The sequence below is a fragment of the Comamonas sp. GW821-FHT11H03 genome, assembly GCF_058807955.1.
The window spans coordinates 379,390-492,337 of the sequence record NZ_JBXARF010000001.1 but is presented as its reverse complement, the minus strand read 5'-3'; the positions used below and the strand labels follow the sequence as shown (position 1 = coordinate 492,337).

The 112,948-nt window shown below is 62.8% G+C and carries 99 protein-coding genes and 1 other RNA gene (1 of these 100 cut by a window edge); 57 read left to right on the top strand and 43 right to left on the bottom strand.

Going from position 1 to position 112,948, the window contains the following annotated elements:
* Positions 1-697: the 5' portion of a cysteine synthase A gene (gene cysK / locus AC1RTQ_RS02350; RefSeq protein WP_492874040.1), read on the bottom strand. 224 nt of this gene lie to the left of the window's left edge; the window shows 697 of its 921 coding nt (coding positions 1-697); it begins with the start codon at positions 695-697; its stop codon lies off the left edge, out of view.
* 156 nt (positions 698-853) lie between these two features.
* Between cysK and AC1RTQ_RS02345 the strand changes: the two genes are divergently transcribed.
* On the top strand, positions 854-1,795 hold the full coding sequence (locus AC1RTQ_RS02345; RefSeq protein WP_492874038.1) for a LysR family transcriptional regulator: 942 nt from the start codon (positions 854-856) through the stop codon (positions 1,793-1,795).
* 176 nt (positions 1,796-1,971) lie between these two features.
* On the opposite strand, the gene AC1RTQ_RS02340 is transcribed toward AC1RTQ_RS02345, so the two are convergent.
* The 3 genes from AC1RTQ_RS02340 to AC1RTQ_RS02330 form a co-directional block, all read right to left on the bottom strand.
* Positions 1,972-3,336 carry an amidase gene (locus AC1RTQ_RS02340; protein WP_492874037.1) on the bottom strand — a complete coding sequence of 455 codons (1,365 nt, stop codon included), beginning with the start codon at positions 3,334-3,336 and terminating at the stop codon, positions 1,972-1,974.
* 15 nt (positions 3,337-3,351) lie between these two features.
* Positions 3,352-4,029 (bottom strand): DUF2848 domain-containing protein, encoded by a 678-nt coding sequence (locus AC1RTQ_RS02335; RefSeq protein ID WP_492874035.1) that lies wholly within the window; start codon positions 4,027-4,029, stop codon positions 3,352-3,354.
* A 76-nt stretch (positions 4,030-4,105) separates the two neighbouring features.
* Positions 4,106-5,425 (bottom strand): MFS transporter, encoded by a 1,320-nt coding sequence (locus tag AC1RTQ_RS02330; RefSeq protein WP_302089049.1) that lies wholly within the window; start codon positions 5,423-5,425, stop codon positions 4,106-4,108.
* A 414-nt stretch (positions 5,426-5,839) separates the two neighbouring features.
* On the opposite strand from AC1RTQ_RS02330, the gene AC1RTQ_RS02325 reads away from it, so the two are divergent.
* Positions 5,840-6,004, top strand: coding sequence for a hypothetical protein (locus tag AC1RTQ_RS02325; RefSeq protein WP_230847704.1), 165 nt, complete (start codon positions 5,840-5,842; stop codon positions 6,002-6,004).
* Here the strand turns inward: AC1RTQ_RS02325 and AC1RTQ_RS02320 are convergent.
* Positions 5,988-6,902: a DMT family transporter gene (locus AC1RTQ_RS02320; RefSeq protein WP_492874033.1), complete on the bottom strand. Its 915-nt coding sequence runs from the start codon at positions 6,900-6,902 to the stop codon at positions 5,988-5,990. The genes AC1RTQ_RS02325 and AC1RTQ_RS02320 overlap by 17 nt on opposite strands.
* Positions 6,903-6,993: 91 nt before the next feature.
* On the opposite strand from AC1RTQ_RS02320, the gene AC1RTQ_RS02315 reads away from it, so the two are divergent.
* Together AC1RTQ_RS02315 and rnpB are read left to right on the top strand one after the other, a co-directional pair.
* The gene (locus AC1RTQ_RS02315; RefSeq protein WP_492874031.1) at positions 6,994-7,818 is read left to right on the top strand and encodes an AraC family transcriptional regulator; all 825 of its coding nucleotides are present in this window, start codon (positions 6,994-6,996) and stop codon (positions 7,816-7,818) included.
* Between the two features lie 21 nt (positions 7,819-7,839).
* Positions 7,840-8,200: RNase P RNA component class A (rnpB, locus tag AC1RTQ_RS02310), an RNA gene on the top strand.
* A 42-nt stretch (positions 8,201-8,242) separates the two neighbouring features.
* On the opposite strand, the gene AC1RTQ_RS02305 is transcribed toward rnpB, so the two are convergent.
* Complete coding sequence (locus tag AC1RTQ_RS02305) at positions 8,243-9,025, bottom strand: helix-turn-helix transcriptional regulator (RefSeq protein WP_492874513.1); 783 nt, start codon at positions 9,023-9,025, stop codon at positions 8,243-8,245.
* A 136-nt stretch (positions 9,026-9,161) separates the two neighbouring features.
* Here AC1RTQ_RS02305 and AC1RTQ_RS02300 point away from each other — a divergent pair, with 136 nt between their 5' ends.
* Together AC1RTQ_RS02300 and AC1RTQ_RS02295 are read left to right on the top strand one after the other, a co-directional pair.
* Positions 9,162-9,647, top strand: a complete 486-nt coding sequence (locus AC1RTQ_RS02300) for a DUF3237 domain-containing protein (protein WP_492874029.1) — start codon at positions 9,162-9,164, stop codon at positions 9,645-9,647.
* Positions 9,648-9,674: 27 nt separating this feature from the next.
* The gene (locus AC1RTQ_RS02295) at positions 9,675-10,703 is read left to right on the top strand and encodes a Bug family tripartite tricarboxylate transporter substrate binding protein (RefSeq protein WP_492874027.1); all 1,029 of its coding nucleotides are present in this window, start codon (positions 9,675-9,677) and stop codon (positions 10,701-10,703) included.
* A gap of 57 nt (positions 10,704-10,760) precedes the next feature.
* On the opposite strand, the gene AC1RTQ_RS02290 is transcribed toward AC1RTQ_RS02295, so the two are convergent.
* Positions 10,761-11,528, bottom strand: a complete 768-nt coding sequence (locus tag AC1RTQ_RS02290; RefSeq protein WP_302089054.1) for a pseudouridine synthase — start codon at positions 11,526-11,528, stop codon at positions 10,761-10,763.
* 66 nt (positions 11,529-11,594) lie between these two features.
* Positions 11,595-13,289 carry an MBL fold metallo-hydrolase gene (locus AC1RTQ_RS02285; protein ID WP_492874026.1) on the bottom strand — a complete coding sequence of 565 codons (1,695 nt, stop codon included), beginning with the start codon at positions 13,287-13,289 and terminating at the stop codon, positions 11,595-11,597.
* A 159-nt stretch (positions 13,290-13,448) separates the two neighbouring features.
* On the opposite strand from AC1RTQ_RS02285, the gene AC1RTQ_RS02280 reads away from it, so the two are divergent.
* The 36 genes from AC1RTQ_RS02280 (at position 13,449) to AC1RTQ_RS02105 (ending at position 53,691) form a co-directional block, all read left to right on the top strand.
* Positions 13,449-14,231, top strand: coding sequence for a crotonase/enoyl-CoA hydratase family protein (locus tag AC1RTQ_RS02280; RefSeq protein WP_492874025.1), 783 nt, complete (start codon positions 13,449-13,451; stop codon positions 14,229-14,231).
* Positions 14,232-14,269: 38 nt separating this feature from the next.
* Positions 14,270-16,174 carry a feruloyl-CoA synthase gene (locus AC1RTQ_RS02275; RefSeq protein WP_492874024.1) on the top strand — a complete coding sequence of 635 codons (1,905 nt, stop codon included), beginning with the start codon at positions 14,270-14,272 and terminating at the stop codon, positions 16,172-16,174.
* Between the two features lie 67 nt (positions 16,175-16,241).
* A complete protein-coding gene (locus AC1RTQ_RS02270) occupies positions 16,242-17,009 on the top strand; it encodes an SDR family NAD(P)-dependent oxidoreductase (protein WP_302089058.1) in 768 nt (255 codons plus the stop codon).
* Between the two features lie 180 nt (positions 17,010-17,189).
* Complete coding sequence (locus AC1RTQ_RS02265) at positions 17,190-18,197, top strand: Bug family tripartite tricarboxylate transporter substrate binding protein (protein WP_302089059.1); 1,008 nt, start codon at positions 17,190-17,192, stop codon at positions 18,195-18,197.
* A gap of 90 nt (positions 18,198-18,287) precedes the next feature.
* Positions 18,288-19,295, top strand: a complete 1,008-nt coding sequence (locus AC1RTQ_RS02260) for a Bug family tripartite tricarboxylate transporter substrate binding protein (RefSeq protein ID WP_326999338.1) — start codon at positions 18,288-18,290, stop codon at positions 19,293-19,295.
* Between the two features lie 168 nt (positions 19,296-19,463).
* The gene (locus AC1RTQ_RS02255; RefSeq protein ID WP_492874022.1) at positions 19,464-21,227 is read left to right on the top strand and encodes an acyl-CoA dehydrogenase family protein; all 1,764 of its coding nucleotides are present in this window, start codon (positions 19,464-19,466) and stop codon (positions 21,225-21,227) included.
* Between the two features lie 96 nt (positions 21,228-21,323).
* Positions 21,324-21,884 (top strand): MarR family winged helix-turn-helix transcriptional regulator, encoded by a 561-nt coding sequence (locus AC1RTQ_RS02250; RefSeq protein WP_492874021.1) that lies wholly within the window; start codon positions 21,324-21,326, stop codon positions 21,882-21,884.
* A 50-nt stretch (positions 21,885-21,934) separates the two neighbouring features.
* A complete protein-coding gene (gene dapF, locus AC1RTQ_RS02245; protein WP_492874019.1) occupies positions 21,935-22,813 on the top strand; it encodes a diaminopimelate epimerase in 879 nt (292 codons plus the stop codon).
* A complete protein-coding gene (locus AC1RTQ_RS02240) occupies positions 22,810-23,523 on the top strand; it encodes a DUF484 family protein (protein WP_302089064.1) in 714 nt (237 codons plus the stop codon). Before dapF ends, AC1RTQ_RS02240 begins: the two co-directional genes overlap by 4 nt.
* A gap of 24 nt (positions 23,524-23,547) precedes the next feature.
* Positions 23,548-24,594 (top strand): tyrosine recombinase XerC, encoded by a 1,047-nt coding sequence (locus AC1RTQ_RS02235; RefSeq protein ID WP_492874017.1) that lies wholly within the window; start codon positions 23,548-23,550, stop codon positions 24,592-24,594.
* A gap of 210 nt (positions 24,595-24,804) precedes the next feature.
* Entirely contained in the window at positions 24,805-25,926 is a 1,122-nt protein-coding gene (locus AC1RTQ_RS02230; protein WP_302089066.1) for a CobW family GTP-binding protein, read from the top strand.
* Positions 25,927-26,180: 254 nt separating this feature from the next.
* Positions 26,181-26,924 (top strand): RNA polymerase-binding protein DksA, encoded by a 744-nt coding sequence (gene dksA, locus AC1RTQ_RS02225; protein ID WP_302089067.1) that lies wholly within the window; start codon positions 26,181-26,183, stop codon positions 26,922-26,924.
* 46 nt (positions 26,925-26,970) lie between these two features.
* Positions 26,971-28,698, top strand: coding sequence for an STAS domain-containing protein (locus AC1RTQ_RS02220; RefSeq protein WP_492874014.1), 1,728 nt, complete (start codon positions 26,971-26,973; stop codon positions 28,696-28,698).
* A gap of 146 nt (positions 28,699-28,844) precedes the next feature.
* Positions 28,845-29,390 (top strand): ATP-dependent protease subunit HslV, encoded by a 546-nt coding sequence (hslV, locus tag AC1RTQ_RS02215; protein WP_492874012.1) that lies wholly within the window; start codon positions 28,845-28,847, stop codon positions 29,388-29,390.
* A gap of 77 nt (positions 29,391-29,467) precedes the next feature.
* Positions 29,468-30,787 (top strand): ATP-dependent protease ATPase subunit HslU, encoded by a 1,320-nt coding sequence (gene hslU / locus AC1RTQ_RS02210; RefSeq protein WP_492874011.1) that lies wholly within the window; start codon positions 29,468-29,470, stop codon positions 30,785-30,787.
* Between the two features lie 354 nt (positions 30,788-31,141).
* Positions 31,142-31,570, top strand: coding sequence for a division/cell wall cluster transcriptional repressor MraZ (gene mraZ, locus AC1RTQ_RS02205; protein WP_034404177.1), 429 nt, complete (start codon positions 31,142-31,144; stop codon positions 31,568-31,570).
* A 9-nt stretch (positions 31,571-31,579) separates the two neighbouring features.
* Positions 31,580-32,509: a 16S rRNA (cytosine(1402)-N(4))-methyltransferase RsmH gene (rsmH, locus tag AC1RTQ_RS02200; protein ID WP_302089071.1), complete on the top strand. Its 930-nt coding sequence runs from the start codon at positions 31,580-31,582 to the stop codon at positions 32,507-32,509.
* Positions 32,510-32,552: 43 nt separating this feature from the next.
* Positions 32,553-32,834 (top strand): cell division protein FtsL, encoded by a 282-nt coding sequence (gene ftsL, locus AC1RTQ_RS02195; RefSeq protein WP_003081142.1) that lies wholly within the window; start codon positions 32,553-32,555, stop codon positions 32,832-32,834.
* Entirely contained in the window at positions 32,831-34,579 is a 1,749-nt protein-coding gene (locus AC1RTQ_RS02190; protein ID WP_492874008.1) for a peptidoglycan D,D-transpeptidase FtsI family protein, read from the top strand. Before ftsL ends, AC1RTQ_RS02190 begins: the two co-directional genes overlap by 4 nt.
* Complete coding sequence (locus tag AC1RTQ_RS02185; protein ID WP_492874007.1) at positions 34,576-36,081, top strand: UDP-N-acetylmuramoyl-L-alanyl-D-glutamate--2,6-diaminopimelate ligase; 1,506 nt, start codon at positions 34,576-34,578, stop codon at positions 36,079-36,081. Before AC1RTQ_RS02190 ends, AC1RTQ_RS02185 begins: the two co-directional genes overlap by 4 nt.
* Complete coding sequence (locus AC1RTQ_RS02180) at positions 36,078-37,505, top strand: UDP-N-acetylmuramoyl-tripeptide--D-alanyl-D-alanine ligase (RefSeq protein ID WP_492874005.1); 1,428 nt, start codon at positions 36,078-36,080, stop codon at positions 37,503-37,505. The genes AC1RTQ_RS02185 and AC1RTQ_RS02180 overlap by 4 nt, the downstream gene beginning before the upstream one ends.
* Positions 37,496-38,674: a phospho-N-acetylmuramoyl-pentapeptide-transferase gene (gene mraY, locus AC1RTQ_RS02175; RefSeq protein ID WP_492874004.1), complete on the top strand. Its 1,179-nt coding sequence runs from the start codon at positions 37,496-37,498 to the stop codon at positions 38,672-38,674. The genes AC1RTQ_RS02180 and mraY overlap by 10 nt, the downstream gene beginning before the upstream one ends.
* Positions 38,675-38,679: 5 nt before the next feature.
* Positions 38,680-40,584 (top strand): UDP-N-acetylmuramoyl-L-alanine--D-glutamate ligase, encoded by a 1,905-nt coding sequence (murD, locus tag AC1RTQ_RS02170; protein WP_492874002.1) that lies wholly within the window; start codon positions 38,680-38,682, stop codon positions 40,582-40,584.
* The gene (ftsW, locus tag AC1RTQ_RS02165; RefSeq protein ID WP_302089077.1) at positions 40,581-41,852 is read left to right on the top strand and encodes a putative lipid II flippase FtsW; all 1,272 of its coding nucleotides are present in this window, start codon (positions 40,581-40,583) and stop codon (positions 41,850-41,852) included. Before murD ends, ftsW begins: the two co-directional genes overlap by 4 nt.
* Complete coding sequence (gene murG, locus AC1RTQ_RS02160) at positions 41,849-42,934, top strand: undecaprenyldiphospho-muramoylpentapeptide beta-N-acetylglucosaminyltransferase (protein ID WP_492874000.1); 1,086 nt, start codon at positions 41,849-41,851, stop codon at positions 42,932-42,934. Before ftsW ends, murG begins: the two co-directional genes overlap by 4 nt.
* Positions 42,931-44,364, top strand: coding sequence for a UDP-N-acetylmuramate--L-alanine ligase (murC, locus tag AC1RTQ_RS02155; RefSeq protein ID WP_003081129.1), 1,434 nt, complete (start codon positions 42,931-42,933; stop codon positions 44,362-44,364). The genes murG and murC overlap by 4 nt, the downstream gene beginning before the upstream one ends.
* The gene (locus AC1RTQ_RS02150) at positions 44,361-45,332 is read left to right on the top strand and encodes a D-alanine--D-alanine ligase (RefSeq protein WP_492873998.1); all 972 of its coding nucleotides are present in this window, start codon (positions 44,361-44,363) and stop codon (positions 45,330-45,332) included. Before murC ends, AC1RTQ_RS02150 begins: the two co-directional genes overlap by 4 nt.
* Positions 45,329-46,138: a cell division protein FtsQ/DivIB gene (locus AC1RTQ_RS02145; RefSeq protein ID WP_492873996.1), complete on the top strand. Its 810-nt coding sequence runs from the start codon at positions 45,329-45,331 to the stop codon at positions 46,136-46,138. The genes AC1RTQ_RS02150 and AC1RTQ_RS02145 overlap by 4 nt, the downstream gene beginning before the upstream one ends.
* A gap of 72 nt (positions 46,139-46,210) precedes the next feature.
* Complete coding sequence (ftsA, locus tag AC1RTQ_RS02140) at positions 46,211-47,440, top strand: cell division protein FtsA (RefSeq protein WP_003051293.1); 1,230 nt, start codon at positions 46,211-46,213, stop codon at positions 47,438-47,440.
* Positions 47,441-47,586: 146 nt separating this feature from the next.
* On the top strand, positions 47,587-48,780 hold the full coding sequence (gene ftsZ / locus AC1RTQ_RS02135) for a cell division protein FtsZ (RefSeq protein WP_003051295.1): 1,194 nt from the start codon (positions 47,587-47,589) through the stop codon (positions 48,778-48,780).
* 261 nt (positions 48,781-49,041) lie between these two features.
* On the top strand, positions 49,042-49,965 hold the full coding sequence (gene lpxC, locus AC1RTQ_RS02130) for a UDP-3-O-acyl-N-acetylglucosamine deacetylase (protein WP_492873993.1): 924 nt from the start codon (positions 49,042-49,044) through the stop codon (positions 49,963-49,965).
* Between the two features lie 11 nt (positions 49,966-49,976).
* Complete coding sequence (locus tag AC1RTQ_RS02125; protein ID WP_492873992.1) at positions 49,977-50,153, top strand: hypothetical protein; 177 nt, start codon at positions 49,977-49,979, stop codon at positions 50,151-50,153.
* 202 nt (positions 50,154-50,355) lie between these two features.
* Positions 50,356-50,796, top strand: coding sequence for an RcnB family protein (locus AC1RTQ_RS02120; protein WP_492873990.1), 441 nt, complete (start codon positions 50,356-50,358; stop codon positions 50,794-50,796).
* Positions 50,797-51,541: 745 nt separating this feature from the next.
* A complete protein-coding gene (locus tag AC1RTQ_RS02115) occupies positions 51,542-52,261 on the top strand; it encodes a radical SAM protein (protein ID WP_492873989.1) in 720 nt (239 codons plus the stop codon).
* Between the two features lie 14 nt (positions 52,262-52,275).
* Positions 52,276-52,833, top strand: coding sequence for a hypothetical protein (locus AC1RTQ_RS02110; protein ID WP_492873987.1), 558 nt, complete (start codon positions 52,276-52,278; stop codon positions 52,831-52,833).
* Between the two features lie 6 nt (positions 52,834-52,839).
* Positions 52,840-53,691: an alpha/beta fold hydrolase gene (locus AC1RTQ_RS02105; RefSeq protein WP_492873985.1), complete on the top strand. Its 852-nt coding sequence runs from the start codon at positions 52,840-52,842 to the stop codon at positions 53,689-53,691.
* On the opposite strand, the gene ruvC is transcribed toward AC1RTQ_RS02105, so the two are convergent.
* From ruvC to AC1RTQ_RS02075, 6 genes are all read right to left on the bottom strand, one after another.
* Positions 53,685-54,233 (bottom strand): crossover junction endodeoxyribonuclease RuvC, encoded by a 549-nt coding sequence (gene ruvC, locus AC1RTQ_RS02100; RefSeq protein ID WP_003081116.1) that lies wholly within the window; start codon positions 54,231-54,233, stop codon positions 53,685-53,687. The genes AC1RTQ_RS02105 and ruvC overlap by 7 nt on opposite strands.
* A gap of 125 nt (positions 54,234-54,358) precedes the next feature.
* Complete coding sequence (gene mtgA / locus AC1RTQ_RS02095; RefSeq protein WP_492873982.1) at positions 54,359-55,087, bottom strand: monofunctional biosynthetic peptidoglycan transglycosylase; 729 nt, start codon at positions 55,085-55,087, stop codon at positions 54,359-54,361.
* Between the two features lie 13 nt (positions 55,088-55,100).
* Positions 55,101-55,967: a shikimate dehydrogenase gene (gene aroE, locus AC1RTQ_RS02090; RefSeq protein ID WP_492873980.1), complete on the bottom strand. Its 867-nt coding sequence runs from the start codon at positions 55,965-55,967 to the stop codon at positions 55,101-55,103.
* 172 nt (positions 55,968-56,139) lie between these two features.
* Positions 56,140-57,000 (bottom strand): energy transducer TonB, encoded by an 861-nt coding sequence (locus tag AC1RTQ_RS02085; protein ID WP_302089087.1) that lies wholly within the window; start codon positions 56,998-57,000, stop codon positions 56,140-56,142.
* A gap of 29 nt (positions 57,001-57,029) precedes the next feature.
* A complete protein-coding gene (locus AC1RTQ_RS02080; RefSeq protein ID WP_492873978.1) occupies positions 57,030-59,099 on the bottom strand; it encodes a ribonuclease catalytic domain-containing protein in 2,070 nt (689 codons plus the stop codon).
* A gap of 169 nt (positions 59,100-59,268) precedes the next feature.
* Complete coding sequence (locus AC1RTQ_RS02075; RefSeq protein ID WP_492873976.1) at positions 59,269-59,853, bottom strand: YqiA/YcfP family alpha/beta fold hydrolase; 585 nt, start codon at positions 59,851-59,853, stop codon at positions 59,269-59,271.
* Positions 59,854-60,030: 177 nt separating this feature from the next.
* Between AC1RTQ_RS02075 and rodA the strand changes: the two genes are divergently transcribed.
* The 3 genes from rodA (at position 60,031) to AC1RTQ_RS02060 (ending at position 64,801) form a co-directional block, all read left to right on the top strand.
* On the top strand, positions 60,031-61,212 hold the full coding sequence (rodA, locus tag AC1RTQ_RS02070) for a rod shape-determining protein RodA (RefSeq protein ID WP_492873974.1): 1,182 nt from the start codon (positions 60,031-60,033) through the stop codon (positions 61,210-61,212).
* Between the two features lie 384 nt (positions 61,213-61,596).
* Positions 61,597-63,057 (top strand): metalloprotease TldD, encoded by a 1,461-nt coding sequence (tldD, locus tag AC1RTQ_RS02065; protein WP_302089091.1) that lies wholly within the window; start codon positions 61,597-61,599, stop codon positions 63,055-63,057.
* A gap of 583 nt (positions 63,058-63,640) precedes the next feature.
* Positions 63,641-64,801: a 3-deoxy-7-phosphoheptulonate synthase gene (locus AC1RTQ_RS02060; protein WP_302089092.1), complete on the top strand. Its 1,161-nt coding sequence runs from the start codon at positions 63,641-63,643 to the stop codon at positions 64,799-64,801.
* 97 nt (positions 64,802-64,898) lie between these two features.
* Here AC1RTQ_RS02060 and AC1RTQ_RS02055 read toward each other — a convergent pair whose 3' ends face one another.
* A complete protein-coding gene (locus AC1RTQ_RS02055) occupies positions 64,899-65,270 on the bottom strand; it encodes a YqcC family protein (protein WP_302089093.1) in 372 nt (123 codons plus the stop codon).
* A gap of 394 nt (positions 65,271-65,664) precedes the next feature.
* Between AC1RTQ_RS02055 and AC1RTQ_RS02050 the strand changes: the two genes are divergently transcribed.
* Positions 65,665-65,982: a hypothetical protein gene (locus AC1RTQ_RS02050; protein WP_302089094.1), complete on the top strand. Its 318-nt coding sequence runs from the start codon at positions 65,665-65,667 to the stop codon at positions 65,980-65,982.
* Between the two features lie 142 nt (positions 65,983-66,124).
* Here AC1RTQ_RS02050 and mpl read toward each other — a convergent pair whose 3' ends face one another.
* On the bottom strand, positions 66,125-67,543 hold the full coding sequence (gene mpl / locus AC1RTQ_RS02045) for a UDP-N-acetylmuramate:L-alanyl-gamma-D-glutamyl-meso-diaminopimelate ligase (protein ID WP_302089095.1): 1,419 nt from the start codon (positions 67,541-67,543) through the stop codon (positions 66,125-66,127).
* A 272-nt stretch (positions 67,544-67,815) separates the two neighbouring features.
* Between mpl and AC1RTQ_RS02040 the strand changes: the two genes are divergently transcribed.
* From AC1RTQ_RS02040 to AC1RTQ_RS02010, 7 genes are all read left to right on the top strand, one after another.
* On the top strand, positions 67,816-68,418 hold the full coding sequence (locus AC1RTQ_RS02040) for a hypothetical protein (RefSeq protein ID WP_304349215.1): 603 nt from the start codon (positions 67,816-67,818) through the stop codon (positions 68,416-68,418).
* Positions 68,411-68,962, top strand: coding sequence for a TlpA family protein disulfide reductase (locus AC1RTQ_RS02035; RefSeq protein WP_302089097.1), 552 nt, complete (start codon positions 68,411-68,413; stop codon positions 68,960-68,962). The genes AC1RTQ_RS02040 and AC1RTQ_RS02035 overlap by 8 nt, the downstream gene beginning before the upstream one ends.
* A gap of 147 nt (positions 68,963-69,109) precedes the next feature.
* The gene (accB, locus tag AC1RTQ_RS02030; protein WP_302089098.1) at positions 69,110-69,571 is read left to right on the top strand and encodes an acetyl-CoA carboxylase biotin carboxyl carrier protein; all 462 of its coding nucleotides are present in this window, start codon (positions 69,110-69,112) and stop codon (positions 69,569-69,571) included.
* A gap of 124 nt (positions 69,572-69,695) precedes the next feature.
* Positions 69,696-71,054 (top strand): acetyl-CoA carboxylase biotin carboxylase subunit, encoded by a 1,359-nt coding sequence (gene accC / locus AC1RTQ_RS02025; RefSeq protein ID WP_304349216.1) that lies wholly within the window; start codon positions 69,696-69,698, stop codon positions 71,052-71,054.
* Between the two features lie 144 nt (positions 71,055-71,198).
* Positions 71,199-72,089: a 50S ribosomal protein L11 methyltransferase gene (gene prmA, locus AC1RTQ_RS02020; protein WP_302089100.1), complete on the top strand. Its 891-nt coding sequence runs from the start codon at positions 71,199-71,201 to the stop codon at positions 72,087-72,089.
* Between the two features lie 61 nt (positions 72,090-72,150).
* The gene (locus AC1RTQ_RS02015) at positions 72,151-73,455 is read left to right on the top strand and encodes a zinc-ribbon and DUF3426 domain-containing protein (protein WP_492873971.1); all 1,305 of its coding nucleotides are present in this window, start codon (positions 72,151-72,153) and stop codon (positions 73,453-73,455) included.
* A 111-nt stretch (positions 73,456-73,566) separates the two neighbouring features.
* Positions 73,567-74,466: a carbohydrate kinase family protein gene (locus AC1RTQ_RS02010; RefSeq protein WP_492873970.1), complete on the top strand. Its 900-nt coding sequence runs from the start codon at positions 73,567-73,569 to the stop codon at positions 74,464-74,466.
* A gap of 115 nt (positions 74,467-74,581) precedes the next feature.
* On the opposite strand, the gene AC1RTQ_RS02005 is transcribed toward AC1RTQ_RS02010, so the two are convergent.
* The 9 genes from AC1RTQ_RS02005 to AC1RTQ_RS01965 form a co-directional block, all read right to left on the bottom strand.
* Positions 74,582-75,490, bottom strand: a complete 909-nt coding sequence (locus AC1RTQ_RS02005) for a hypothetical protein (protein ID WP_492873968.1) — start codon at positions 75,488-75,490, stop codon at positions 74,582-74,584.
* Positions 75,491-75,669: 179 nt separating this feature from the next.
* A complete protein-coding gene (locus tag AC1RTQ_RS02000) occupies positions 75,670-76,761 on the bottom strand; it encodes a ribonucleotide-diphosphate reductase subunit beta (protein WP_492873966.1) in 1,092 nt (363 codons plus the stop codon).
* Between the two features lie 220 nt (positions 76,762-76,981).
* Entirely contained in the window at positions 76,982-79,891 is a 2,910-nt protein-coding gene (locus tag AC1RTQ_RS01995) for a ribonucleoside-diphosphate reductase subunit alpha (RefSeq protein WP_492873965.1), read from the bottom strand.
* A gap of 505 nt (positions 79,892-80,396) precedes the next feature.
* On the bottom strand, positions 80,397-81,035 hold the full coding sequence (gene ampD, locus AC1RTQ_RS01990; protein ID WP_492873963.1) for a 1,6-anhydro-N-acetylmuramyl-L-alanine amidase AmpD: 639 nt from the start codon (positions 81,033-81,035) through the stop codon (positions 80,397-80,399).
* Entirely contained in the window at positions 81,028-82,494 is a 1,467-nt protein-coding gene (locus AC1RTQ_RS01985; protein WP_492874512.1) for a sigma-54-dependent transcriptional regulator, read from the bottom strand. Before AC1RTQ_RS01985 ends, ampD begins: the two co-directional genes overlap by 8 nt.
* 47 nt (positions 82,495-82,541) lie before the next feature.
* Entirely contained in the window at positions 82,542-84,347 is a 1,806-nt protein-coding gene (locus tag AC1RTQ_RS01980; protein WP_492874511.1) for a sensor histidine kinase, read from the bottom strand.
* Between the two features lie 4 nt (positions 84,348-84,351).
* On the bottom strand, positions 84,352-84,597 hold the full coding sequence (locus tag AC1RTQ_RS01975) for a PP0621 family protein (protein ID WP_492873961.1): 246 nt from the start codon (positions 84,595-84,597) through the stop codon (positions 84,352-84,354).
* Positions 84,594-85,400 (bottom strand): cytochrome C assembly family protein, encoded by an 807-nt coding sequence (locus AC1RTQ_RS01970; RefSeq protein WP_003075234.1) that lies wholly within the window; start codon positions 85,398-85,400, stop codon positions 84,594-84,596. Before AC1RTQ_RS01970 ends, AC1RTQ_RS01975 begins: the two co-directional genes overlap by 4 nt.
* 26 nt (positions 85,401-85,426) lie before the next feature.
* The gene (locus tag AC1RTQ_RS01965; protein ID WP_492873959.1) at positions 85,427-85,657 is read right to left on the bottom strand and encodes a hypothetical protein; all 231 of its coding nucleotides are present in this window, start codon (positions 85,655-85,657) and stop codon (positions 85,427-85,429) included.
* A gap of 236 nt (positions 85,658-85,893) precedes the next feature.
* Between AC1RTQ_RS01965 and ffh the strand changes: the two genes are divergently transcribed.
* Positions 85,894-87,285, top strand: a complete 1,392-nt coding sequence (gene ffh / locus AC1RTQ_RS01960; protein WP_302089107.1) for a signal recognition particle protein — start codon at positions 85,894-85,896, stop codon at positions 87,283-87,285.
* A gap of 333 nt (positions 87,286-87,618) precedes the next feature.
* Positions 87,619-88,197 (top strand): C40 family peptidase, encoded by a 579-nt coding sequence (locus AC1RTQ_RS01955; RefSeq protein ID WP_302089108.1) that lies wholly within the window; start codon positions 87,619-87,621, stop codon positions 88,195-88,197.
* A 66-nt stretch (positions 88,198-88,263) separates the two neighbouring features.
* Here AC1RTQ_RS01955 and AC1RTQ_RS01950 read toward each other — a convergent pair whose 3' ends face one another.
* The 13 genes from AC1RTQ_RS01950 to modA all read right to left on the bottom strand — a co-directional run bounded on the left by AC1RTQ_RS01950 (position 88,264) and on the right by modA (position 104,406).
* On the bottom strand, positions 88,264-88,971 hold the full coding sequence (locus AC1RTQ_RS01950; protein ID WP_302089109.1) for a DUF1266 domain-containing protein: 708 nt from the start codon (positions 88,969-88,971) through the stop codon (positions 88,264-88,266).
* The gene (locus AC1RTQ_RS01945; RefSeq protein WP_492873957.1) at positions 88,968-90,170 is read right to left on the bottom strand and encodes a hypothetical protein; all 1,203 of its coding nucleotides are present in this window, start codon (positions 90,168-90,170) and stop codon (positions 88,968-88,970) included. The genes AC1RTQ_RS01950 and AC1RTQ_RS01945 overlap by 4 nt, the downstream gene beginning before the upstream one ends.
* Complete coding sequence (locus tag AC1RTQ_RS01940) at positions 90,152-92,464, bottom strand: hypothetical protein (RefSeq protein WP_492873956.1); 2,313 nt, start codon at positions 92,462-92,464, stop codon at positions 90,152-90,154. The genes AC1RTQ_RS01945 and AC1RTQ_RS01940 overlap by 19 nt, the downstream gene beginning before the upstream one ends.
* A gap of 188 nt (positions 92,465-92,652) precedes the next feature.
* Positions 92,653-93,981: a tRNA (N6-isopentenyl adenosine(37)-C2)-methylthiotransferase MiaB gene (miaB, locus tag AC1RTQ_RS01935; RefSeq protein WP_302089112.1), complete on the bottom strand. Its 1,329-nt coding sequence runs from the start codon at positions 93,979-93,981 to the stop codon at positions 92,653-92,655.
* Between the two features lie 170 nt (positions 93,982-94,151).
* Positions 94,152-94,556, bottom strand: coding sequence for a hypothetical protein (locus AC1RTQ_RS01930; RefSeq protein WP_492873954.1), 405 nt, complete (start codon positions 94,554-94,556; stop codon positions 94,152-94,154).
* Positions 94,557-94,652: 96 nt separating this feature from the next.
* Positions 94,653-95,516, bottom strand: a complete 864-nt coding sequence (gene fdhD / locus AC1RTQ_RS01925) for a formate dehydrogenase accessory sulfurtransferase FdhD (protein ID WP_492873952.1) — start codon at positions 95,514-95,516, stop codon at positions 94,653-94,655.
* A gap of 172 nt (positions 95,517-95,688) precedes the next feature.
* Positions 95,689-96,639: a formate dehydrogenase accessory protein FdhE gene (gene fdhE, locus AC1RTQ_RS01920; protein ID WP_492873950.1), complete on the bottom strand. Its 951-nt coding sequence runs from the start codon at positions 96,637-96,639 to the stop codon at positions 95,689-95,691.
* A complete protein-coding gene (locus AC1RTQ_RS01915) occupies positions 96,636-97,298 on the bottom strand; it encodes a formate dehydrogenase subunit gamma (RefSeq protein ID WP_492873948.1) in 663 nt (220 codons plus the stop codon). The genes fdhE and AC1RTQ_RS01915 overlap by 4 nt, the downstream gene beginning before the upstream one ends.
* The gene (gene fdxH, locus AC1RTQ_RS01910) at positions 97,295-98,200 is read right to left on the bottom strand and encodes a formate dehydrogenase subunit beta (protein WP_409815402.1); all 906 of its coding nucleotides are present in this window, start codon (positions 98,198-98,200) and stop codon (positions 97,295-97,297) included. Before fdxH ends, AC1RTQ_RS01915 begins: the two co-directional genes overlap by 4 nt.
* Positions 98,201-98,211: 11 nt before the next feature.
* Positions 98,212-101,265 carry a formate dehydrogenase-N subunit alpha gene (gene fdnG / locus AC1RTQ_RS01905; protein ID WP_492873946.1) on the bottom strand — a complete coding sequence of 1,018 codons (3,054 nt, stop codon included), beginning with the start codon at positions 101,263-101,265 and terminating at the stop codon, positions 98,212-98,214.
* A 392-nt stretch (positions 101,266-101,657) separates the two neighbouring features.
* The gene (modC, locus tag AC1RTQ_RS01900) at positions 101,658-102,743 is read right to left on the bottom strand and encodes a molybdenum ABC transporter ATP-binding protein (RefSeq protein WP_492873944.1); all 1,086 of its coding nucleotides are present in this window, start codon (positions 102,741-102,743) and stop codon (positions 101,658-101,660) included.
* Positions 102,740-103,420, bottom strand: a complete 681-nt coding sequence (gene modB / locus AC1RTQ_RS01895; protein ID WP_302089119.1) for a molybdate ABC transporter permease subunit — start codon at positions 103,418-103,420, stop codon at positions 102,740-102,742. The genes modC and modB overlap by 4 nt, the downstream gene beginning before the upstream one ends.
* 191 nt (positions 103,421-103,611) lie before the next feature.
* Entirely contained in the window at positions 103,612-104,406 is a 795-nt protein-coding gene (modA, locus tag AC1RTQ_RS01890) for a molybdate ABC transporter substrate-binding protein (RefSeq protein WP_302089120.1), read from the bottom strand.
* A gap of 97 nt (positions 104,407-104,503) precedes the next feature.
* On the opposite strand from modA, the gene AC1RTQ_RS01885 reads away from it, so the two are divergent.
* A complete protein-coding gene (locus AC1RTQ_RS01885) occupies positions 104,504-105,376 on the top strand; it encodes a TOBE domain-containing protein (protein WP_492873943.1) in 873 nt (290 codons plus the stop codon).
* A gap of 165 nt (positions 105,377-105,541) precedes the next feature.
* Here AC1RTQ_RS01885 and AC1RTQ_RS01880 read toward each other — a convergent pair whose 3' ends face one another.
* The 4 genes from AC1RTQ_RS01880 to mdlC form a co-directional block, all read right to left on the bottom strand.
* Positions 105,542-106,558, bottom strand: a complete 1,017-nt coding sequence (locus AC1RTQ_RS01880) for a Bug family tripartite tricarboxylate transporter substrate binding protein (protein WP_492873941.1) — start codon at positions 106,556-106,558, stop codon at positions 105,542-105,544.
* Between the two features lie 30 nt (positions 106,559-106,588).
* Positions 106,589-107,560 (bottom strand): Bug family tripartite tricarboxylate transporter substrate binding protein, encoded by a 972-nt coding sequence (locus AC1RTQ_RS01875; RefSeq protein ID WP_409815392.1) that lies wholly within the window; start codon positions 107,558-107,560, stop codon positions 106,589-106,591.
* An 83-nt stretch (positions 107,561-107,643) separates the two neighbouring features.
* Complete coding sequence (locus AC1RTQ_RS01870; protein WP_492873938.1) at positions 107,644-108,585, bottom strand: ketopantoate reductase family protein; 942 nt, start codon at positions 108,583-108,585, stop codon at positions 107,644-107,646.
* Positions 108,586-108,612: 27 nt separating this feature from the next.
* Positions 108,613-110,229, bottom strand: coding sequence for a benzoylformate decarboxylase (gene mdlC / locus AC1RTQ_RS01865; RefSeq protein WP_492873937.1), 1,617 nt, complete (start codon positions 110,227-110,229; stop codon positions 108,613-108,615).
* A gap of 111 nt (positions 110,230-110,340) precedes the next feature.
* Between mdlC and AC1RTQ_RS01860 the strand changes: the two genes are divergently transcribed.
* Positions 110,341-111,246, top strand: coding sequence for a LysR family transcriptional regulator (locus tag AC1RTQ_RS01860; protein ID WP_492873935.1), 906 nt, complete (start codon positions 110,341-110,343; stop codon positions 111,244-111,246).
* A 156-nt stretch (positions 111,247-111,402) separates the two neighbouring features.
* Here AC1RTQ_RS01860 and AC1RTQ_RS01855 read toward each other — a convergent pair whose 3' ends face one another.
* Positions 111,403-112,572 carry an MFS transporter gene (locus tag AC1RTQ_RS01855; RefSeq protein WP_492874510.1) on the bottom strand — a complete coding sequence of 390 codons (1,170 nt, stop codon included), beginning with the start codon at positions 112,570-112,572 and terminating at the stop codon, positions 111,403-111,405.
* Positions 112,573-112,948: the final 376 nt, after the last annotated feature.

Sequence of the window (112,948 nt, the reverse complement as noted above, 5' to 3'; positions counted from 1 at the left end):
TGACGTCAAGATTCTTGGGCACAAAGCCGGCACCAATACCCTGGATCGGGTGGGGCGCGGGCTGACCGCCGGAGATCACGGGCGATGCTGCGGGCTCCACCGCATAGACCTTGAGATTGGGGAACTCGGCCTTGAGCACCCTGGCCACGCCGGACAGGTGACCGCCCGTGCCCACGCCGGTGATGAAGGCGTCGATGCCGTCGGGGAAGTCGCGCAGGATTTCCTGGGCTGTGGTGGCCTCATGCACGGCCACGTTGGCGGGGTTCTCGAACTGCTGGGGAATCCAGGCGCCGGGCGTCTGGGCGGCCAGTTCCTGGGCGCGGGCGATGGCGCCCTTCATGCCTTTTTCCTTGGGCGTCAGATCGAACGATGCGCCATAGGCCAGCATCAGGCGGCGGCGCTCGATGCTCATGCTCTCGGGCATGACCAGGATCAGCTTGTAGCCCTTGACGGCCGCGACCAGGGCCAGGCCCACGCCGGTGTTGCCGCTGGTGGGCTCGATGATGGTGCCGCCGGGCTTGAGCGCGCCGGACTTTTCGGCGTCTTCCACCATGGACAGCGCAATACGATCCTTGATGGAGCCGCCGGGGTTGCTGCGCTCGGACTTGATCCAGACGTTGGTATTGCTTCCGAACAGACGGTTGATGTGAATGACGGGCGTGTCGCCAATCGTTTGCAGAATGTTGTCAGCTCTCATCGGACCTCCGCGAATAAGGAGTGGTGGGACAGTGGATCACAGCGCAGGCTGTCTGCGCAGACACAGAGCATTGTGCACGCAAGCATTGTGCGAATGGGCTATATCGATATGACCCGAAAAGTGGTCAAGGCCGCAGGCGGTGATTAACATCGACCCATGAATCTACGGTTTCTGGAAACCTTTGTGCTGCTGGCCGAGCTGCGCAACTTCCGCATGACGGCCGAGCGGCTGTTCACCACGCAGGCCGCTGTCTCCAGCCGCATCGCCACGCTGGAGCAGGAGTTCGGCGTGCGCCTGTTCGACCGCGGCGTACGCGAGGTCACGCTCACGGCCGACGGAGCCAAGGCCCTGGTGCATGCCGAGCGCATGCTCAGGCTGATGCGCGAGATGCGCGAGGACATGCTGGACAAGCAGGCCTATGCGGGCGTGATCCGCATCGGCGCCATCGAATCCATCGTGCACAGCTGGTTCCCCGACTTTCTCGCGCTGCTGCAGCAGCGCTATCCGCGGCTGCAGGTGGAGATCGCCTGCGACACCACGATCCATATGTCGGAGCAACTGCTCAAGGGGCAGCTCGATGTCTCGCTGCAGGCCAAGCCCGTGTCCAGCGGTGCCATCGCGAATCTGTCGCTGGGCGAGTTCGCCATGGCCTGGGTGGGCAGCCCCAAGCTGGGCATCGGCGACGAGACCCTGAGCCTGGCCGAGCTGGCGGCTTTTCCGATCATGAGCTTTGCGCGCGGCTCGGAGCCGTATGCGGTGATCGAGCAATTGTTCAGCGCCGAAGGCAGCGCCTCGCCGCACATGAACTGCATTGCCTCGGTGGCGACCATGATCCGCGTGGTCTGCGACGGCCTGGGCGTGGCGGCCGTGCCGCCGGCCATCATCCAGCGCGAGCTGGCCGAGCAGCGCCTGCGCCTGCTGCGCGTGGATCGCGAGTTCCCCTCGCTGCCGCTGGTGGCCTGCTGGCGCAACGATCACCATAACCCGCTGGCCGAAACCGTGGTGCGCGCCGCCGAAGAGGTGGCCACGGCCTTTGCGCTGAACCACGGCCAGGCGGTGGCGCGGCTGCCTGGCACCCGTCTGGCAGGGGATGTATAAGCGCAGGAGCAGGCGCAAATGGTGCCCGCGCCAATGCCTGCCGTGCATTGGGGTGTGTTTCAATACCAAATAAAAAAGGAGCTGCTAGCGCCTGATACATATCGATTTCAGAGTGTTTTCTATCTGAAATCGATTGCAGTCAAGCGGTAGTAGCTCCTATTTTTTTGGCTCTGCAATCAGGCCCGGGCGAGCAGGGCCTCCACGGCCAGCGCCACCGACAGCAGGCGTTGGTCCTGGCCGGCCGTGCCGGCCAGGCTCAGGCCCACGGGCGCTTCGCCCGCGCGGTGGCAGGGCAGGGACAGCGCGCAGCCATCGAGGAAGTTGATCAGCGTGGGATTGCGCAGCATCAGTCCGTTGGCCGCGAAATAGGCCTCGTCGCTGGCCTCAAGCTCGGCAATCTTGGGCGCGATCACAGGCACCGTGGGCATGAGCATCAGGTCGTGATCGGCCATCTGCGCCTGGACGCGGGCAATCCACTGCTGCCGCAGCGCCAGCAGCTCGATATAGTCGGCCGCGCTGATGTCTTTGCCGCGCAGAATGCGTGTGCCCACGCGCGGATCGTATTCGGCCAGGCGGCCGGCGCCGTCGATATGGCAGCGATGCCAGGCCCAGGCCTCGGCGGCGGTGAAGCCGCCCTTGGCATTGATCTGCGCAAGCTCGGAAAAGGGCTGCACCATGGCCTCGGTGATCTGCACGCCGGCCGCGTACAGCAGCGACAGCGCACGCTGCCAGGCCGCAGCCACGGTGCTGTCCATGCCGTCCAGCACCACGTTCGTGGGCACCAGCAGGCGCAGGCCCTGCAGCGAGGCCGCGCGCAGCTCGCCATGCGACTGGCCCGACAGCACCGCGTCCAGCGCGGCGCAGCAGCGCACGCTGGGCGCCAGCGGGCCGATGGAGTCGAGGTTGGCCGACAGCGGCAGCACGCCCTGCATGGAAACGCGCCGCGCTGTGGGCTTGAAGCCGGTCAGGCCGCACAGCGCCGAGGGAATGCGTACCGAGCCTCCGGTGTCCGAGCCGATGGCGGCCAGCGCCATGCCGTCGGTCACCGAGATGGCCGCGCCCGAGGACGAGCCGCCGGGAATGCGGCCGCCGTCGATATCGCGCTGCCAGGGATTGCGCGGCGTGCCGTAGTGCGGATTCAGCCCCAGGCCCGAGTAGGCAAACTCGGTCATATTGGTGGTGCCCACGATGACCGCGCCCGCGCGGCGCAGGCGCTGCACGACTTCGGCAGTCTGCGTGGCGGGGGCGGCGCTGGCCAGCAGCCTGGAGCCGCCCAGCGTGGGGTGGCCGGCGATGTCGAACAGATCCTTGACCGAGATGGGCAGGCCTTCCAGGGGCGAGCGTGCCAGGCCGGCCGCGCGCAGCGCATCGCTGGCGCGGGCTTCGGCCAGGGCCTGCTCGCGCAGCACGCGGGTGAACACGCGCGGGCCTTCGCCTTGCGCGGCGCGGTCCAGCGCCTGCTCGGCCAGTTGCACGGCGCTGGTCTGGCCTCGGGCCAGGCGCTCGCAGACCTGGTCAAGGCGGGGGGAGACTGAAGTCATGGGTAGCTCCGGTGTTCAGGCGACGATGTCCAGCAGCTCGCTGCGGTAGCGGTGGCGGATGCTGCGCTGGCTGCGCGGGTCGTGCAGCTCCATGGCGAACTGCGTGGCCGGGCGGATGCCGCCAATGGCGGCCATGGTGCCGCAGGTCATGCCGCTGCCTTCGGGCAGCAGACTCTGGCCGCCGGTGTAGCCCGCGATCAGGTCCCGGGGCGTGCGCAGGCTGGCCAGGGTGCCTTCCTGGTACAGCACCTCACGGCCGTCCTCCACGATCCACGAGCGCAGGATCAGCTCGTCCCAGTGGCCGGCCACGTCGGCAAAACGCCAGGCCTGGGTGGCCACGGGCTTGATGCAGGCCTGCTTGGAGAAGGCCACGCTATAGGCTTCGAGCTTGCGGTCGGTGTGGTCCGAGGCCAGGCTCACGAACATCTCGCCCTCATGGCTGAAGACGAAGACCTCGGCCTCGCCCGAGGAGTCCGGGCCCAGCACCTGCAGCAGGCTGCTCTGGCTCAGCTGGTTGCTGGCGATGCGGTAGTACAGCGGCACGGCGCTGGGGCGCGGAATGCCGAGCGCGGCCAGCTCCTCGATGTGGTGCTCGATGGCCGCATGGTCGCGTCCGGCCCAGCCGGCGACGATCAGGGTGTCGAAGAGGGGGGCCAGGGTCTGGCCTTCGGGGGTGGTGAATTGCAGTTGCATGGCGGAAATCTCAAAAAAAGGGGAGTACGAGGCCGCAGGCCCCGCAAAGCGGCGCTGCGCAGGCAGCGTCAGGCGGTCACTGCTTCTTGACGAAGAGCACGACCAGGAAGGCGGCGAGGAACTCCAGCGCGGCCACGAAGTACAGCCCCGAGGACAGCGAGCCGGTGCTGGTCTTGAGCGCGCCGATCATGTAGGGCGCGACAAAGCCGGCCAGGTTGCCGATGGAGTTGATGAGGGCGATGCCGCCTGCGGCCGCCGTGCCGGCCAGAAAGGCCGAGGGAATGGACCAGAACACGGGGAAGGCGGCGAGGATGCCGACGGAGGCCAGCGTCAGCGCGCACAGGGCCAGCACGGCGTCGTGCAGGAACATGCCCGTCAGGATCAGGCCTGTGGTGGCGATCAGCGCGGGGATGGCGCTGTGCATGCGGCGCTCGCCGGTCTTGTCCGAATGCATGCCGTTCCAGACCATGGCCAGCGTGCCGGCCAGGAAGGGAATGGCCGAGATCAGGCCGATCTGCAGATTGTTCTGGATGCCGATCTCCTTGATGATGGACGGCGACCAGAAGGCGATCGTGGCGTTGCCGCTGACGATGCAGAAGTACACGGCGGCGCACAGCCAGACGCGGTAGTTGCGGCAGGCGTCGGCGAAGGAATGCTGCTTGTGGCCCTGCTGGCTCTCCTGGGCCACGGCGGCGGTGACGGCGCGCTGCTCGGCGGCGCTCAGCCACTTGGCGTTCTCGGGTTTCTCGGGCAGCCAGGCCAGCACGAAGAAGCCGGCGATCACCGAGGGAATGCCTTCGAGAATGAACAGCCATTGCCAGTTGGCCAGATGGCCAACGTCCTGCATGCCGTTCATGATGGCACCCGCGATCGGGCCGCCCACAGCACCGGCGATGGCGAACGAGGTCATGAACAGGCCGTTGATGCGGGCGCGGTGGCGAGCCGGGAACCAGTAGGTCAGATACAGCACCACGCCGGGGAAGAAGCCCGCCTCGACCACGCCCAGGATGAAGCGCAGCACATAGAACATGGTGGGCGTGGTCACATAGGCCATGGCCATGGAGGCCGCGCCCCAGAGGATGGTGATGCGCGCCAGCGTCTTGCGCGCGCCGATCTTCTCCAGCAGCAGGTTGCTGGGCACTTCGAACAGGAAGTAGCCGATGAAGAAGATGCCGGCACCCAGGCCGTAGATGGCCTCGCTGAACTGCAGGTCCTGCAGCATCTGCAGCTTGGCGAAGCCGACGTTGACGCGGTCTATCCAGGCCAGGACAAAGAGAAAGACCAGAAAGGGGATCAGGCGCCAGGTGATCTTGCGGTAGGTGGCGTCCATGTCGGGGTGCGCGTGCGCACCGGCATGGCCGGCAAGAGGGTGGGTGGCGGAAGCCGGGCTGCTCATGGGGAGTCTCCTGTATGCGAAAGTGCAGCGGGCACATGGGGCGCTTTTGCTGGCGCTCCTGTGTGTCTTGGAACATGGGGATGCGGCGCGGGCCGGTGTTCCTGTGGCGGCAGTATCGAAAGGCAGCGAGGGGCTGTCCAACAAGAAATTCTGAGCGGCCCTGAATGCAAATTCTTATGAGCAGAGGTGGTGCGGGCTGTGCACCGGCATGAGGCAGGCGTGCACCGATAAAACGCGGGAAAACCCTAGGGGTCAGGCACGCCCGATCGCGCTGCCGGGCCGCTCAAAGCCCCGGTCTGCGCCTGGTGTCAGGGATTGACGATTGATTCACATCAAGCCTAGGGGTGATGGCGTTTCCCCTGGGGCCTGCAATCGGGAACAATGGAGCGAAGTCTGTTTGAGGGAGGACTGCTCTTGCTCACGTTCAACACAATTTTGATGCTGCTGGGGGCCTGCTGCGTAGGCCTGTTGGTCGGTTTTTCCTGGCGCGAGCAGCGCTGGGGGCCCTGGGTCATGCTGGTGTTCGTGGTGAGTCTGCTGTCGCTGATGAGTTACGCGATTCTCAATCTGCTGCTTTAGCACTGCAGGCCATGGCAGGCCGCGAGCGCAGCGGGGCCTTCCACAGCTCGGCCAGCAGCAGACCGGCAATCGTCATGATGCCGCCCACGGCGTGGTAGGCCGCCAGGGGCTCGTTCAGGGCGAGAGCCGCGATCAGGGCGGTGAATACCGGGATCAGATTGAAGAACATGCTCGATCGCCCGGGCCCCAGCGTCTGCACGGCCTTCATCCACAGCAGCGGCGCGGCGATGGAGGCCATGATGCCGGCGTAGCCCACCAGCGGCAGGTTGCTGGCGTCAAGCCCGGTCTTGGGCGAGAAGAGATAGAGCGGCAATTGCACGATCACGGCAACCAGCACCTGCAGATACAGCAGCTGCACCGTGGCCAGGCGCGGCATGGGCCAGCGCTTGAGCAGGATGTTGTAGATCGCATAGGACAGCATGGCCAGGAACATCATGGCGTCGCCCAGGTTCAGGCCCTCGGAGGCCAGATGGCTGAGCCGGCCCGAGGAAACCACCAGCGCGACTCCCGCAATTGCCAGCAACGAACCCCAGATGCCGCCATGCGTGAGCGGCTGGCCCAGCATGAACACGGCCAGGGCCAGCACCAGCATGGGCGTGAGAGAGCCGATGATGCCCATGTGCGTGGCCGTGGTGAAGTGGGCAGCGTAATAGGCCAGGCTTTGGTAGATGACCATGCCCAGCACGCCCAGCACGAGGATCCGCGGCAGCAGGGGCTTGATGTCGGCGCGCTGGCGCCAGATCGAGGGCAGGACAAAGGGCGTGAACAGCACGGCAGCCACCAGCCAGCGAAAGAACCCGATCTCGGCCGCGCTGATGCTGTCTGCGGCCAGCTTGCTGACCACGGTGTTGACCGACCAGATCAGCACCGCGCCCAGTGGTAGTAGGTATGCACCCATATGAAACTCCTTGAGGTGCTTATGATGCGCTTGACGTATTTGAAGCGCATTGCTGATTTCAGACATTTCATCACTCAAGCCGGACGAACCCATGCCCGCCTCCGCCCCGACTCCCGGTCCGGCCGCCAAGCGCCATGCCGTGCAGATACTGGACACCGACAAAGTGCCCGGCAGCTATTACTTCCGCTATGACGAGTTCGGCGAACACAGCGAGGCTCCGCCGCACAGCCATCGCTGGGGGCATCTGAACTATGCGGCACACGGCAGTCTGAGCATGGACGTGCCCACGGGTCATATCCTGTGCCCGCCGCAGCACGGGGTCTGGATACCGCCGGGCGTGGTGCACAGCTGTTATCTGCAGCATGCGGTGCAATACCGCTCCGTCTATCTGGCCCCTGATCTGTGTGCGGATCTGCCGCAGGCGGCGGGCTGCATGCGCCTGGGGCCCATTGTCAAAGCCGTGCTGGCGGATTTCGGCGCCAGGGGCGTGCAGGTCCCGGTGACTGACGCAGACCTGCGGCTTGCCCGGGTGGTGCATGACCAGCTGCGTGCCACGCCGCTGGAGCTGAGCTTTCTGCCCGTGGCCCGGCATCCCGCGCTGATGCAGGTGCTGGACGCCATGCAGTCGCGCCCCGACGACCACCGCAGTCTGGCCGAATGGGCCGAGACCGTGCACATGACGGAGCGCACGCTGGCCCGCCACTGCCAGCGCGAGCTGGGCATGAGTCTGGGCGAATGGCGCCAGCGCATGCGCTATCTGCAGGCGATCGATGCGCTGGAGGTCGGCCACACCGTGCAGCGCATCGCCTACGACCTGGGTTACAGCACGCCTTCGGCCTTTATTGCCATGTTCCAGCGCGAGTCCGGCCTGCCGCCCGAGCAGTTCAGGCGCGAGTTCTGTGCAAGTTCTTTCTGAACGCGGGATAATGCGCGCCGTGAAGTGCGCCAGACCGCCGCTGGTACTAGCCGAAAGGCCAACGCTTGCGTTGGGTCGAAAGACCGTACTGGAGGAACGTCCGGACTGCATAGGGCGGCGTAGCAGCTAACAGCTGTCCACCGTGAGGTGAGGATCAGAGCAACAGAGACGAGTCTGGCAGGAGTGCCGCAAGGCAGACCAACCAGGGTGAAACGGGCAATCTCTACGCGCAGCAATACCAAGTAGGCACACGTTGACGGGGCCCCCGGAGTGTGCGGGTAGGTAGCACCGAGCCATCAGGCGACTGATGGCCAAGATTAATGGCGGTCACATGGCGGGCAACCGTTGTGCACAGAATCCGGCTTATCGGCGCACTTCACACTTTCTTTCTCGCTCGGGCAAAGCCCCGACGATTCCCCGGCATTCACTCCACCATCAGCGCGAACAGCTGATGGCGGTGGTGGATATCGAGCCGCGCAAAGGCGCGGTTGCGATAGGTCTTCACGGTGGCTGCGCTCAACCCGAGATCGGCCGCAATGCCGTCCTGGGTCATGCCGCGCAGCAGGCGCAGGCAGACCTCGAGCTCGCGCGCCGTCAGACCCGGTGCCAGCTTGCGCAGGCGAGTCGGCCATCTCTCATCGCCGGCAGCCATGTCGGCCGTCAGCGCCAGGTGCTTGTGCGTCAGAGCCATCAGCGCGCTGGACAGGTCCGCGAAGTCGCTCAGGTGCCGGTCGGCAAAGGGTTTCTGGTGCGCATGGCGATAGAGGTTGACGGCAAACACCGAGCCGTCTGCGCCGGGCTCGGCAATCGAGATGCGCTCTGCCACGCCATGGGCGTCATACACGCACTGGCGATGCAAGGGCGTGACCTCGTTGGCCTGCACATGGACCAGATTGCGGGCGCCTGGCGTTCGCATATGTCCGGGCCATTCCTGGCCCCAGCTTCTGTCCTCGTGCTGAGGTCCCGAGAGGTAGGCGCTCCAGCACTGGCGCGTGGTGTCCGCAACGCCCTGGGAGGCCGAGAGAAACAGCCGCGGCCGGCAACTGCCGATGCGATACACCGACAGCGAGGCCGTGGGCGCAATGGCGCTCAGCTGCGCGAGCGCGGCCTGGGCAAAACAGCTCTGTCCCAGATGCTCCACCAGACCGGCCAGCAAGGCGCTGGCCTGGGCCATGCTGCTGGCTTGGGCCCTATCGCCGGCCTGCATGGCTTCAGTCGTCGAAGGTAGCTTCCAGGTTCTCATCGGTGTGCCTTGGCGTGGGCTGTCATCTTCTTGGGGGACAGCGAATTCTTCAACAGTGCTTACGCTCATGTCCCTGTGCTGAGACATCGCAAGGAGAGCCATGCTGTCGCCAAACCATGATTTCCAGATTGCCGCTCCAAGGCTGCGCCACTTTGCCGAATTTCGCGTGCAGGTGGGGCAGGCGCAGGAGGTGGGCGCGACGACACGCGGCTTGCGGCGTGTGATCCCCATCGTCGGCGGGCAGGTGCAGGGACAGGACTGGTCGGCGCGTGTGCTGCCGGGCGGGGCCGACTTCCAGCTGCTGGTCAGCGAGGAAGTGGCCGAGCTTGACGCGCGCTATGTCATCGAAACCGACGGTGGCGATCTGATCTATGTGAGCAACCAGGCGTTGCGCACCGGGCCGGCCGAGCTGATGGAGCGCCTGCGCCGCGGCGAGACGGTCGATCCCTCGGCGATCTACTTTCGCTGCGCGCCACGCTTTGAGACGGCCTCCAAGCGCTTTGCCTGGCTGGGGCAGCGCCTGTTCGTGGGCGCGGGAGCGCGCTTTCCGGAGCAGGTCGTCATGCAGTTTTTCGAAGTGCTGTGAAACAGCATCGCAACAAGGAGACAAAACATGAAAGTACTGCAAGCCCGGAACCTGCCCGCACCCGCTTTGGCACGGGCCTGGCGACGCCGGCTGATGGCCCTGGCGCTGCTGGCCGGCAGCGGCGCAGCCGTAGGCATCGCTCAGGCCCAGACGGCTTATCCGAGCAAGACGGTGCGCATGATTGTGGGCTTTCCAGCGGGCACGGGACCCGATGTAGTGGCCCGGCTGCTGGCACAAAAGCTATCCGAAGCATGGGGCGGCGTGGGCGTGGTGGTGGACAACAAGCCCGGTGCTGCCGGCCTGATCGCAGCCAGCGAGGCGGCGCGCGCACCGGCCGACGGCTACACCATCATGCTGGCTGAGACAGGACAGCTCAGCATCGCTCCCAATACCTATCAACGGCTTGCCTACCAACCGAGCAAGGATTTCGCCCCCGTCAGCCAGGTGGTGAGTTCCGACTTCGTGCTGCTGGTCAATCCCGAAAAGGTCAAGGCGCGTAACGTCAGGGACTTCGTGGCCTGGACCCGGCAGCAAAACGGCTTGTTCATGGCCACTTTCGGAGCGGGCACGCCGGGGCATTTCGGGGCCTATATGTTTGGCGATGCCGTGCAGTCCAAACCCGAGGTGGTGCACTACAAGAGCACTTCGGATGCCTTGGGCGGCATTTTCAGCGGCGATGTGCAGGGCGTGTTCGCTTCCTCCGGCATGGCGATCCCGCAGGTGCGTGCCGGCAAGCTGGTGGCCCTGGGAAGCACGGGCAGCGCGCGTGTGGAGCAACTGCCCGAGCTGCCGACCATGAAGGAGCAGGGCTTTGGCAACCTGGAGTTCAGCTCCTGGTTCGGCATCGTGGCGCCAGCCAGGACACCTGCGCAAGTGGTGAGCAAGCTCAATGCCGATCTGCTCAAGGTCCTGCAATCGAGCGACGGCAAGGCGCGGCTGCAGGAGGCCGGCTTCAGGGTCACGGGCACCAGTGCGCAGCAGTTTGCCGACATCATTGCTGCCGATACCGTCAAATGGGGCAAGGCGGTGGCAGCGACGGGTTTCAAGGCGGATTGAGCGGACCAGCGCGCGCAGCGGCTGAGTCCGGCGCGAGGCGCGCGAAGGTCGATCCGCTCAGAACCTTTCCCAGGGCATCAGATAGCGCCACTGCCCCTCGGGCACCTTGGCCAGCGAGACGCGGCCAAGGCGCAGCCGGCGCATGCTGAGCACCGTCAGGCCGATGGCGGCGCACATCTTCTCGATCTCTTCGGGCGCAATGCCCTTGAGAGCGAAGCGCAGATGGTTGTCGCTTTGCCAGCTCACATGGCAGGGAGGCATGCGGCGATGGCCGTTGCCGCCGGGAATGGGCAGACCCTCGTACAGGATCTCCAGGCCATCTTCAATGATCTGGCCTTCCACGCCGACGATGATTTCCTGCTCCAGCCAGATGCCTTCCTCGGTCAGCTTGCGTGCCACGCGCTTGTCCTGGGTGTAGACGATGAGGCCGCTGGCAGGCAGGGGAATCGTCAGAAACGACTCCAGATTCCTGAAGTGATGATCCAGCACCAGCTGGGGCATGGGTGTGTCCAGCTTGGCCTTGGTGTCTTCGCTCAGCAGCGAATGCGCGCTGCGCACACGGCCATAGGCCGGGCCCTGGGTCATGCCCGCAGGCTTGTTCATCAGGATGGTGACGGGCGGAATGGCTTCAGGCTTGGCATCCTTGCGCAGGATCACCACCTGGTCGGGACGCACACGGGTTTCGGGCACTTGCACCACTTTGCCGTCCACATGGACATTGCCCGCGACGATATGGAGCTCGGCTTCGCGGCGCGAGCATTGTTCTTGCTCCGCCAGGCGTTTGGCCAGGCGGATGCTTTCTTGTTCAGGCAGGGATTCAGACATGGCGAGAGCTTAATGCTCCGGCCATGTCCTAGTTGTCCACAGGTCTAGCGCGGCGGTCGCGGCGCGCTATCGGCCCAGGCAGAGCTTCTGAATGCGTTCCACATGCGCCAGCAGCGATTGCTGGGCCACGGGCCACAGGGCTTGCGGCGTGTCGGCATAGGCAATCGCAACCCAGTCCTGAATGCTGCCGTCCGGCTTGGTGCGCATGGCCTGATGCACCTTGGCCTCGCGCGCCAGGCGGTGGGCCTTGAGGCGGGTGATCTGGTGCGGAGCAAAGCCCAGCACGTAGCCGTGGGCGGGCAGGATGTAGCGAATGTCGTACTCCAGGCACATGGCGTGGAGCCGGTCCAGCGAATCGAGGTAATCGATCATGTTGCCGTCCGGCGGGCTGATGACGGTGGTGCTGCCGTTGAGGATGTGATCGCCGCTGAATAGCAGCGCGTCCTCCTCCAGCACAAAGCACAGGTGGTTGGCCGCGTGGCCGGGCGTGAAGACGGCTTGCAGCGTATGCGTGATTTCGCCCTCTGTGCCTTGCCCGGTAAGCGTGATGCGCTCTCCGTCCTGTAGCGTCACCTCGGGTCTGAAGCGACTGTTGGCACGAGCCGTGGGCGCTGAAGGCAGGCCCATGATGGGCGGCCTGGCGTGGCCGGATAGCAGGACCATGGCCTGCAGCGGCGCGGCACCCGGCGAGTGATCGGGGTGGGAATGGGTGCAGACGATGAAACGGATATCGCCGCCAGCTGCATCGTGCAGGCGCTGCAGATGCTCGGCATCGTCCGGGCCGGGGTCGATGGCGATATAGCCGGTATGCGCATCGCCGACCAGATAGCTGTTGGTGCCGGGGCCGGTCATCATGCCGGGGTTGGGGGCCGTCAGGCGCAGCAGGTTCTTGCGCAGCGGCACCGCTTTTTCAGGCTGCCAGTCCAGATGGTGAATGCCGTGGCCGTCGGGCAGCACCATTTCCAGCTCGCCATAGGCCATATCGGTTTCGGTATGGCGTGTGTCTTTGCCTTTCAGGTGGCCGCCACGGGGGCAGGCCCGCCACAGCGGCTTCTCGTTGAGCAGGGTCTGGATCACGGCCTGGGTATCGGGCAGGTGAGCGATGCGCTGCAATGTACGCTGGGTGGGAAAGAGGATGAACAGGTTTTTCTCTTCAAAGCGCGCAATCGCATCCTGCGGAGAGATCCAGGTGGGCTCGAACTGCTCGGTTTCGTCCGCCACCGCCGTCTGGCCTTCGGGCATGCGGGCCACAAAGAACGGCACGTCAAAGCGCTTGGGCAGGTCCAGTGGTGCGGTCCAGTGGGCCAGATACCAGAGCTGGTCCACGGCCAGCGTCCAGCCGCGCGCGCGGCATTGTTCATACAGCGATGCCTTGCGGTCCAGTTGCTGAACTTGGGCCGGTGAAACGGGTTGGCCGGCCTGGTCATAGGCCAGCAGGATGCCCAGCTCCTCAAAAGTCTCGCGAATGCCTGCCAGGGCCTGGGTGATGCGTTCATCTCCCGCCTCGGCGATCATGCTGGGGCGCACGCGCGCCAGCGCATGACTGGCTGGGGCGGCATCTTCATCTTCCTGGCCGCCACCGGGGAAAACATAGGCATTGGCAAAGATGCCTTGATCGGCACGCCTTGTCATCAGCACTTCAAAACCATTGCCGTCGGCGCAGTCGCGCAGCAACAAAAGCGTGGAAGCATCTCGCACGGGAACTGGCGCGCGCTGGGGCTGGAGCAACTGGCTGGGGCGGGGCTGGCTGGGTGATGTCATGAGGTCACATTATGCGAAGTCGCCGCGTTCGTGAATGTCACACCTGGACTAGTTGTGCACTCCTGCTGTGCGAATCGGGGAAAGCACTGAGAGCAAACGTCCGGGGATGTCTTGCATTTAGTTATTTGAAATAACAATAATGTGGCAAAAGGAATGGTTATGACTCATAAAGAAATTGCAGTTGAGTTCCGTGGCGAAGCCGAACAGGTCGCCGTCATTCGCCTGATGCGTGCCGCAAAGCGCAACGCCTTGTCCGATGGGCTGGTTCTGGGTCTGCGCGATGTATTCATGAATCTGCCCGCCAGCGTGCGCGCTGCAGTGGTGGATGGCGATGGACCGCATTTCTGCGCCGGCCTGGATCTGAGCGAGCTCAGCGAACGCGATGCGGCCCAGGGCGTTCTGCATTCGCGCATGTGGCATGAGGCGCTGCGCCAGGTGCAGTTCGGCGCGGTGCCCGTTGTCGCCGCCCTGCATGGTGCCGTGGTGGGCGGCGGCCTGGAGTTGGCCAGCGCCTGCCATATCCGTGTGGCCGACAGCAGCACCTTCTATGCCTTGCCCGAAGGTTCGCGCGGCATTTTCGTGGGTGGCGGCGGCTCGGTGCGCATCCCGCGTCTGATCGGAGCCGCGCGCATGGCCGACATGATGTTCACGGGCCGTGTGTACAAGGCCGAAGAGGGTGAGCGCATTGGCCTGTCGCAATATCTGGTGCCTGAAGGACATGCATTGGACAAGGCCGTGGAGCTGGCGCTGCGCATTGCCAAAAACGCCCCCATGACCAATTACGCGCTGATGCACGCGTTGCCCCGGATTGCCGATCAGCCCGCCGATCAGGGGCTGATGACAGAAGCTCTGATGGCCGCCGTGGCGCAGAGTGCGCCGGAAGCCAAGTTCCGTTTGCAGGAATTCCTGTCCGGGCGGGCAGCCAAGGTCAGCAAGGACTGAAAGCAACCTCAAAAAACAACGCTGTGGAGACAAAGACAATGCAGGAGACAGACACAGCCATGCAGGCCCTGGGCCAGGTGGCAGAGGGGGGCAGACCCCGCTACCGCGAGCTGGAGTTCGGCGTGCGTAGCATCCGCGTCGCTGAAGCGGGCAACGGCACGTTCTACGTGCGCTCCGACCAGGAGCTGGCAGGGCATGCGGCGCGCATGACCGACAAGCTGGTGCACTGGGCGCAGACCACGCCGCAGCAGACCTTCATCGCCCAGCGCGAGCGACTGGCCGACGGCAGCACGGCAGACTGGCAACGCATCAGCTATGCCCAGACGCTGGCAGCGGCGCGGGCCATTGCGCAGGCACTGGTGGACAGAAAGCTCTCGGCAGAGCGTCCCGTCATCATCCTCAGCGAGAACGACCTGGACCATGCCATGCTGGCCATGGGCTGCCTGTATGCGGGCGTTCCCTATTGCTCGGTCTCCACAGCCTATTCGCTGGTCAGCACCGATTACGCCAAGCTGCGCCATGTGGTCGAGACGCTCACGCCCGGTCTGATCTTCGCGGCCGATGCGGTGCGCTATGACAAGGCAGTACGCGCCGTGCTGCCCGAGGGCTGCGAGGTGGTGTACCGCAAGCCGGCCGTCGATGCCCAGAGCTGCACCTTGTTTGCCAACCTGCTGGCGACCGAGCCCACCGCTGCGGTGGATGCTGCCATGCAGGCCACCGGGCCCGACACCATCACCAAGTTCCTGTTCACCTCGGGCTCGACCAAGCTGCCCAAGGCCGTGATCAACAACCACAAAATGTGGTGCGCCAACCAGCAGCAAATTGCCCAGACCATGCCCGATATGGTCAAAGGCCCGCCCGTGCTGGTGGACTGGCTGCCCTGGAATCACACTTTTGGCGGCAACAAGAACATCGGCCTCGCGCTCTATCACGGCGGCACGGTCTATATCGATGAAGGCAAGCCTACGGCGACGGGCATTGCCGAGACGCTGCGCAATCTGCGCGAGATCTCTCCCACCGTCTATTTCAACGTTCCCACGGGCTTTGAATACATTGCCCGCGCCATGGAGAGCGATGCGCAGCTGCGCAGCACGCTGCTCAAGCGCGTCAAGATGTTCTTCTATGCGGGCGCCTCTTTGGCACAGCCCGTCTGGGATAGCCTGCACCGCACGCAGGAGTCCGAGTGCGGCGAGCGCATCGTGATGGGAACCGGCCTGGGCATGACCGAATCCTCGCCTTCAGCGCTGTTCATCAATCGTCCCGATGTGCGCTCCGGAGACCTGGGTGTACCGGTGCCGGGTCTGGAGCTCAAGCTGGCGCCTGTGGACGGCAAGCTGGAGGTTCGCTACCGAGGCCCGAACGTCACGCCCGGTTACTGGCGTGCGCCCGAGGCGACGGCCGAGGCGTTCGACGAGGAGGGGTTTTTCCGCACCGGCGACGCCGTGCAGTGGCGCGACCCGCAGGATAGAAACCAGGGCCTTCGCTTTGATGGCCGCATTGCCGAAGACTTCAAGCTGGCTACCGGCACTTTCGTCAATGTGGGGCCGCTGCGCGCCAAGATCATCCATGCAGGTGCGCCCTATATCCAGGACGTGGTGCTGACCGGCCTGGATCGCAAGGAGGTCGGTGCCATCGTTTTCGGAACCCCTGCCTGTGCAGGCTTAAGCGGCCTGGGAGCGGGAGCGACGCTGGAGCAGATCATGCACAGCGAACCCGTGCAGCAGCATTTGCAGACGGTTCTGAACCAGCTGGCACAGACGGCGACCGGCAGTGCCACCCGCATTGCGCGGGCGGTGGCGGCAATCAAGCCGCCTTCGCTGGATCTGGGTGAAGTCACGGACAAGGGCTCCATCAACCAGCGTGCCGTGCTACAGCATCGCGCCGATGTGGTGAGCGGCCTGTATGACGAGACGCTGGCCCTGATCCTGAAGCCCGAACTCTGAGCCGCAAAAGGCTTGGGCCTCATGCCTCATAACAGACAGCGCAAGCAGCTTTGAAAAGGATAGTGATATGCAAGTTCAGGATCAGATTGCCATCGTGACCGGAGGAGCCTCCGGCCTCGGCGAAGCCACGGCGCGTGCGCTGGCTGCCGCAGGGGCCAGGGTTGCCGTGCTGGATCGCCAGATCGACAAGGCCCGTGCAGTGGCCGCCGAGATTGGCGCACTGGCGCAGGAGTGCGATATCTGCGATGAGGCCAGCGTCACGGCGGCGCTCGATGCGGTTCGCGAGCAATGGGGATCGGATGCGCGCATTCTCATGAACGTCGCCGGTATCGGCACGGCCAAGCGCGTGATCGGCCGCGACGGCGAGCCTGCGCCGCTGCAAGACTTTGAGCGCGTGATCCGCGTCAACCTTGTTGGCAGCTACAACATGACGCGGCTGTTTGCCGCACGCTGCGCCAGGCTGGAAGCGCTGGAGGATGGCGCGCGCGGCGTGATTCTCTATACGGCCTCGGTGGCCGCTTTCGATGGTCAGGTGGGGCAGCAGGCCTACAGCGCATCCAAGGGCGGCCTGGTCGGCATGACGCTGCCCATGGCGCGTGATCTGGCCCAGCACGGCATTCGTGTCTGCACCGTGGCGCCGGGCCTGTTCGCCACACCGTTGATGAAGGAGCTGCCCGAGCCCGTGCAGCAATCGCTGGCGGCCTCCATTCCCTTTCCTTCGCGCCTGGGCAAGCCTTCGGAGTTTGCCGATCTGGCCGTGCATATCGTGCACAACGATCATCTCAATGGCGAGGTGATTCGCCTGGATGGAGCGCTGCGCATGGCGCCTAGGTAAGTGTTACCCCCCTGAGGCACTTTGCGCCTTCCCCCAAGGGGGACGACACCATCGCTGCGGGGCTGCCCTTGCTCGATGTCTCTGGCTTGGAGAGTGCCAGAGCCAGCTCAGTGCCAAAGATTGAGACAGGTATTGATTCCACAGGACCGAAGAGTCCTTATTTCAAGCAGGAGACAAGTCATGCAAGGTCGTCGCAATTTCGTCAAAGGTCTGGGCGCTGGTGCCGCGCTGGCCGCATTCGGCGGCATCGCCGGTCGCAGTGCTTATGCCCAGGGCAGTGGCCCGCTGGAGCAGGTGCGCATTCTTTACGGCTTCCCCGCAGGCAGCGCCGGGGACTCGGTGGCTCGCCGGGTGGCCGAAAAAATGGGCAGCAGCAGCTACACCAAAAATATGGGTGTGGTGGAAAACAAGCCCGGCGCTGGTGGCCGCATCGCGCTGGAGAGCCTGCGCAACTCCGTGGGGGATGGCTCGGTGATTGCGCTTTCCCAGGTTTCGGCCTTCTCCATCTACCCGCATATCTATAGCAAGCTGACCTATCAGGCCAAGGATTTCGAGCCGATCTCCATCGGTGCCATCATGCACCACGGACTGGCGGTCGGCCCCGCCGTGCCGACCGAGGTCAAGACGCTCAAGGACTTTCTGGCCTGGTGCAAGAACAACCCCGACAAGGCCAGCTTCGGCAGCCCCGGTGCCGGCAGCCAGCCGCATCTGCTGGGGGCACTGCTGAGTCTGCGTTCGGGCATCAAGCTCAGCCATGCGCCTTATCGCGGCATGGCGCCCGGTGTCTCGGATGTGGTGGGCGGACAGATCGCCGCCATCATGGGGCCTTGCGGCGACTATCTGAGCTATTACAAGGCCGGCAAGCTGCGCGTGCTGGCCACCAGCGGCCCCCAGCGCAATCCCTATCTGCCCAATGTTCCGACGTTTGCCGAGCAGGGCTTTGCCGACCTGACGGCCGAGGAGTGGTTCGGCTTCTACGCCAATGCCAGGACACCGGCCGAGGTGCGTGCACGCGCCCATGCGGCGATTACGGCGGCGCTCAAGAGCGAGGCACTCAAGGAAAGCCTGGGTGTGGTGGGCCTGATTGCCACCAGCTCCACGCCCGAAGAGATGGCCCGTTCGCAGCAGGCCGAGTTCGAACGCTGGGGGCCTCTGGTCAAGCAGATCGGTTTTACGGGCGACTCCTGATGACTCCTTGGTATCGAATAGCATTCAAGCTGGGATTTTTCAGACAGGCTCAAGCCTGCACATAGCGATCGAACAATAAAGGAGACAAACATGCAAGATCGTCGCAATTTCGTCAAAGGCCTGGGCGCTGGCGCAGCGCTGGCCGCCTTCGGCGGCATCGCCGGCCGCAGTGCTTATGCCCAGGGCAGCGGGCCGCTGGAGCAGGTGCGCATTCTGTACGGTTTTCCTGCAGGCAGCGCCGGTGACTCGGTGGCGCGCCGCGTGGCCGAAAAGATCGGTGGCACCAGCTACTCCAAGAACATGGGCGTGGTGGAAAACAAGCCTGGTGCCGGTGGCCGCATCGCGCTGGAGAACCTGCGCAACTCCGTGGGGGACGGCTCGGTCATCGTGCTGTCGCAGGTCTCGGCCTTCTCCATCTATCCCCATATCTATAGCAAGCTGACCTATCAGGCCAAGGATTTCGAGCCAATTTCGATTGGGGCCATCATGCACCACGGACTGGCGGTCGGCCCCGCCGTGCCGGCCGAGGTCAAGACGCTCAAGGATTTTCTGGCCTGGTGCAAGAACAACCCCGATAAGGCCAGCTTCGGCAGCCCGGGAGCAGGCACCCAGCCGCATCTGATCGGCTCCCTGCTCAGCCTGCGTTCGGGCATCAAGCTCAGCCATGTGCCTTATCGCGGCACGGCGCCTGCCGTGTCCGACCTGGCCGGTGGTCAGATTGCTGCCGTGATGGGCCCCAGCGGCGACTTCCTGAGCTACTACAAGGCCGGCAAGCTGCGCGTGCTGGCCACCAGCGGCCCGCAGCGCAACCCCTATCTGCCCAATGTGCCCACGTTTGCCGAGCAGGGCTTTGCCGATCTGACGGCCGAGGAGTGGTTTGGCTTCTATGCCAATGCCAAGACGCCCGCCGATGTGCGTGCACGCGCCCATGCGGCCATCGCGGCAGCGCTCAAGAGCGAGGCTCTCAAGGAAAGCGTGGGTGTGGTCGGCCTGATTGCCACCAGCTCCACGCCCGAGGAGATGGCCCGTTCGCAGCAGGCGGAGTTCGAGCGCTGGGGGCCGCTGGTCAAGCAGATCGGCTTTACGGCTGATACCTGATCACCCCTGAGCCGCTTTGCGGCTTGCCCCTCTCTCGCTGCGCGGGAGAGGGGACGATGCCCTCGCTGCGGGGCGGCCCTGGCTTGGCATCGCTGGCTTGGGCCGCGCTTCGGCATGAATGGGGCAGCCTTTAGAGATTTTCATTTGCTGCTTGGCAGCCGGTTTTGTATGTCCTATTTGCCCGCCAGCGCCGATAACGCTTTTCTTCTTTTCGATGTGCTCAAGGCCGATGAGCAGTTGCAGCGCCTGCCGGCGCATGCGGCAACGGACCGGGGGCTGATGCAGCAAGTGCTGGAGGAGTCCGGCAAATGGGTGGGCGAGGTGGTGGCGCCGCTGTCGCGCGAAGGCGATGAGGTCGGCGTGCAGTTTGCAGCGGGCAAGGTCACCACGCCGCCTGGATTTGCCCAGGCATATCAGGACTTCTGGCAGGCCGGCTGGCCTGCGCTGGCCTGTGCCGAGGAGGACGGCGGCCAGGGCCTGCCCTGGGTGCTGGAAGGCGTGCTCTATGAATGGCTGAGCGCCGCCAACCATGGCTGGACCATGGCTCCGGGCTTGCTGCACGGCGCTTATGAGTGCCTCAAGCACCATGGCAGCGAGGCCTTGAAGAGTGCCTATCTGCCCAAGGTGGCCAGCGGCGAATGGCTGGCAACCATGTGCCTGACGGAGGCCCATGCGGGCAGCGACCTGGGGCAGGTGCGCACGCAGGCCGTGCCGGTGGGCGAATCCGAGCTGGGCGAGCGCTTCGAGATCAGTGGCAGCAAGATTTTCATTTCGGGCGGCGAGCATGATCTGACCGACAACATCGTGCATCTGGTGCTGGCGCGTCTGCCCGGGGCCCCTGCAGGGCCCAAGGGGTTGTCGCTTTTTCTTGTGCCCAAGCTATTGCCAGATGGCGAGCGCAACAGTGTGGTCTGCGAGCGCATCGAGGAAAAAATGGGCCTGCATGGCAGCCCTACCTGCGTGATGCGTTTTGATGCGGCTGCCGGCTGGCTGATCGGTCAGCCCGCAGCGGGCCTGAACGCCATGTTCGTCATGATGAATGCCGCGCGCCTGCACGTGGCGCTGCAGGGCATAGGTTTGCTGGATGCGGCGTGGCAGAAGGCCCATGCCTATGCGCTGGAACGCCGTCAGATGCGCGCGCCAGGGGCGGTGCCTGCCTCGCGTGGCGCTGGCGATGCAGCAGATTTGATCATCGAGCATCCGGCCATTCGCCGCACGCTCGATCTCCAGCGTGCCTGGGTGGATGGCGGGCGTGTGCTTGCCTACCAGACCGGTATTTATCTCGATATGGCGCGACATGCCGAAAGCGCCCGTGAGCGTGATCAGGCCCAGCAGTGGTGCAGCCTGATCACGCCCGTGCTCAAGGCGGCCTGGACCCAGCAGGCGTTCGAGGGCTCCAGCGCCTGCCTGCAGGTATTCGGCGGCCATGGCTATATCCGCGAGTGGGGCATAGAGCAGATCGTGCGTGATTCGCGCGTGGCCATGATTTACGAAGGCACGAATGAAATTCAGGCCATCGACCTGCTGGTGCGCAAGGTGCTGCCGGACGGTGGTCAGGCCATGGGGCAATGGCTGCTGACTTTGCGCAACAGCCTCGATGCCGGGCGGGCGCTGGATGCCGAAGTGCTGCGCTGCCTGGCCCAACTGCGCTACTTCACCACGGTGCTGGCGCAGGCCTGCAAGGAAGATGACACCCTGGCCTGGCGCGTGGCCGACGACTATCTGCGCTGCGTGGCCGTGGTGCTGCTGGGCTGGGCTTGGGCGCGTATTGCTGCCACAGCAGGAGGGGATAGTGAGCGCTGGCGAGGCCCCTGCAAGCAGGTGCAGCAGCGCATATTGCCTGAAATGGACTGGCGTCTGACTCTGATGAAGGCGCAGTGGGCGCAGGCTTCCGTCGTGCACGGCAACCAGCTGTTCACCTCCGCGCATTGATCTAAATGGCTGCAAGATGCGAGCAATAGCGGCACAATTGCAGTCTTTTCATCGCGCTCCTGGATTGCTCTTTTGCCTTCGAAGTTGACATCGCCAATGCTCGCTCACAAGACTGCTGAACCAGATTCCAAACCTGCACGCTCTTTGCGCGGAACGCGCTCCAAAGAGGCCGGCTCGGACGTCCCGGGCTCGGGGCAGGAGCCCAGGGACAGTGCCGAAGTTTTTGCCGTCGATCAGGTCAATGCCAGCTTTCTGGAGTCGCTGCTGGGCTACAACGCCAGGCGCGCCTCGCTCGCTCTGGTGGGGGTTTTCATGCGCTGCATGGAGCGTTATGACCTCAAGATTGTCGAGTTTTCCGTGCTGTCGCTGGTGGGCAGCAATCCGGGCATCACCTCGCGTCAGCTCTGTCAGCAACTGGCCGTGCTGCCACCGAATATGGTGGGCATGATCGATGCGCTGGGCAAGCGCGGCTTTCTGGAGCGGCGTCCGCACCCGCGAGACGGCCGCGCCACGGGTCTGTACCTGACCGCCGCAGGGGGCGATCTGGTGGAGACGGCCGAGCCCGAACTCAAGAGCAGCGAGGCCCGCTCCATCGCGCATCTGAGTGCTGCCGAGCAGGTGCAGCTCATGGCGTTGTTGCAAAAGCTGTACCGCTGATCCCATGGCATGGCGCAGATCCTGCGCCCGGCGCGATAATGTGCGGCATCATGCAGATTCGCTTTACCAAGATGCAAGGCGCGGGCAACGACTTTGTCGTGCTCGACGAAACCCAGGCTCGTCTGGGCTTGAGCGCCGCCCAGTACCGCTACCTGGCCAATCGTCACTTTGGCGTGGGCGCCGACCAGATCCTGACGGTGCGCCCGGCACCCGCAGAGGGCGTGGACTTTGAATATGTCATCCACAACGCCGATGGTGGCGAGGTCGAGCAGTGCGGAAACGGCGCACGCTGTTTTGCGCGCTATGTGCATGACAAGGGGCTGACCGACAAGAGCGTGATCCGAGTACAGACCCTCTCGGGCGTCATCGCCCCCGAAATTCATGGCAATGGCCGCGTCACGGTCGATATGGGTGCGCCTCAGCTGGATCCGGCCAAGGTGCCGTTCACGACCGACGGTCTGGAGCCAGAAGCCTTGGGGTCAGCACAAAAATGGCCTCTGACGATTGATACACCTTTGCAGCCAGCTACAGTCTGGATAGCGCCCGTTTCCATGGGCAACCCGCATGCGGTGCAACTGGTGGACGATGTGAATGCCGCTTTGGTGGAGTTGCACGGCCCGTTGATCGAGAACCATGCCCGTTTTCCTCAGCGTGTGAACGCCGGCTTCATGCAGATCCTCAACCGTGGTGAAGTCCGCTTGCGCGTCTATGAGCGCGGTGCTGGCGAGACCCTGGCCTGCGGCACGGGGGCCTGCGCCGCCGTAGTGGCCGGCATTGGCTGGGGCCTGCTCGACCAGCGCGTCGATGTGCATACCCGTGGCGGTCTGCTGACCATTGAATGGGCTGGCGGTGCGCAGGATCGCGTGCGCATGACAGGCCCTGCCGAATTTGTTTTTGAAGGCCAGATCGACATACCTGATACCTTATGAACAGCTTGACCGATACCGCCATGACCGAAGAGTCGATTACCGACTACCTCCAGGAAAACCCCGATTTCTTCGAGCGCCACGCCGAGATGCTGACGGGCGTGCGTTTGATCAGCGGCCATGGCCCACGTGCCGTCAGCCTGCAGGAGCGTCAGGCCGAGATGCTGCGCGAAAAGATCAAGGGTCTGGAGCATCGCATCATGGACATGGTGCGCCATGGCAGCGAGAACGCCTCCATCGCCAACAAGATTCACCAGTGGACCCATGCCTTGGTCAAGGTGCAGGACCTGCGCGAGCTGCCCCATGCGCTCACCGCCAGCCTGCAGCACACGTTTGATGTGCCCCAGGTCGCGCTGCGTCTGTGGAATGTGGCGGGCGCGCACAGCGGCACCGTCTACACCATGGGCGTGAGCGATGATGCCAAGGCCTTCGCCTCGTCGCTGACCATGCCGTTCTGCGGCCCCAATATGGGCTTCGAGCCCGTGACATGGCTGCCAAACCCCAATGCGGTGCAGTCGGTGGCGCTGCTGACCCTGCATGACGGTGCCATGGACAGCACTTCCAACGCCTTTGGCATGCTGGTGCTGGGCTCGCCCGATCCGCTGCGCTTCGATGCCACCATGGGTCTTGAATTCCTTTCACGCATCTCCGAGCTGGCCAGTGCCTCGCTCTCGCGCATGCGCGCTCCTGCGCTGACGCTGGCGCACGGCTGAAGCTGCAAAAGGGTGTAGAGACTGATGCAAGAGCGCGAGCAGCCCTCTTTTGAGGAGCAGTACGCGCAGCTTCCGGAAGTTGTCCACAGCTATCTGGAGCATGTGCGTGTGCAAAAGCGCCTGGCCGAGCGCACGCATACGCTGTATGCGCTGGACCTGATCAAGCTGCAGAGCTTTGCGCAGGCGGCAGCCCAGGAGCTTTTGACGCTGCAACCCTCGCATATCCGCCGCTTTGCTGCGCAAATGCATGGCGCCGGCCGCAGTGCACGCGGCATCGCGCTGATTCTTTCGGGCTGGCGCAGCTTCTTTCGCTGGGCGGCCCAGCGCGAGCTGGTACCTTTCAACCCCGTGGAGGGCGTGCGCGGCCCCAAGGCTGCCAAGCCTCTTCCCAAGGCTCTGGCAGTGGACGACGCCGTGCAATTGGCCAGTTTTCAGAACCCCGAGGCCGATCCGTGGATAGAGGCGCGTGACGTCGCCATGACCGAGCTGCTCTACAGCTGTGGCCTGCGTGTGGCCGAGCTGGTGGGGTTGGATCTGCGCCCCGACCAGCATAGCCGGCATGAAGGCCGGGGCTGGATTGATCTGGAGGCGGGCGATGCCCATGTTCAAGGCAAGGGCAGCAAGCGCCGCATCGTGCCCGTGGGGCGCATGGCGACCCAGGCCTTGCAGCGCTGGCTGGCGCTGCGCAGCAGTGCGCTGACCGGCGCTGCACAGCTCAAGGCACAGGACGAAGCGGCCCTGTTCGTCGGCCGCCGGGGCGAGCGGCTCAGCGCCCAGTCGGTCTGGTCACGTCTCAAGCAGCGAGGCCAGCAGGCGGGGCTTGCGACTGGCGTGCACCCGCATGTACTGCGTCACTCCTTTGCCAGCCATATGCTGCAGTCCAGTGGCGATCTGCGTGCCGTGCAGGAGCTGCTCGGGCATTCCAGCATTGCCACTACACAGATATATACGCGGCTGGATTTTCAGCATCTGGCCCAGGCTTATGAAAAATCCCATCCGCGTGCGCAGCGCCGCAGTGTCGGCGAGATGCCCGCGCCCTTGGGCAAGCCGGACGACGAAGAGCAAGACTGAAGAGTCCTGATTTGATAGCGTGAAGTGATGGTTGAATATGTGATGGCGAAGGATTTTTGCTGAAATTTCTACCGTCCCTGCTGTCCATGCGCGCTTGAAAGCGCCGCTACACTCCCCAGCTGTCATCACCGGAGCGCGCATAGGGATGCGCTGCCCGTGTTTTTTGGACAGCCGCATGTGGCGGCTGGCCGCAGCAAGAGGTTTTAACGCATGGCTCTCATTCCAGTCACCATCCTCACGGGCTTTCTGGGCTCGGGCAAAACCACGCTGCTCAAGCGCGTGCTGCACGAATCCCACGGCATGAAGATTGCCGTGATCGAGAACGAGTTCGGCGAGGAGAACATCGACACCGACATTCTCAAGACCGAATCCAAAGAACAGATTCTGCAGATGAGCAACGGCTGCATCTGCTGCACCATCCGCGAAGACCTGCGTGAGGCTTTGCAGTTGCTGGCCGCCAAGCGCCGCAAGGGGCAGGTGGACTTCGATCGTATCGTCATCGAAACCACCGGCCTGGCAGACCCCGGTCCCGTGGCCCAGACCTTCTTCATGGATGACGAGATCGCCGAGACCTATCTGATCGACTCCATCATCACATTGGTGGACGCCAAGCATGCCAATCAGCAACTCGACGACCGCCAGGAAGCGCGTCGTCAGGTGGGCTTTGCCGACCAGATGTTCCTGTCCAAGACCGACCTGGTGACGGATGCGGAAAAGGAGGCGCTGATCCATCGCCTCAAGCACATGAACCCTCGTGCGCCCATCCGTGCCGTTCATTTTGGCGATGTGCCCCTGTCCGAAGTGCTCGATCTGCGTGGCTTCAACCTGAACGCCAAGCTGGACATCGACCCCGATTTCCTCAAGGAAGATGATCACGACCACGATCATCACGACCACAGCGCTTGCGACCATGACCATGGCCAATGCGAACACGATCATGACCATGGGCACCAGCATGACGAGCATTGTGGCCACGACCACCATGACCACGAGCATGGCGAGCACTGCAATCACCCACATCACCATCATCACGACGATGATGTGAAGAGCTTTGTCTACCGGGCCGATCGCGCGTTCGACCCGGCCAAGCTGGAAGACTTCCTGGGCGCCATCGTCAATATCTACGGCCCCAAGATGCTGCGCTACAAGGGCGTGCTCGACATGAAGGGCACCAGCCGCAAGGTCATCTTCCAGGGCGTGCACCAGCTCATGGGCAGCGATCTGGGCCCCGAGTGGGAAGCCGATGAAAAGCGAGTCAGCAAAATGGTCTTCATCGGTATCGATCTGCCGCAGGATATTCTTCGCCAGGGACTGGATCAATGCCTGGTGTAAACCCTGAGTTTGGGAGCTGTTTCGGCGAAAGCTAACGGTTTGCTGACAATGACTGACGGCCTGCCAAGCAGGCCGTTTTGTTTGTCTGTTATTTCTCGCAAACTGACTGAAACAGGCGCAGGCTTTGTTGCAAATTGTGGGGTATGTGCAACGGAGCCGGGCTGGGGCGACTGGCGTGGCTACAATGCCGGCCCTAAAGAGGGTGTTGGAGCAATCCGGCCCTGCAAGGGCTCTGTACTGTAAGGAGACAGGACGTGACTGCTGTGAAAAGTAATCTGCCCAAGGCTGCAGCCAACGCTGCGGCAGCGGCTGTGCACCCCCGCAGCGTCGAGACCTCTTTGGTGGACGCTGCGTTGGACAACCCGGTGCTGGTATCTGCAGCGGCGGGGGAATCTTCCAAATCGTCCAGATCCAAGCGTTCTGCATCGCCTCCAGCGCGGCAGCCTGAAACAGATGTTCCGCCCCTGGCAGCTTCGGCAGTCAAGGCTGCGGCAACCATGAGAGATACGAAAGCAATGACCAACACAAAGCAAGCTGTGCCCAAGAAAGATCCCAAGCTGGCCAACGCCTGGAAGACCAAGTCGGTAGAGGAGCTGACCGATGCTGAAGTGCTGGCCATGTCTGATGACGATTACATGAACGACGCCCAGCTGGCCTATTTCCGTCGCAAGCTGGTCGCGCTCAAGAACGATATGCATGTGAATGCGGGCGAGACTGCGGAAAACCTGCGTGAAGACACCGTCGTGGTGCCCGATCCTGCCGATCGTGCCACCATAGAGGAAGAGCACGCTCTCGAGCTGCGCACCCGCGACCGCGAGCGCAAGCTGCTCAAGAAGATCGATCAGTCCATTGCCCGCATTGATGCCGGTGACTACGGCTACTGCGACGAAACCGGTGAACCCATCGGTGTGGGACGGCTGTTGGCTCGCCCCACGGCTACACTGTCGCTGGAAGCCCAGCAGCGCCGTGAGCTCAAGCAGAAGATGTACGGCGATTGATCTGCGTCAGGCGTTGGCGGGGCTGCAGGCAGCAAAGTAGAGGATCATGGCAAAAGAAGAAAACAAGTCGGGAGGGTTGCTGTCCAAGGTGGTGCGTTTTGTGCGCCACCCGACGGTGAATTGGTCCGATTTGGAGAATCTCAACCAGGAAAGCGAAGAAAGCCAGTACAGCAAGCAGGCGCTCAAGGAGATGCTGGAGCGCAAGCGCCAGAACGACTTTGTGCGAAAGCGCGAGTTTGACCAGTTGCGCAAGCTGCGTCAGGCTCAGTTTTCCAAGACTGCAGTGACTGCCAGGGCTCCACTCGAGACGCCGACCCCACTAGCGCCTTCCTCTTTTTTGCACACTGCCCAAAGCTCCGTGCCGGGCGAGCGCGCAGAAACCATCAAGAAGATCGACGAGATCGAAGCGCAGATGGCCCAGCAATGGTGGCGCGGCAAGCAGGCCGCCGATGCCGCCACCATGCCGCTGCCGCTGCCCGAGGGCGGTGGCAGCATGCCTTCAGGTTTTAAAAACCAGCCACTTTCGATCAGCACGCTGCCTTTGCTTCAGGATGTGTTGCCAAGCGATCTGGAGCTGCCGCAATCGGGTCGGCAGGGCAATCCTGTTGCTTTGCCGGGCCTGCGTGGCGAGACAGACTTTTCGCCGGCGTTTGCCACAACCGAAGTCTCTGCTCCCACCGATATCAACATGGTTCCGCCGTCCTTTGCGCGCTTCGAGCATGATGCCGCGCTGGAGGATGCTGCGATTGTCTTTGCCAGCGGTGACAGCGTCGCAGCCGAGAGCAGTCTCAAGGCCTTGATTGCCGAGCGTGCTCAGGATACGCCGGCACAGTTGCAGGTCTGGCTGGCACTGCTGGACATGTACCGCGCAGCAGGCATGCAGGCTCAGTTTGAAGACGCTGCCATGGACTTTGTGGCGCGCTTCGGTCGTTCGGCCCCGCAATGGTTTGTGATGCCGCAGCAGGCGGGCAGGCTCAGCGAAACCGCGCCGGATGCCGCAGCAGTGCAGACCGGCTTTCGCTGGCAGGCTCCTGTGCATTTGGATGAGTCTGGTTTCAAGGCCCTGCTGGCGAGCAAGGCGCGCAGCGCCGGCAGCTCGGTCATGGACTGGAGTGCTCTGGAAAGCCTCGACCCCGGTGTGAAGAAGCCGCTGCTGGATGCGGCACAGCGATGGGCCGACGAAAAGGGATCACTGGTTTTTGCCGGTCATGAAAGATTGCAGGCCGTGCTCAGCAAGCACACCCCTTCCGGTGATCGCGCCGTCGATCAGGACTGGTGGTATTTGCGTCTGGCCATGCAGCGCCTGATGCGTCTGCAGGACGAATTTGAGTTGACGGCGCTGGACTATTGCGTGACCTACGAGCTGTCGCCACCCTCGTGGGATGATCCGGTCTGTGCGTATTCGAATGAAGGGCAGGCACAGAGCCTGCGTGCTCAAGATAGCCGGCTGCTGGGGCCGGATACGATTCAGCCCGGCATGCTCTGGAAGGAGCATCAGCCGCGCTTTGCGCTGCAAGGCGTGATTGACGGCGATGCATTGCCCTGGCTTGCCGAGGTCCAGGAAAAGGCCAAGCTTGGCGAAGCCATCGCCATTGACTGCTCGCGTCTGGCGCGCATGGACTTTGCTGCCGCAGGCTCGGTGCTGAACTGGGCTGCGCAGATGCAGGAGCGGGGTCACGTGTTGCAGTTCAGTCAGTTGCACCAGTTGCTGGCGGTGTTCTTCAATGTTGTTGGCATTCAGGAACATGCACAGGTGATTCCAAGACGGGACTAGCTCCCAGAGTGGCTATGCCGCCTCCGCCAAGGGGCTGTGTCTCTGATGGGCGTCGGGCCGTTTGAGGCGTTATCCACAGCAAGCGCTGCAAATTTAATTTTTCGGGGCCCCTTGAGGTCGATGTTGCCTGCCCCCATTTGCTCTGGATGGAACAGTTTCACGGCACCACCATTTTGAGCGTGCGCCGCCAGACTCCCGAGGGCGTACAAGTCGCCATCGGCGGTGATGGTCAGGTCACATTGGGCAATATCGTCATCAAGGGCACGGCGCGCAAGGTGCGCAAGATCTATCACGGCAAGGTGCTGGCGGGCTTTGCGGGGGCAACAGCGGATGCCTTCACGCTGTTCGAGCGCTTCGAGGCCAAGCTGGAAAAACACCAGGGCAACCTGACCCGCGCCGCGATCGAGCTGACCAAGGAGTGGCGTACCGACCGTGTGCTGCGCAAGCTCGAAGCCATGCTGGCCGTGGCCGATGCGACGACCTCGCTCATCATTACCGGCAATGGCGACGTTCTGGAGCCCGAGCAGGGCATCGTGGCCATCGGCTCCGGCGGCGCCTATGCGCATTCCGCAGCCAAGGCCTTGCTGAACAACACCGAGCTGTCGGCCGAAGATGTGGTGCGCAAGTCTCTGGCGATTGCCGGCGAGCTGTGCATCTACACCAATATGAATCACACGATCGAGACGCTGTAAGCACCTCGTCTATCCGAATTGATAGCTGCTGGCGCTTTATGGATGGGTGCCAGAGGCATATTTGACTGAGAATTCACATGTCTTTTGCCATGACTCCCCAGGAGATCGTCTCCGAGCTTGACAAGCACATCGTCGGCCAGCATGGTGCCAAGCGCGCGGTGTCGATTGCCTTGCGCAATCGCTGGCGCCGCCAGCAGGTGCCCGAGGGCCTGCGCCAGGAAATCACACCGAAGAACATTCTGATGATCGGGCCCACGGGCGTGGGCAAGACGGAGATCGCACGCCGCCTGGCAAAACTCGCCGATGCTCCCTTTATAAAGGTCGAGGCGACCAAGTTCACCGAAGTGGGCTATGTGGGCAAGGATGTGGACGCCATCATCCGCGATCTGGCCGAAGTTGCCGTCAAGCAGACGCGCGAGTCGGACATGAAGAAGATGCGCGCCCGCGCCGAAGATGCTGCCGAGGAGCGCATTCTCGATGTGCTGATCCCGCAGGCCCGCACCGGCGAAGTACCGGCGGACAACACGGCGCGTCAGGTTTTCCGCAAGAAGTTGCGCGAAGGTCAGCTTGACGACAAGGAGATCGAGATCGATATCGCCGAGCAGATGCCTCAGGTGCAGATCATGGGCCCCCAGGGCATGGAAGAGATGGCCGAGCAGCTGCGCGGCATGTTCAGCCATATGGGCCAGGAAAAGCGCAAGACGCGCAAGCTCAAGATCGCCGAGGCCCTGAAGCTGCTGACCGATGAGGAAGCGGCAAAGATGGTCAATGAGGAGGACGTCAAGACCCGCGCCATTGCCAATGCCGAGCAAAACGGCATTGTCTTCATCGACGAAATCGACAAGGTGGCCACGCGCCAGGAAACCAGTGGCTCCGATGTATCGCGTCAGGGTGTGCAGCGCGACCTGCTGCCCTTGGTCGAAGGCACCAGCGTCTCGACCAAGTACGGTGTGGTCAAGACAGACCACATTCTGTTCATCGCTTCGGGTGCTTTCCATCTGTCCAAGCCAAGCGATCTGATTCCTGAGCTGCAGGGGCGCTTTCCCATTCGCGTGGAACTGGAATCGCTGTCGGTACAGGACTTCGAGGCGATTCTGATGCAGACTCACGCCTCCCTGGTCAAGCAATATCAGGCGCTGCTGGCGACCGAAGGCGTGACTCTGGAGTTCAAGTCAGAGGGCATCACGCGTTTGGCAACGATTGCCTTTGATGTCAACGAGAGTACCGAAAACATCGGTGCACGGCGCCTGTCCACAGTGATGGAGCGTCTGCTTGATGAGGTCAGCTTCGATGCGGCCAAGCTTTCGGGGCAGACTGTGGTGATCGATGCAGCCTATGTGGATCAGCGCCTGCAGGTGCTGAGCAAGGATGAGGATCTGTCGCGCTTCATTCTTTGAAGAACCGAGCGCTTGAAGCGAGCTGCCCGCCTGTGCGGGCAGTTTGCATTTGTAGGAGAAGGTCGAGACTTCAATCAGTTCTTTCCATTGAATTGAATGGTTGCAATTGACGCCTACTAATGAGAGTCCACTTGCATTGACTTTGCTAAGTGCTTGTAAAGGAAAGATATTTTCAAAATAGGGCTCTTCTTTTTCTCTCTAAGTGCTTGATTTCATTGCAAATAATTGTCCCGTCGGGTTTGGATTCACCTTAAATTGCTGATACAGTGCAAAAAAGTGCAATTAAGTGGTGAAAGCTGCCCTCGTGCCCATTTTTGGGGAACGAGCGGCTCCAGATGACCGGAGTAACTTGCCGTGTTTCAAGGGGCGTCTTCGCTGAATCTCGATGGAAAGGGGCGGCTCTCAGTGCCGACCCGGCATCGTGACGCCCTTTTGTCCTTGGCAGAGGGGCAGGTCACTTTCACCAAGCATCCCGATGGCTGTCTGTTGCTGTTTCCGCGCCCCGAGTGGCTGCAGTTTCGCGAACGTGTCGCGCAACTGCCGATCACGGCTCAGTGGTGGAAGCGGATTTTTCTGGGCAACGCCATGGATGTGGAGATGGATGCAACCGGTCGGCTGCTGATTTCGCCCGAGTTGCGTGAGGCCACAGGTCTGACCAAAGAGGTCTTGATGCTGGGCATGGGGGCGCATTTCGAGGTCTGGGACAAGGCCACTTATGAAATGCGCGAAGCGGAAGCGCGCCAGCAACCGATGCCGGCGGCTTTCCAGGATTTTGTTTTGTAGGAAGTGCTTGTGAATCAGCCGTTGCAACATATCACCGTCTTGCTGGACGAGGCCGTGGATGCCTTGCTGGGTGGTACCGCCGAGCCGCCAGCCGGCCAGTGGGTCGATGCGACGTTCGGTCGAGGCGGTCATTCCCGGCTCATTTTGCAAAGGCTGGGGCCGGACGGGCGCTTGATCGCGTTCGACAAAGACCCGGACGCAATTGCTGAGGCGGCGCGCATCACCGATGCGCGTTTTTCGATTCGGCATGAAGGATTTCGCCATCTGGGCGAACTGCCCGAAGGCAGTGTGCAGGGCGTGTTGATGGACCTGGGGGTGAGCTCGCCCCAGATCGACAACCCGGACCGGGGCTTCAGTTTTCGCTTTGACGGCCCCCTCGACATGCGCATGGACACCACGCGTGGCCAGAGCGTGGCCGAGTGGCTCGAAGATGCGGAAGTGCAGCAGATTGCGGAGGTGATACGTGACTACGGCGAAGAACGGTTTGCTGGCCCCATTGCAAAGGCGATTGTTGCTCGGCGCGAAAGCCAGGGCCCATTACGCACCACTGCCGAGCTGGCCCAGCTCGTGGCTGGCGCGGTCAAGACCCGCGAGGCTGGGCAGAACCCGGCAACACGGACCTTCCAGGCTCTTCGGATTTTCATCAATGCCGAACTTCAGGAGCTTGAGCAAGCGCTAGAAGCCAGTCTGCGCGTGCTGGCCCCCGGCGGCCGTTTGGCCGTGATCAGCTTCCACTCGCTGGAAGATCGTATCGTCAAGCAGTTCATTGCCAAGCATTCCAAGGAGGTCTACGACCGCCGTGCACCGTTTGCGCCTCCCACGCCCATGCGTCTGAAGGCGCTAGAGCGCATCAAGCCCAGTGCTGCCGAGGTGGGTGCCAATCCCCGTTCGCGCTCCGCCGTGATGCGCGTCGCCGAGCGCACCGAGGTGCCTGCATGAGGCATCGCCATGCCGCTGCAAGCATGGTTGCGGGAGGGCTGCCATGCTGCGCATAAACCTGCTGCTGCTGCTGGCGGTCATGACCAGTGCCATCTTTCTGGTGCATACCCAGTATGAGTCGCGTCGCCTGTTCACCGAACTGGACCGCGCCGAGGCAGAGGCGCGTCGGCTGGCGACGGATCAACTGCGCCTGCAGGTGGAAAAGCGTGCCCAGGCCACGCCTCAGCGCATCGAGACAGTGGCGCGAGAAAAGCTGCAGATGAAGCAGGCTTCTCAGGCGATTACGCAGTACGTGCATGAAACGGCTGCAGGAACTGCGCAATGACACGCAGCGTGCTCTATACCACCAGCCCTTTGCTGGCTTCGAAAACACCGCTGTGGCGCAGCAAGTTCATCGTGGCTGCGCTGGCGCTGGGCTTTGTGGGCCTGGGCGCGCGTGCAGCCTATGTGCAGGTCTTCGGCAACGACTTCTTCAAGCGCCAGGGTCTGGTGCGCTTTGCGCGTACCCTGGAGCTGCCGGCCAATCGTGGCCGTTTGCTGGATCGCAATGGACTGATTCTTGCGTCCAGCGTGCCGGCGGCCAGTATCTGGGCCATTCCCGAGGACGTGGATCTGAAGGATCCTGAAGTCCAGCAAAAGCTCAAGGAGGTGGCGCGCCTCATGGACATGCCGCTGCGCTCCCTGATGGAGAAGCTGGATGTCGAGGACAAGACCTTTGTCTGGGTCAAGCGTCAGCTGGACTGGGATGTGGGCCAGAAGATCGTGGCGCTCAATATCAAGGGCATCTACAACCGCAAGGAATACAAGCGCCAGTATCCCGAAGGGGAGTCTGCGGCGCACATCGTGGGTTTCACCAATGTGGAAGACCATGGCCAGGAAGGCATGGAGTTGGCGTTCGACAAGGAGCTGGCCGGCAAGGCTGGCTCGCGCCGTGTGATCAAGGATCGTCTGGGCCGCGTGGTGGAGGGCGTGGGCGATGAAGTGCCGCCTCAGGATGGTCGGGACATTCAGCTGTCTATCGACAGCAAGGTTCAGTACTACGCCTACCAGAAGCTCAAGCAACAGGTGGAGTCGCAAAAGGCCAAGGCCGGCAGCGTGGTGGTGATGGATGCACACACCGGCGAGCTGCTGGCCCTGGCGAACTATCCCAGCTATGACCCCGGCCACCGCAAGAACCTGACGGGCGAGCAGCTGCGCAATCGCGCGCTGACCGACACCTTCGAGCCTGGCTCGACCATGAAGCCCATCACCATTGCCACGGCACTGGAGCTCAAGCGTGTCAAGCCGTCCACCATCATCGATACCTCACCCGGGCGCTACACGGTGACGGGCTCCACCATCACCGACACGCACAACTACGGCGCGCTGACGGTGGAGGGCGTGATCCAGAAGTCCAGCAACGTGGGCGCGACCAAGGTGGCGCAAAGGCTGTCGCCCCAGGAGATGTGGGAGTACTTCAGTGCGCTGGGCTTCGGACAGAAGCCGCAGATCCAGTTTCCGGGCGCGGTCTCGGGTCGTCTGCGTGCCTGGAAGACCTGGAAGCCCATCGAGCAGGCCACCATGTCCTATGGCTATGGCCTGTCGGCCTCGCTGTTCCAGATGGCGCGTTCCTACACCGTGTTTTCCAACGACGGCAATGTCATTCCCTCGACGATTCTGAAAACGAACGAGCCTCCCGTGGGTGTGCGTGTGATCTCCAAGGAAAACGCCGAGGCGGTGCTGCACATGCTGCGCCTGGCTGCCGGCCCAGGCGGTACCGGCCAGAAGGCCCAGGCCGAGGGCTACACCATTGGCGGCAAGTCGGGCACTGCCCGCAAGCAGGTGGGCAAGAGCTATGCCGCAGGCAAGTACCGAGCCTGGTTCACGGGCATTGCTCCCATCGACAAGCCGCGCATCATCGTGGCCGTGATGGTGGACGAGCCTACGGCAGGGTCCTACTACGGCGGCACGGTGGCCGGCCCGGTGTTTGCGGACGTGGTCCAGCAGACATTGCGTTTCATGGGCGTTCAGCCCGACAAGGAAGTCAAGCCTCAGATCGTGGCTGCACCCGCTGAGGAGCCTGTGCTATGAGCACCCCCATTCAAATTCTGAACAATGCAGCCGAGGCCGTTGCCTGGCTGCGCAGCCGCGTGCAGGGTGATCTGCAGACCGATAGTCGCAAGGTCAAGGCAGGCGATGCCTTTGTCGCCTGGCCTGGAGCCGCCACTGACGGCCGGGCCTATGTGGGCAAGGCTGTGGAGCAGGGCGCCGCTGCCGTGCTGGTGGAGGCCGAAGGCCTGCAGGCCTTCGATCTGAGCGGTGACCGTATTGCCGCTCTCAAGGGTCTGAAGGCCGCGACGGGGCTGATTGCCGATCAATGGTTTGCACATCCCAGTGGCGAGCTCGACGTACTGGCCGTGACCGGCACCAATGGCAAGACCACCACAGCCTGGTGGCTGGCCCATGCGCTCTCGAAAGTGACGCTGAACGCGCGCACCGGCTGTGCGCTGGTGGGCACCCTGGGCGTGGGCGTGCCGCCTGCGCTGGAGTCGACGGGCATGACCACCCCGGACCCGGTGCTGCTGCAGCGCGTGTTCCGCAGCTACGCCGACCAGGGCCTCGCGGCCTGCGCCATTGAGGCATCGTCCATCGGCATCGTCGAGCACCGCCTGGACGGCAGCAAGATTCGCGTGGCTCTGTTCACCAATTTCACGCAGGATCACCTGGACTACCACGGCAGCATGGATGCCTATTGGCAGGCCAAGGCCCAGCTGTTCGACTGGCCCGGCTTGCCGGCGGCGGTGGTCAATATCGATGACGCACACGGCGCCAGGCTCTGGGCCAGGCTGCAGGGCCGCGCGATGGATGTCTGGAGTGTTTCCATTCAAGGATCGGCGCGCCTGCAGGCCAAGGACATCGGACTGGGCGACGAAGGCCTGAGCTTTACCGTGCTGGAAGCCGGTCACAGCCTGCGCATGAACACGCGTCTGGTCGGCCAGTACAACGTATCCAATCTGCTGGGGGTGCTGGCGGCCTTGCGCTGTCTGGGCCTGACGCTGGAAGAGGCTGTGGCTGCCTGTGCCCATCTGGAGCCCGTGCCCGGTCGCATGCAGCAGATCGTCAAGCCCGGCCAGCCTCTGGTGGCAGTGGACTATGCCCATACCCCCGATGCGCTGGAAAAAGCCCTGCGCGCCTTGCAGCCTGCAGCGCGCCAGCGCCAGGGCAAGCTGTGGTGCGTGTTTGGCTGCGGCGGTGACAGGGACAACAGCAAGCGCCCGTTGATGGGACAGGCCGCACAGGCGAATGCCGACGGCGTTTTCGTCACCAGCGACAACCCGCGCAGTGAAGTGCCCGAAAGCATCATCGACCAGATTCTGGCCGGCATGCAGGCGGGCGAGACATTGCATGTTCAGGCCGACCGCGCGGCGGCCATTGCCCAAGCCATTGCCCGTGCCGATGCGCGCGACGTGGTGCTGATTGCCGGCAAGGGACATGAGGACTATCAGGAGACGAAGGGCGTGCGCCATCCGTTCTCCGACATGGCTGAGGCGCACAAGGCGCTCGCAGCCCGCGAAGGAAAGATTCGGTCATGATGACCCTGGCAAAAGCGCTGGAGCTGATCCAGACGCATATCCCCCAAGCCCGCCTGGTCGGCAACGGCCAGCTGGAGCTGGCACGCGTGCACACCGATACGCGCACGCTGCAGAACGGGGACTTGTTCGTGGCCCTGAAGGGCGAGCGTTTTGACGCCCATGAGTTTCTGCCTCAGGCGCAGGCCGCCGGTGCCGTAGCGGCCATTGCCAGCCACGGGCTGGAAGCGGCAGGCATGGCCGGCATCGAAGTGCCGGATACGCTGCTGGCGCTGGGTGCGCTGGCGCGGGCCTGGCGTGCGCAGTTCGATCTGCCCTTGATTGCCGTGACCGGCAGCAATGGCAAGACCACGGTCACGCAGATGGTTGCGTCCATCCTGCGCGCGCACGTGGGCGGGCAGGGCGAGGCGGCGCTGGCCACGCGCGGCAATTTCAACAACTCCATCGGCATGCCGCTGAACCTGCTGCGCATGACGGGCTCGCATCGCATTGCGGTGCTGGAGATGGGCATGAACCACCCCGGCGAGATTGCCGAGCTGGCTGCCATCGGCCAGCCCACGGTGGCGCTGGTCAACAACGCCCAGCGCGAACACCAGGAATTCATGGGCACGGTGGAAGCCGTGGCGCGTGAAAACGGCTCGGTGCTGGACTTTTTGCCCAAGGACGGCGTGGCCATCTTCCCCGCTGGAGATGAATACACGCCGCTGTGGACGGAGTTGGCCGCCGGTCGACCCTGCCTGATGTTTGGCGAGGCCGCTGATGGAGCTCAGGTTTTTGCCGGCGATGTGGTCTGGGCCAACGGAGCCTGGAGCTTTGCACTGAACACGCCGCAAGGCGTGGCTGCCGTGCAGCTGCATATTGCGGGCCGCCACAATGTGCGCAACGCACTGGCTGCGGCTGCCTGTGCCCATGCCGCCGGTGTCTCTCTGGCGGCCATTGCGAAGGGGCTGTCCGGCTTCGAGCCCGTGACCGGCCGCTCGCGCGCGCTGGCCGTGCAGATCAAGGGTCGAGGCGTGACGGTGGTCGACGACACCTATAACGCCAATCCCGATTCCGTGGCTGCTGCCATTGCCGTGCTGGCCGAGCTGCCCGCACCGCAGTTGCTGGTGCTGGGCGACATGGGGGAGGTGGGCGATCACGGCCCGCAGTTCCATGCCGAGGCCGGCGCGCTGGCGCAGCAGGCAGGTATTGCCCATTTCTTTGCTCTGGGTGACCAGAGCGCGTTTGCTGCCTCTGCCTTCGGCAGTGGTGCTCAGTATTTTGATAGCATGGCCGCCCTTCAGCAGGCGGTGTGCGCAGTTTTACCCAAAGTAGGTAGTGTTTTGGTCAAGGGTTCGCGGTTCATGAAGATGGAGCAAGTGGTGCAGAGCATTGAGGCCTGCGCAGACAAGAAGCAGGGCAACTGCGAGGAGGCCGCATGCTGCTGATGCTGGCTCAATGGCTGCAGGGTATCTCGCCGGAGTTCGGCTTCCTGCGCGTCTTCCAGTACCTGACGCTGCGCGCCGTGCTGGCCGCCGTCACCGCCTTGCTGATCGGTCTGTGGATCGGCCCCAAGGCCATCCGCATGCTGACCGCGCTCAAGATCGGCCAGCCCGTGCGTGGCTATGCCATGGAGACCCATCTGGTCAAGAGCGGCACGCCGACCATGGGTGGGGTGCTGATTTTGTTCTCGATTTCCGTGTCCACCTTGCTGTGGTTTGACCTGTCCAACCGCTTTGTCTGGATCGTGCTGCTGGTCACGCTGGGCTTCGGTGCGATTGGCTGGGTGGACGACTGGCGCAAGGTCGTCAACAAGGACCCCGAGGGCATGCGCTCGGGCGAGAAGTATTTCTGGCAGTCCGTCATCGGTCTGCTGGCCGCCCTGTATCTGGTGTTCTGCATCTCCGAGAACAGCAATGCCGAGGTCTTCGGGCTGTTCGTCTCCTGGGTGCAGTCGGGCTTTTCCATGGACCTGCCGCCCAAGGCCGGCCTGATGGTGCCCTTCTTCAAGGAAGTCAGCTACCCGCTGGGCGTGCTGGGCTTCATCGTCATGACCTATCTGGTCATCGTGGGTGCCAGCAATGCCGTGAACCTGACCGACGGTCTCGACGGCCTGGCCATCATGCCCGTCATCATGGTGGGCACGGCGCTGGGCATCTTCGCCTATGTGACCGGCAACGCCACCTATGCGCGCTATCTGCTGTTTCCCAGCATCCCCGGCACGGGCGAGCTGATGGTGTTCTGCGGCGCCATGGCGGGCGCAGGTCTGGCCTTTCTCTGGTTCAACGCGCACCCCGCCCAGGTCTTCATGGGCGATGTGGGCGCGCTGGCGCTGGGCGCCGCTCTGGGCACGATTGCCGTGATCGTGCGCCAGGAAATCGTGCTGGCCGTGATGGGCGGAATCTTTGTGGCGGAAGCCATCTCGGTGATGCTGCAGGTGACTTACTTCAAGTACACCAAGAAGCGCTATGGAGAGGGCCGCCGCCTGCTGAAGATGGCGCCGCTGCATCACCACTTTGAGAAGAGCGGCTGGAAGGAGACCCAGGTCGTGATCCGCTTCTGGATCATCACCATGCTGCTGTGCCTGCTGGGCCTGTCCACCCTGAAGCTGAGGTAATCGCCATGCAAGACGAAGATCTCAAGCTCGACGATCAGGTTCTGCAGCCGGATGCGGAATCGGGTGCTATGCATATGCAAGCGCCTTCCGCTCATCTACCAAGCATTTCAGATGAAAATGTATCTGAAATGATTCAGGAGCAAGCGCAAGCAGCTACTGAAATTGCAGCGCCTGTCATCATCGCCAAGACGTTGGATGTCGAGCCGGTGCCCGATATCTCCACCTTGACGGCGGCCAGGGACGCAGCCGCCTTTGTGGCACAGATCTTTGCCGACCCCAGCATCTCCGATGCGGCCGATGCCGAAGTGACCGAAGTCGAGTCGCAGCCCGAAGCCGAGCCGCAGGAGGTGGTGGAGCTGCCGCCTGTCCCCGTGCATTGGCCGCAAGGCGCGGCCCAGCATCTGCAGGGTCAGCGTGTGCTGATTCTGGGTTTGGGCATCTCTGGCATTGCGATGGCCCGCTGGTGCGTGCGTGCCGGTGCCGAGGTTACGGTGGCCGACACGCGTGAAGCCCCTCCCTATCTGTCCGCGCTGCAGACCGAGCTGCCCGGCGTGCGCTTTGTCGCAGGCGAGTTCACGGCGGCTCTGGTCGACGGCCAGAGCCTGAGCTCTGTCTATCGCTCGCCGGGCCTGAGCCCGGCCAGCGTGGCGCCGGTCTTCAATGCCGCGCGCAGCATCGGCCTGCCCACGGGGGGCGAGCTGGACCTGTTTGCCTTTGCGCTCAAGGGCCTGCGCGAAGCCCATGGCTATGCGCCCAAGGTGCTGGGCATCACCGGCACCAATGGCAAGACCACGGTCACCTCGCTGACCGGTCAGCTGCTGGAGCATGGCGGACTGAGCGTGGGCGTGGCCGGCAATATCGGTCCCACGCTGCTCGACACCCTGTCCGGTCGCATCGATGCCGAGACCCTGCCCCAGGCCTGGGTGCTGGAGCTGTCCAGCTTTCAGCTCGACGACTGCCACGGTTTCGAGCCCACGGCAGCCACGGTGCTCAATATCACCCAGGACCATCTGGACTGGCATGGCGGCATGCAGGCCTATGCCGATGCCAAGGCCCATGTCTTTGGCGAGCAGGCTCTGATGGTGCTCAACCGCGAAGACCCCGTCGTCATGGCCATGCTGCCCGCGCCCGTGGCGGTGCCGGGCAAGCGTGGCAAGACTTTCCAGCGGGCCCATGTCACCTTTGGCGGCGACATGCCGCGCCGCCCCGGAGACTTTGGTCTGGAGGTGGTCAACGGCATGACCTGGCTGGTGCGCGCCCATGAGGCTGACGAAACCAGCAAGGGCAAGCACGTCGACGATCTGCACATCGTGCGCCTGATGCCCGCCGATGCGCTGCGCATCCGCGGCCGCCACAACGCCATCAATGCGCTGTCGGCCCTGGCGCTGGCGACCGGTGCGGGATGCACGCTGGCACCGCTTCTATACGGCCTGCGCGAATACCGGGGCGAGCCGCACCGCGTGCAGCCCGTGGGCCGGGTGGGCGATGTCGAATACTTTGACGACAGCAAGGGCACGAATGTGGGCGCCACCGTGGCCGCCCTCATGGGCCTGGGGCCGGACCACCGCATCGTGGTGATCCTGGGCGGTCTGGGCAAGGGCCAGGACTTCACGCCGCTGGCCGCACCCGTCTCGCGCTATGTGCGCGCGGCTGTGCTGATCGGCCAGGATGCGCCGCAAATTCGCGAGGCACTGGGCGACACCGGCGTGAGCCTGGTCGATGCCGCCACCATGCAGGACGCCGTGCAGCAGGCCGCGCGCCTGGCCCATGCCAATGATGCGGTGCTGCTCTCGCCCGCTTGCGCGAGCATGGACATGTTCAAGGACTATGCGGACCGTGCCCACCAGTTTGTGGAAGCGGTGCGCGAGCTGGCGCTTGACGCCGGCCAGCAACTGGAGGACGGCGCATGACAGCCGCCTTCCTGACCAGCCTCTCCGGCCGCATGCGCTCGTGGTTCCGCAGCGCAGAGGAAAGGCCCATCGATGTGCTGCCTGTGCGCGTAGGCGGGCCGCTGTACGACCGTCCCACCCGTACTCCGGCAAGCGTGCTGGGGCTGGATCAGGCATTGATCTGGGTCGTCATCGCCTTGCTGTCCTGGAGTCTGGTCATGGTGTATTCGGCATCGATTGCGATGCCCGACAACCCGCGCTTCGGCAAGATCGAGCCCTATCACTTTTTGCTGCGCCACACCATGTCGATAGGCATGGCCTTTGTGGCCGCGCTGCTGGCCTTCCAGGTGCCCATGAATGTCTGGGAGAAGGTGGCGCGCAAGCTGTTTCTGATCTCCATCGTGTTGCTGATGGCGGTGCTGATCCCGCATGTGGGCACGGTGGTCAACGGCGCGCGTCGCTGGCTGTCGCTGGGCATCATGAACTTCCAGCCTTCCGAGCTGGCCAAGTTCTCCATCCTGATCTATGCGGCCGACTACATGGTGCGCAAGATGGAGGTCAAGGAGCGCTTCTTCCGCGCCGTGCTGCCCATGGGCCTGGCCGTGGTCGTGGTGGGCGTGCTGCTGCTGGCCGAGCCCGACATGGGGGCCTTCATGGTGATCGTCGTGATCTCCATGGGCATTTTGTTCCTGGGCGGCGTGAACGCGCGCATGTTCTTCATCATCGCATTGCTGGTGGTGGCGGCCTTCGGCATGATCATCGCCACCTCGGAGTGGCGCCGCGAACGTATTTTTGCCTACCTCGATCCCTGGGATGAGAAGCATGCGCTGGGCAAGGGCTACCAGCTCTCGCATGCGCTGATTGCCATCGGGCGGGGCGAGATCTTCGGCGTGGGCCTGGGCCGCAGCGTGGAAAAGCTGCACTGGCTGCCTGAGGCGCATACCGACTTTCTGCTGGCCGTGATCGGCGAAGAATTTGGTCTGGTCGGTCTGCTGCTGATTGCTGCCGTCTTCTTCTGGTTGACCCGCCGCATCATGCTGATCGGCCGTCAGGCCATCGCGCTGGACCGTGTCTTTGCCGGGCTGGTGGCCGAGGGCGTGGCGATCTGGATGGGCTTCCAGGCCTTTATCAACATGGGTGTGAATCTGGGCGCCTTGCCAACCAAAGGCCTGACTCTGCCGTTAATGAGCTTTGGCGGTTCGGCCATTTTGATGAATTTGATTGCGATAGCTGTGGTGCTCAGAGTCGATTACGAAAACAAGCTGCTGATGAAGGGGGGCCACGCATGAGCCTTCTCATCAAGCCAAACAAGCCACGCACGGCACTGGTGATGGCCGGTGGTACCGGCGGTCATATCTTCCCCGGTCTGGCCGTGGCGCAGGAGCTGCGCTCGCGCGGCTGGAATGTGCACTGGCTGGGCGCGCCCGGCTCCATGGAGTCGCGCATCGTGCCGCCCCAGGGCTTTGCGCTGGAGCTGATCGAATTTGGCGGCGTGCGCGGCAAGGGGCTCAAGACCCTGGTGCAACTGCCGTTCAGGCTGGCGAAGGCCTTCTCGCAGGCGCGTGCCGTGATCAAGCGCGTGCAGCCCGATGTGGTCATCGGCCTGGGCGGTTACCTCACCGTGCCAGGTGGCCTGATGGCCGCAGCTTCGGGCGTGCCCGTGGTGCTGCACGAGCAGAACTCCGTGGCCGGCATGGCCAACAAGGTCGTGGCCAAGGTGGCCAAGCGCGTGTTCACGGCTTTCCCCAAGGTGTTTGCCCAGGGTGAATGGGTGGGCAATCCGCTGCGTCAGGCGTTTCTGGAGCAGGCCGAGCCCGCCCAGCGCTTTGCCGGGCGCAGCGGCCCGCTCAGGCTGCTGGTGGTGGGCGGTAGCCTGGGAGCCAGGGCGCTCAATGAGATCGTGCCCCAGGCTCTGGCCCTGATACCCGCCGATCAGCGCCCCTTGGTGCTGCACCAAAGCGGCACGGCCCAGATCGATGCGCTGCGTGCCAACTATCAGGCCGCCGGCGTGCAGGCCGAGCTGACCCCCTTCATCGACGACACGGCCAAGGCCTTTGCCGATGCCGACCTCATCGTCTGCCGTGCCGGTGCCAGCACCGTGACCGAGATTGCCGCCGTTGGGGCGGCAGCGGTCTATGTGCCCTTCCCGGCGGCGGTGGACGACCACCAAAGCAGCAATGCCCGATTCCTGGTGGACGCCGGTGGCGGCTGGTTACAGCCTCAAAGTACTTTGAGCGCCCAAGGGTTGGCGGAAATGCTACAAAATATGCAGCGTGCGACGCTGTTGGAGCGCGCTGAACTCGCGAAGAAAATGCAAAAGACTGATGCCACCGCGAAGGTGGTCGCCGCTTGTGAGGAGTTGGCAGCATGAAACACGCCATTCATCACATTCACTTTGTCGGTATTGGCGGCGCCGGCATGAGCGGTATTGCAGAGGTTCTGCATAACCTGGGTTACGCCATTTCAGGCTCCGACCTGGCTGACAGCGCCACGCTGCGCCGCCTGGCGGGCCTGGGCATCAAGACCTTTGTCGGTCACGCGGCCGAGAACGTTGTTGGCAGCGATGCCGTGGTGACATCCACGGCCGTGCAGGGCGACAACCCCGAGGTCCTGGCTGCGCGCGAGAAAAAGATTCCTGTGGTTCCTCGTGCACTGATGCTGGCCGAGCTGATGCGTTTCAAGCAGGGCATCGCCATTGCCGGCGCGCATGGCAAGACCACCACCACCAGCCTGGTGACCAGTGTGCTGGCCGAGGCCGGTCTGGATCCCACCTTCGTGATCGGCGGCAAGCTCAACAGCGCCGGCGCGAATGCCAAGCTGGGTCAGGGCGACTACATCGTGGTCGAGGCTGACGAGTCCGATGCCTCCTTCCTGAACCTGCTGCCTGTGATGGCCGTCGTCACCAATATCGACGCCGATCACATGGAAACCTACGGCCATGACTTCGGCCGTCTCAAGCAGGCCTTTGTCGACTTCCTGCATCGCATGCCGTTTTACGGGCGTGCCATTCTCTGCGTCGACAGCCCTGCCGTGCGCGAGATCCTGCCCAAGCTGGCGCGTCCGGTCACGACCTACGGCTTTGCCGAAGATGCCCAGGTGCGCGCCGTGAACGTGCGTGCCGAAGCCGGTCGCATGCGCTTTACCGTGCGCCGCCAGAACGGCCAGAGCTACCCCGATCTGGAAGTCGTGCTGAGCCTGCCCGGCGAGCACAACGTGCTCAACGCACTGTCTGCCGTGGCGGTGGCCATGGAACTGGAGATTTCCGACGAGGCGCTGCTGCGCGCATTGGAAGGCTTCAAGGGTGTGGGACGGCGCTTCCAGCGTTATGGCGAGCTGCCGGCTGCCAATGGCGGCACTTTCACCGTCATCGACGACTACGGTCATCACCCCGTGGAAATGGCTGCCACGCTGGCTGCGGCGCGCGGTGCCTTCCCGGGGCAGCGCCTGGTGCTGGCCTTCCAGCCACACCGCTACAGCCGCACGCGCGACTGTTTCGAGGACTTTGTAAAGGTCATCGGCAGCGCCGACTCGGTGCTGCTGGCCGAGGTCTATGCAGCGGGCGAGGCCCCCATCGTGGCTGCCGACGGTCGATCCCTGGCTCGCGCCTTGCGTGTGGCCGGCAAGGTCGAGCCTGTATTTGTGGAAAACATTGCCGATATGCCGGCAGCTATTGCTGCCAATGCGCAAGCGGGCGATGTATTGCTGTGCATGGGTGCCGGGTCAATTGGCGCCGTGCCTGGGAAATTGGTTGAAATGCTTCAGAAACAAGAGCTGGCTGCGCCCGCAGGGAGCGCGCAATGAGCATGTTTGGTACAAATATCGACGTGAAGGCACTGGGCAAGGTCGCCGTGCTCATGGGGGGCCGCTCGTCCGAGCGCGAGGTCTCGCTGATGTCCGGCGCTGGCGTGCTGGCCGCATTGCTGTCCAAGGGTGTCGACGCCCACAAGTTCGACCCTGCCGAACAGGGGCTGGACCAGCTCAAGGTACAAGGCTTTGACCGCTGCTTCATAGCGCTGCATGGCCGCTACGGCGAGGACGGCACGGTGCAGGGCGCGCTGGAGTTGCTGGACATCCCCTATACGGGTTCGGGCGTGATGGCTTCCAGCATCGCCATGGACAAGATCATGACCAAGCGCATCTGGCGCTTTGAAGGCCTGCCCACGCCGGACTGGCGCATGGTCGATTCGGCCGAAGCCACCCGTGATGCATTGCAGGCCCTGGGCGCTCCCATGATCGTCAAGCCCGCACGCGACGGCTCCAGCATTGGCCTGACCAAGGTGATGAATGCCGACGAATGCGCCAAGGCCTACGAGCTGGCAGCCCAGTACGACGCAGAAGTGCTGTGCGAGCAGTTCATTGCCGGTGACGAGACCACCTGCCCCGTGCTGGGCACGGGAGCCAAGGCCGCTGCGCTGCCGGTGATCCGAATCGTGGCGCCCGAAGGCAACTACGACTACCAGAACAAGTACTTCACAGATACCACGCAGTACCACTGCCCTAGCGGCCTGCCGGCTGCCGAGGAAGCCGAGATCCAGCGCATTGTGGAGAAAGCCTTCCGCACCCTGGGCTGCCGTGGCTGGGCGCGTGCCGACATCATGATTCGCGCCGGCGACCGCAAGCCTTTCTTGCTGGAGATCAACACCTCTCCTGGCATGACGGGGCATTCTCTCGTCCCCATGGCTGCGCGCGCCTCCGGCGTGAGCTACGAAAACCTGTGCCTTGGCATTCTGGCCATGAGCACGCTGGATGGAGAAGCGGAGCAGCCATGAACCGCAACCAGCCCACAGCCGCCGTCCCGTTCGACGTCAAGCTCATGAACATCACTGCCACGGTGATGTTCATGGGGTGCTTGACGGCGTGCGTGATGGCCGTGGGTTGGTGGTTGATGCGAACTCCGGCCTTCAATATTGGCCGCATCGTGGTGGAAGGCGAGTTGGTGCATAACAACGCTGTGACGCTGCGTGCCAATGTGGCGCCAGTGCTCAAAGGCAACTTCTTCACGGTGGACCTGAAGGCGGCTCAGCACGCATTCGAGCAAGTGCCCTGGGTGCAGCAGGCGCAGGTGCGCCGCGAATATCCGAACGGCTTGCGCGTTGCGCTCAAGGAGCATGTGGCCGAGGCCTTCTGGGGGGCTGAGACCGGTGCCGGTCTGGTCAACAAGGCCGGCGAAGTGTTTGAAGCCAATCTGGGCGAACTGGACCGCGAAGGTCTGCCGCGTCTGCAAGGTCCCGAGGGCTCGGCCCCGCGTGTTCTGCAGATGTATCGAGAGCTGGAGCCGGCCTTGAAGCCGCTCGATGTGGCGCTGGACAGCCTGACTCTGGATGCGCGTGGCAGTTGGACGCTGGTGCTGGACAACGATGCGCTGCTGGAGCTGGGCGGCGGCACGACTGAAGACATATTGCGGCGCGTGCAGCGCTTTGTGCGCACGCTGCCTCAGGTCACCTCTCAATACAAGCGCTCGGCTGCGGCACTGGAGTCTGCAGACCTGCGTTACGAAGACGGCTATGCCTTGCGACTCAAGGGCGTGACCACTGGAACCTCCGCGCCGGCAGTTGCTGCCAGGGCCAGACGATAAGCGGGAGCAGGGGAGCAGACATGCAAGGCGCACACAAAGACAAGACAGAACCTACCGGGGGCGGAAGCTGATATGGCAAGAGAATACAAGGATGTGATTGTTGGGCTGGATATCGGCACGGCCAAGGTCATGGCGGTGGTGGCCGAGGTCATGTCCAATGGCGAGCTCAAGCTGGCAGGTCTGGGCGTAGCCCCCAGCAATGGCTTGAAGCGCGGCGTGGTCGTGAACATCGATGCGACCGTGCAAAGCATCCAGCAGGCGCTCAAAGAGGCCGAGCTGATGGCGGATTGCAAGATTCAGCGAGTGTGCACCGGCATTACGGGCAGTCATATCCGCGGCCTCAATTCCAGCGGCATGGTGGCCATCAAGGACAAGGAAGTCTCGTCCACCGATATGGCCCGCGTGATGGAAACCGCCAAGGCCATCAATATCTCGTCCGACCAGCGTCTGCTGCTGGTCGAGGCGCAGGAGTTCGTCATCGACGGCCACGAGGTGCGCGAGCCCATCGGCATGAGTGGTATTCGTCTTGAAGCCAAGATCCATATCGTGACCGGCGCCCAGAGCGCGGCCGAGAACATCATCAAATGCGTGCGCCGCTGCGGCCTGGAAGTCGAGCAGCTGCTGCTCAACCCGCTGGCATCGGCCCAGGCCGTGCTGACCGACGACGAGCGCGAGCTGGGCGTGGCCGTGGTGGATATCGGCGCGGGCGCGACCGATGTGGCCATCTTCACCGGTGGTGCGATTCGCCATACGGCCGTGATCCCGATCGCCGGTGACCTGATCACCAGCGACATCGCCATGGCCCTGCGCACTCCCACCAAGGATGCCGAGGACATCAAGGTCGAGAGCGGCTACGCCAAGCAGCTGCTGGCCGACCCCGATGCCCAGGTCGAAGTGCCTGGTCTGGGCGACCGCAGCCCGCGCATGATCAGCAAGCAGGCCCTGGCCGGCGTGATCGAGCCCCGCGTGGAGGAGATCTTCTCGCTGGTGCAGCAGGTCATCCGCGAGTCGGGCTACGAAGAAGTGCTGTCCTCGGGCATCGTGCTCACGGGCGGCAGCGCCGTCATGCCCGGGATGATCGAGCTGGGCGAGGACATCTTCCTCAAGCCCGTGCGCCGCGGTCTTCCCAAATATTCCGGTGCGCTGGCCGATATGGTCGCCCAGCCCCGTGCAGCTACCGTGATGGGACTGCTTGATGAAGCACGTCTGGCACGTTTGCGCGGCTACAAGGTGGCCCAGAAGAGCGGTTCCATGAAGACCGCTTTCGGCCGGTTCAAGGACTTCATCGTGGGGAACTTCTGATATGAGCATTTATCGCATGTTCATCACCGGACCACCACAGATGGATTTTTCGCGGTATCGACGACGAAGACCGCGAAGACTTCAAGAGTTCGAAATTTCTTTTCCACAGCAGCGACAAACCACCACTAGAGAACAGGAGCACCACCATGCCTATCGACATGATTGAAACCGAAGAATTCAACCAAGGCACGCAGATCAAGGTGATCGGCGTCGGCGGCGGCGGCGGCAACGCCGTCGACCACATGATTGAACGCAGCGTTCAGGGCGTCGAATTCATTACGGCCAATACCGATGCTCAAGCTCTTTTGCGCAGCCGCGCTCACCGCACCATCCATCTGGGTGGCAGCGGCCTGGGTGCCGGCAGCAAGCCCGACAAGGGCCGCGATGCTGCGGAAGCTGCTGTGGAAGATATTCGCGCTGCCATCGAAGGCGCGCACATGCTCTTCATTACGGCTGGCATGGGTGGTGGTACGGGTACCGGTGCATCGCCTGTGATCGCACGAGTGGCCAAGGAAATGGGCATTCTGACGGTGGGTGTGGTGACCAAGCCTTTCGAGTGGGAAGGCGGCCGCCGCATGCAGAACGCTGACGCCGGCCTGGCCGAGTTGGAAGCGAATGTGGACTCGCTGATCGTTGTGCTCAACGAAAAGCTGCTCGATGTGCTGGGTGACGATATCTCCCAGGACGAGGCTTTTGCCCATGCCAACGATGTTCTGAAGAACGCCGTGGGCGGCATTGCCGAAATCATCAACGAGTACGGCCATGTGAACGTCGACTTCGAAGACGTGCGCACCGTGATGGGCGAGCCCGGCAAGGCCATGATGGGTACGGCCAAGGCCGCCGGTCCCGATCGTGCCCGCATCGCCGCCGAGCAGGCCGTGGCCTGCCCGCTGCTGGAAGGCATCGATCTGTCCGGCGCCAAGGGCGTGCTGGTGCTGGTGACGGCCGCCAAGGGCAGCCTGAAGCTGTCCGAGTCGCGTCTGGCCATGTCCACCATCAACGCCTACGCGTCTCCCGATGCGCATGTGATCTATGGCGCAGCCTACGATGACTCGCTGGGCGACGAGATCCGCGTGACCGTGGTGGCCACCGGCCTGTCGCGTCCCAATGTGCGTCGCCAGAACATCCAGGTGGTGCAGGGCGGTCTGCGTACCGGTACCGACAACGTGGCCGTGGGCCTGCCTCCCCTGGGCGGCATGGAATACGGCACGGCCAACACCAATGTGCCCAGCGTCTGGCGCACCAACCGCACCCAGGCTTCGGAGCGCGTGAGCGCTCTGGCCTCTGGCGGCATGGACGATGTGGAGATCCCGGCCTTCCTGCGCAAGCAGGCTGACTAAGCTCCCCCTGAGGCGCTTTGCCTCGGCGGCCCCGCGCCTTCCCCCTCTCTCGCTTCGCGGGAGGGGGACGACGCCATCGCTGCGGGGGCGGCCCTTGCTCGGCATCTCTGAGTTGGTGCTCGCCAGTATTTGAGAGGTCAGCCGCAAAGGCTTCTGGCGCGTTAAGTGCTGAGGCCTTCATCAGTTCGCTGTATCGCAGCGATTAAGACAACCCTGGGTCGGCGTAAGCCGGCTCGGGGTTGTCCCATTTAAAATACCGGCATGCTTCAGCAACGTACCATCAAGACCATTTCCCGTGCCGTAGGCGTGGGCCTGCACAGCGGCCAGCGTGTCGAGTTGACGCTGCGCCCTGCCCAGCCTGATACCGGCATCGTGTTTCGTCGCGTGGACTTGCCCGAGCCTGTGGATATCCCCATTTCCGCCGAGGCAGTGACCGATACGCGCATGGCCTCGACCATCGGCAGCGGCGGTGCCAAGGTACATACGGTAGAGCACCTGATGTCGGCCATCGCCGGTCTGGGAATCGACAACCTCTATGTGGACATCACTGCCGAAGAAGTGCCGATTCTCGATGGTTCCTCGTCCTCGTTCGTGTTTCTGCTGCAAAGCGCCGGAATCGAGTTGCAGAAGGCGCCCAAGCGTTTCATCCGCATCAAGAGCCCGATCGAGGTGCGTGAAGGTGAAGGCCAGAACCTCAAGTGGGCGCGCTTCGATCCCTACCATGGCTTCAAGCTGCGCTTCGAGATCGACTTCGCTCACCCCGCAGTGGACTCCACGGGACAGTGCGTGGAGTTCGACATGGGTCTGGACAACTACACACGCGATATCGCCCGCGCGCGCACCTTCGGCTTCACCAAGGATGTGGAAATGCTGCGCAACAACGGCTTGGCACTGGGCGGCGGGCTGGACAACGCCATCGTCATGGACGACTACAAGGTCCTGAACAGCGACGGCCTGCGCTATGACGACGAGTTTGCCAAGCACAAGATCCTTGATGCGATTGGTGACCTGTATCTGATCGGCAAGCCCATTCTCGGTGCCTACAGCGCCTTTCGCTCGGGTCACGGCCTCAACAACAAGCTGCTGCGCGCCATGATCGCTCAGCCGGAGACCTGGGAGATGGTGACCTTTGAGAGCGAGCGCCAGGCTCCCCAGGGCTTTGCCATGCCCGCCCAGGCCTGGTGAGCGAGACCTCCATGCTGATCTTTCGCTGGCTGGCCGCCTTGCTGATTCTGGCTTCGGCACTGAGCTTTGCCTTCTACATGGGAACCGGCAAGGTGCACTACAAGCGCCTGGGCTTCTTGCTGTTCAAGTGGACGGTGATCGCCGGTCTGGCCTTTTTTGCCGTGATGTTTGTCGGGCGCATCATCTGAGAGCTGATGAATATTGATAGCGGCTTGCCAAATCCGGCTCGGCGCTTCGTGGGTTTCTGTTCTGTAAACGGCGCGCAAAAAGTGGTTAATCGGCAGTTGCTCATTTCTTGCGGTGCCGAAATTGGGTAAAGATGGATCTGCTGCGGCCGCCATGACTGGCCGCACACCTTGTTGACCGAAACGACTCGACAAAGGAGTACCCATGTCCCGTTTGACTACCCGCATTCTTTCTGTCTCCATTGCCGCCTGCCTGGGGCTGGGCAGTCTGGCCGTCCAGGCGCAGCCCGGCCCGCCGCCCGGTCGCGGCAATGGACATGGCGCGCAGGACATGCGCCATGACGGTCGCCATGATGATCGTGGCCGGCATGAGCAGCGCTATGACAGGCGTGACGACCGACGTGACGACCGACGTGCCGATCGTCACGACAATGGTCGCCGTGGCGGTGGTCCCGACCATAACTGGTACAAGGGCAGTCGCGTGCCGCCGCAATACCGCAGCCATCACTATGTGGTGAATGACTGGCGCGGCCATCATCTGTCGGCACCGCCACGCGGCTATCACTGGATTCAGAACGGCGGCGACTATCTGCTGGTTGCCATTGCCACAGGCGTGATCGCCTCCATGGTGCTGGGCAATTACTAAACCGTGACACCTCTCGAAAAGCCGTGGCATGCCGCGGCTTTTTTGCATTAGGGGATGCGTGTAAGCAAGTTCGGTTCAGTTCTTGGGCGCCAGACAGGAATCCGTGCGGGCCTGGCACACCTTGGCGATGATATGAGTCCGCAACAAGCGCTGCCAGCTTGCATTTCAATAGGGAGTAAGACTTGGCAGCAACCATATGGCGTAAGTGTTGGCGAGTCCTGGTGCATTTGTTTTATTGGCGTCGGGCACTTGCAGCAGGCGTTTAGCCATCCTGGACTTTGCAGGACAGTAGGTGCGGCTCGACATAGGAAGTTGGACAACTGCAGACACGATATCGCTTTGGCCCTACCAACGTGGAAATGCCGCGTAGTCACCATTTGCCACGTGGCGGCGGGCTGCATCTGGCTTCGGCGCTGAGCTTCACTAGGTAGTCAGCAAGGCGATCAGTAGGCGCATTTGGTTTCTTGCAGTTTAGGCGACCAGATATCGCCAGCCTGGTCTGATGTCTGCCGACAATGTCGGTGGTAGTCCTGAGCACTTTCTCAGTTGAGCTACTCGACATATTTTTTAACCTGCATGCAAGCCATAGTGTTTGAAGGGGTCGGTGAAGTGGAGGAAACCTGATCGTCCACTTCATTTTCAGAAAATTCTTATTTTTTTCTCTTTATGAATGTTTTAGTGTTTTGATACCCGCTAGGTGCTTACGGTGGGCATCAGATAGGCTGAAGATGATAAAGGAGAATTCATGGAGAAAAATTGCATCTCGCGCGAGCAAGCCCGTCAGTTCATCGAAGAAGAAATGAGGCGTCCTCAGAGTAATAAGGTTTTGCATGCCCACCCGAGTCCTATGTATTGGTCGGAGTCAGATGGAAATGAAAGTGCTCTTTGGAATGCTCGCTGTGAAATAAATCATGAGAGACCAATAAATACTAATTTTTATATCGGAATACCTTATTGTCTTCCGACGAAACCTAGTCATTGTGGGTTCTGTCTTTTTCCAACCCAAGACTATGGCGGAAATGGTGAAATGCTGAAGTACTTGGATTATTTGGAGAAAGAAGCCAGGCTGATGGAGCATCATCTTCGTTACGACAGAATTTCATCTGTTTATGTAGGAGGGGGAACTCCAAATTTGCTGCGCTGCGAGGACTATATTCGTTTGAAGAATATCATTAAACGGATTTTCGGTGAACCGTCTAAAAATATAGAGCAAACGCTTGAAGGTATACCTCAACTCTTCAATCGCGACAAGGTACAAGCCATAAAAGAGGCCGGATTCAATAGAGTCAGTATGGGTGTGCAGCAGATGAGCGACAAGCTAATTCGCTACAGTGGCCGAAAGCAGACCCATGAGCAGGTGATTAGTGCCTTGGAAGAGTTCAATGCAGCTTGTCTTTCTGTCAACGTCGATCTTATTTATGGTTGGCCTGAACAGACGATGCAAGATACGATTGGGAGAAAATAGAGGTTGAAAATGAGGTGTTCTCACATGAAAATGCGGGTGGCTATTATTATGAACAGCAGCTCCGAGAATTCATTAATAAAAACTCAGATGGTGTGACGGGGGGTGTCTCCAATATGGTTGGAATAGGCTATGCGGCCATCAGTGGCTGCATGACATGGCCATATAAGGGTGGGCCCAACTGGACTCAGATGAACAAACGCTCGCTGGAAGAATATTTCAGGTGCATTGATATGGGAGCTCTCCCTGTTGAAAAGAAGTTTGAGCATACGCTGGAGGATATTCGTCTGGTTTATATATTCCAGCAGTTGCAGGCGATGAAGCTGGATGTGCATACTTATGCGCAAGCATTCGGTTCTGACGTAATGGAAGACTACGAGCCAATCTGGGAGGAGTTGGATGCCCGGCAATGGATAGAGAAATCCGCTGATGCCATCCACATAGTAGGTGTGGGGCAGTTTTTGATCCCTATGATTCAGGCACTGTTCTCTCATGCTCGCTTGCAAGCAATGCGGGCGAGCCGTTCTTCGATGCACACTGAAGGCAAGAGCGTTATCCGGATCACGGAGGGTTGACCTTATATGCGAAGAGTCGATGTAACGACCGGGGATGGGCATTCCATCGTGCTGACACGCATCGGCCCCGCGCGGGGGGCGGTGGTGGTCGTGACGCACGGCACGTTTTCCAGCGCCTCCTCATGCCAGAGGCTGGGTCGATTCCTCGCTGCGCAGGGTTTTGGCGTCTGGCTTTTCGATTGGCGAGGACATGGGCTGAATCAGTCAGTCAGCTACGATTACGACCTGGAAACTGTGGCCGAGCAGGACGTTGACAGCGCTCTTCAAGAGATTCTCCGCCAGGAGCAAGGTCGGTCCATGGTATTCATCGGGCATAGTGGTGGGGGCATTGCAGCAGCCATCTGGGCAGCGCGCCAGCCCGAGCGTGCGCAGGCGCATCTGGCCGGTCTCGTGTTGCTGGCCGCCCAGACGACCCATGCAGCTGCAATCTTTTCAGCGCGGATCGCCATCCACGGGTACAGGGCCTGGATAGGCCGTAGGCAATGGCTGACCGCAAGCTCAATGGTGGGCCCCGAGAGGGAAAGCGCTCGCCTGATGCGGCAGTGGTGCCATTGGAACCTGCGCCGCAGCTTTGTCGGGAAGGACGGCATGGATTATCTGAGCAGCCTGGCCCAGGTTCGGATTCCCGTTCTGGCACTGGCAGGATCTGCGGACCGTGTGATCGCTCCCTGGCGGGGCTGCGAAGCCCTTGCCAGGGCCTTCGGAGGGCCTGATGTGGAGTTTCTGCTATGCAGCAAGGCCGCAGGCTTTGCGGAGGACTACAGCCACAGTCGGTTGCTGATGTCCGGCAATGCGCAATCCGATGTGTTTCCCTGGATCGCGCAGTGGATCAGACTCAGGTCCGCACTGGCTCAATAGACCCGTCCGCCCCGGTACATGGCATGTTGCTTGCGGCGCAGATCGGTGGACTTGGCCATCAGTCCCATGGCTGCAGCCGCATGGGCATGGGTGATGGCCAGTCCCAGCGCGTCGGCGGCATCGGTACCAGGCAGGCCTGGCAGTTGCAGCAGCCGTTTGACCATTTCCTGAATCTGGCTCTTGGCCGCACGGCCATGACCGACCACGGCTTTTTTCATCTGCAGGGCGGTGTATTCGGAAACCGCGAGATTGGCGTTGACCAGCGCCGTCAGCGCCGCGCCGCGTGCCTGGCCCAGCAGCAGCGTGGACTGCGGGTTGACGTTGACGAAAACGATTTCCACGGAGGCTACCTCAGGCTGGTAGCGGGCAGCGACCTCGGAGATGCCGTCAAACAGCACCTTGAGGCGACCCGGCAGGTCGCCGAGCTCCATCTTGTTGGTGCGTATGGTGCCGCTGGCCACATAGGACAGGCGCTGGCCTTCCATATCGATGACGCCAAAGCCCGTGGTCTGCAGGCCGGGGTCGATTCCTAGAATTCGCATGGCTGTCGATTATCCACGTACAAAACCTTCCTGCTCCATGCGGGTAGGCAGCAAGCAAGAGCCGCCTTGCGGCGATGCTGCCACTCCCCTTGGGGGAAGGCGCGGGGCAGCCCAGACGAAGCGCCTCAGGGGGGCGTCACCATCGGTATATAGCGCGCAATCGTGCGGCTGCGCTGCGCCAGATAGCGCGATTGCGGCATTTTCTCGAAGCGCTTGGGTGCCGGAAGCATGGCGGCAAGTCGTGCTGCCTCAGCCGCATTGAGCTGGGCGGCACTCTTGCGGAAGTAATGCCGGGCGGCGGCCTCGGCGCCGAACACGCCCTGGCCCCATTCCACATTGTTGAGGTAGATCTCCAGAATGCGCTGTTTGCTCAGCATCAGCTCCAGCAATTGCGCGAGCACCAGCTCCTGTCCCTTGCGCAGAAAATTGCGTTCGCCCGACAGCAGCAGGTTCTTGGCCAGCTGCTGGGTGATGGTGGAGCCGCCATAGACCTTGGCTGGCTTGCTGTTGCTTCCGGCTTTTTCTGCCTGCATGGCCCTGGCCTCGGCTTGTGCGTTGCGCTGCCATGCTCTCTGAACGGCATCCCATTCCACGCCGTGGTGCTCCATGAAGCCGGCGTCCTCGGAGGCAATCACCGCGCGCTTGAGGTTGCCGGAGATCTGGTCGTAGTCCACCCATTGCTGGCGCCAGTGCAGGCCCTCGCTGCTGTGCGCAAGCTGCCAGGCTTCGGAGCGCTGATAGCTGGTGGACTCCGGGTCCAGCCAGGCCATGACTGCGATGCGTGCCACAAAAAACAATTGCAGCAGCAAGACCGAGCAAAGTATCAGCAGCAGCAGTCGGCCCAGAGCTTTCATGATCTGCCCAGCCTCAGTGGGCCGCTTCGGTCAGCAGCAGTGCACGCAGCTCGGCCAGCACCTGTGCCGACGGCGGACGTACGCCGCGCCAGAGCGCAAAGGACTCGGCGGCCTGCTCCACCAGCATACCCAGGCCATCACGCGCCAGTGCGCCATGGCTGCTGGCCCAGTTCAGAAAATTCTGGGCGGCGGGGCCATACATCATGTCGTAGGCCAGACTGCGTGCGTGCAGCACGCTGGTGGGCGCGGGCACATCGGCCCCAGCCAGGCTGCTGGCCGTGGCGTTGATGATGATGTCGAAGTTTTGGGCTAAATCTGTCTCAAGCACTTGCCTTTCAAGTGCTACCAGCTCTACTTGATGTAGTGCGGCAATGGCCGCGTGCTGCTCAACCAGCGCCACCGCCTTGGCCTGTGTGCGGTTGGTGACGACGATGCGGTGGGGCTGTTGCTCGATCAGCGAACCCAGTGAGCCGGCTGCAGCGCCACCCGCACCCAGCAGCAGCACATCGCGCCCGGTGATGGCCACGCCGGCATTGCGGGTGATGTCGGCCACGATGCCCAGGCCATCGGTGTTATCTGCATGAATGCCGTTGGCGCTAAATACCAGAGTGTTGGCGGCACCCGCCAGGCGCACGCGCTCGCTGGCGCTGGTGGCCAGCTCGGCCGCCTGCAGCTTGAAAGGAACGGTCACATTGCAGCCCTTGCCGCCACGCGCGGCAAAGTCGCGCACAAAGTGGGCAAAGCCATCCAGTGGTACCAGGGCGCGGTCGTAGCTGAGGGGCTGGCCGGTCAGTTCGGCAAAGCGGGCATGAATCCAGGGGGAGCGGCTATGGGCAACGGGGTTGCCCATGACGCAGTAGGCATCAAGCGTATTTGTCATAAAAGGGCCGAAATAAATCGCTGAGCTGAGTTGGGTACGCGTTGGGACAGTGGCCTGCGAAACCGGCCAAGCCTAAGCCAAGGCCGCCGCGCAAGGGTCGTCTCGCCGCGCTGGCTGCGTTCCCCGCTCGCAAGCGAAGCGATGCGAGAGCGGGGGAAGGCGGCACAGGGGGTCACCTTATGTCGGTTTCCAGTGTCTGCTCGCGCGTGAACCTGAAGCGCGAGACGACGGCAATCTGATCGGCCTTGGTACGCATGGCCGGGCCGAAGTGGCCGTAGGGGCCGGCGGCCCGGGCGATGGCCTCGGCACGGGTATCGAGCATGCGGTTGCCCGAGCCCTGCACGATCTCGGTAGAGAGCACGCGGCCGTCATGATTCACAGTCAGCATCATGACCAACTCGCCATACAGCTTCTTGCCCTTGTTTTCGGGGAAATTTTCCGTTCCCTTGTCCTCGACCTTGCGACGCAGCGCATCGTAGTAGACCGCATACACGGCCTCCTTGGTGGCGGGGCTGATATAGCGCTTCTTGGGGCGGGCGTTTTCTTCGTTGATGCGCTTTTCAATCTCGGCCAGCAGCTTGATGAGCTGCAGGCGCTTTTCTTCCTGGGCTTCCAGGGCCTTGCTATCGGCGCTCAGGCGCGGGTCTATGGGGGGCAGCGCGGCCACCTGCTGGCGCAGCTGGGTCAGCAACTGGTTCTGCTGCTCCTGCATGGCATCGAGCTGGCGCTGTTTTTCCTCGAAGTCATCGCCCACCGTCGTCAGGGCCGAGTAGGGCATGGGGCTGGTGGCGCGGCCCTGGTCGGCATCGCCGCCGCCGGCCAGCGAGGTCTGGGCAATGGCCTGGGCCTTGTCCGGCGTCTCGTTGGCGCGGGCGTTGACCAGAATCACTTCCAGCGGCGTGTCCTGAAAAACGCGCTCGAAGCGTTCCGGGTCCACGAAACGGATGGTCAGCAACACGGCATGGACGGCGATGGACACGCTCAGCGCCAGCTGCAGCGTACTCAGTCGTCGAAGAGAGGTGGGCAGTTTCACGGCAGCGTCAGGGCGATGAGGAGTGGAGGTCAGGACTTGGGCTGGTCTGCAGCGGGATCGGCGTCGTTCATGTCCACTGCAATGGAGATGGGGCCGGCCACGGTGTCGTCATCGTCCTCGCCGCTGTCCTCACCTTCGCTCTCGGCCTGGGCTCCTGCATCCAGGTGCTCAATCAGCGTGCCCGAGATGTCCAGCGAGATCTCGTCGATCTCGCCCAGCTTGACGCGTACATGGGCGCCGCGAGGCAGGTTCTGCGCACCCAGCACGGGCAGCACCAGCGGCAGATTGTCGGCGCGTACCAGAAAGGAACCGTTGGGGCCTTCCTTGAACACGCTGGCCGTCAGTTCGCTGATGCCGTTCTGCTCCAGATACTTGAGCGTCCAGAAGCGCTCCATGCCGGCCTGATAGCCGTTGTAGGCGCTGTAGGCACCGTCAAAGCTGCTGATGATGCCGAACAGCTCGGCGTCCTTGGGCTTGAAGGGCGCGGCCAGAGCGGCCGTCTTACCGTGGCGGGCGCAGGCAATGATCTGCCATTGATTGACCAGATCCACATAGCGGCGCAGCGGGGAGGTGGCCCAGGAGTAGGCTTTCACGCCGATGCCGGCATGCGGCAAGGCCTTGGTGCTCATGCGCACCTTGACGCCGGGTGCCAGGCTGGCCTGGCTGCGGTAGATGCCGGGCACACCGTGCTCGGCCAGCATCAGTCCCCAGGTGCTGTTGGCCACGATGGCTGCCTCGGCCACGATCAGGTCCAGCGGCGCGCCGCGCTTGCGCACGGTGATCTGCACCTGCTCGCTGCCGTTGGGCTCGGCGCCGTCGTTGCCGACGAGACGGAAGTTGTAGTCCGGGCGGTTGAAGTTCTCGGGCTTGCCGCGCACCACTTCGCGATTGGCCTTGAGGAACTTGGACCAGCGCTGCAAAAAGGTGAGCTCCTTGCGCTTTCCCAGCAATGAATCAGGCGTATTTTCAACCTCGATTGAGGAGTCGGTCAGCCATTCCTCGGTGACGATGTGATCGAGCTTGTCGTAGCGGAAGTTGACTTCCACGGGCACGCGCTCGAGACGGGTTTCGCTGGAGATGGTCTCCAGCGTCTCCTCGTTGATCTGCACATACAGCGAAACGGCGGGGTTGGAGCGGCCCTCGTCCAGCGTGTAGATATGCACCACGTCGTCGGGCAGCATGGTGATCTTGTAGCCGGGCATGTAGACGGTGGACAGGCGGGCACGGCCCAGCTTGTCCAGCTCGCCGCCGGGCGTGATGGCCAGACCGGGAGCGGCAATGTGGATGCCCACGGTGACGGTGCCCGTGCCCAGGCCGGTGACGGACAGCGCATCGTCGATTTCGGTGGTGGCCGAGTCGTCGATGGAGAAGGCCTGTACATCGGCCACGGGCAGGTCGGACGGCGGCTGGGGTGCCTGCACGGCAGGAAAGCCCGTGCCCTTGGGGAAGTTGTCGAACAGGAAGCGCTTCCAGTGGAACTGGTAGGACGAGTCGATGGCACCAGCGCGATGCAGCAGCTCCAGCGGGGCCAGCTTGGTGGCGCGGCTGGCGTCGACCACGGCCTTGTATTCGGGGGCGTTCTTGTCGGGCTTGAACAGAATCTTGTAGAGCTGCTCGCGGATTGCCCGCGGGCACTCGCCGCGGCCCAATTCCTCGGCCCAGGCGTCGATCTGTGCCTGAATCTGTTTTTTCTTCTCGATGGCGGCAAGGGCTTGCTGCAGGATTTCTGCAGGGGCCTTCTTGAAGCGGCCTTTGCCCGCACGACGGAAATAGTGCGGTGCGTCGTACAGGCAGAACAGCGCACCGGCCTGCTGGGCCAGCGTCGCGGATTCGGAAAAATAGTCACGCGCCAGGTCGGCAAAGCCGAACTCTTCCTCGGGCGCAAATTCCCAGGCCAGATCCAGATCGATCTCGGCGGCCTGGGCCTGGCCCTGGGCGATCAACTCGGCAGGAGCCGGCTTCTCGAACTTGAGCAGGATATTGGCGGCCTTGACCTTGACCCGCTTGCCCGAGTCCAGCTCGACTTGGGCAGAGGATTCGGCTTCGGAGAGGATGCGTCCGGCCAGAAATTTGCCGGCTTCTTCAAACAGTGCGTGCATAACCGCGCATTTTCCCACGAGCCGAACATTCGGCGCTCAGAAGTGATTCAGTTCATGCTTGAGATCGGTCAATATCAGGCGCGCCCCCGAGCGATCAGGGCAGCGAACAGGGGGCACGTTGCAGCAATACAGCCGTTCCTCGGGGCGGCGCATGGAGTCGCCGAGGGGATCAGGCCAAGGCCAGAAACTCGTCGATCCGGTCCAGATACTCGGCAAAGTTGCTCAGGGCGTGGTCGCCGCCTTCTTGCACCAGTTGAAGGGCGTGAGGGTAGCGCTCGCTCATCTCGTTCCAGTCCAGCACCTCGTCGCCCTGGGCGATCAACACCATCTCGGGTGCTGCCGGCGTCATGGTGCGGGTGTCGAGTTGGCGTAATTCCTCAATGTATTCGGGGCGAAAGAAAAACTTTTCCTCGGGGTCATGCCAGCTGGACTGCTCGCCAATGTATTTTTCCAGGTCGCGGGCCGGGTTGACGGCGGGGTTGATCATCACGCTCTTGCAGCGTGCCAGCTGGGCCACCCAACTGGCGTAATAGCCGCCCAGAGACGAGCCCATGACGGCCATGTTCTGGCGTGGCCAGTTGGCGATGCCCTCGGCGATCACGGCCGCCGCTTCGCGCGGCGAGGGCGGCAGTTGAGGGCACCACCAGCGTACCTTGGAATGCCTGGCGCCCACGTAGTCCGCCATGATGCGTGCCTTGTTGGACTGAGGGGAGGAGCGAAAGCCATGCAGATACAGCAGGTGGGTGGTCGTCATAGCGGCAATCTCCTCTGGTGAAAAACACTTCTGTCTCGGTCATTGTGGACTGTCTGTCCCAAGACTATCAGGGGAGAAGGCCTAAAGCGGGGGAATGAGCGTGGGCTGACTTGAGTCGTCAGCAAAGCTCAACCCTGCAAGCTGCACGGCAGTCGGCTCCCCCGATAATTGCGGCCCATGTCCGCCATCGAATTCGATAAGCCCTCGCTGCTGCAACGCATTGTTCCGCTGTTTCGCGGCTTTGATTTCCTGCTGCTTCTCTTTATCGCCATGTTGGCGGGTGCGGGGCTGCTGGCCATGTACTCGGCGGGCTTCGACCACGGCACGCGCTTTGTGGACCACGGCCGCAATATGCTGATTGCGGCAGGTCTGCTGTTCGTGCTGGCCCAGATATCCCCCCAGCAACTGATGAAGGTGGCCGTGCCGCTCTACACCCTGGGCGTGGTGTTACTGGTGGCAGTGGCGCTGTTCGGCATCACCAAGAAGGGAGCCACGCGCTGGGTGAATGTGGGTGTGGTGATTCAGCCCTCCGAGCTTTTGAAGATCGCCACGCCGCTGATGCTGGCCTGGTGGTTCCAGCGCCGCGAGGGCAATCTGCGCGCATCGGACTTTGCCATCGCCTTTGTGCTGCTGATGGTGCCCGTGGGGCTGATCATGAAGCAGCCCGATCTGGGTACCTCGCTGCTGGTGATGGCTGCCGGCCTGTCTGTGATCTTTTTTGCCGGCCTGCCCTGGAAACTCATCGTGCCGCCCGTGCTGCTGGCCCTGGTCGGCGTTTTCCTCATTGTCTGGTTTGAACCCCTGCTCTGCGCCGATGGCGTGAGCTGGTATTTTTTGCATGACTATCAACGTACACGCGTCTGCACCTTGCTGGACCCCACGCGCGACCCGCTGGGCAAGGGCTTTCACATCATTCAGGGCATGATCGCCATCGGTTCGGGCGGTGTCTGGGGCAAGGGTTTTATGGCAGGCACGCAGACCCACCTGGAATTCATTCCGGAGCGCACCACCGACTTCATCTTTGCCGCCTATTCCGAGGAATTCGGCCTCATAGGCAATCTTTTCATCATCGTCGGCTTTCTGCTGCTGGTCTGGCGGGGGCTGGCCATTTCCATGAATGCCAACTCGTTGTTCGGCCGACTGATGGCAGCGGCCGTGGCCATGATCTTCTTCACCTATGCGTTCGTGAACATGGGCATGGTCAGCGGCATCCTGCCGGTGGTGGGTGTGCCTCTGCCTTTCATCAGCTATGGCGGCACGGCCATGGTCACGCTGGGTCTGGCGCTGGGCGTATTGATGTCGGTGTCGCGGGCGCAGCGGCAACTACCCGGCGGTGATGGGCATATTCCCCATGCGTGAAGACCCGTGATTGGGATTGAGTGCTCTAAAAAGGAGAGCTGCTATCCCATGCTTTGCAAGCTTTGGGTAATGTTTTTATGTGAAACTGCATGCCGGGGCGACGGGCTTAGATCGTTGAAAAATGTCAGTAGTTCCGTCCAAGGTCTTGCTTCGACTGTAAACAGCGTTTACAAACGGTTCTGGGGGGTCAGAAGACCGATCAAGCGGGAGCGGCAAAGACCCAGGTGGGGTTTTGTCATGCAAAGCGGGCAGGGCGGAACCCGGCAAGTGCGAAGCTAAGTGAATGGAGCGGAATGTTGTTCAGCCTGGTGGGGCAGCATTCCGCTCTTTTTTATGCGCAGCCCGAGACAAGTCAGGGCTTGCAGCTATCTCTACAATGCACTCATGATTTCCCGCGAACCCACCATCGAACGCTTGGCCACGGCCCGTCAGTTGCTGCTTGAGCCCTTCGGCCTGGACGAAACCCATCTTGCGCGTGCGCTTGCCGAAATTCGCTCGCACCAGGTGGATGACGCCGATCTCTACTTCCAGTACACCCGCGCGGAAGGCTGGAGTCTGGAAGAAGGCATCGTCAAGACCGGCTCCTTCTCCATCGATCAGGGAGTAGGCGTTCGGGCGGTCAGCGGCGAGAAGACGGCTTTTGCCTATTCCGACGATATTTCCGAAGCCTCGCTGCTGGATGCCGCACGTACCGTGCGCTCCATCTCCAGCGCCACCCAGACGCGCCGCGTCAAGGCGGGTGCGCAGAAGATTGCGCCAAGCCGCTCTCTGTACCCTGAACTGGACCCCATCAGCACGCTGGACAGCACGGCCAAGGTCGAGCTGCTGGGCAAGGTGGAAAAGCTGGCCCGCGCCAAGGACCCGCGCGTGGTACAGGTCATGGCCGGTCTTGCCAGTGAATACGATGTAGTGCTGGTGGCCCGTGCAGACGGCACGCTGGCGGCCGACGTGCGCCCGCTGGTGCGCCTGTCGGTGACAGTGATCGCCGAGCAGAAGGGCCGCCGCGAGGTGGGTTCCTCCGGTGGTGGTGGTCGCTTCGGTCTGGCCTATTTCAGTGACGAGCAGATCAGCCAGTATGTGGACGAGGCCGTGCATGCAGCCCTGGTCAACCTCGAATCGCGTCCCGCGCCTGCAGGCGTGATGACCGTGGTGCTGGGCTCGGGCTGGCCCGGCGTGTTGTTCCACGAGGCCGTGGGCCATGGTCTTGAAGGTGACTTCAACCGCAAGGGCTCCAGCGCCTTCAGCGGCCGCATCGGCCAGCGTGTGGCCGCCAAGGGCGTGACCGTGCTGGATGACGGCACGATTGCCGATCGTCGTGGCTCTCTGAACGTGGACGATGAAGGCCATGTCAGCCAGAGCAATGTGCTGATCGAGGACGGCATTCTCAAGGGCTATATCCAGGACTCGATGAATGCGCGCCTGATGGGCGTCAAGCCCACGGGCAATGGCCGTCGCGAAAGCTACGCCCACATCCCCATGCCGCGCATGACCAACACCTATATGCTGGGTGGCGACAAGGATCCGCAGGAGATCATTGGCTCCATCAAGAAGGGCCTGTACGCCACCAACTTCGGCGGCGGTCAGGTGGACATCACCAGCGGCAAGTTCGTGTTCTCTGCCAGCGAAGCCTACTGGGTGGAAAACGGCAAGATCCAGTACCCCGTCAAGGGCGCGACCATCATCGGCAGCGGCCCGGAGTCGCTCAAGCACATCAGCATGATAGGCAACGACATGCGCCTGGACTCGGGCGTGGGCACCTGCGGCAAGGAAGGCCAGAGCGTGCCTGTGGGCGTGGGTCAGCCTACGCTGCGCATTGACGGCCTGACGGTTGGCGGCACGGCCTGATTGGGATTTCAGGCGGGTCAGCCCGCCGCGAGCACCAAACCCCGCTTTGCATGACAGAGCGGGGTTTTTCATTTCAGCGTGCTGCAAACCGTTCGCTGCCGACCGTTAGCGGCAACAAGGCTTGTGGCAGAGCGCTTTGTATCGCCTGGCCGCAGGGTTTTTCATGGTGTTTCGTGGGTTGATGCTGAATATTGCTGATTCGCTGAAAAATTGCACTTGTGCTTGATAAATGGAAATTTATATCAATAAAATTCTGAAAAATAAGAAAAAACGCAAAAATGCTGCGTTTGATTTAATATTGAAAAATGCGTCATTTCAGAGGGGGAACCTGTTTTTGACAGAACAGCAGTGCGAGCTGCTGATGTTGCAATGCAAAAGAGCTGTGCTACATTGAAAGACATGCAAACGCAACGCGCCTATTTCTTTTACTTTTGGTTCTCGCCCCCGGCGGCTGAGAGGTAATAGCGCGCACCCTGCAAACACCTCCCAAAGAACCGCCGAAGCTGCAAAGCCCGGCGGTTTTTTTATTTCCACGTTCCAGCTCCCCGGTTTTCAAAGATTCAAGACCTCACGAAAGATTGCCATGACTGCTCTGAACACTTCCGCCACCGATTCCTGGTATCGCGCCGGCTCCCCCAAGACAGGCCAGACCGACGACGCACGTATCAAGGACATCACAGTGTTACCCCCTCCAGAGCACCTCATTCGCTTCTTCCCGATCTGCGGCACAGCCGTGGAAACGCTGATCAGCGACACTCGCCGCAGCATCCACAACATCATGCGTGCGCAGGATGACCGTCTGCTGGTCATCGTCGGTCCTTGCTCCATTCACGATCCGGCTGCTGCCCTGGACTACGCCCGCCGCCTGGCCGTGGTGCGTGAGCAGTACAAGGACACACTGGAAGTGGTGATGCGCGTCTACTTCGAGAAGCCCCGCACCACCGTGGGCTGGAAGGGGCTGATCAACGATCCCTACCTGGATCAGAGCTATCGCATCGACGAAGGCCTGCGCATTGCGCGCCAGCTTCTGATCGACATCAACCGCCTCGGGGTGCCTGCGGCCAGCGAGTTCCTGGACGTGATCTCGCCCCAGTACATTGGTGATCTGATCAGCTGGGGCGCCATCGGTGCCCGCACCACGGAAAGCCAGGTGCATCGTGAACTGGCTTCGGGCATTTCGGCGCCCATTGGCTTCAAGAACGGCACGGACGGCAATATCCGCATTGCCACCGACGCGATTCAGTCGGCGAGCCGCGGCCACCATTTCCTGTCGGTACACAAGAACGGCCAGGTCGCCATCGTGCACACGGGAGGCAATCAGGACTGTCACGTGATTCTGCGCGGTGGCAAGACGCCCAACTACGATGCCGCGCATGTGGCGGCCGCCTGCCGGGATCTGGAGGCAGCGGGCCTGACGCCTTCGCTGATGGTGGACTGCAGCCACGCCAACAGCAACAAGCAGCATGAGCGCCAGAAGGATGTGGCCCGTGATATCGCGGCTCAGATCGCCGGTGGCTCCAGCAGCGTGTTCGGCGTGATGATCGAAGGCCATCTGGTCGGCGGTGCGCAGAAGTTCACACCCGGCAAGGACGAGGTCTGCGATCTGACCTATGGCCAGAGCATTACCGATGCCTGCCTGGGCTGGGATGATTCCCTGGCAACGCTGCAAGAGCTGTCGCAGGCCGTGAGCCAGCGCCGCGCTTCTGCGCTTGCCAGCAAGCAGGAAGCCGAAGTGCTCGCCTGATCGATAATGCGGGCGTGAACGAAACAGGCCACAGGAAGTATTTCCTGTGGCCTGTTTGTTTTTTATATGGGAATCGGGCTGCTGCTTGCCTGCTCGATCAGTGTTTGGTGTCCGGCGTTGATGCCGGTGTCATCTCGCAGCCATTGAGTGTGGCATCGATGCGGTTGAGCAGGCGCAGCAGATGCTGCTTGTCAAAGTCGGTGCGCTGCTGCCACTCGTGGTCGGCCAGCGGATAGACATGGCTTTGGTGAGGGAGGCTGCCCTTGGCATCAATCACGGCGTGCAGGCGCGGGATGAACACCCATTGCAGCCACTCGTGCAGCTTGAGAGTGTCGTACATGAAAGGCGTTGTGGATTCCAGTGCCTTGGGGTCTGGGGCTGCGGCGGACCAGAGCTTCTGGACCTGCAGTTCGGCCTCCAGCTGTTGCAGATGCTCGCGTATTTCTTGGTGGATGTTTTCAGCGGTCATGGTGATGGTTCCTGAAGGCGTTGCAAGGCCTGCAAACTGGTATTCGTCAAAAATCTATCCAGTATGTAAGTCCTCTCATCACATTTTCAAGGCAGGAGCCCGGATGGAGATAACTGACGGGTTACGAGTCCGTAATGACTCTTGAAAAAGACGGTTTTGCCCTTATATTGATGCCAAGTATGTGAGTGATGCTATCAAATTTAATGTTTTTGCATTGCTTTGCACACCATGTTCCCGTAACCGCTGTGATGCATGAGGCGCGCTTTCAGGCCTTGCAGTGGTTGCCGCAGCTGTTTGCAAGCCGTCAGCTTGCAGCGTCTTCAGCACCGCGGTCACCATTAAGCTGTGGCCACGACAACGAATGGTGCAAGAGTCACCAGGTCAGAGGAGATTTATGCGTAGTGAAGTAATCGTGGTTTTGGATGGCGACCGTGAATATCGGGTCGATACCCAGTCGCTGTCCCCTATCAGTTCGGACGAAGGCCGGCGCTGGCTGGACCAGCAGTTTGTCTCGCTCGAATGCGAGCCTTTGCGGGCCACCGGCAAGGTGTTGCTGGCTGACAAGCTGGTGGTGGTGGCGCGTGAGGCACGCAACCGTCCCGAGCTGTTTGACAACCAGGACTGGCGCAACAGCTATGCCCTGGCAGCGCATGCTGTGCTGGGCAAGCCCTTGATCCGGGTGGATGTGCCGGCGATGTCGATTAGTTATTGATCCCCCTGAGCCGCTTTGCGGCTTCCCCCCGGGGGGACGACGCCTTGGCTGCGGGGCGGCCCTTGCTTGGCGTCTCTTGCCTAGTTTGTGCCCGAGTCAAGAAAAATGCCCGCGTTTGGCGGGCATTTGCTTTTTTCGGAGCTTATTTCAGCGCTTGCAGCAGCTTGGCGTGGATGCCGCCAAAGCCGCCGTTGCTCATGCAGACGATATGGTCACCGGGTCGGACGACGGCACTGATCTGCGCTATCAAGGTCTCTATATCACCCGCTACCTGAGCGCGCTGGCCAGCGCCTACGCCCATGGATTCCAGTGCTTCGGCGGCATCCCAGTCCAGACCCGCAGTGTGGCAGAAGACCAGATCGGCGCTTTCCAGCGACCAGGGCAACTGGCTTTTCATGGTGCCCAGCTTCATGGTGTTGCTGCGCGGCTCGAACACCGCCAGGATGCGGGCCTGCGCACCCAGCTTGCGGCGCAGGCCGTCCAGGGTGGTGCGGATAGCTGTGGGGTGGTGGGCGAAGTCGTCATAGACCTCGATGCCGTTCACGGTGCCGCGCAGCTCCATGCGACGCTTGACGTTCTGAAAGCGCGACAGGGCTTCGCAAGCCACTTCGGCGCTGACACCCAGGTGGTCAGCGGCGGCAATGGCCGCCAGCGCGTTGAGCTGGTTGTGCACGCCGGTCAGCGACCAGGTTAGCTGGCCCACCTTTTTGCCGCGGTGCAGCACGGCAAAGTCGCTGGGATCGCCATCGGCGCTGAAATCGCTGACAGCCGAGCCGAAGCTGCGCACTTCGCTCCAGCAGCCCTGGGTCAGCACGCGGGTCAGGCTCTCTTCCAGGCCGTTGCTCACCACACGGCCGCTCGACGGCACGGTGCGTATCAGGTGGTGGAACTGGCGCTCGATGGCAGCCAGATCGTCAAAGATGTCGGCATGATCGAATTCCAGGTTGTTGAGCACGGCCGTGCGGGGGCGGTAGTGCACAAACTTGCTGCGTTTGTCGAAGAAGGCAGTGTCGTACTCATCGGCCTCGATCACAAACACGGGTTCGTCACCGACGGGGCCAGGGCCCGCTACGGGGCGCTGTGCCGCACCGAGGCGGGCGGAGACGCCAAAGTCCAGCGGCACGCCGCCGACCAGGAAACCGGGTTGCAGACCCGCGCACTCCAGCACCCAGGTCAGCATGGATGTGGTGGTGGTCTTGCCGTGGGTGCCGGCCACGGCCAGCACATGGCGACCGCGCAGCACATGCTCTGCCAGCCATTGCGGGCCGCTGGTATAGGCGGCGCCGGTGTCCAGAATCGCTTCCATCAGCGGGAATTTGGGCGATCCGTCGGGCAGGCGTTTGCGGCTGACGACGTTGCCGACCACATACATATCGGGTTTGAGCGCAATCTGGTCGGCGCCATAGCCCTCGATCAGCTCGATGCCCAGCTGGCGCAACTGATCGCTCATCGGCGGGTAAACGCCGGAATCGCAGCCCGTCACCTTGTGACCGGCTTCTCGTGCCAAGGCGGCCAGGCCCCCCATGAAGGTGCCGCAAATGCCCAGAATATGTATGTGCATGGCCGAGGATTCTACGTTTGCCTGTGTGACCTTAATTCGAGTCACGGAGCGCCTGAGCAGGTACGGTAACCTTTCTTATCAAATTGATAGCTGGTTGCGCTTGAACTATATAGAGATAAATGTGTTTTTACTTTCTGTTCCCTATGAGGCCGTCACTCATAGCTATCAAAACATGGGGTGATGCGGCTAGGCCGAGGAGCGGTCATCCATCTGGGTCACAATGCTGGGATGATCTGCCGCGCCTGCTGCGGCGGGCGTGATGGAATTGCGCTATGAGTTTGGATAACGTGACTGCTGAAATTGCTCAGGTGGCGGCCCGCATCGTGGTGGAGGAAGGCCTTGAATGGGGTCCTGCCAAGCAGCGAGCCGTGCGTCAGCTTGGTCTGCCCGGTCGCACGGCGCTGCCCGACAACGACCAGCTTGAAGAAGCGGTGCGTGAATATATAGAGCTGTTCTGCGGCGACACCCAGCCCCAGGAGTTGCAGGCACTGCGCGAACTGGCCCTGCTCTGGATGGACAGGCTGCAGGAGTTTCGCCCGCATCTGGCCGGGGCGGTCTGGCGCGGCACGGCCACGCGGCTGTCGGATGTCTACCTGCAACTGTTCTGTGATGATCCCAAGTCAGCCGAAATAGCGCTCATCAACAACCATGTGCAATACGAGCCAAGCACGGTCACAGGCTTTCAGGGCAAGCCGGTGGAGGCACTTTCCATTCACGCACTGTGCAAGCCGATCAATGAAACCGTGGGCGTGCATCTTCTGGTCTACGACCATGATGACATGCGCGGTGCCATGAAGCCCGATGGCCGTGGCCAAAGTCCGCGAGGCGATGCCAAGGCCTTGCGCAAGCTGCTTCAGGAGAGCCTCGATGAGTGAAAACACCTCTGAGAACCAGTCGACCAATGGCTCGCGCCGTCTGTGGCTGACCGGCTCGGTTGCCGTCGCGGCGGCAGTGGCCGGTGGGGCAGTGGCCTGGTGGCGCAACCAGCCTCAGGCCATGGGCCCGGGCGCCGAGGCGCAGCTGTGGAGCCAGACCTTCGAAACGCCCGATGGCAAGCCTTTTGCCATGGCCGGCTTCCAGGGGCGCCCCTTGCTGGTCAACTTCTGGGCCACCTGGTGCCCGCCCTGTGTCAAGGAGCTGCCCATGCTCAGCGAATTTGCGGCGCAGCAAGGTGCGAAAGGTATTCAGGTTGTCGGCCTTGCGGTTGACAAATCCGACGCCGTGCTGCGTTTTTTGCAGCGGCAGCCCGTGCAATTCCCGGTAGCCGTCGCAATGCAAGGGGGGTTGGGGCTGAGCAGAAGCCTGGGGAACTTGCAGGGGGGCTTGCCATTCACGGTTCTTTTTGATGCCAAGGGACAAGTGCGGCAACGTAAAATAGGCGAGCTTTCCAGCGAAGATCTGACAGATTGGAGCAAATAGAGCGAATGAACATTGCTCTTGTCGTCAGAAAAGTGTAGGTAACTAAATTCCATGGCGACGTTAGTGAAAAATATCTGCCAATGCACGCAGAAGGCCGAATTTGAGGTAAATTCGCGCCCTGTTTAGAAATACGTCGCTGGAGCTCCCATGGATTTGCGAAAACTCAAGACCCTTATTGATCTGGTGTCCGAATCGAATGTGTCGGAACTGGAGATCACTGAAGCAGAGGGCAAGGTCCGTATCGTCAAGAGCGAAGGTGTGGTTCACCAATACGTTGCTGCCCCCGTGCAAGCGGCTCCTGTGATGGCTGCTCCCTTGGCTGCCGCTCCCGCTGCCGCCGCTCCCGTGGCGGCCGCAGCCCCTGCTGCTGTAGAAGGTCATGTGGTCAAGTCGCCCATGGTCGGTACCTTCTACCGTGCCTCCAGCCCTGGCGCCAAGGCCTTTGTGGATGTGGGCAGCCAGGTCAAGGAAGGCGAAACCATCTGCATCATCGAAGCCATGAAGATCCTCAACGAGATCGAGGCCGACAAGAGCGGCACCATTGTTCGTGTTCTGGGTGAAAACGGCCAGGCTGTGGAATACGGCCAGCCTCTGTTCGTGATCGAGTGATAGATCATGAGGCGTTGCATGCAGTTCGCATTGCAGCGCCGAGGTGCGCTAGCCACTGGCTGCGCGACTGAGTCATTGGCAGTGGTCTGTGCTGCGGCGCAGGCACCAAGCTGCGAGGAACTTCATGTTTAAGAAAATTTTGGTTGCCAACCGGGGCGAGATTGCCCTGCGCATCCAGCGCGCTTGCCGTGAGCTGGGTATCAAGGCGGTGATGGTGTACTCCGAAGCCGACCGTGATGCCAAGTACGTCAAGCTGGCCGATGAGGCCGTGTGTATTGGTCCGGCTCCTTCTCCGCTGTCCTACCTCAACATGCCGGCCATCATCTCGGCTGCCGAGGTGACCGATGCGGAAGCCATCCACCCCGGTTACGGCTTCCTGTCCGAGAACGCCGACTTTGCCGAGCGCGTGGAAAAGAGCGGCTTCACCTTCATCGGCCCGACGCCCGAAAACATCCGCACCATGGGTGACAAGGTTTCGGCCAAGCAAGCCATGATCAAGGCCGGCGTGCCTTGCGTGCCCGGCTCGGACGGCGAACTGCCCGACGATCCCGCACTCATCAAACGCATTGCAAAGACCATCGGCTACCCCGTGATCATCAAGGCCTCGGGCGGTGGCGGCGGTCGCGGCATGCGTGTGGTGCACACCGAAGCTGCGCTGATCAATGCCGTGCAGATGACCAAGGCCGAAGCTGGCGCTGCTTTTGGCAATCCTGCCGTCTACATGGAAAAGTACCTGCAGAACCCACGTCACGTGGAAATCCAGGTGCTGGCCGATACGCACAAGAGCGCCGTGTATCTGGGCGAGCGTGACTGCTCCATGCAGCGTCGCCACCAGAAGGTGATCGAGGAAGCTCCGGCTCCCGGCATTCCCCGCCGTCTGATCGAGAAGATCGGCGAGCGCTGCGCTGCGGCCTGCAAGAAGATCGGCTATCGCGGTGCGGGTACCTTCGAGTTCCTGTACGAGAACGGCGAGTTCTACTTCATCGAGATGAACACCCGCGTGCAGGTGGAGCACCCCATCACCGAGCTGATCACGGGCATCGACATCGTGCGCACCCAGATCATGATCGCTGCCGGCGAGAAGCTGCCTTTCACCCAGCGCCAGATCGAGTTCAAGGGGCACGCCATCGAGTGCCGTGTGAACGCCGAAGATCCGTACAAGTTCACCCCTTCGCCAGGCCGCATCTCCACGTGGCATGCTCCCGGCGGCCCTGGCGTACGTGTTGACACCCATGTGTACAACAATTACTTCGTGCCGCCCAACTACGACTCCATGATCGGCAAGATCATTACCTATGGCGATACCCGCGAGCAGGCCATGGCCCGCATGCGCACGGCCTTGCTGGAGACCGTGGTGGAAGGCATCAAAACCAATATTCCGCTGCACCAGGATCTGATGGTCGACTCCAAGTTCATGGAAGGCGGCACCAACATCCACTATCTGGAAGAGTGGCTGACGCATCGCACGCCCAGCAAGCGATGAGATCAGGAGCCTTGCTGCTCTGAGTTCCCATGCTGGCCTCTGGCAACGGAGGCCAGCATTTTCGTTTTTCAGGAAAGTGCAACTTGCGCTGTCTCTGTCGGCTCCGGCCTGACATGAGTGACGCGGTTGCTAGAAAGGATGGCCATGTTTGAGCTGAGCCTGCTGTGCCCCGAAGACCGGGTCGAAACCATTAGCGATGCGCTGGATGCCCTCGATGCATTGAGCGTGTCCGTCGAAGATGCCGATGCGCAGACCGAAGCCGAGCAGGCGCTGTTTGGCGAGCCTGGCATGCCCGCACCCAAGGAAGGCTGGAGCCGTAGCCGCGTGATCGCTCTCTACCCCAGCGAGGCTGCGGCCACCGAGGCGCGCGAGCTGCTGCAACTGCAGGACTTCTTCGAAGGCTGCAAGATTTTGGCCGTCAAGCCCGTGCCCGAGCAGGACTGGGTGCGTCTGACGCAGTCGCAGTTCGAGCCTGTGGACATCACGCCCGAGTTCTGGATCGTGCCCACCTGGCATGAATTGCCCGAGCAGGCCAAGGTCAGCATTCGCCTGGACCCCGGTCTGGCTTTCGGCACCGGCACCCATCCCACTACCCGCATGTGCCTGCGCTGGATTGCACGCCAGCCCAAGGAAAACCTGGGACGCACGCTGGACTATGGCTGCGGCTCGGGCATCTTGGCCATCGGTGCAGCCAAGTTCGGCGCGACCGATGTGGATGCGGTGGACATCGATCCCGCCGCCGTGGAGTCGACCAACTACAACAGCAGCGCCAACCATGTGGAGATCAAGGCCGGTCTGCCCGATGCGGCCGACGGCGAGTACCAGACCGTGCTGGCCAATATCCTGGCCACGCCGCTCAAGGTGCTGGCTCCGCTGCTGTGCGGCCGTGTGCAGGCTGGTGGCAATCTGGTGCTGGCCGGCATTCTGGAGCGTCAGGCCGATGAGCTGAAAGAGGCTTATGCGCCCCACCTCAAGCTCGAAGTGGCCGATAGCGAGGACGGCTGGATTCTCATGACCGCCCGGCGCGCGGCCTGATTGCGAGACAGACCCGCCGCCATCAGGTGTGCGGGTGGTTGCTGCCTACAATGACATCTTGATGAGCCAAGTCACCCGTTGCCCTTCCTGTGGAACCCGCTTCAAAGTGGTTGCCGACCAGCTGCGTATCTCGCAGGGCTGGGTGCGCTGCGGGATGTGCCAAAGCGTCTTTGATGCCTCGCAGGATTTGCAGTCCGTGCCCGACGAGCTGCTGCAGCCGGAAGCCGCTGATGTGCCGCAGAAGCCGCCCGTGCCGGAAATACAGCCGACACAGGCTGGCGAACGGGCACCGGCCTGGCCGCAGCAGCAGGATGCCGCAGATTCTGCGCCGGCCGCTCCCGCCTTCGATGCGCACAAGGCTGAGGCCTTGCTGGATTCGGGTTCGGATTCGGTGGACGCTGCGCCGACTGTTGCTCAGGCCGCAGAAGCCGCACCGGCAGCAGAGCCTGCCGATGTGGTTTCCGAACCCGAGCTGTCCGGGTCCATGCCCGGGATGGTGGATGCACAGCCGTCGTTTGTCGATCAGGCGCGTTCTCTGGCTGAAGAGGGTGCAGCGGCGGTCCGGCAAGATCCTCATCCGGATGCAAGGCAGTCCGAAGGCGGGCTGGAAGCTGGTGATATTCCCGCGCCCGCCGAGCCGGCGCTGGAGCCAGAGCTGCGGGCTTTGCCGCCTCCTGGCGAGGCCCTGATGCCCGAGGCGGCGCAGGACGTCGAGGATGAGGCCCGGGTCGAGGCCGTCTCGAAAGAGGCGCTGCTGCACACCGATATCGGCGCTATACAACCTGCCAGGGACCGGGCGCAAGCTGTCACGGATACGGATGAGGCTGCTGCTGCGGCCCTTGCTGGCGATGAGCCGGGCTTTGTGCGCCAGGCCCGTCGCCAGGCCTTCTGGCACTCGGCAGGCATGCGTGTGGCGCTGGTGCTGGGTTCGCTGGCGGCCGTAGCCGGTGTCGTCGGACAGCATGCCTGGCAGCAGCGCGATGTGCTGGCTGCGCAGTATCCGGCGCTGGCTCCCTTGCTGGCCAAGACCTGCGCTCTGGCAGGCTGCGAGCTGCAGGCCCGCCGCGCGATTGCCGATGTGGTGATCAGCGGCTCGGGCTTCAAGCAGCTTGCCGATGCCCATCAGTACCAGTGGAGCCTGACCCTGGAGAATCGCTCCGATGTGCCGGTGGCCATGCCCATGGCCGAGCTGACCTTGACCGATGCACAGGACAGGCCTTTGCTGCGCCGAGTGATCGACCTCAAGCCTCTGGGGGCCCCGCAGCAGCTGCAAGCCCGCCAGGAGTGGAGCGTCAACGTGCCTGTGCAAGTGCAGGATCTTGGCGCTGCCGTGGCGGGTTATCGGGCCCTGGTTTTCTATCCCTAATACGGCTTGCGCGAATTCGGATCAGGCAGGGCGTCTTGTTAATAGAAATGCCCGTTGTACATCCTTGTTGGCGCAAGTCACCCTTCATTCATTTCTGAAAGAGAACGCATCATGGCCGCTTTGATCTGTGGGTCGCTGGCATTCGACAACATCATGACCTTTGAAGGTCGTTTTGCCGACCAGATTCTTCCCGATCAGCTGCACATCCTCAATGTGTCGTTTCTGGTGCCCACGCTGCGCCGCGATTTTGGTGGCTGCGCCGGCAATATTGCCTACAGCCTGAAGCTGCTCGGTGGCGATGCTCATCCCATGGCCATGGTGGGCAGCGACGGTGCGGACTATGTGCAGCGCTTCAAGGATCTGGGTATTGAGACCCGTCATGTGGGTCAGCTGCAGAGCACGCATACGGCGCAGTGCATGATCATGACCGATCGTGACAACAACCAGATCACGGCTTTCCACCCAGGCGCCATGATGCAGGCGCACGAGAACCCCATCACGGCCGACATGGCTGCCGATATCAAGATCGGCATTGTTGCTCCCGATGGCCGTCAAGCCATGATGGAGCACGCCGCCCAGTTCAAGGCTGCAGGCATTCCTTTTGTGTTCGATCCCGGTCAGGGCCTGCCCATGTTCAATGGTGACGAGCTCAAGGCCTTTATCGAGCAGGCCGACTGGGTGGCAGTGAACGACTATGAAGGCAAGATGCTCAGCGAGCGCACAGGCCTGAGCTTTGAGGAGATTTCGCGCAAGGTGCGCGGCCTGGTCGTGACACTGGGCGCCGAAGGCTGCGAAGTCTGGCAGCAGGGTGAAAAGACACTGGTTGCTTCGGTGAAGCCCGCTGCCGTGGTCGATCCCACAGGTTGCGGCGATGCCTGGCGTGGTGCGTTCCTGTTTGGTCTGGAGCGTGGTTGGGATCTGCTGCGTTGCGCCGAACTGGGAAACCGCATGGGGGCGCTCAAGGTGGCGCATCGCGGCCCGCAGAACTATCAGCTGGACTTCCAGCCCTGATGGGGTGTCAGTGCCTTGAGGGCACTGATATCGGCACTAATATCAGGCATGTAAAAAAGCCCGACTCTCGCAAGAGAGTTCGGGCTTTTTTATGGCGTGCAGGTCAGCGAACCGATCAGGGCTTGTTACCTGTGGGGAAGGGCCAGGCGGCTTGAGGTGCCAGGCGGGTCTGTGCCACGGGTGCGGTGGTTTCGGTGACGGCGGCAGGTGCAGGTGCAGGTGCGGCAGCTTTCTTGGGGGCAGCCTTCTTGGGTGCAGCCTTTGCAGGAGCAGCGGTCTTTGCAGGAGCAGCAGCGGCCTTGGCAGGAGCAGCGGCCTTGGCAGCAGTTGCAGCCTTCTTGGGTGCAGCGGCCTTGGCAGCAGTTGCGGCCTTCTTGGGAGCGGCGGCCTTGGCAGCAGTTGCAGCCTTCTTGGGTGCAGCGGCCTTGGCAGCAGTTGCAGCCTTCTTGGGAGCGGCGGCCTTGGCAGCAGTTGCAGCCTTCTTGGGGGCGGCGGCCTTGGCAGTAGTTGCAGCCTTCTTGGGTGCAGCAGCCTTGGCAGCAGCAGTTGCAGCCTTCTTGGGTGCGGCGGCCTTGGCAGCAGTTGCAGCCTTCTTGGGTGCAGCAGCCTTGGCAGTCGTTGCAGCCTTCTTGGGAGCAGCAGCCTTGGCAGCAGTTGCAGCTTTCTTAGTTGCAGCCTTTGCAGGAGCAGCGGCCTTGGCAGCAGTTGCAGCCTTCTTGGGTGCAGCCTTTGCAGGAGCAGCGGCCTTGGCAGCGGTTGCAGCCTTCTTGGGTGCAGCCTTTGCAGGAGCAGCAGCCTTGGCAGCGGTTGCAGCCTTCTTGGGTGCAGCCTTTGCAGGAGCAGCAGCCTTGGCAGCAGTTGCAGCCTTCTTGGGTGCAGCCTTTGCAGGAGCAGCGGCCTTGGGGGCGGCAGTCTTGGTTGCAGCTGTTTTCTTCACAGCTTCAGCCTTGGGCGCGGCCGCCTTCTTGGCAGGGGTCTTTTTTTCGGTTGTGGCCTTGGCGGCCGTCTTCTTCGCAGTTGCCATCATTTTCTCCTTCGTTGATTTGCATAAGACGTCCGGCTCTTTGCAGTGCCGGACGATTCAAAGCGATGTGGAGTTACGCATCGCTAGGAACACAAATTTGCTTCACGCCAAAAATCTCAGTTTTTTGTAGCAATGAAGTGAAGCAAGTCATGACTCGCATTGTGCCTGCTTAGAAGCAATTAATCCCAAGAAAGTGCGCCTCCGGTCTGATACTCGATCACTCGTGTCTCAAAGAAGTTACGTTCTTTCTTCAAATCGATCATTTCGCTCATCCAGGGGAAGGGATTTTCTTCACCGGGGAACAGTTCCTCCAGACCGATCTGCGTGGCGCGACGGTTGGCGATGTAGCGCAGATAGCCCTTGAACATGGATGCATTCATGCCCAGCACACCGCGTGGCATGGTGTCCTCGGCATAGCGATATTCGAGCTCCACAGCCTTCTGGAACAGCTCCGTGATTTCCTGCTTGAATTCGGCCGTCCACAGATGCGGGTTCTCGAGCTTGAGCTGGTTGATCAGATCGATGCCGAAGTTGCAGTGCATGGACTCGTCGCGCAGGATGTACTGGTACTGCTCGGCAGCGCCTGTCATCTTGTTCTGGCGGCCCAGGGCCAGGATCTGCGTGAAGCCCACGTAGAAGAACAGGCCTTCCATCAGGCAGGCAAAAACGATCAGCGACTTCAGCAGAGTCTGGTCGGTTTCGGGCGTGCCGGTGTTGAAGTTGGGGTCCATGATCGCTTCGATGAAGGGGATCAGGAACTCGTCCTTGTCGCGGATGGATTGGACTTCGTTGTAGGCGTTGAAGATTTCCGATTCATCCAGGCCCAGCGATTCAACGATGTACTGGTAGGCGTGAGTGTGGATGGCTTCTTCGAAGGCCTGGCGCAGCAGGAACTGGCGGCACTCGGGCGCCGTGATGTGGCGGTAGGTGCCCAGCACGATGTTGTTGGCGGCCAGCGAGTCGGCCGTCACAAAGAAGCCCAGATTGCGTTTGACGATGCGACGCTCGTCTTCGGTCAGACCGTTGGGGTCCTTCCACAGCGCGATGTCGCGCGTCATGTTCACTTCCTGCGGCATCCAGTGGTTGGCGCAGGTGGCCAGATACTTTTCCCAGGCCCACTTGTACTTGAAGGGAACCAGCTGGTTCACGTCGGTCTTGGCGTTGATGATGCGCTTGTCGGCGGCATTCACGCGCTTGTGGGTGCTGGTGGACGCGCCGGATTCTGCGCTGGTGGCGGAAGAGGCAAAGGTGTCGTCGTCAAAGCTCAGCATACTTATTCCTTGAAGGGCAAAAGCTGGGTGCAGTGCAATCGACATCCAGCTTCTCAATCATTTATTGGTGGAGTGGCGCCACTCAAATACTGGCGCACTCTAAAGCGAGAGACACCGAGGAAGCGCCGCCGCGCACCGAGGGTGTCGTCCCCCTCCCGCGAAGCGAGAGAGGGGGAAGGCGCGGGCCGCTGAGGCAAAGCGCCTCAGGGGGTGTTGCCAATTACTGGCAGGCCTCGCAGCCCGGATCGTCAATCGCACAGAACTTGATGTCCGTGGCGGGTGCCTGGGCACGGGCTGCGGCAGCAGCGGCTTCCAGTGCGCTGAGCGCAGGCTTGGCAGCAGGTGCCTCCGAAGCGGCAGGAGCGCCGGAGGACACTGCGTTCAGCACGCGGCTTTGCACGGTGGACTTTTCGATATTGGTCGCGCTGGTGGTGCGCAGGTAGTAGGTAGTCTTCAGACCGCGCAGCCAGGCCAGCATGTAGGTGTCGTGCAGCTTCTTGCCCGATGCACCGGCCATGTAGATGTTCAGGCTCTGGGCCTGGTCGATCCACTTCTGGCGGCGCGAGGCGGCTTCCACCAGCCATTCGGGCGAGACTTCAAACGCGGTGGCGTAGAGGTTCTTGATCTCTTGCGGCACGCGGTCGATGGCGCGCAGCGAGCCGTCGAAATGCTTGAGGTCCATGACCATCACGTCGTCCCACAGGCCCAGGCGCTTGAGGTCGCGCACCAGGTACTGGTTGATGACGGTGAATTCGCCAGACAGGTTGGACTTCACGGACAGGTTGCCGAACGAAGGCTCGATCGAGGCATCCACACCCACGATGTTGGAGATGGTGGCGGTGGGGGCAATGGCCACGCAGTTGGAGTTGCGCATGCCGTCCTGGGCGATCTTGGCGCGCAGGGCATCCCAGTCCAGCTTGGCCGAACGGTCCACTTCCACATAGCCGCCACGGGCCTTTTCCAGCAGCTTCAGGGTGTCGGGAGGCAGGATGCCCTGATCCCACAGCGAGCCCTTGAAGGTGGAGTAGGTGCCGCGTTCCTTGGACAGCTCGGTCGATGCCCAGTAAGCGTAGTAGCAGATGGCTTCCATGGCTTCGTCGGCGAACTCGACGGCGCCCTGGCTGGCGTAGGCGGTGCGCATTTCATACAGCGCATCCTGGAAACCCATCAGGCCCATGCCCACGGGGCGGTGGCGCAGATTGGAGTCCTTGGCCTTTTGCACGGCGTAGTAGTTGATGTCGATCACGTTGTCCAGCATGCGCATGGCCGTGTTCACGGTCTTGCGCAGCTTGTCGTGGTCGATCTTGCCGTCCTTGATGTGCTGGACCAGGTTCACCGAGCCCAGGTTGCAGACCGCGGTTTCGGTGTCGCTGGTGTTGAGCGTGATCTCGGTGCACAGGTTGGACGAGTGCACCACACCCACGTGCTGCTGGGGCGAGCGGATGTTGCAGGGGTCCTTGAAGGTGATCCAGGGATGGCCGGTCTCGAACAGCATCGAGAGCATCTTGCGCCACAGATCCACGGCCGGCACGCGCTTGAACAGCTTGAGCTCGCCGCTGTCGGTCTTGGCTTCATAGGCGGTATAGGCCTTCTCGAAGGCTTCGCCGTACAGGTCGTGCAGATCGGGAGCGTCGGCGGGCGAGAACAGGGTCCACTGGCCTGCTTCCATCACGCGCTTCATGAACAGGTCGGGAATCCAGTTCGCCGTGTTCATGTCGTGGGTGCGGCGGCGATCGTCGCCGGTGTTCTTGCGCAGCTCCAGGAATTCTTCGATGTCCAGGTGCCAGGTTTCCAGATAGGTGCAGACCGCGCCCTTGCGCTTGCCGCCCTGGTTCACGGCGACGGCGGTGTCGTTGACCACCTTGAGGAAGGGAACCACGCCTTGCGATTCGCCGTTGGTGCCCTTGATGCGCGAGCCCAGGGCACGCACACGAGTCCAGTCATTGCCCAGGCCGCCGGCAAACTTGGACAGCAGAGCATTTTCCTTGATGGATTCGTAGATGCCGTCCAGGTCGTCGGGCACGGTGGTCAGGTAGCAGGACGACAGCTGCGAGCGCAGCGTGCCGCTGTTGAACAGCGTGGGAGTGGACGACATGAAGTCAAAGGACGACAGCAGCTCGTAGAACTCGATGGCACGGGCGTTGCGGTCGGGCTCGTTCAGCGCCAGGCCCATGGCCACGCGCATGAAGAAGGACTGGGGCAGCTCGATGCGGCTCTTGCGCACGTGCAGGAAGTAGCGGTCGTACAGGGTCTGCAGACCCAGGTAGTCGAACTGCTCGTCGCGCTCGGCCTTCAGAGCCTTGGCCAGACGGGGCAGGTCGTAGTTCAGCAGCTCGGGGTTGAGCAGCTCGTTGTCCACGCCTTTTTGCACAAAGCCGGGGAAGTAGTCGGCATAGGCGGCCTGCATTTCCGTGGGCTGTACGTCGCAGCCCATGACTTCGCGCACGATGGTGTGCAGCAGCAGGCGGGCGGTGACGTAGGTGTAGTCGGGGTCTTTTTCGATCAGCGTACGGGCGGCCAGGATGGATGCCTTGTAGACCTCGGCCAGGGGCACGCCGTCATACAGATTGCGCAGGGTCTCGGCCACGATGGGCGCGGACTGGATGTCGGCATTCAGATGGCGGCAGGAAGCGACGATCAGAGCCTCCAGGCGCTCCTGGTCCAGCGGCACGCGCTGGCCGTTGTCGGTCACATGCAGCACGGGCTTGGCGGTGGCAGCTGCGGCCACTTCGGCGACCTTCTTCTGCTCGGCACGCTCCTGGTTGCGGCGCTCGCGATACAGCACATAGGCGCGGGCCACGTCCTGGTGACCGGCGCGCATCAGGCCCAGTTCGACCTGGTCCTGCACATCTTCGATATGGAAGGTGCCGCCATCGGGGCGCGAGCGCACCAGTGCGCGCACCACGCCGTCGGTGAGTTCGTTGACGGTGTCGCGCACGCTGGCGGAAGCCGCGCCTTGCGCGCCGCGCACGGCCAGGAAAGCCTTGGTCAGGGCCACGGCAATCTTCTGGGGCGCGAAAGCCACCACATCGCCGCTGCGGCGGATGATCTGATAGCTGTCATTGGGGGAGGAAGAATTGGCTGCACCGGCAGGTGCGGCAGAAGGCAGTGAGTTCAACGCTTCTTGCATAAGTTCCTCTGAGTCAGTATGTGGATAGGCAGACAAAGGCCTGCACTGCTGGCAGGCCATCAAAAACACGATTCGGCGCCTCGGTTTACACATGGTTTGCACAGGGTGTGCACAACTTGTAAACACTAGATATGGGGTCTGGGGCGCTTCAAAACACTACCGGTAGTGTATCGCGCTTAAATCCGAGCGACCTGATGAAACTACCGAATCTGGCATTTCGAGCGCCGCTTGACAGCCGCAAAAATGACTTCATCCCGCATGAATAAAGGCCTGTGGCGCGGTTGCGCGCGGCGGCAGATCGGGCTGGAAATATGTAAAAAATTTGCGTGTTTGATGCAGGCGACAGTTGTTGCGCGCGCGCCATTGACATGCCGTTTCGAAGCCCTGCAACGATGGATGCTTGGGATTCTCAAAATGAGGAGCGCATAGCGCCTTCCAGTAAAAGATTTCAGCTACGAATGTGTATGAAATCGAGTGCTGAAAGGCGGTAGGTGCTATGAAGATTTCAGGCTGCGCCTGAGGCTGAAGGACTGGTGGGGAATTGCCAGCTGCGCGTGCCGTCCGTGCTGCCCAGCTGCTGCTGCAGCCGCTGCCAGTCAAAGCCCGGGCCGGGGTCCTGCTTGCGCCCGGGCGCGACGTGCTCGTGTCCGGCGATGTAGTGCACGGGATAGTGCGCCGCGATGGCGATGCAAAGCTGCTGCAGGGCCTGGTACTGCGCAGCTTCAAAGCTCAGGCCTTCCAGGCCTTCGAGTTCGATGCCGATGGAGTCGTCGTTGCAGCGCTCGCGCCCGCGCCACTGGCTCACGCCGGCATGCCAGGCGCGGTCGTCGCAGCTGACGAACTGCCAGATCTCGCCATGACGCGTGATAAAGAAATGTGACGAGACTTCGAGGCCGCGAATGCCCTGGTAATAAGGATGGGCGTCCCAGTCCAGCTGGTTGGTGAACAACTGCTGCACCGCGCCTGTGCCGTACTGGCCCGGAGGCAGGCTGATGGAGTGGATGATGACGAGGTCGATCTGCGCGTCCCCGGGGCGAGGGCCGAAATTGGGAGATCTCAGCTGGCGCGCCGCACCATACCAGCCGGCCTGCCAAGGCTGCTGTGGCAGCGGCAAGGATGAGAAATGAGGTGTGGGGTCAGACATTGTCGCTCTGGTGTTTGCTGCCTTCGGCCGGCAGGTCTATGCCCAGACGGTCGATGCGGTAGCGAATCTGGCGCAGGCTGATGCCAAGTCTGGCCGCCGTGGCTGTGCGGTTGAAGCCGTTGTCCTGAAGGGCTCTGACCAAAATGCTGCGCTCCTGCTCATCAAGCCAGCCTTGCAGATCCTCCGGCAGCGTGGCCGGACTGCCTGCGTGCCGAGCTTGCGGCTGCGGCGCGCTCGATGCCCCAGCGTCCGAGAAGGCGTCTGCCGCCGCCCCAGCGTCCTCGGTCGGCACGCCGGATTCGGGCAGACGCAGCGGGCCTTCCTCGCCCAGTGCAATGGCGCGGTGCAGCACGTTCTCCAGCTCGCGCACATTGCCTGGCAGCGGAAGCCTGGCGATCTGGCTGATGCTGATATTGTCCAGCTCCGGCGTGGGCAGTCCGGACTCGCGGGCCAGCTTTTGCAGCAAAGCCTGGCATAGCTGGCCCAGGTCTTCACGGCGCTCGCGCAGCGCGGGCAGCTCGATTTCGATGACATTGAGACGGTAGAACAGGTCCTGGCGGAAATTGCCTGCCTGCACTTGCGCTCCCAGATCGCGGTGGGTGGCACTGACGATGCGCACATCGACGGCTTCTTCCTGGGTGCTGCCCAGCGGACGAATCTTGCGCTCCTGAATGGCGCGCAGCAGCTTGGCCTGCATGGCCAGGGGCAGGTCGCCGATTTCATCGAGAAACAAGGTGCCGCCCTGTGCGGCCTGGAAGTAGCCGGGCCTGTCCTGCGTGGCACCGGTGTAGGAGCCCTTGCGCGCGCCGAAGAACTCGGCTTCGAGCAGGTTTTCCGGGATGGCACCGCAGTTGACCGAGACCATGGGACCGTCGGCCCGCTGGCTGCAGCCGTGCAGGGCGCATGCCACCAGTTCCTTGCCCGTGCCCGATTCACCCTGGATCAGCACGGGAGCCATGCCTTTGGCGACCTTGGCAATGCGCTGTTTGACCAGTTGCATGGCCTGAGACTGGCCAACCAGAGCCTCCAGGGCGCCAGGTTGCGTTCCCGCCCCTGTGCCGCTGGCGGCCGAGCTGCCGCTGGTTGGCGGGTTGCCGGGCTTGGGCACAGCGCCAATGCCTTGCACGGCCGATGCCACGACCTGGCGGAACTGGCGCAGGTCCACGGGCTTGGTCAGATAGTCGAACGCCCCCGCGCGCAGGGCCTCGACGGCGTTTTCGGCAGAGCCGTAGGCCGTCATGACGATGCAGCGCTCGCTGCGTGACTGGTCGCGTAGCAGCTGCAGCAGCTCCATGCCGATCCCGTCGGGCAGGCGCATATCGGTAATCAAGACATCGAAGTTGCGGCCTTGCAACTGAGCCATGCCTTCCTGGACCGAGCCCGCAGTTTCCACGCGGTAGCCTTCCCGCAGCAGAGTCAGCTCGTAGAGCGTGCGCAGATCCGGTTCATCATCGACCACGAGAATGCTGGCCGCTGCGGATGAGTGAGGCGAGGAGGTCACTGGGCTTACACCATGATCGAGTCAAACAGGGAGTGGCTTGCGAGGGATGAAGGGCCGCTGCGCAGAGTCACGATAAAGGCGTTGCCGTTCACATCGCCTTGCGGTGTGTTGCGAGCCAGGCGTTGATAGCTGATGGAGGCATCGTAGCGCTGGCACAGCTCGCGGCATATATAGAGTCCGAGGCCGCTGGAGCGGCTTTGAGAGGAGAAGAACGGCTCAAACAGATGGCGTTCGACGCTGGACTCCAGCGGTGCTCCATCACTCCAGACCATGAACCAGCAGGTGTCGTCCTGCGGTGCGAGACCCTGGATCTGACCGTTCAAGGGCCCGTAGCCGCTGATCAGCTGCAGGCCCGCTTCATTGCCGGCATGGCTGCGGTGGCGCTGGGCATTGTCCAGCAAGTTGATCAGCACGCGGCGCAGATGTTCTTCATCGAACAGGATATGGCGGGCCGTTGCATTGAGCCGCAGCAGAAGCTGGCGCGGCGGGGCAGCCTGTATGCGCCATTCATGGCTGATCTGGGCCAGCAGGGTGTCCAGCGGCAGCGACTGGCCCTGATGGGTTTCTGCGCCCTGCTGCACGCGTGCCAGGTTGAGGATTTCTTCGGCGATGCGGGCCAGACGGTCGGCGTTCTGCCCCACGATGCGGCATAGCTGTTGCGGGCCGGGCTGGCTCGCCAGGTCTTCGGCCAGCAGCGCATTGGCCTGGGTGATGGCAGCGAGCGGGTTGCGTATTTCATGCGCTACGGCAGCCGACATGCGGCCCATGGAGGCCAGCTTTTCGGTGCGCAGCTGCGCTTCCATCTCGCGCAGGTCGTGAAGAAACATGACGCAAAGCGAGTGGCTGGCTTGCGCCTGCGGACCCTCGTCCAGATAGGGTGCCGAAACCTCGGTGATGCGTGTGCGCACATGCATGCCGGTGGCACCGTGTCGTTCATTGGCCTGCAGGTGAATCGTGGCGGACAGCGGGCGGGCATGGGCAAAGCTCGCTTGTGTGGAATGCGCCAGTGGCTCCCACCAGCTATGGGCCTGCAGGGAAAAAGGCTGGGGATGATCTATGGGCAGGCCCAGCAGCTGCAATGCGGCCGGGTTGGCCTGCAGAACCTGCAAGCTCGAGTCGACCACCAGCACGCCATCTGAGAAGTGGTTGATCACCAGGCTGTTGACCTGCTCCTGGGTCTGGGTGCGCAAGCGGTTGAACAGGGCCTGGGAACGCTCGCGTCGGACACGCTTGGCCAGCTCGTGCGTGAGATAGGCCACGCAGAAATAGCCGGCGCAGGAAAAAGCCGTCTGGTAGTAAGACTGGGCGTCGTCGTTGAGCCCGCCGTGGTATTGCCAGAAGGTGTAGGCCAGCGTCAGCAGCGTGATGCAGGCCGTGGTGCCAAAGGCCAGCATCAGTCCGCCCAGCGCCGAGGAGATCAGGACGGGAATGGCCAGCAGCGCGGTGTAGTTGAGCGAGCTGACCTGAAAGATCTGCAGCAAAAGGATCGCTGCAATGTCGACGCCGATCACTGGCAGCCATTGCAGGGCTGCGCGAGGCGCTGGCAAGTGGCGTCCGGCAGCCAGGCGCAGCACGATGGTCAGCGTCAGATAGGTGAAGCAGATCAGCCAGGCCAGGGGGGAGCCGATGTTCTGCAGCTGCAGATTCAGCGTCTGCAGCAAGACCAGGGCCAGCGCCAGCAGCACGCGGCCGCTGAGGAAGGCCTGCCACAGACGCACAAACGGGGCATTGAGGCTGGCGTCCGCGCGCCGGCTGATGGCTTCATCGAGCGGGATGGCAGTGTGCTGCCAGGGCGAGGCGGAGTTCACCATGCGGTCAGTGGCGCTCAGTGTCTTGCTGGGCCAGGCGGCGGTGTTCTGCACTGCAGAAGATCTTGCCCGAGGCGTCGTTGACGGCATCAGCCTGCGGCAAGTGAAGGCCGCAGTGAGCGCAAGCTACCATGGACTGTAGGCGCTTGGGGGGGCTGGCAGGCCTGGTCTGCTCGGCCACTTCAGCGCGACGTTTGCCGCGCCAGATGCCGACAGCCACCACCACGACCAGCAGGACCAGCAAGTACTTCATGCTGCGCGCTCCAGCAGCACTTCAATCACAAAGCGCGAGCCGACATAGGCCAGCAGCAAGAAGATGGCGCCGATATAAAGAACACGCACGGCGCTTTGGCCGCGCCAGCCGAATCGCTTGCGGCCGAACAGCAGCACGGCAAATGCCAGCCAGGACAGCAGGGAGAAAATGGATTTGTGATTCCACACCCATGCCTTGCCATAGAGCTGCTCGCCAAACAGCCAGCCAGCGGCCAGTGTGGCGGTCAGCAGCACAAAGCCCGCTCCGACAAAACGGAAGGTCAGCCGCTCCAGCGTCAGCAGCGGCAGTCCGCTGTCATGGTCGCCGCCCTGGCGCATCTGCCGCTCGGCATGGCTCATCAGCGCGCCATGAACGACGGCTGCGGCAAACAGGCCGTAGGAGGCAATACCCAGAGCCAGATGCAGCGGCAGCCAGGGCGAGGCGTTGACGTGCAGCGGTGTGCCGGGGAACACCACCGCCAGAAGCACGGCCACGCTTCCCAGGATGGACAGCGGCCAGCGCGAGCGCAGCTGCGGGTAGAGCTGCTGCTCCACCACATAGACGGTCAGCACCAGCCAGGCAGTGATCGACAGGGCGGGAGCAAAGCCGAAGTGCGGCAGCTCGCCAAGCAAACCCCAGCCCAGCAGCAGGGCATGCAGTGCCCAGGCCAGGCGCAGGCAGCGACGGGCACCGGCTTCTTGCAGGTGCTGGGTGGCAAGTGCAGGAATGGCGTAGGCAATGGCCGCTGCCATGGCCAGGATCCAGCCAATGGGGCCAGCTGCAGTGAGCGGTTGGGAGAGCATGCTTTCTATGATAGTGCCGCCGGCCCCTACTCTTCTTTTGCAAGCCGCTGCCGTCCGTCAATTTTGCGCATAAAGCGCTGCCTGAGCCCGGTCATGAGCGCGGGTTTGCGTGTTTGCAGAGCAGATCGTCGACTTTGAGCCCGGTCTTCAAGAATTTTCTCCGGCCGGGCGATGTCTCCAGCCTTGCCGCCCAGCCGGCAGCAGGCCCGTCTTGCGCCAGGAGCAAGGACTGGCAGGAGAGCTTGATTCAGGTCCATTCAGGACCTGCCTGGTCTCTTTTTCGGGGGGCTGTGGAGCAAAGCGCAGCGACGTGGCACGCCTGAGGCAGATCACGGACAAGCCTGCGGGGCATCGTCAATCAAGGGCAGCGGGTAAAATGCCTGTTCATGCAGCCTCGCCTCGCCTGAGCTGGGTCCTCAAGCTGCCCGGATAGTCGTGCTGCTCGCTCGCGCACGACTCCCGTCCATCCATAACTTTCGAATGCTTTTTGCTTATGGCCTCCGCACTCACCGATAAACTCTCGCGCCTTGTCAAAGAGATGCGCGGCCAGGCCCGCATCACCGAGTCCAATGTGCAGGACATGCTGCGCGAAGTGCGCATGGCCTTGCTGGAGGCCGACGTGGCTCTGCCCGTGGTGCGCGACTTCATTGCCCGCGTCAAGGAAAAGGCGCTGGGCCAGGAAGTCATCAGCTCGTTGCAGCCCGGCCAGGTGCTGGTGTCCATCGTCAACAAGGAGTTGGCGGCGACCATGGGCGAGGGCGTGGCCGACATCAACCTCAATGCCCAGCCTCCCGCCGTCATTTTGATGGCCGGTCTGCAAGGCGCCGGCAAGACCACCACCACGGCCAAGCTGGCCAAGCATCTGATCGAAAAGCGCAAGAAAAAGGTGCTCACGGTCTCGGGTGACGTGTATCGCCCTGCGGCCATCGAGCAGCTCAAGACCGTGACGGCCCAGGCTGGCGCCGAGTGGTTTCCCTCCACTCCCGACCAGAAGCCCCACGATATCGCCGTGGCCGCGATTGATTACGCCAAAAGGCATTTCTTCGATGTGCTGCTGGTGGATACGGCCGGCCGTCTGGCCATCGACGAGCTGCTGATGGCCGAAATCAAGGATTTGCACGCCACGCTCAAGCCCGTCGAAACCCTGTTCGTGGTCGATGCCATGCAGGGCCAGGATGCGGTCAACACCGCCAAGGCCTTCAAGGAAGCGCTGCCGCTGACCGGTATCGTTCTGACCAAGCTCGACGGCGATTCGCGCGGCGGTGCGGCGCTGTCGGTGCGCCAGATCACGGGCGCTCCCATCAAGTTTGCCGGTGTCTCGGAAAAGATCGACGGACTGGAAGTCTTCGATGCCGACCGCCACGCACAGCGCGTGCTGGGCATGGGCGACATCGTGGCCCTGGTCGAGCAGGTCACCAAGGGCGTGGACATGGAAGCCGCGCAGAAGATGGCAGAGAAGCTCAAGAGCGGCGACGGCTTCGACCTCAACGACTTTCTGGCCCAGCTGCAGCAGATGAAGCAGATGGGCGGTCTCTCGAACCTGATGGACAAGCTGCCCGCCGAGCTGGCGGGCAAGGCCGGTCAGGTCGATATGGACAAGGCCGAGCGCGAGATCAAGCGCAAGGAAGGCATCATCTGCTCCATGACGCTCAAGGAGCGCAAAAAGCCTGAAATCATCAAGGCCACGCGCAAGAAGCGCATTGCCGACGGCGCCGGCGTCCAGGTTCAGGAGGTCAACCGCCTGCTCAAGGAGTTCGAGCAGATGCAGACCATGATGAAGAAGTTCAAGGGCGGCGGTCTGATGAAGATGATGAAGAAGATGGGCGGCATGAAGGGTATGAAGGGCATGATGGGCGGCGGCGGCATGCCCAAGCTGCCGTTCTGATAGCTCCCCCTGAGCGGCTTTGCCTAGGCGGCTCCGCCGCTTCCCCCTCTCTCTACGCGCTGCGCGCTATGGGAGGAGGACGACAGCCTCGCTGCGCGGCGGCGCGGCCGGCATAGGCGCTTGCTCGCTGTCCCTGAGTTGGGGTGTGCTTGGTTTGAGATCAGCGATCTATAAAAAGTGAGCTGCTTGCGCTTGTTGTTTATGGGTTTGGATGAGAAATGCATCTGAATCTAAGGAATGACAAGCGAGAGCAGCTCACTTTTTTGTAAAGAAGCACGCCAATTCCGGGCAATTGCTGGATGTGCAGGCGGCTTTCTGAGAACATGCCTTTCCATGAAGCTACAAGACAGGACTTTCGTGGAGGCGGGTCAGCGGCAACCTCTGCCTCAATGTCTGGAGCGCCGCAGCGCGCTGATGCTTGCGGGCTCGCTGCTGGCGGTGCTGGCAGGGTGCTCCACCACCAAAGACAAGCCCCGGCCTGCTGCGCAAGGCGGGTCCTCCGTGCGTCCGGCCAATGCCCTGAGCCTGGATGCAGAGCTGCGCGAGTCACTGCTGGCGCGCACCATGCTGGTGGTCAACACGCCTTACACCTATGGCGGCAACTCGCCTGAAGGCGGTTTTGACTGCAGCGGTCTGATTCAGTGGGCCGTGGGCGGCATCACGGAAACCCGTCTGCCCCGCACTACATCGCAATGGGCGCAGGCCAGCAACCCGGTCGGCGGACGTGATCTGATGCGCGGCGACTTCGTGTTCTTCAACACTCTGGGCGGGCGCTATTCCCATATGGGAATTTTTGTGGGCAACGGACAGTTCGTGCATGCGCCGTCCAGCGGCGGAACGGTGCAGCGGGTACGCATGGACAATGTGTACTTCGCCAAGCGATTCACGGAAGCCCGCAGCATCTTTGCCTGAACGCCTGCGATGCGGATGAAAAAAGGGACTGCCTGGCAGTCCCTCGGTTTTTGCGGGTTCTCGCACTTATGCCGCAGGCGCGGAGGCGGGCTTTGCCTCATCGCCGGTCAGCGGCAGATTCCAGCTCATCGCATGCCAGGGGTGCTGCTCCTGCGTCACCCATTGTGCCACTTCTTCGGAAGTGAAGGCCTTGCCCAGCACATCGCTGCGGCCTTGTGCCAGCCATTGCGCGCGGCCCTGGGCATAGGCCTGGCCGAAAGCAAGCCAGCTGTCAAAACATTGCTGGGCGCGCTGGGCGTTGAGCTCAAGGATATCCCAATGCAGGGCTTCGTCCGTCCATTCCAACAGTCTGGCGCTGCGCACAAAAAAGGTCACGCGCGCGCAGGCAAACGCCATCGCGGCGCGCACGTCGTCGCTGCGCTGCAGGCGCTGCAGATCCAGCATGAACCAGCGCTGGCGCAGTGCATCGGGCAGTTGCAGGCGCACCTGTTCGTCGCTGAGGTCGGTGCGCAGGCCAAGGTGGTGCAAGATCATGGGGCGCAGCTGCCTGGCCAGCGCTTCGTCAGCGCCATGCAGATCGCTGGCAAAGCCGCCTTGCATGGCGTGGTAGGCCATCGGGTGGGCCAGCGCCAGGGCCCAGTTGCGCTCCTGGCTGCCCGCCTGGTAGCTGATGATGTCGCCGCGTTGCTTGGCCTCCTTGAGGCGCTTGAAGCCGCCGCGCAGCACCCAGTAGATCAGGGCAGCGATGAGCAAAAGGATCGTCCAGATGCTCATGTGCGCACTCCTGGGCGGCCGGGGCGCTTTCTGGCCATCAGCAAGGTCTGTTTCAGTGCGGCGGATTTGGGCATGCGTTCAATGACTTCGCTGTCCAGCGAATCCTTGCGTGCCGCCACCATCCACTGCATCAGTGGTGACTGCAGATTGAGCCGGGGCAGCAGGTCGGGGTGCTGCTGCATCAGCCACAGTTGCTCGTCGTCGGTCTGCAGCTCCTGCACCGAGCACCAGGGTGCCAGCCCCGGATGGGCCTTCAGCAGCTCGGGCGGGCGGCGCACAATGCCCATGGACAGAGCGTCTTCGGGTACCTCGTCGTTGAGCGGCAGATGGTTGAGCAGGGTCACCACATCGGGCGTATAGCGTGCAATCGGCGGCCGGTTCTGCTTGCCCTTGATCTGCTCGATCTGAAGCTTGCCGTCCTTTTGAACATAGGCATTGACGGTGATGCGGGGCTGGGCCGTGCCCGTGCGGTAGCTGAACAGCCGCATGCGCCCCGATTCGAGACCCTCGGCGTAATGTTCTCCATAGCCGCCGCTGAAGGACTTGCGGTTGGCAAACTGGCCCACGCAGTGGCCCATCATCTGGCTTTCATAGGCCATTTCCTGGCGCATCTGCGCACTTGTGGCGTCAAACTCCACAAACGTGCCGTGCTGGCCACGCAGCAGCCCGTGCACGGCGCTTTGGCTGTGCTCAACCCGGCCGCTGTTCTGTTTTTTCTCGAAAGCCAGATGCTCCAGCGTCCAGCGCGCCAGCGCCTGTGGGCAGTTCACGCGCTGAAGCTTGCCTTCCAGAGAGGTGCCCTTGCGGGTGGAGAGAAACTCCACCAGCCGCGTCTCCAGCGCCAGCAGGGCGGCGCTGTCGGGCAGCACCCACCAGAGGTCGGGCAGCTCGAAGCCGGCCTGCTTGCGCGCCAGCCGCTCCAGCGCCCAGGCCGGCGGCTCCTGGCGGCCGGCCAGCTCCTGCAACTGCCGGGCGTCGGCAATGCGCAGCACGGCAGGCTCGTCGGCCTGCAGATTGCCCACCACATGGCGGTAGAAATGGTTGCCCAGCCAGGCGGCGACATCGGCAGCGTCACCGCGCTCTGCGCTGCGCTCTTTGATGCGCTGCTTGATGGCTGGGGCGTTGACGACATCGCGCGCCTTGTAGGCACTGGCGGCAGCGGCTTTTTCAACGACCTGATTCACCAGAATTTCCACCACGGTTTGCGACCCGATGCCGCAGCGCCGGTCTGGGCGTCGCGCTCGGCCAGCTTGCGCTCGGCGCGCTCTATGCCGGACTGCGACATGCGCCGCTCGTCCTCGTCGTCGTCCTTGTCCAGATAGCTGTTGGCCTGCTTGTGCAGTGCCACGGATTCCTCCAGCAGCTCGGGGTAGGCTTCCAGCGCACAGGCCAGACGGCGCAGCGGATAGCAGTCCTGCAGCGCAATGACTTCTTGCTGATGCGTGCGCAGGCGCGGCAGCACCAGCTCGGGGCGTGTGCTGGAGAAAAAGTCCAGCATGGACATCAGCGACGCCAGGTAGTTGCGGCGCACGTCGCGCTGTTCGTCTTCATCCAGGTCGTGGAACCATTGGTCCAGACGCTCCATCCAGATGCTGATCTCGTCATCGCGGTTGAGCTTGTAGAGCGACATGGCGACGGTGGAGAAGTAACGCGTGGGTTCATGGCGGCTGTAGCCATGCTCCTGGACAAAATGCCACAGGCGCTCGGCCTCGACCACGGTCTGCTCATCGTCGTCCTTGCCCACGGCGCACCACAGCAGGCCGTTGTGATGCTCGGCAAACGGGCTGCTGCCCAGTCCCTTGTGGTGCAGCTCGGCGGCCTCGTCGTAGCGGTCCATGAAGCGGTACTTGATGGCCAGGTTGTTGCAGAGCATGGAGTACACATGCAGGTCGCCATCCTTGAAGCGGCCCTGGCCAGTCGCCCAGAAATGCTCGAAGCGGGCAAGACCTTCCTCGTAGTAGCGCACGACCAGAGGCTCGCGCACCTCCTGCGCAGGCACTTTCTTCTTGCCGCCCATCAGCGGAGCCAGATCGTCTGCATCGTCCAGGACCACGCCGGCGGCGTAGCACCAGTGCGCGCCATGGCCCTGGGGGAAGGGCCGAGCCAGCGCTTCTTCCAGCGGCAGCGCGGCAAAGCGGGCAGCCCAGAGCGCGGGCAGCTTGTCGCTGTCGGCCATCTCGGGGTGCTGGCCCACGCCGATTTCCAGCAGCGGCAGAGCCTGCTCCATCTGGCGCTTGCGTGCCAGACGCAGGCCGTCGAGCAAGGCCAGCACCGGATGCGCCGGCTGGGCTGCGCGCACCATGCTCAGATAGAAATCCGCCGGGTGCAGCGGCCTCTCTTCTTGCGCAAGCAGCTGGCGCATGTCCTCGTCGGTTTGACCAATGGCCAGAACCAGGGCCCAGGTGATGGCGTTTTCCGGGTCGTTGCTGAACTGCTTGTTGGCCAGCTCGAAGGCGGCTACGGCCGAGACGGGACGAGCGTGGAGCACGCTTTGCAGCGCCAGATCGGCGGCTTGCTTCAGGTGCCCGGCCTGCTCCAGCCAGCCCAGCCAGGAAGCGGTGAAGGGGTCGCCCGAGTCATCCGTCAGTCCGAAGTGTCCCTGAGGCGCTAGTTGAATGGCTGCCTCCAGCTGACCGGCCTGAGCGCAGGCCTGGGCCTGCAGCCGCACGATCTTGACCTGGCGATGCGCCTTGACGGCTTGCGAGGGCGGGGGATTTTCCAGGGCGGCCAATTGCTGCTCGCAGGCCATGAGCAAGGCGGGCAGGCTTTGCGGGGCCAGCGGCAGCACATGATCGGCCAGCGTCATCCAGCGGTCAAAGTCCACCTGCTGGTCGGGCGCAGCATCGCGCAGGAGATTGATGGCGTTCTGCACCAGGCTGGCGGCCTCGCTGGCGTGGCCGCTTTTCTGGGCCATTTCCGCCTTGCGAACGCAGACGATGGCATCGAGGTAGGCCGCATCTTCGGCCAGATCGGGGTTGCGACGCTCCTGGGCGCGTTGCAGCTCAAGGCCCGTGGCCGCAGCTTCCCAGGCCTGGAGCTGCGAGGCCATCCAGTGCCAGCCATGCCAGTAGTTGTCGCTGTCCACATCTTCGGGCAGCCGGGCAATGGCCTGTGCCGCCGAACCCAGCAAGGCTTGCGCGGAGGGCTGGTCAAAGCCCATGCGGCTCTGGATGTCGCTCAGGCTCAGGCGCAGCGCGGCTTCTGCGGGGCTCAGTTCGTCGGCCGCGGCCAGGGCGGCGCCGCGATGCTGCTGCAGCAGCTTGTTGGCCGCTTCGGGCTGATCGAGGTAGAGCCAGAAGTCGTGAATGCGCTCGAGCTCCTGCACGGTGGCTGGGGCAAAGTTCTGCTGCCCCATCAATTCCACCGCAGCGGCGATGCGGTCCTGACGGCTGATGCTGCCGGGCTTGTCGTCGTTGTAGTCGTTCAGCAGCTCATGGGCTTGATCCAGCAAGGCGTAGATGGCATCGCCCTGCAGTGCGGCAGTTTGGTTCATGGTGTCCAGAGTTCAATCCGAGGCAGCTTGGCCCCAATAGGCCATCATCCTAGCGGCGGATTGAAGAGGCGTGTGCCATCCGGCAGGGCATCACCATTTGTTACAGAATTTATAACCAGTCATGAAAAAAGCCTGCCTTGGCATTGCAGGCAGGCTTTTGGTGGATGAGGCCAGGGACTGTCGGGCTGTCAATCCTTGAGCAGGACTTCGCCGCGCAAGGTGTAAGCCTTGGCTTCGGTAATCTTCACATCCACCATCTGCCCAATCAAACGCTCGTTGCCGGGGAAGTTGACCACGCGGTTGCAATAGGTGCGGCCCATCAGCTCGCTGCCGTCGCGCTTGCTCACGCCTTCGACCAGCAGGCGTTGCACCGTGCCGACACGCTCTTCGCTGATCTCCTTGATGTGGGTGTTGATCACGGCTTGCAGCTCCTGCAGGCGGCGCAGCTTGACTTCGTGCGGCGTGTCGTCGTGCAGATTGGCTGCAGGCGTGCCGGGGCGGGGGCTGAAGATGAAGCTGAAGGAGTTGTCGAAGCGCACATCGTGGATGAGCTTCATCATCTTCTGGAAGTCTTCCTCGGTCTCGCCGGGGAAGCCCACGATGAAGTCGCTGCTCATGGCCAGATCGGGACGGATGGCGCGCAGCTTGCGGATGGTGCTCTTGTATTCCATGGCCGTGTAGCCGCGCTTCATGGCCATGAGGATCTTGTCGCTGCCATGTTGCACGGGCAGATGCAGATGGCTGACCAGTTGCGGAATCTTGGCGTAGGCCTCGATCAGGCGCGGCGTGAACTCGTTGGGATGGCTGGTGGTGTAGCGGATGCGTTCGAGGCCGGGAATCTCGGCCACATATTCCAGCAGCAGCGCGAAGTCGGCCATCTCGCTGCTGTCGCCCATCTTGCCCAGGTAGGCATTGACGTTCTGGCCCAGCAGCGTGATTTCCTTGACGCCCTGCTCGGCCAGGCCCGCGACTTCCACCAGCACGTCCTCGAACGGGCGGCTGACTTCCTCGCCGCGCGTATAGGGCACGACGCAGTAGCTGCAATATTTGGAGCAGCCCTCCATGATGGAGACAAAGGCCGAAGCGCCTTCCACGCGTGCCGGCGGCAGGTGGTCGAACTTCTCGATTTCGGGAAAGGAGATATCGACCTGGGGCTTGGCCTTGGCCGCACGCTGATTGAGCAGCTCGGGCAGGCGGTGCAGGGTCTGGGGGCCGAAGACCACATCGACAAACGGCGCGCGCTTGATGATCTCGGCACCCTCCTGGCTGGCCACGCAGCCGCCCACGCCGATCAGCACGCCTTTTTCCTTGAGGTGGCGGATGCGGCCCAGATCGCTGAATACTTTTTCCTGGGCCTTCTCGCGCACCGAGCAGGTGTTGAACAGGATCAGGTCGGCCTCGTCCACGTTCTGCGTGGGCTCGTAACCCTGGGCCGCGCCCAGCACATCGGCCATCTTGTCCGAGTCGTACTCGTTCATCTGGCAGCCAAAGGTTTTGATAAAGACTTTCTTGCTCATGGGGCGCTCTTGTCAGGTGTTGTCGGGTGCGGGGCTTGCAGAGTTCGCAAGCACAAAGTGATAGCGGCTAGCGCTTGCTATCACTTGATTTGGATATGAAAACAGTTTGAAAAGCTTGCGGAAAAAGCGCAAGCAGCTCTTTAATCAATAGCGGTCGGCGCGGGCCGGACTCAGCTGCCGAAAACGCGCTGCAGCAGGGTGCGCGGCTGGATCGGCTTGTATTTCTCGATTTCGGCAGGGGTCAGAATCCAGGCCGTGTGCAGGCCCTGGGTCTGCGGCTCGATCACATAGCCCACCAGCATCTTCTGGCCTGCATAGTTGCTGGCAAAAACAATGCTGCGCTCGCTGCTGAACAGGCGAAAGCCGGGCGTGGTGCGAATGGCCGTGCCGTTGATGGCCACTTCGGGGAAGTTGGTGACCGTCAGTTCGCCGAACTGCGCCGTGGGCGGAAAGTTGCGAGTGTCGTCCGAGGGCAGGCCCTGGGCCTGGGCCGGCAGGCCGGCGCTGGCGGCAGCAGCCAGCAAGGCGCAGGCCACGAAGCGGCGGCTGATGAGGTCGGTGGTGCAGCGGTTCATGGTGTATATCCAGGGGCTGATCGTGGGGCAGTCAGAGCTTTAGTCATGGCCGCAATGCCGTGATTCTAGAGGCTGGCGCTTGGCAGCAGGGCTTGCTCAGGCTTTGCCGCCCGCCGCATAGAGCACCGCCCGGGGCGGACGGCACAGCCCCCAGAAGCGCAGGCCCGTCAGCTCAGCCATGCGCACGCCCATGGAGGTGGGCGCGGAAATCGTGGCCAGCGCCGCGATGCCGACCTTGGCGCATTTGCGCACCAGTTCATGGCTGCCGCGGCTGGACAGCACTACCAAGCCGGGCTCGCCGAGGCGGCCCGTGCGCGCCAGCCGGCCGACCAGCTTGTCCAGCGCATTGTGGCGGCCCACGTCTTCGAGCACATCCGTGATGTCGCCCGCCAAAGTGGCCCAGCCTGCGGCATGGATGGCGCCTGCCTCGGCATTGAGAATCTGGTGTGGTGGCAGGGCGTCAATCGCCTTGAGCACGGTGGCTGCGTCGACCCGCTCCAGCCAGTCCTGGGGCGGCAGGGCGTCAAACGACAGGTCCAGCGCCGCAAAGCTCTCGACTCCACAGACGCCGCAACCCGTGCGTCCCGTCATGCTGCGGCGCCGGTCCTTGAGCCGGGCAAAGCAGCGCGAGGCGATGTCGAGCTGCACTTCCATGCCGTCCATGCCTTCGGGCAGGCCGGCTGCTGCGGCAGACACGGGGCGGGCCTCGATGCCGTAGCAGTCAGCGGCGCTGTCGATGATGCCCTCGGTCAGCGCAAAGCCGAGGGCAAAGTCTTCCGCATCGGTGGGCGAGCCCATCATCACCGCATGCGAGATGCCGTTGAAGACCAGCGCGATCGGCACCTCGGCCGCCAGCACGCGCTCCTGGCGCTGCTGCTGCCCGGCGTGGAACAAGCTCACGGCATGGGTGTGCAGCGGTGCTATCGGCTGGGCAGGGATGGGGCAGGCGGACTCGGTCATGGGCTGATGATAGTCAGCAGGCGCATTCCTTGCCGGCAAGGGGCGGGCTCCGGCTCAGGGCCTGGCACGGCGGGCCTGTCGAGGCATGGGGGAGGGGAGGCCATGGCGGCGCTCCCGGACATCCGTGGCCGGCCTGCACGGCCAGGGGGCGGTGCAGGCCGGCGGCCGGGGCCTAGGCCAGCAGCGGCAGCATCAAGGGGTTGATGCCGCTGCGCGCAAGCTCTTTTTCCTCCATCTCGGCATCCAGGGCCAGACTGGCCAGGTCGTCGGCCACCATTTCCAGCTGGTGGTCCGCCTGCTGGTAGAAGGCCTTGAGATAGGTCTGGCACTCGTTGCAGCTCTCGGCCTTGATGGGCGCTTTTTCGTCTTCCAGGCACCAGTAGTCCAGTGCATGCGTGCTGTCGCAGTTGCTGCACTTGCTGCGCACCACATGCCACTGGCATTCGCACAGGCTGCATTGCAGATAACGCACGCCGGCCTGGGCGCCGCCGAGCACCAGGCTGCCGGTGGGTACATGGCCGCAGACGGGGCAGAGATGGCGCTGCTCGCCCGGCTCGGCCCGGCCGGCGGCGGGCAACTGGCTGGCCAGCTGGCGCCAGTACAGCGACAGTGCGCTCCACAGCAGCTGGGCCACGCCCGCTTCGGGCAGTACCGCGTCGTCGGCCAGTGCTTCGCTGCGCAGCGCCTTCAGCAGGGTGTCGGCCCAGGCTTCGCGCTGGGCTGCATCGGCCTGTTGCAAGCGCGCCAATGCCTGGCCGATGGCGGGGGTCTGCATGCGGGGCTGCTGTGCCATGCGGCTCAGCAGCTCGTCGAGCAGGGCCAGCCAGTGGGCAGAGCGCGGCCACAGGGCCGAATGCAAAGGCGCTTGCGTGCGCTGTTGCAGGGCCGCGCCCAGGCCGGCGGCTTCCTGCTCGGGCAGGGGCAGGGCCTCGGCCGTGGCCTGCTGGGCACCGGCCAGCTCGGCGGCCCACAGCAGATACTCGGCCATGGCATGGCCCTGGGCCAGATGCTGCAGGCGGCTGGCGCGACGGGCATAGGGCAGCTTGGCGGCGGGCAGTTGCACGGCAGCGATATGGCCCACACCCGGCGAGCGTTCGGCTTCGGGAACCAGATGGATGCTCATCGTGTGCTCCCTGTCTTGGCTTTGCCTGCTGCCGCAGGTTTGGCGCTGATCTCCTCATGCCAGCGGTCGTGATGGGCGCGGGCCCAGGCATGGCTGACATAGCCGGTGACCATGCCGCGGATCGAGCCCTTGACCCAGAAGGCCAGATAGATATGGCCAAGGATCAGCAATATCAGGCCCACGCCCGCCAGAGCGTGCAGCGCCAGCGCGACACGCAGCACGGGGATCGGGAACAGATGTGCGAAGTAGGCGCGCCAGATCACCAGGCCGGTGAGCAGCAGCACGCAGATCAGGCTCATGATCCCCCAGAACAGCAGCTTCTGGCCTGCGTTGTACTTGCCGATGCGCAGCCGCTGGCTGTGGTCTCCTGCCACCACCGATTTCACGTTCTCCACCCAGATGCGGTCTTCCCTGACGAACAGGTTGTATTTCACAAAGCGCACGAACAGATAGACCAGGGCCACAAACACCACGATGCCGAAGAAGGGGTGCAGCAGCCGCGCCAGCTGCGGCGTGCCGAAGACGCTGTTGAACCAGTTCAGGCTGGGAAACACCCAGGACAGGCCCGACATGGCGACCAGAAAGAAACACACCACCATGGCCCAGTGGCACAGGCGCTCGGGCAGCGGGGTGCGCAAGATCATGCGGTCTTTGTTCATGCCGTTTCTCCTTTCTTGGCGCGGTCATCGCCCGCATCGTCTTCGTCGATCTCGTTGGGGCCGGTGGCCATGTAGTGGGCCGCAGCACCGGCCAGCGTGGCCACGAAGCCCAGGGCGGCCAGCGGCTTGAACCAGCCCTTCCAGCCCTCGACCACGGCGCTGATCTTGGGATCCTTGGGCAGCTTGTGATAGAGCTCGGGCTGGTCGGCATGGTGCAGCACATACATCACATGGGTGCCGCCCACGCCTTGCGGGTCGTAGATGCCGGCTTGGTCAAAGCCGCGGGTCTTCATCTCCTGCACGCGGCCTTCGGCCTTGATCAGCATGTCGTCCTTGCTGCCGAACGCGATGGCGCCCGTGGGGCAGGTCTTGACGCAGGCCGGCTCCTGGCCCACGGCCACGCGGTCCGAGCACAGCGTGCACTTGTAGGCCTTGTTGTCCTTCTTGCTGATGCGCGGGATGTTGAAGGGGCAGCCGGCCACGCAGTAGCCGCAGCCAATGCATTGCTCGGACTGGAAGTCCACGATGCCGTTGGCGTACTGCACGATGGCGCCGGGCTGGGGGCAGGCCTTCAGACAGCCCGGGTCTTCGCAGTGCATGCAGCCGTCCTTGCGGATCAGCCACTCCAGCTTGCCCTGCTCGTTGACATACTCGTCAAAGCGCATCAGCGTCCAGCTCTCGGGCGAGAGATCGCGCGGGTTGTCGTAGACGCCGAAGTTCTCGCCCACATCGTCGCGCAGATCGTTCCATTCGCTGCACGCCACCTGGCAGGCCTTGCAGCCAATGCAGATGCTGACGTCGATGAGTTTGGCGACCTCTGCCTTGTGGTCACGGGCGCGCGCGGCGGGCGTGAGCGCGTTGGTGGCCGAGCGCCGCACGATATCTTGGGATTGCATGGTCATGGGTGCTCGCCTTATGCCTTTTCGATGTTGACCAGAAAGGCCTTGAACTCGGGGGTCTGGGCATTGGCATCGCCGATGCCGGGGCTCAGCGTATTGGCCAGATAGCCCTTGCGCGTCGTGCCTTCATAGCCCCAGTGGCAGGGGATGCCGATCTGCTCGATCTCCTGACCATCGACCTGCAGCGTCATCACGCGCTTGGTCACCACGGCCTTGCCCTTGATGTGGCCGCGCTTGCTGGAGACCCGGATCATGTCGCCGGCCTTGATGCCTTTCCTGTCGGCCAGCTTTTCCGACAGCTCGATGAACTGCTCGGGCTGCACGATGGCGTTCAGGCGCGAGTGCTTGGTCCAGTGGCGGAACATCTCGGTGATGGAGTAGGTCGTAGCCACATAGGGGAACTGCTCGCGCGAGCCCATGCGGGCCGCGTCGTCGGCGAATACGCGCGCCACGGGGCTCTTGCTGACTTTGGGGTGCAGCGGGTTGGCCGCAATCGGGCTTTCGGTGGGTTCGTAATGCTCGGGGAAGGGCCCGTCGTTCATGCCCTTGGCCGAGAACAGGCGTCCCAGGCCTTCGGGCTGCATGATGAAGGGGCTCACGCCGCTGTTGGGTGCGGCGGTCAGCGGATAGTCGGGCACGTCGGAGCCGCCCCATTTCCTGCCATCCCAATGCAGGATCTGGCGCTTGGGGTCCCAGGGCTTGCCGGCCGGATCGGCCGAGGCGCGGTTGTAGAGAAGGCGGCGATTGGCCGGCCAGGCCCAGGCCCAGCCCGGCGTGTTGCCCAGGCCGGTGTCGGTGTTGTCGCGGCGCGCCATCTGGTTGCCGGCCTCGGTCCACGAGCCTGCGAAGATCCAGCAGTAGCTGGAGGTCGTTCCGTCGTCGCGCAGCATGCCGAAGTCGGAGAGCAGCTCGCCCTTTTTGGCGATCAGCTTGCCGTTGTCGTCGAACAGATCGGCCAGTGCGTAGCCGTTGGCCTCCTTGGCCACTTCCTCGGGATGGGGGTCGTGAGGGTCATGGTAGTCCCAGCGCATATTCATCACGGGCTCGGGACAGGTGCCGCCTTCCTTGGCGTACAGCTCGCGCAGCTTCATGAAGATGCCGCCCAGGATGCGGCTGTCGTGGCGCGCCTCGAACGGCGGCTCCTGCGCGGCCCAGTGCCATTGCAGCCAGCGGCCGGAGTTGACGATGGCGCCGTTCTCCTCGGCAAAGCAGGAAGAGGGCAGGCGGAACACCGTGGTCTGGATCTTCGCGGGGTCCACGTCGTTGAATTCGCCGTGGTTCTTCCAGAAGGTGGAGGTCTCGGTCTGCAGCGGATCGATGATGACCAGAAACTTCAGCTTGGACAGGGCGTCGCGGATCTTGCCTGAGTCGGGCATGGCGGCCACGGGGTTGAAGCCCTGGGCGATGTAGCCGTTGACCTTGCCGCGATACATCAGATCGAAATAGGCCAGCATGTCGTAGCTGCGGTCCCACTTGGGCAGCCAGTCGTAGCCCCAGTTGTTCTCGCGCGTGGCGTGCTCGCCGTACAGGTCCTTCATCAGGCTGACGAAGAACTTGGGCGTGTTCTTCCAGTAGTTGACCTGGCCGGGCAGGTCGGCCTTGGGCGTGGCGTCCTCCAGGTACTGCTCTAAGGTCTGCTGCCTGTCCTCGGGCAGGTTCAGGTAGCCGGGCAGGCGGGTGGAGAGCAGGCCCAGGTCGGTATAGCCCTGGATGTTGGAGTGACCGCGCAGCGCGTTGACGCCGCCGCCGGCCATGCCGATATTGCCCAGCAGCAACTGGATCATGGCCGCGCCGCGGATGATCTGTGCGCCGGCCGTGTGGTGGGTCCAGCCCAGGGCATAGAGGAAGGTGGCCGTGCGGTCCGGCACGCAGGTGCTGGCCAGTTGCTCGCAGACATGCACAAAGTCGGCGACCTGGGTGCCGGTGATGGTCTGCACCATCTCGGGCGTGTAGCGCTCCACATGCTTTTTCAGCAGGTTCAGCACGCAGCGCGGGTGCTGCAGACTCTCGTCGGTGAGGGCATGTCCTTGCGCATTGCGCTCGTAGGTCCAGCTGGACTTGTCGTAGGCTTTTCTGTCGGCGTCGTAGCCGCTGAACAGACCTTCGTCGAAGCCATAGTCCTCGCGCACGATCAGGCTGGCATTGGTATAGGCCTTGACGTATTCGTGCTGGATCTTGTCGTGCTGCAGCAGGTAGTTGACCACGCCCATGAGAAAGGCGGCGTCCGAGCCCGCACGGATGGGGGCGTAGAAGTCGGCCACCGAGGCCGTGCGGTTGAAGCGCGGGTCCACCACCATGAGGTGAGCCTTGTTGTGGATCTTGGCTTCGATGGCCCACTTGAAGCCCACGGGGTGGGCTTCGGCAGGGTTGCCGCCCATGACCAGGATCACATTGGCGTTCTTGATATCCACCCAGTGGTTGGTCATCGCGCCGCGACCGAAAGAGGGCGCCAGGGCCGACACCGTGGGGCCGTGGCACAGGCGGGCCTGGCAGTCGAAGCCCAGCATGCCCAGGGCGCGGCCGAAGCGGAAGTCCAGGATGCCGGTTTCGTTGGAGGCGGCCGACGAGGCCAGCATGCCGGTGCTGAGCCAGCGGTTGACACGCTGGCCCTTGTCGTTCGTCTCGATGAAGTTGGCGTCGCGATCGTCCTTGAGCAGGCGCGCGATGCGTTCGTTGGCTTCGTCCCAGCTGATGCGCTTCCACTCGTTGCTGCCGGCTTCACGCACCTCGGGGTATTTCAGGCGCTGCTCCGAATGGATGTAGTCCAGCGCACCTGCACCCTTGGGGCACAGCGAGCCGCGGCTGACGGGGTGGTCGGGGTCGCCCTCGATGTGGAAGATCCTGGACTTGGCGTTCTTGGCGCCGTCGCCCAGGCTGTACATCAGCATGCCGCAGCCCACCGAGCAGTAGGTGCAGTTGTTGCGGGTTTCCTTGGCGCGCAGCAGCTTGTACTGGCGGGGCAGTGTGGCCATGGCCACCGAGGGGGCAAAGCCCAGGGATGCAGCAGTGGCGCCGGCTACACCGGCACCGCACAGCTTGAAGAAACGTCTTCTGCCGTGATTCATCATGTGTTGTTTTCTTCAACCGCGCTCCCATGACCATGGAGGGCGTTAGGTTTGCAGGTGGCTGCATGTGCAGATGCAGCCACCCGTGAGCCGGGGGAACAGCCCGGACTCGGGGCCTCGACCTTGACGATTGCTCACGCATTGCCGGACCTCACGGGCCACGTCGAATGTTGAGGGATGCCAATGGCAAGCAATTGAGCCGGCTGGCACAGCCAGGCTCGCAAAGCGAGGAAGCGCGACAAAAGCCCTCAAGCTTTTTGTCGTTTGACTCTTAGATAAAAGTCAAAGGATGGCGAATCTATTCAGTAAGCGAATGTTTGTCCAGCAAAGGCTAGCGCATACCTCGGGTATGTGATGAAAAATTCTTGATGTAAATCAAGTATTTGGATCGGCATTCAGTCCAGCAGCGCCATGCCCTTGATCTGTGCATACACCGGCATGCCGGGCTGAAGCTGCAAGGCCTTGGCCGAGTGCTGGGTGATTCTGGCCAGCAGCCGCGTGCCGCCCGCCTGCAGCGAAACCATGACCTGCCCCGGTCCGTCCTCGCGCAGGCCCAGCACCCGTACCGGCAGGATGTTGAGAATGCTGCTGCCCTCGGGCCTGAGCAGACTCAGGCTGACATCGCGCGCCTGCACGCGCAGCGGCACCGTGCTGCCGGGCTCGCGCGGGCGGGCCATGACGAGTTGCAGCCGGCCTCCGTCAAAGATCAGGGTACTCAGATGATCGGCCGTGTCATGTGCCTGCACCGTGGCATGCACCACGCTGGAGGCCACGTCGCCATGGGCCAGCGGCAGATCGAGGCTGGATAGCAACTCGGGGACGCCGCCCTGCGCCAGCACCTTGCCTGCACCCAGCAGCACCATATGCTGGGCCAGGCGCGCGACCTCGTCCATGGAGTGGCTGACATAGATCACTGGAATCCGCAGATGGCGCTGCAGCTGCTCCAGATAGGGCAGGACTTCGGCCTTGCGCTGGGCGTCGAGCGCGGCCAGGGGCTCGTCCATGAGCAGCACTTCGGGGCTGGTGGCCAGAGCCCGTGCAATCGCCACGCGCTGGCGTTCGCCGCCCGACAGCGTGGCGGGCATGCGATTCATCAGATGGGCGATGCCCAGCAGTTCCACGGCCCGCTCCTTGGAGACCTTGCGGCGCTCCTGCGGCGTGCGCCTGAGTCCGTAATCGATATTGCGCTGTACCGACAGATGTGCAAACAGGCTGGCCTCCTGAAACACATAGCCGAGCGCGCGCTGGTGCGTGGGCAGCCATTGCCGGCCGGCGTCGTCCTGCCATACGGTCTGGTTGACGGTGACGCGGCCTTGCGCCCGCTCCAGTCCGGCGAGGCTGCGCAGACAGCTGGTCTTGCCGCAGCCCGAAGGCCCGAACAGCGCCGTGACCCCCTGGCCGGGTAGCTGCAGATCCACATCGAGTTCAAAGTCCGGCCGGCTCAGCCTGAGCTGCGCGGTGATGAAATTCGTGGCTTTCATGCGCGGCGCTCCGCTTTGGGTTGCAGCCAGTTCAAAGCCAGCAGCACGATGAAGGAGAACACCACCATGCCGGCCGCCAGCATATGGGCGTGGCCGTACTCCATGGCTTCCACATGGTCGTAAATCTGTACCGAGACCACGCGCGTGACGCCGGGGATATTGCCGCCCAGCATCAGCACCACGCCGAATTCGCCCACGGTGTGGGCAAAGGTCAGCACGGCGGCAGTGATGAACCCGGGGCGCGCCAGCGGCAGTGCCACGGTCATAAAGCGGTCTAGCGGACTGGCGCCCAGGCTGGCCGCCGCCTCCATGGGGCGCGGGCCCAGGGCCTCGAACGCGCGCTGCAGCGGCTGCACGGTGAACGGCATGGAGTAGATCAGCGAGCCCACCACCAGACCGGCAAAGGTGAACGGCAGAGTTCCCAGGCCGATGGCCTGCGTGAGCTTGCCTACGGGCCCGTTGGGGCCCATGGTGACCAGCAGATAAAAGCCGATGACGGTGGGCGGCAGCACCAGCGGTAGTGCCACTACGGCACCGATCGGGCCGCGCCAGCGCGAACGGGTATGGGCCAGCCACCAGGCCAGCGGTGTGCACAACAGCATGAGCAGCACGGTAGTCACGCCCGCGAGCTTGAGCGTGAGCCAGATGGCTGCGTAGTCTTCGGCATTCAGTTGCATGGAATCAAAAACAGGACTTGCGCAAACAAGTATGCACAACGGACATTTCTATCGGCAAAGCACCATGTCCGATCCGAATTTGCGCAAGTCGTCAGAAAAAGACCCTTGGAGCGCCCAGCTTAGCCGAGCAGCGCCAAGGGTAGAGCGGAACAGTTCGCGTTGAATGGGGCTCTAGCGCTTGTGGATTAGCGTCAGAAGCTATAGCCGTAGGAGCGGATGATGTCGTGCGCCTTGGGGCTGCGCAGGTACTTCATCAAAGCCGCAGCGGCTTCGTTGTCCTTGGCGCTATTGAGCACAATGGCATCCTGGCGGATGGGTTCATGCATATTGCCGGGCACTTGCCAGGCCGAGCCCTCGCGGATCTTGCCGTTCTCCATGACCTGGGACAGGGCCACAAAACCCAGTTGCGCATTGCCGGTGGCGGCGAACTGGTAGGTCTGGGCGATGTTCTCGCCCATCACCACCCTGGGCTGCACCTGAGCGCTCAGGCCGAGCTTGTTCAGCACTTCCATGGCCGCTGTTCCGTAAGGGGCCAGCTTGGGGTTGGCGATGGCGATGTGCTTGTAGTCGCCGCTCTTGAGCACATCGCCCTTGTCGTCCACATAGCCGGCCTTGGGGCTCCACAGCACCAGCGTGCCGATGGCGTAGGTAAAGCGCGAATCGGCCAGGCCCTTGCCTTCCTTGGCCAGTTTCTCGGGTGTGGTGTCATCGGCGGCCAGCAGAATGCCGAAGGGCGCGCCATTGTTGATCTGGGCGTAGAACTTGCCGGTGGCGCCAAACGACAGCTCGGCCTTGTGGCCTGTATCCTTCTCGAACTCGGCCGCAATCTTCTTCATGGGGGCGGTGAAGTTAGCTGCCACGGCGACCGCCACTTCAGCGGCCTGCGCCTGCGCAGACCACAGGCCCAGCACGACTGTGCCGATCACGGCCGCAGAGCGAGCCAGTTGAAAGGAAAAACCGGTGGAGCGGGCAGTGATCTGAGTCATTGAAATTTCGCTATTCATTAATGGAATAGCGAGTGTAACGTGAATGAACAACTGAGGTCGAGCGAGGAAATTGGCTGTCAGGGCATGATGGCGGTCTATGTCAGACACAGAAAATTTCGAACAAGAACAATTGGATATGGCCGGCGACGAGGCTGCGTCGGGTGGCGCACTATCGTCCGACTCGGTTTCCCAGGCGCTGGGCTATGACATGGCCGACCGTCGCATTGCCATCCTGCGCGGCATTGCGCAAAGCGGCTCCATCTCTCAGGCTGCCCGTGACGTGGGCGTGAGCTACAAGGCGGCCTGGCAGGCCATCGATACCCTGACCAATCTGGCTGGCGTGCCGCTGGTCGAGCGCAGCGTGGGCGGCGCCGGCGGCGGCGGCGCACAGATCACGCTGGCGGGCGAGGAGCTGCTGCATGCGGCCGAGGCCATGATGCGCTTGCGTGCCGAGTTGCTGCAACGAATGCAGGCCGGCACACCAGGTGGCGGACAGCCCAATCTGGGTCTGATGACCAGCATGCGCAATCAGTGGCCTTGCAGCGTGCTCAAGGTCGAGTCCATAGGCGGGCAGATTCGGGTCTGGCTGCGTGCCGCAAGCGATGCAGGCTCGGACTGGACGATTGCTGCGCGCATCACGCCCGAAAGCTATGAGCTGCTGGGTCTGGCACCCGGTGTGCAGGTGCTGGCGTTGTGCAAGGCCACGGCCGTCAAGGTCTGGCCGGGGCAGGAGCGACCTGCGGCATCCGCGCAGCCCATCAATATCTGGCCTGCCGTGGTGCAGCGCGCGACCTACGGCGCAGCCACGGTGACGGAAGAGAGCCTGGCTTGCGACGAAGCCATCTGTCGTTTGAGCTGGGGCGCGCAGATCGTGGGCTTTGCGCCGGCCATGAGCGCTCTGGTGGCCAATGACAATGTCTGGCTGGAGGTGGCCGAGTCTGCGGTAGTGGTGGCGGTGGCGTCCCACTGAAACACGACTTGCGCAAATTCGGATCTGGCTTGGTGTTTTGTCGGTAGGCATGCCTGTTGAGCAGTCTTGTTGGCGTAAGCCAAAAAAAAGACCGCCGGTCCTTGCAGACGGGCGGTCAAAAGGGAGTTTTCGGGCAACCGGACTCCCACGTTGAACTCAAACTCCTTAATCCACTTTCAAGCCGATTTCCTTGATCAGCGGTGCAAAGCGGGCGCGTTCCTTGGCATGGTGGTCCACGAAGTCCTGGCGGCTCATGCGCGGCTCGGGCGTGGCGCCCAGGCCCTGGATCACATCGACCACGCTCTTTTGCTCCAGTGCCTTGATCACGCTGGCGCGCACGGCATCCACCACGGGTGCGGGCGTGCCGGCCGGAGCGTAGACGCCGAACAAGGTGTCGGCATCGAAGCCCGGCAGGCCGCTTTCAGCCAGCGTGGGTACCTTGGGATACAGAGGCGAGCGGTGCGGGCTGCCTATGGCCAGCAGCTTGAGCTTGCCGGCCTCGACCTGCTTGAGTCCCGGGCCTGGATCGAACCAGTATTGCAACTGGCCGCTGAGCACATCGGTCAAGGCCGGACCGGCACCCTTGTAGGGAATATGGCTGGCATCGACCTTGGCCGCGCGCTTGAACATTTCACCGGCCAGATGAGGCGAGCTGCCCGGGCCTGGCGATCCGTAGGACAGCTTGCCGGGGTTGGCCTGCAGGTGCTTGATGAAGTCCTGCACATTGCTCACGGCAAGGCTGGGGTTGGTTTCCAGAAACACATGCACGCGTGCCACGGCCGCCACGGGGATCAAGTCCTTTTCAGGGTTGAACGGCAGCTTGCTGTAGATCAGCGGATTGATGCTGATGCCGCCGCCGCTGCTCAGCAGCAGCGTATAGCCGTCCTTGGCAGAGCGCACGGTTTCGCTGATGCCGATATTGCCGTTGGCTCCGGGCTTGTTGTCCACCACCACGGACTGGCCCAGCACCTGGCTCATGGCGGGCGAGATCGCGCGCCCCATTACATCGGCGGCGCCGCCAGGGGCGAAGTTCACGATCAGGCGGATGGGGCGATCCGGCCATGTCTGCGCCTGGGCGGCCGGCGCCAGGCAAAGCGCCATGCCCAGGCTGGCCCAGCCTTTGGTGATCAGGGCGCGCAGCGGCTTGTGTGTACAGGGGCGTTGAGTGATGGGAGTCTCCATATGTGTTTTCCTGCTTGTCATTGATATCGCTCAGTCCAGCTTGATGCCTGCGGTCTTGATGACCTCACCCCAGCGCTTCTTCTCGGAGAGCCAGAACTCGCGCATCTGCTCGGGAGTGCTGGGCAGGGGCTCCAGGGCCAGTGATTCGAAGCGGGCCTGCACGGCCGGCGTCTTCAGGGTTTCCTGCAGCGTCCTGGACCACATCTGTATGGTGGCGTCATCCGTGCCCCTGGGCGCGACCAGGCCCTGCCAGGCGTAGGCCTCGAAGCCGGCCACGCCCTGCTCGATGAGCGTGGGCATCTGAGGCAGAGTCTTGAGTCGCTGCGCACTGGCCACGCCGATGGCGCGGACCTTGCCCGTGTTGATGTGGGGCAGGCCTGCGGCGCTGTCCACCAGCATGAAGGGAATCTGACCTCCGATCACATCCAGCATGGCCGGTCCGGCGCCGCGATAGGGTGCGTGGGTCATCTTCACGCCCATCTTCTGCGCCAGCAGTTCGGTGGCCAGGTGGTGCGGGGTGCCCAGCCCGGGAGATCCATAGCTGAGCTTGCCGGGGTTGGCCTTGGCCCAGGCCGCGAATTCCTGAAAGCTGCGCACCGGCAAGTCGTTGTTGACAACCAGCAGCAGCGGAAAGCGCGCCAGCAGGCTGATGGGGACGAAGTCCTGCTCGGCGTTGTAGGCCAGCTTGGGGAACAGATGCGGGTTGGCGGCCAGGGTGGCGAAGTCGGCGGTGAAGACCAGGTTGCCATAGTCGCGCGAGCGCGCCGCATATTCTGCGGCGATGTTGGTGCCGGCGCCCGGCTTGTTGATCACCACGATGTTGCGATGGATGGGCTTGGCCCAGGCCTCGGCTACGCCGCGAGCCACGGCATCCGAGCCACCGCCCGCGGCAAAGCCGACCACCCATTCCATGGGCCTGCCGGACGCTGGCTGGGCGTGGGCCGTACCCAGCATGAGCTGTACACCGCAAGCAGCGCCGGCTTTGAGAAAGGTTCTGCGCATGTTGTCTCCTTGTTGTTGAATCCGTGGGCCCGGTCCCTGCTGTCTTTCCCGAGCCTTCGATGCGTCTTCGCCCAGTCCTGGTCCTATGGCGTGCGCTGCTGTGTCATGCTGATGAGCCGGTGCAGGGTAAGTGTCATGGGCGTGGCTATGCCATGCCGCTCGCCCGCGCGCACCACCGCACCGTGGATGGAATCGGTCTCGGTGGGGCGCCCTGCCAGCAGGTCCTGCAGCAGCGATGGCTGGTGTCCCACATGGTGGTTCAGGGCGTCCTCCACCGTGGCCTGGATACGGAGGGCGTCCACAGCGATGCCGTTGGCCGCAGCCACGGCAACGACCTCGTCCAGGACTTCGCGGATCAGGCTGCGGCCCAGGGGGCTGGCCAGTCCGTCCACGGTCTGGCGCGTGATGCCGCACAGACCGTTGAAGGCCGCATTGAAGGCCAGCTTTTCCCAGATGGCCGTCTCGACCTCGGGATCGATCTCGCAATGCAGCCCGGCGCGGTTGAGGTCGTCGCAGAAGTCCTGGAAGCCGGCTTCCACCTGTCCGGTGCGCGGCATGAAACGGATCTTGCCGCTGCCCAGCGAACTCACTTTTCCGGGAGCCAGCAACCGGGCCGGCCATGTCGTCACACCTACGGCGATCTGCTGGGCATCGGCAAATCCGTGCAGGGTCTCGATATGTCCTATGCCGTTTTGCAGGCTGAGCAGCAGGGTCCCGGGCCCTATCAGGTGGGCAATGCTTTGCAGCGCGGCCTGGGTGTGGGCGGCCTTGGTGAAGATCAGCCAGCGCGCGGGCGGCTGCGTCAGCTCATGGGCCTGCAAGGCCTGAACGCCTGCGTGCAGCGGGCCCTGGTCGGTCTCGCAGTGCACGCCGTGCTCGCGGATGGCCTGGAGCAGCTGCGCGTTGACATCCACCAGCGTGACGGGGATGCCGGCCCGGGCCAGCCGGGTGCCGAACAGGGTGCCCATGGCCCCCGCTCCCAGGATGCCGACGGCGGCCGCTTGCGGCTCTTGTGTGTTGTGCATGTCTTGTCTCCGAGGGCGCGGGGCGGGTCAGGCGACCTCGACTTCGACCAGCGTGGCGCGCGGGCTGCGCAGGGCGTCCCGCAGAACCTGGGGCAGCTGGGCGGCTTCGGTGACGCGCACGCCGTCGCAGCCCTGGCCCTTGGCCAGGGCCACGAAGTCGATGTCGGGCAGGTCCGTTCCCTCGACCTTCTCGCCCTCGCGGTAGCCGAACACCCTGGAGAAATCCTGCAGGGCGGCGTAGCGGCGGTTCTTGACAATGATGTAGGTGATCGGCAGCTTCAGATGGGCTGCGCTCCACAGTGCCTGGATGGCGTACATGGCCGAGCCGTCGCCGATGACACCTATGACCTTCTTGTCGGGCTTGGCCAGCGCGATGCCTACGGAAGCAGGCAGGCTGTGGCCCAGCCCGCCGCTGCACATGGTGAAGAAGGTCTCGGCAGCGTAGATGGGCAGATGGGCCTGGATGATGGAGCGCGAGCCTGGCGCCTCCTCGACGATGATGCTGTCGCGCGATCGCACCTGGGCCAGTGTGTGCATGAGGAAGGCATCGGTCATCAGCTCGCCCGGCTCGGGTGCCGCCGGCACCGGTATGGCGGGCCGGGGCTGGAGCGCAGGGCGCTGATGTGTCAGGGGGCGGGCCAGCAACTCCTGCACGCCCATGCGGATATTACCCACGGCCGCGTCGCCCACGGGGGCCCAGGCGGCGATGGCGGGGTCCTCGATGAGCTGGAACAGCTGCGTGCCCTCGGCGATGAAGGGGCCGTGGCCTTCGACGTGGTAGGTGAAGGCTGGTGCGCCGATGACGAAGACCACATCATGGCCCGAGAGCCTGTCCACGATGCGCTCGCGCATGGCTGGCAGGAAGCCGCCGAACAGCGCATGGTCTTCGGGGAAGCCGCAGCGCCCGCTCATGGGTGCCACATAGACGCGCGCCTGGTGGCGTTCGGCCAGGGCCTGGACGGCCTCGAAGGCCTGGCTGCGGTCCACGGCCGCTCCGACCACGAAGGCCGGTGCGCGCGCACTCTCCAGCGCCTGGCCGATGCTCTCCAGCAGGCGTGGGTCGGGTCGGGTTTCAAAGCCGACCTTGCGCAGCGTGATGGGCTCACAGGGCACATCCCAGTCATCGGCGGGAATGGAGACGAAGACCGGGCCGCGCGGCTCCTGCATGGCGATGTAGTAGGCACGCGCCAGGGCCTGGGGCACGTCCTCGGCGCGTGCGGGCTCGCAGCTCCACTTCACATAGGGCTTGGGCAGCTCGGCGGCCTGGTTGGAGTGCAGGAAGGGGTCGAACTGCAGCAGCGAGCGGGTCTGCTGGCCGGCTGTGATGACCATGGGCGTGCGGTTCTTGAAGGCCGTGAAGATATTGGCCATGGCGTGGCCCACGCCGGCGGCCGAGTGCAGGTTCACGAAGCTGGCATTGCGCGTGGCCTGGGCATAGCCGTCTGCCATGCCCACGACCACGGTTTCCTGCAGGCCGAGGATGTAGGAGAAGTCCTCGGGATAGTCGCGAAACAGGGGCAGCTCGGTGGAACCCGGGTTGCCGAAGATGCGCGTCATGCCCAGCTCGCGCAGCATGTTGATGACGGCGTGGCGGACGGTGAAGACCTCGGCGGCCTGGGCATTGGGGGCGGTGTTGGCAGGCAAAAAATTCTCCTTGGATCGGGCTGGCACTGGGCCTTGGCACTGTTGGCATCCATCCTGCCTTTGGCGATAATTTCCAGCAATTGAATAAAACATCTAAGAGATATTCGTTTAATGGATATATCAGGTCTGGATCTCAATCTGTTGCGTGTTTTCGATGCGGTCTTTCGCCACGGCAGCGTCAGCCGCGCTTCGCAGGAGCTGGGCCTGTCCCAGCCCGCAGCCAGTCAGGCGGTGACGCGGCTGCGCCATTTGCTGGGCGATCCGCTGTTCGAGCGCATGCATGGGGGCGTACGCCCCACGCCGCGTGCCGAGCGGCTGGCTCAGGCGGTCAGAACTGCACTGGCAACGCTGGAGGTGGCCTTGGCAGAGGCGCACAGTTTTGATCCCTTGCAGGCGAATCAGTGCTTTCGCATTCACCTCAGCGACATCGGCGAGGCGCGCTTCTTGCCACCACTGATGCAGGCCTTGAGAGGCCGGGCGCCCCATGTGCAGCTGCAAACCCTGCCCATGCCCATGGGCGAGATTGCCGATGCGCTGGATCGCGGCTCGCTGGATATCGCCATCGGCTTTCTGCCCGGTGTGACGGGCACGCAGCAGAAGGTGCTGCTGTCCGATCACTACGCCTTGTTGCTGCGCCAGGGGCATCCGGTGCTCAAGGGTTTGAAGACCGAGAGGCTGAGTGCTGAACATTTGCGCGGGCTCGACTATGTGGCCGTGCGCTCGCATTCCGAGACGCTGCACATTCTGCGCAAGCTCGAGCTGCAGGATCAGGTGCGGCTGTCGGCGGCCCACTTCATGGCCGTGCCCTCCATCGTGCACCAGACGGATCTGGCCGTCATCATGCCCGCCGAGATTGCCGAGACGTTTGAAGCACAGGGTGGCTATGTGGTGCTGCAGGCCGATCTGCCAGACAGTGCCTTCGATGTCTCTTTGCACTGGAGCTGGCGCTTTGCGCAGGAGCCCGCGAACCAGTGGCTGCGGGAGTTGGTCAGCGAAGTGTTCGGGCAGCGCAGATAAGGGGCTAGGCCCTCACACGTGCCCGCTTCGTGTGGCCGCTGCCCCTGCGTCGGGCGCCCAAGCGGAGGCTTGTTGCCTTGGGACGACTCAGGGGCAATAAAAAAGCGCCAGGCTTTAAGGCTCTGGCGCTTGATGGGTCTGCGATGGCAGCTATCTTTAATGAAGTTCCTTGCCCTTGAGTTCGGGAATCAGAAAGACCGTGGCCAGCATGTCCAGCACATAGATGGCGGCCAGCAGGGCAATGGCCACCTGGAAGGAGTAGGCCATGGCCAGCGCACCGATGACGACCGGGCCCAGGCCGCCGACGGCGCGGCCGATGTTGAACAGCACGTTCTGTGCCGTGGCGCGGGCTTCGGTGGGGTAGGCTTCGCTGATGACGGCGCCATAGCCGCCCATCATGCCGTTGACGCACAGGCCCATGATGGCTCCCACCCACAGCATGGCCGTGGCATCGGTGAGCTGGGAATAGGCCAGCACCGAGATCACGGAGCCGACCTGGAAGATCAGGAAAGTGGGCTTGCGGCCGATGCGGTCGGCCAGCTGGCCGAAGACCCAGATGCCCAGCGACATGCCGACGATGGTGACGGCCGTCCACACCGACGACTTGGTCAGGCTGAAGCCCATCTGCTTGGACAGAAAGCTGGGCATCCAGATCATGATGCCGTAGTAGCCGAAGTTCTGCACAGAGGTCAGCACGATCACGCCCAGGCTGATCTTGCGCGTGGCCTTGTCCTTCATCAGCAGCTTCAGGCATTGCATGGCCGAGGGCTGCTCCTTCTTGCTGCGGTTCACGAACACTTCGGGCTCATGCAGCTTGTTGCGGATGACCCAGGCCACGACAGCAGGAATCACGCCGACCAGAAACATGCCGCGCCAGCCGATGGAGGGCAGCAGCAGCGGGGTTAGCATGGCTGCGCCCAGCACGCCCAGTTGCCAGCCCAGCGCCACATAGGACGAGACGCGTGCGCGATGGCGTGCGGGCCAGGCCTCGGCGGCCAGTGCCATGCCGATGCCGAACTCTCCGCCCAGGCCGATACCGGCAATGGTGCGGTAGATCAGCAAGTCCCAATAGCCTTGTGCAAAAGCACACAGGCCGGTAAAGACGGCAAACAGCACAATCGTCCAGGTCAGCACACGGATGCGGCCGTATTTGTCGCTGAGCATGCCGAAGACGATGCCGCCGAAGACGGCACCGATCAAGGTCCAGGTCACGAGAGAGCCGGCCTGGCCGGGCGTGAGGTTCAGGTCCTTGGAGATGGCCGAGAGCATGAAGCCCAGGATCAGCAGGTCAAAGCCGTCCATGGCGTAGCCGACGGCCGAGCCCATGAGTGCTTTCCAGCTGTATCCGTTGACTTCTGTTGGAGCGGCGGGCGCGGCTGTGCCTGCCACGGCGCCTGTGGTTTGTATGGTCACGGGAGAGTCCTTGAGCGACGATGGACTTTTCGGGCCTGTGAGCCTGCTTTTGCAGAAAAAAGCAGGCCCTCGCTGGGCGCAAGACCAGCGCGCGGGCACGCAGCGTGCGTGCAGCATCCTTGAGGTGCAACGGGCACGGAAAAGTCCTTGAAGGGGAGGTTTGAGCGGCTGGAGCATGGCGGCGCGGACTGCGTTGATTTCTGCGGGCAGAAAGGGCAGCGCGGCGCAATGTCGCCTCTGTAAAAAGCGAAAAGCCCCAGTTGCGTGAGCAACTGGGGCTTGAATTTGG

What these genes read in the sequence shown, in the direction of transcription:
- aroE (WP_492873980.1), bottom strand. Translation starts at nt 55,967, where the DNA reads ATGACAAATACGCTTGATGCCTACTGCGTCATGGGCAACCCCGTTGCC.
- AC1RTQ_RS02345 (WP_492874038.1), top strand. Translation starts at nt 854, where the DNA reads ATGAATCTACGGTTTCTGGAAACCTTTGTGCTGCTGGCCGAGCTGCGC.
- hslV (WP_492874012.1), top strand. Translation starts at nt 28,845, where the DNA reads ATGGAACAGTTTCACGGCACCACCATTTTGAGCGTGCGCCGCCAGACT.
- AC1RTQ_RS02055 (WP_302089093.1), bottom strand. Translation starts at nt 65,270, where the DNA reads ATGACCGCTGAAAACATCCACCAAGAAATACGCGAGCATCTGCAACAG.
- AC1RTQ_RS01930 (WP_492873954.1), bottom strand. Translation starts at nt 94,556, where the DNA reads ATGAACCGCTGCACCACCGACCTCATCAGCCGCCGCTTCGTGGCCTGC.
- AC1RTQ_RS02320 (WP_492874033.1), bottom strand. Translation starts at nt 6,902, where the DNA reads ATGGGTGCATACCTACTACCACTGGGCGCGGTGCTGATCTGGTCGGTC.
- AC1RTQ_RS02060 (WP_302089092.1), top strand. Translation starts at nt 63,641, where the DNA reads ATGACTGCTCTGAACACTTCCGCCACCGATTCCTGGTATCGCGCCGGC.
- accB (WP_302089098.1), top strand. Translation starts at nt 69,110, where the DNA reads ATGGATTTGCGAAAACTCAAGACCCTTATTGATCTGGTGTCCGAATCG.
- AC1RTQ_RS01885 (WP_492873943.1), top strand. Translation starts at nt 104,504, where the DNA reads ATGTCAGACACAGAAAATTTCGAACAAGAACAATTGGATATGGCCGGC.
- AC1RTQ_RS02040 (WP_304349215.1), top strand. Translation starts at nt 67,816, where the DNA reads ATGAGTTTGGATAACGTGACTGCTGAAATTGCTCAGGTGGCGGCCCGC.
- AC1RTQ_RS01855 (WP_492874510.1), bottom strand. Translation starts at nt 112,572, where the DNA reads ATGGGCTCGGCCGTCGGCTACGCCATGGACGGCTTTGACCTGCTGATC.
- AC1RTQ_RS02125 (WP_492873992.1), top strand. Translation starts at nt 49,977, where the DNA reads ATGCTGATCTTTCGCTGGCTGGCCGCCTTGCTGATTCTGGCTTCGGCA.
- AC1RTQ_RS01950 (WP_302089109.1), bottom strand. Translation starts at nt 88,971, where the DNA reads ATGAGCATCTGGACGATCCTTTTGCTCATCGCTGCCCTGATCTACTGG.
- AC1RTQ_RS02080 (WP_492873978.1), bottom strand. Translation starts at nt 59,099, where the DNA reads ATGCACGCACTGTTTGAAGAAGCCGGCAAATTTCTGGCCGGACGCATC.
- AC1RTQ_RS01875 (WP_409815392.1), bottom strand. Translation starts at nt 107,560, where the DNA reads ATGCGCAGAACCTTTCTCAAAGCCGGCGCTGCTTGCGGTGTACAGCTC.
- AC1RTQ_RS02150 (WP_492873998.1), top strand. Translation starts at nt 44,361, where the DNA reads ATGAGCATGTTTGGTACAAATATCGACGTGAAGGCACTGGGCAAGGTC.
- murC (WP_003081129.1), top strand. Translation starts at nt 42,931, where the DNA reads ATGAAACACGCCATTCATCACATTCACTTTGTCGGTATTGGCGGCGCC.
- fdhD (WP_492873952.1), bottom strand. Translation starts at nt 95,516, where the DNA reads ATGACCGAGTCCGCCTGCCCCATCCCTGCCCAGCCGATAGCACCGCTG.
- AC1RTQ_RS01995 (WP_492873965.1), bottom strand. Translation starts at nt 79,891, where the DNA reads ATGCAAGAAGCGTTGAACTCACTGCCTTCTGCCGCACCTGCCGGTGCA.
- ftsL (WP_003081142.1), top strand. Translation starts at nt 32,553, where the DNA reads ATGCTGCGCATAAACCTGCTGCTGCTGCTGGCGGTCATGACCAGTGCC.
- AC1RTQ_RS02315 (WP_492874031.1), top strand. Translation starts at nt 6,994, where the DNA reads ATGCCCGCCTCCGCCCCGACTCCCGGTCCGGCCGCCAAGCGCCATGCC.
- AC1RTQ_RS02105 (WP_492873985.1), top strand. Translation starts at nt 52,840, where the DNA reads ATGCGAAGAGTCGATGTAACGACCGGGGATGGGCATTCCATCGTGCTG.
- AC1RTQ_RS02115 (WP_492873989.1), top strand. Translation starts at nt 51,542, where the DNA reads ATGGAGAAAAATTGCATCTCGCGCGAGCAAGCCCGTCAGTTCATCGAA.
- murG (WP_492874000.1), top strand. Translation starts at nt 41,849, where the DNA reads ATGAGCCTTCTCATCAAGCCAAACAAGCCACGCACGGCACTGGTGATG.
- ffh (WP_302089107.1), top strand. Translation starts at nt 85,894, where the DNA reads ATGGCCTCCGCACTCACCGATAAACTCTCGCGCCTTGTCAAAGAGATG.
- AC1RTQ_RS02275 (WP_492874024.1), top strand. Translation starts at nt 14,270, where the DNA reads ATGCAGGAGACAGACACAGCCATGCAGGCCCTGGGCCAGGTGGCAGAG.
- ampD (WP_492873963.1), bottom strand. Translation starts at nt 81,035, where the DNA reads ATGTCTGACCCCACACCTCATTTCTCATCCTTGCCGCTGCCACAGCAG.
- modC (WP_492873944.1), bottom strand. Translation starts at nt 102,743, where the DNA reads ATGAAAGCCACGAATTTCATCACCGCGCAGCTCAGGCTGAGCCGGCCG.
- dapF (WP_492874019.1), top strand. Translation starts at nt 21,935, where the DNA reads ATGCAGATTCGCTTTACCAAGATGCAAGGCGCGGGCAACGACTTTGTC.
- AC1RTQ_RS01870 (WP_492873938.1), bottom strand. Translation starts at nt 108,585, where the DNA reads ATGCACAACACACAAGAGCCGCAAGCGGCCGCCGTCGGCATCCTGGGA.
- mpl (WP_302089095.1), bottom strand. Translation starts at nt 67,543, where the DNA reads ATGCACATACATATTCTGGGCATTTGCGGCACCTTCATGGGGGGCCTG.
- mraY (WP_492874004.1), top strand. Translation starts at nt 37,496, where the DNA reads ATGCTGCTGATGCTGGCTCAATGGCTGCAGGGTATCTCGCCGGAGTTC.
- AC1RTQ_RS02330 (WP_302089049.1), bottom strand. Translation starts at nt 5,425, where the DNA reads ATGAGCAGCCCGGCTTCCGCCACCCACCCTCTTGCCGGCCATGCCGGT.
- modB (WP_302089119.1), bottom strand. Translation starts at nt 103,420, where the DNA reads ATGCAACTGAATGCCGAAGACTACGCAGCCATCTGGCTCACGCTCAAG.
- AC1RTQ_RS02075 (WP_492873976.1), bottom strand. Translation starts at nt 59,853, where the DNA reads ATGACGACCACCCACCTGCTGTATCTGCATGGCTTTCGCTCCTCCCCT.
- AC1RTQ_RS02285 (WP_492874026.1), bottom strand. Translation starts at nt 13,289, where the DNA reads ATGACATCACCCAGCCAGCCCCGCCCCAGCCAGTTGCTCCAGCCCCAG.
- lpxC (WP_492873993.1), top strand. Translation starts at nt 49,042, where the DNA reads ATGCTTCAGCAACGTACCATCAAGACCATTTCCCGTGCCGTAGGCGTG.
- mtgA (WP_492873982.1), bottom strand. Translation starts at nt 55,087, where the DNA reads ATGAAAGCTCTGGGCCGACTGCTGCTGCTGATACTTTGCTCGGTCTTG.
- ftsW (WP_302089077.1), top strand. Translation starts at nt 40,581, where the DNA reads ATGACAGCCGCCTTCCTGACCAGCCTCTCCGGCCGCATGCGCTCGTGG.
- accC (WP_304349216.1), top strand. Translation starts at nt 69,696, where the DNA reads ATGTTTAAGAAAATTTTGGTTGCCAACCGGGGCGAGATTGCCCTGCGC.
- AC1RTQ_RS02240 (WP_302089064.1), top strand. Translation starts at nt 22,810, where the DNA reads ATGAACAGCTTGACCGATACCGCCATGACCGAAGAGTCGATTACCGAC.
- AC1RTQ_RS01940 (WP_492873956.1), bottom strand. Translation starts at nt 92,464, where the DNA reads ATGAACCAAACTGCCGCACTGCAGGGCGATGCCATCTACGCCTTGCTG.
- AC1RTQ_RS02230 (WP_302089066.1), top strand. Translation starts at nt 24,805, where the DNA reads ATGGCTCTCATTCCAGTCACCATCCTCACGGGCTTTCTGGGCTCGGGC.
- AC1RTQ_RS02300 (WP_492874029.1), top strand. Translation starts at nt 9,162, where the DNA reads ATGCTGTCGCCAAACCATGATTTCCAGATTGCCGCTCCAAGGCTGCGC.
- AC1RTQ_RS02255 (WP_492874022.1), top strand. Translation starts at nt 19,464, where the DNA reads ATGTCCTATTTGCCCGCCAGCGCCGATAACGCTTTTCTTCTTTTCGAT.
- AC1RTQ_RS02000 (WP_492873966.1), bottom strand. Translation starts at nt 76,761, where the DNA reads ATGCTGAGCTTTGACGACGACACCTTTGCCTCTTCCGCCACCAGCGCA.
- AC1RTQ_RS01955 (WP_302089108.1), top strand. Translation starts at nt 87,619, where the DNA reads ATGAAGCTACAAGACAGGACTTTCGTGGAGGCGGGTCAGCGGCAACCT.
- modA (WP_302089120.1), bottom strand. Translation starts at nt 104,406, where the DNA reads ATGACTCAGATCACTGCCCGCTCCACCGGTTTTTCCTTTCAACTGGCT.
- AC1RTQ_RS01915 (WP_492873948.1), bottom strand. Translation starts at nt 97,298, where the DNA reads ATGAACAAAGACCGCATGATCTTGCGCACCCCGCTGCCCGAGCGCCTG.
- ftsA (WP_003051293.1), top strand. Translation starts at nt 46,211, where the DNA reads ATGGCAAGAGAATACAAGGATGTGATTGTTGGGCTGGATATCGGCACG.
- AC1RTQ_RS02260 (WP_326999338.1), top strand. Translation starts at nt 18,288, where the DNA reads ATGCAAGATCGTCGCAATTTCGTCAAAGGCCTGGGCGCTGGCGCAGCG.
- AC1RTQ_RS02005 (WP_492873968.1), bottom strand. Translation starts at nt 75,490, where the DNA reads ATGGCAACTGCGAAGAAGACGGCCGCCAAGGCCACAACCGAAAAAAAG.
- AC1RTQ_RS02270 (WP_302089058.1), top strand. Translation starts at nt 16,242, where the DNA reads ATGCAAGTTCAGGATCAGATTGCCATCGTGACCGGAGGAGCCTCCGGC.
- ftsZ (WP_003051295.1), top strand. Translation starts at nt 47,587, where the DNA reads ATGCCTATCGACATGATTGAAACCGAAGAATTCAACCAAGGCACGCAG.
- fdnG (WP_492873946.1), bottom strand. Translation starts at nt 101,265, where the DNA reads ATGATGAATCACGGCAGAAGACGTTTCTTCAAGCTGTGCGGTGCCGGT.
- AC1RTQ_RS02250 (WP_492874021.1), top strand. Translation starts at nt 21,324, where the DNA reads ATGCTCGCTCACAAGACTGCTGAACCAGATTCCAAACCTGCACGCTCT.
- AC1RTQ_RS02295 (WP_492874027.1), top strand. Translation starts at nt 9,675, where the DNA reads ATGAAAGTACTGCAAGCCCGGAACCTGCCCGCACCCGCTTTGGCACGG.
- AC1RTQ_RS02265 (WP_302089059.1), top strand. Translation starts at nt 17,190, where the DNA reads ATGCAAGGTCGTCGCAATTTCGTCAAAGGTCTGGGCGCTGGTGCCGCG.
- murD (WP_492874002.1), top strand. Translation starts at nt 38,680, where the DNA reads ATGCAAGACGAAGATCTCAAGCTCGACGATCAGGTTCTGCAGCCGGAT.
- AC1RTQ_RS01980 (WP_492874511.1), bottom strand. Translation starts at nt 84,347, where the DNA reads ATGGTGAACTCCGCCTCGCCCTGGCAGCACACTGCCATCCCGCTCGAT.
- AC1RTQ_RS02305 (WP_492874513.1), bottom strand. Translation starts at nt 9,025, where the DNA reads ATGCAGGCCGGCGATAGGGCCCAAGCCAGCAGCATGGCCCAGGCCAGC.
- AC1RTQ_RS02015 (WP_492873971.1), top strand. Translation starts at nt 72,151, where the DNA reads ATGAGCCAAGTCACCCGTTGCCCTTCCTGTGGAACCCGCTTCAAAGTG.
- AC1RTQ_RS02120 (WP_492873990.1), top strand. Translation starts at nt 50,356, where the DNA reads ATGTCCCGTTTGACTACCCGCATTCTTTCTGTCTCCATTGCCGCCTGC.
- prmA (WP_302089100.1), top strand. Translation starts at nt 71,199, where the DNA reads ATGTTTGAGCTGAGCCTGCTGTGCCCCGAAGACCGGGTCGAAACCATT.
- AC1RTQ_RS02185 (WP_492874007.1), top strand. Translation starts at nt 34,576, where the DNA reads ATGAGCACCCCCATTCAAATTCTGAACAATGCAGCCGAGGCCGTTGCC.
- AC1RTQ_RS02220 (WP_492874014.1), top strand. Translation starts at nt 26,971, where the DNA reads ATGGCAAAAGAAGAAAACAAGTCGGGAGGGTTGCTGTCCAAGGTGGTG.
- fdhE (WP_492873950.1), bottom strand. Translation starts at nt 96,639, where the DNA reads ATGAGCATCCATCTGGTTCCCGAAGCCGAACGCTCGCCGGGTGTGGGC.
- hslU (WP_492874011.1), top strand. Translation starts at nt 29,468, where the DNA reads ATGTCTTTTGCCATGACTCCCCAGGAGATCGTCTCCGAGCTTGACAAG.
- AC1RTQ_RS02280 (WP_492874025.1), top strand. Translation starts at nt 13,449, where the DNA reads ATGACTCATAAAGAAATTGCAGTTGAGTTCCGTGGCGAAGCCGAACAG.
- AC1RTQ_RS02290 (WP_302089054.1), bottom strand. Translation starts at nt 11,528, where the DNA reads ATGTCTGAATCCCTGCCTGAACAAGAAAGCATCCGCCTGGCCAAACGC.
- AC1RTQ_RS02010 (WP_492873970.1), top strand. Translation starts at nt 73,567, where the DNA reads ATGGCCGCTTTGATCTGTGGGTCGCTGGCATTCGACAACATCATGACC.
- AC1RTQ_RS02235 (WP_492874017.1), top strand. Translation starts at nt 23,548, where the DNA reads ATGCAAGAGCGCGAGCAGCCCTCTTTTGAGGAGCAGTACGCGCAGCTT.
- ruvC (WP_003081116.1), bottom strand. Translation starts at nt 54,233, where the DNA reads ATGCGAATTCTAGGAATCGACCCCGGCCTGCAGACCACGGGCTTTGGC.
- AC1RTQ_RS01880 (WP_492873941.1), bottom strand. Translation starts at nt 106,558, where the DNA reads ATGGAGACTCCCATCACTCAACGCCCCTGTACACACAAGCCGCTGCGC.
- rodA (WP_492873974.1), top strand. Translation starts at nt 60,031, where the DNA reads ATGTCCGCCATCGAATTCGATAAGCCCTCGCTGCTGCAACGCATTGTT.
- AC1RTQ_RS01975 (WP_492873961.1), bottom strand. Translation starts at nt 84,597, where the DNA reads ATGAAGTACTTGCTGGTCCTGCTGGTCGTGGTGGTGGCTGTCGGCATC.
- AC1RTQ_RS02340 (WP_492874037.1), bottom strand. Translation starts at nt 3,336, where the DNA reads ATGACTTCAGTCTCCCCCCGCCTTGACCAGGTCTGCGAGCGCCTGGCC.
- AC1RTQ_RS02180 (WP_492874005.1), top strand. Translation starts at nt 36,078, where the DNA reads ATGATGACCCTGGCAAAAGCGCTGGAGCTGATCCAGACGCATATCCCC.
- AC1RTQ_RS01860 (WP_492873935.1), top strand. Translation starts at nt 110,341, where the DNA reads ATGGATATATCAGGTCTGGATCTCAATCTGTTGCGTGTTTTCGATGCG.
- miaB (WP_302089112.1), bottom strand. Translation starts at nt 93,981, where the DNA reads ATGAGCAAGAAAGTCTTTATCAAAACCTTTGGCTGCCAGATGAACGAG.
- AC1RTQ_RS02190 (WP_492874008.1), top strand. Translation starts at nt 32,831, where the DNA reads ATGACACGCAGCGTGCTCTATACCACCAGCCCTTTGCTGGCTTCGAAA.
- AC1RTQ_RS01970 (WP_003075234.1), bottom strand. Translation starts at nt 85,400, where the DNA reads ATGCTCTCCCAACCGCTCACTGCAGCTGGCCCCATTGGCTGGATCCTG.
- tldD (WP_302089091.1), top strand. Translation starts at nt 61,597, where the DNA reads ATGATTTCCCGCGAACCCACCATCGAACGCTTGGCCACGGCCCGTCAG.
- fdxH (WP_409815402.1), bottom strand. Translation starts at nt 98,200, where the DNA reads ATGACCATGCAATCCCAAGATATCGTGCGGCGCTCGGCCACCAACGCG.
- AC1RTQ_RS01965 (WP_492873959.1), bottom strand. Translation starts at nt 85,657, where the DNA reads ATGGACCTGAATCAAGCTCTCCTGCCAGTCCTTGCTCCTGGCGCAAGA.
- AC1RTQ_RS02050 (WP_302089094.1), top strand. Translation starts at nt 65,665, where the DNA reads ATGCGTAGTGAAGTAATCGTGGTTTTGGATGGCGACCGTGAATATCGG.
- AC1RTQ_RS02335 (WP_492874035.1), bottom strand. Translation starts at nt 4,029, where the DNA reads ATGCAACTGCAATTCACCACCCCCGAAGGCCAGACCCTGGCCCCCCTC.
- AC1RTQ_RS02145 (WP_492873996.1), top strand. Translation starts at nt 45,329, where the DNA reads ATGAACCGCAACCAGCCCACAGCCGCCGTCCCGTTCGACGTCAAGCTC.
- AC1RTQ_RS02035 (WP_302089097.1), top strand. Translation starts at nt 68,411, where the DNA reads ATGAGTGAAAACACCTCTGAGAACCAGTCGACCAATGGCTCGCGCCGT.